This window comes from Corynebacterium sp. HMSC062E11 (assembly GCF_001811845.1).
Taxonomy (GTDB): Bacteria; Actinomycetota; Actinomycetes; order Mycobacteriales; family Mycobacteriaceae; genus Corynebacterium; species Corynebacterium hesseae.
The window spans coordinates 57,672-167,643 of the sequence record NZ_KV806816.1 but is presented as its reverse complement, the minus strand read 5'-3'; the positions used below and the strand labels follow the sequence as shown (position 1 = coordinate 167,643).

Annotated in this window: 92 protein-coding genes, 1 tRNA gene and 3 pseudogenes (1 of these 96 running past the window's edge); 63 read left to right on the top strand and 33 right to left on the bottom strand. The window is 63.4% G+C overall.

Features of this window, described 5'->3' with window-relative positions; translation table 11 throughout:
• The first annotated feature begins 256 nt into the window (after positions 1–256).
• Positions 257–1,075 carry a hypothetical protein gene (locus HMPREF2822_RS09030; protein WP_232755650.1) on the top strand — a complete coding sequence of 273 codons (819 nt, stop codon included), beginning with the start codon at positions 257–259 and terminating at the stop codon, positions 1,073–1,075.
• A gap of 35 nt (positions 1,076–1,110) precedes the next feature.
• Here the strand turns inward: HMPREF2822_RS09030 and HMPREF2822_RS09025 are convergent, their stop codons facing one another.
• Positions 1,111–2,163 (bottom strand): pseudouridine synthase, encoded by a 1,053-nt coding sequence (locus tag HMPREF2822_RS09025; protein ID WP_083299169.1) that lies wholly within the window; start codon positions 2,161–2,163, stop codon positions 1,111–1,113.
• Here HMPREF2822_RS09025 and HMPREF2822_RS13515 point away from each other — a divergent pair.
• The 4 genes from HMPREF2822_RS13515 (at position 2,099) to HMPREF2822_RS09010 (ending at position 4,260) form a co-directional block, all read left to right on the top strand.
• Positions 2,099–2,245 carry a hypothetical protein gene (locus tag HMPREF2822_RS13515; RefSeq protein WP_167595824.1) on the top strand — a complete coding sequence of 49 codons (147 nt, stop codon included), beginning with the start codon at positions 2,099–2,101 and terminating at the stop codon, positions 2,243–2,245. The genes HMPREF2822_RS09025 and HMPREF2822_RS13515 overlap by 65 nt on opposite strands.
• 40 nt (positions 2,246–2,285) lie before the next feature.
• Positions 2,286–3,182, top strand: coding sequence for a universal stress protein (locus tag HMPREF2822_RS09020; protein WP_070523921.1), 897 nt, complete (start codon positions 2,286–2,288; stop codon positions 3,180–3,182).
• A gap of 140 nt (positions 3,183–3,322) precedes the next feature.
• Positions 3,323–3,583 carry a GlsB/YeaQ/YmgE family stress response membrane protein gene (locus HMPREF2822_RS09015; protein ID WP_010188457.1) on the top strand — a complete coding sequence of 87 codons (261 nt, stop codon included), beginning with the start codon at positions 3,323–3,325 and terminating at the stop codon, positions 3,581–3,583.
• A 68-nt stretch (positions 3,584–3,651) separates the two neighbouring features.
• On the top strand, positions 3,652–4,260 hold the full coding sequence (locus tag HMPREF2822_RS09010; protein ID WP_070523919.1) for a TetR/AcrR family transcriptional regulator: 609 nt from the start codon (positions 3,652–3,654) through the stop codon (positions 4,258–4,260).
• Here the strand turns inward: HMPREF2822_RS09010 and yidC are convergent.
• On the bottom strand, positions 4,217–5,203 hold the full coding sequence (yidC, locus tag HMPREF2822_RS09005; RefSeq protein ID WP_070523917.1) for a membrane protein insertase YidC: 987 nt from the start codon (positions 5,201–5,203) through the stop codon (positions 4,217–4,219). The genes HMPREF2822_RS09010 and yidC overlap by 44 nt on opposite strands.
• A 65-nt stretch (positions 5,204–5,268) precedes the next feature.
• Between yidC and HMPREF2822_RS09000 the strand changes: the two genes are divergently transcribed.
• Positions 5,269–6,027 (top strand): class E sortase, encoded by a 759-nt coding sequence (locus tag HMPREF2822_RS09000; RefSeq protein ID WP_070523915.1) that lies wholly within the window; start codon positions 5,269–5,271, stop codon positions 6,025–6,027.
• Positions 6,027–6,179, top strand: a complete 153-nt coding sequence (locus tag HMPREF2822_RS13510) for a hypothetical protein (protein WP_167595825.1) — start codon at positions 6,027–6,029, stop codon at positions 6,177–6,179. The genes HMPREF2822_RS09000 and HMPREF2822_RS13510 overlap by 1 nt, the downstream gene beginning before the upstream one ends.
• A gap of 55 nt (positions 6,180–6,234) precedes the next feature.
• Here the strand turns inward: HMPREF2822_RS13510 and HMPREF2822_RS08995 are convergent, their stop codons facing one another.
• The gene (locus tag HMPREF2822_RS08995; RefSeq protein WP_070523913.1) at positions 6,235–6,789 is read right to left on the bottom strand and encodes a DUF2020 domain-containing protein; all 555 of its coding nucleotides are present in this window, start codon (positions 6,787–6,789) and stop codon (positions 6,235–6,237) included.
• Here HMPREF2822_RS08995 and HMPREF2822_RS08990 point away from each other — a divergent pair.
• Both HMPREF2822_RS08990 and HMPREF2822_RS08985 read left to right on the top strand, forming a co-directional pair.
• The gene (locus tag HMPREF2822_RS08990) at positions 6,788–7,960 is read left to right on the top strand and encodes a sensor histidine kinase (RefSeq protein ID WP_070523911.1); all 1,173 of its coding nucleotides are present in this window, start codon (positions 6,788–6,790) and stop codon (positions 7,958–7,960) included. The two genes, HMPREF2822_RS08995 and HMPREF2822_RS08990, sit on opposite strands and share 2 nt — an antisense overlap.
• 36 nt (positions 7,961–7,996) lie before the next feature.
• Complete coding sequence (locus tag HMPREF2822_RS08985) at positions 7,997–8,635, top strand: LuxR C-terminal-related transcriptional regulator (protein ID WP_010188464.1); 639 nt, start codon at positions 7,997–7,999, stop codon at positions 8,633–8,635.
• Here the strand turns inward: HMPREF2822_RS08985 and HMPREF2822_RS08980 are convergent.
• The gene (locus HMPREF2822_RS08980; RefSeq protein ID WP_070523909.1) at positions 8,632–8,949 is read right to left on the bottom strand and encodes a histone-like nucleoid-structuring protein Lsr2; all 318 of its coding nucleotides are present in this window, start codon (positions 8,947–8,949) and stop codon (positions 8,632–8,634) included. The two genes, HMPREF2822_RS08985 and HMPREF2822_RS08980, sit on opposite strands and share 4 nt — an antisense overlap.
• 195 nt (positions 8,950–9,144) lie before the next feature.
• Entirely contained in the window at positions 9,145–9,777 is a 633-nt protein-coding gene (locus tag HMPREF2822_RS08975; protein WP_070523907.1) for a DUF6474 family protein, read from the bottom strand.
• Between the two features lie 75 nt (positions 9,778–9,852).
• On the opposite strand from HMPREF2822_RS08975, the gene HMPREF2822_RS08970 reads away from it, so the two are divergent.
• A complete protein-coding gene (locus HMPREF2822_RS08970; protein WP_198530971.1) occupies positions 9,853–11,289 on the top strand; it encodes a TM0106 family RecB-like putative nuclease in 1,437 nt (478 codons plus the stop codon).
• Positions 11,290–11,418: 129 nt separating this feature from the next.
• Here the strand turns inward: HMPREF2822_RS08970 and HMPREF2822_RS08965 are convergent, their stop codons facing one another.
• Positions 11,419–12,711, bottom strand: a complete 1,293-nt coding sequence (locus HMPREF2822_RS08965) for a copper oxidase (protein WP_070523904.1) — start codon at positions 12,709–12,711, stop codon at positions 11,419–11,421.
• 11 nt (positions 12,712–12,722) lie between these two features.
• The gene (locus HMPREF2822_RS08960) at positions 12,723–13,874 is read right to left on the bottom strand and encodes an MFS transporter (protein WP_070523901.1); all 1,152 of its coding nucleotides are present in this window, start codon (positions 13,872–13,874) and stop codon (positions 12,723–12,725) included.
• A gap of 70 nt (positions 13,875–13,944) precedes the next feature.
• Here HMPREF2822_RS08960 and HMPREF2822_RS08955 point away from each other — a divergent pair, with 70 nt between their 5' ends.
• Complete coding sequence (locus HMPREF2822_RS08955; protein ID WP_070523897.1) at positions 13,945–14,841, top strand: LysR family transcriptional regulator; 897 nt, start codon at positions 13,945–13,947, stop codon at positions 14,839–14,841.
• A gap of 421 nt (positions 14,842–15,262) precedes the next feature.
• Here the strand turns inward: HMPREF2822_RS08955 and HMPREF2822_RS08950 are convergent, their stop codons facing one another.
• Complete coding sequence (locus HMPREF2822_RS08950; RefSeq protein WP_070523894.1) at positions 15,263–15,865, bottom strand: superoxide dismutase; 603 nt, start codon at positions 15,863–15,865, stop codon at positions 15,263–15,265.
• A gap of 165 nt (positions 15,866–16,030) precedes the next feature.
• Here HMPREF2822_RS08950 and msrA point away from each other — a divergent pair, with 165 nt between their 5' ends.
• Positions 16,031–16,681 (top strand): peptide-methionine (S)-S-oxide reductase MsrA, encoded by a 651-nt coding sequence (gene msrA / locus HMPREF2822_RS08945; protein WP_070523890.1) that lies wholly within the window; start codon positions 16,031–16,033, stop codon positions 16,679–16,681.
• A 24-nt stretch (positions 16,682–16,705) separates the two neighbouring features.
• On the opposite strand, the gene HMPREF2822_RS08940 is transcribed toward msrA, so the two are convergent.
• Positions 16,706–18,547 carry an alpha/beta-hydrolase family protein gene (locus tag HMPREF2822_RS08940; protein ID WP_070523887.1) on the bottom strand — a complete coding sequence of 614 codons (1,842 nt, stop codon included), beginning with the start codon at positions 18,545–18,547 and terminating at the stop codon, positions 16,706–16,708.
• Between the two features lie 140 nt (positions 18,548–18,687).
• Between HMPREF2822_RS08940 and HMPREF2822_RS08935 the strand changes: the two genes are divergently transcribed.
• Genes HMPREF2822_RS08935 through HMPREF2822_RS08925 form a run of 3 tightly spaced genes read left to right on the top strand, consistent with a single transcriptional unit; the run spans position 18,688 to position 21,290 of the window.
• The gene (locus HMPREF2822_RS08935) at positions 18,688–19,635 is read left to right on the top strand and encodes an L-lactate dehydrogenase (protein ID WP_070523884.1); all 948 of its coding nucleotides are present in this window, start codon (positions 18,688–18,690) and stop codon (positions 19,633–19,635) included.
• Positions 19,635–20,339, top strand: coding sequence for a glycerophosphodiester phosphodiesterase family protein (locus tag HMPREF2822_RS08930; RefSeq protein WP_070523881.1), 705 nt, complete (start codon positions 19,635–19,637; stop codon positions 20,337–20,339). Before HMPREF2822_RS08935 ends, HMPREF2822_RS08930 begins: the two co-directional genes overlap by 1 nt.
• Before the next feature lie 21 nt (positions 20,340–20,360).
• The gene (locus tag HMPREF2822_RS08925; protein ID WP_070523878.1) at positions 20,361–21,290 is read left to right on the top strand and encodes a DUF5926 family protein; all 930 of its coding nucleotides are present in this window, start codon (positions 20,361–20,363) and stop codon (positions 21,288–21,290) included.
• A gap of 108 nt (positions 21,291–21,398) precedes the next feature.
• On the opposite strand, the gene HMPREF2822_RS08920 is transcribed toward HMPREF2822_RS08925, so the two are convergent.
• The 3 genes from HMPREF2822_RS08920 to HMPREF2822_RS08910 all read right to left on the bottom strand — a co-directional run bounded on the left by HMPREF2822_RS08920 (position 21,399) and on the right by HMPREF2822_RS08910 (position 24,735).
• A complete protein-coding gene (locus tag HMPREF2822_RS08920) occupies positions 21,399–22,688 on the bottom strand; it encodes an LCP family protein (protein WP_070523934.1) in 1,290 nt (429 codons plus the stop codon).
• 206 nt (positions 22,689–22,894) lie between these two features.
• Positions 22,895–23,593, bottom strand: coding sequence for a CPBP family intramembrane glutamic endopeptidase (locus HMPREF2822_RS08915; protein WP_070523875.1), 699 nt, complete (start codon positions 23,591–23,593; stop codon positions 22,895–22,897).
• The gene (locus HMPREF2822_RS08910; protein ID WP_070523872.1) at positions 23,590–24,735 is read right to left on the bottom strand and encodes an amidase; all 1,146 of its coding nucleotides are present in this window, start codon (positions 24,733–24,735) and stop codon (positions 23,590–23,592) included. The genes HMPREF2822_RS08915 and HMPREF2822_RS08910 overlap by 4 nt, the downstream gene beginning before the upstream one ends.
• A gap of 41 nt (positions 24,736–24,776) precedes the next feature.
• Here HMPREF2822_RS08910 and pheA point away from each other — a divergent pair, with 41 nt between their 5' ends.
• Positions 24,777–25,682, top strand: a complete 906-nt coding sequence (pheA, locus tag HMPREF2822_RS08905; RefSeq protein WP_070523869.1) for a prephenate dehydratase — start codon at positions 24,777–24,779, stop codon at positions 25,680–25,682.
• Between the two features lie 11 nt (positions 25,683–25,693).
• Positions 25,694–26,341, top strand: a complete 648-nt coding sequence (locus HMPREF2822_RS08900) for a histidine phosphatase family protein (protein WP_070523866.1) — start codon at positions 25,694–25,696, stop codon at positions 26,339–26,341.
• A gap of 23 nt (positions 26,342–26,364) precedes the next feature.
• On the opposite strand, the gene HMPREF2822_RS08895 is transcribed toward HMPREF2822_RS08900, so the two are convergent.
• The 3 genes from HMPREF2822_RS08895 to HMPREF2822_RS08885 form a co-directional block, all read right to left on the bottom strand.
• Positions 26,365–26,712: a metallopeptidase family protein gene (locus HMPREF2822_RS08895; protein WP_070523864.1), complete on the bottom strand. Its 348-nt coding sequence runs from the start codon at positions 26,710–26,712 to the stop codon at positions 26,365–26,367.
• A gap of 30 nt (positions 26,713–26,742) precedes the next feature.
• On the bottom strand, positions 26,743–27,873 hold the full coding sequence (locus HMPREF2822_RS08890; RefSeq protein ID WP_070523861.1) for a septum formation family protein: 1,131 nt from the start codon (positions 27,871–27,873) through the stop codon (positions 26,743–26,745).
• A gap of 72 nt (positions 27,874–27,945) precedes the next feature.
• Positions 27,946–28,686, bottom strand: coding sequence for a GntR family transcriptional regulator (locus tag HMPREF2822_RS08885; RefSeq protein ID WP_070523858.1), 741 nt, complete (start codon positions 28,684–28,686; stop codon positions 27,946–27,948).
• Between the two features lie 57 nt (positions 28,687–28,743).
• Here HMPREF2822_RS08885 and serS point away from each other — a divergent pair, with 57 nt between their 5' ends.
• From serS to HMPREF2822_RS08850, 7 genes are all read left to right on the top strand, one after another.
• Positions 28,744–30,006: a serine--tRNA ligase gene (gene serS / locus HMPREF2822_RS08880; RefSeq protein WP_070523855.1), complete on the top strand. Its 1,263-nt coding sequence runs from the start codon at positions 28,744–28,746 to the stop codon at positions 30,004–30,006.
• A gap of 94 nt (positions 30,007–30,100) precedes the next feature.
• Positions 30,101–31,795, top strand: a complete 1,695-nt coding sequence (locus HMPREF2822_RS08875) for a lysophospholipid acyltransferase family protein (protein ID WP_070523852.1) — start codon at positions 30,101–30,103, stop codon at positions 31,793–31,795.
• Positions 31,796–32,127: 332 nt separating this feature from the next.
• A complete protein-coding gene (locus HMPREF2822_RS08870) occupies positions 32,128–33,852 on the top strand; it encodes a glycerol-3-phosphate dehydrogenase/oxidase (protein WP_070523849.1) in 1,725 nt (574 codons plus the stop codon).
• A 74-nt stretch (positions 33,853–33,926) separates the two neighbouring features.
• Positions 33,927–34,664: an MIP/aquaporin family protein gene (locus HMPREF2822_RS08865; RefSeq protein WP_070523846.1), complete on the top strand. Its 738-nt coding sequence runs from the start codon at positions 33,927–33,929 to the stop codon at positions 34,662–34,664.
• A 24-nt stretch (positions 34,665–34,688) separates the two neighbouring features.
• Complete coding sequence (gene glpK, locus HMPREF2822_RS08860; RefSeq protein ID WP_070523843.1) at positions 34,689–36,236, top strand: glycerol kinase GlpK; 1,548 nt, start codon at positions 34,689–34,691, stop codon at positions 36,234–36,236.
• A gap of 115 nt (positions 36,237–36,351) precedes the next feature.
• Positions 36,352–37,197 carry a Cof-type HAD-IIB family hydrolase gene (locus HMPREF2822_RS08855; RefSeq protein WP_070523840.1) on the top strand — a complete coding sequence of 282 codons (846 nt, stop codon included), beginning with the start codon at positions 36,352–36,354 and terminating at the stop codon, positions 37,195–37,197.
• 45 nt (positions 37,198–37,242) lie between these two features.
• A complete protein-coding gene (locus HMPREF2822_RS08850) occupies positions 37,243–38,343 on the top strand; it encodes an HNH endonuclease signature motif containing protein (protein WP_070523838.1) in 1,101 nt (366 codons plus the stop codon).
• 89 nt (positions 38,344–38,432) lie between these two features.
• On the opposite strand, the gene HMPREF2822_RS08845 is transcribed toward HMPREF2822_RS08850, so the two are convergent.
• The gene (locus HMPREF2822_RS08845) at positions 38,433–40,364 is read right to left on the bottom strand and encodes an N-acetylmuramoyl-L-alanine amidase (protein ID WP_070523834.1); all 1,932 of its coding nucleotides are present in this window, start codon (positions 40,362–40,364) and stop codon (positions 38,433–38,435) included.
• 169 nt (positions 40,365–40,533) lie between these two features.
• Here HMPREF2822_RS08845 and glf point away from each other — a divergent pair, with 169 nt between their 5' ends.
• From glf to HMPREF2822_RS08830, 3 genes are all read left to right on the top strand, one after another.
• Entirely contained in the window at positions 40,534–41,730 is a 1,197-nt protein-coding gene (glf, locus tag HMPREF2822_RS08840) for a UDP-galactopyranose mutase (protein WP_046647608.1), read from the top strand.
• Positions 41,731–41,804: 74 nt separating this feature from the next.
• Positions 41,805–42,041 carry a hypothetical protein gene (locus tag HMPREF2822_RS08835; RefSeq protein WP_046647607.1) on the top strand — a complete coding sequence of 79 codons (237 nt, stop codon included), beginning with the start codon at positions 41,805–41,807 and terminating at the stop codon, positions 42,039–42,041.
• Between the two features lie 50 nt (positions 42,042–42,091).
• The gene (locus HMPREF2822_RS08830) at positions 42,092–42,700 is read left to right on the top strand and encodes a three-helix bundle dimerization domain-containing protein (RefSeq protein ID WP_046647606.1); all 609 of its coding nucleotides are present in this window, start codon (positions 42,092–42,094) and stop codon (positions 42,698–42,700) included.
• Between the two features lie 2 nt (positions 42,701–42,702).
• On the opposite strand, the pseudogene HMPREF2822_RS08825 reads toward HMPREF2822_RS08830, so the two are convergent.
• Positions 42,703–43,089: pseudogene (locus HMPREF2822_RS08825) on the bottom strand (IS110 family transposase); the annotation flags it as partial.
• A 627-nt stretch (positions 43,090–43,716) separates the two neighbouring features.
• On the opposite strand from HMPREF2822_RS08825, the gene HMPREF2822_RS08820 reads away from it, so the two are divergent.
• The 9 genes from HMPREF2822_RS08820 to HMPREF2822_RS08780 all read left to right on the top strand — a co-directional run bounded on the left by HMPREF2822_RS08820 (position 43,717) and on the right by HMPREF2822_RS08780 (position 54,053).
• Positions 43,717–44,220, top strand: coding sequence for an ECF transporter S component (locus HMPREF2822_RS08820; protein WP_230307979.1), 504 nt, complete (start codon positions 43,717–43,719; stop codon positions 44,218–44,220).
• A 107-nt stretch (positions 44,221–44,327) separates the two neighbouring features.
• A complete protein-coding gene (locus tag HMPREF2822_RS08815; RefSeq protein ID WP_232755647.1) occupies positions 44,328–46,574 on the top strand; it encodes an ATP-binding cassette domain-containing protein in 2,247 nt (748 codons plus the stop codon).
• Positions 46,575–46,740: 166 nt separating this feature from the next.
• Positions 46,741–47,268 (top strand): hypothetical protein, encoded by a 528-nt coding sequence (locus tag HMPREF2822_RS13700; RefSeq protein ID WP_232745441.1) that lies wholly within the window; start codon positions 46,741–46,743, stop codon positions 47,266–47,268.
• A complete protein-coding gene (locus tag HMPREF2822_RS08805) occupies positions 47,265–48,308 on the top strand; it encodes an ABC transporter ATP-binding protein (protein ID WP_070523828.1) in 1,044 nt (347 codons plus the stop codon). Before HMPREF2822_RS13700 ends, HMPREF2822_RS08805 begins: the two co-directional genes overlap by 4 nt.
• Entirely contained in the window at positions 48,305–49,057 is a 753-nt protein-coding gene (locus HMPREF2822_RS08800; protein WP_070517740.1) for an ABC transporter permease, read from the top strand. The genes HMPREF2822_RS08805 and HMPREF2822_RS08800 overlap by 4 nt, the downstream gene beginning before the upstream one ends.
• Positions 49,054–49,791: an ABC transporter permease gene (locus HMPREF2822_RS08795; protein WP_070523826.1), complete on the top strand. Its 738-nt coding sequence runs from the start codon at positions 49,054–49,056 to the stop codon at positions 49,789–49,791. Before HMPREF2822_RS08800 ends, HMPREF2822_RS08795 begins: the two co-directional genes overlap by 4 nt.
• Positions 49,792–49,864: 73 nt before the next feature.
• A complete protein-coding gene (locus HMPREF2822_RS08790) occupies positions 49,865–50,548 on the top strand; it encodes a class I SAM-dependent methyltransferase (RefSeq protein ID WP_070523823.1) in 684 nt (227 codons plus the stop codon).
• Positions 50,545–52,323, top strand: coding sequence for an ABC transporter ATP-binding protein (locus HMPREF2822_RS08785; RefSeq protein ID WP_070523820.1), 1,779 nt, complete (start codon positions 50,545–50,547; stop codon positions 52,321–52,323). Before HMPREF2822_RS08790 ends, HMPREF2822_RS08785 begins: the two co-directional genes overlap by 4 nt.
• Positions 52,320–54,053 carry an ABC transporter ATP-binding protein gene (locus HMPREF2822_RS08780; RefSeq protein WP_070517736.1) on the top strand — a complete coding sequence of 578 codons (1,734 nt, stop codon included), beginning with the start codon at positions 52,320–52,322 and terminating at the stop codon, positions 54,051–54,053. The genes HMPREF2822_RS08785 and HMPREF2822_RS08780 overlap by 4 nt, the downstream gene beginning before the upstream one ends.
• A 17-nt stretch (positions 54,054–54,070) precedes the next feature.
• Here HMPREF2822_RS08780 and HMPREF2822_RS13350 read toward each other — a convergent pair whose 3' ends face one another.
• Positions 54,071–54,238, bottom strand: a complete 168-nt coding sequence (locus tag HMPREF2822_RS13350) for a hypothetical protein (protein WP_154736589.1) — start codon at positions 54,236–54,238, stop codon at positions 54,071–54,073.
• 12 nt (positions 54,239–54,250) lie between these two features.
• Between HMPREF2822_RS13350 and HMPREF2822_RS13505 the strand changes: the two genes are divergently transcribed.
• From HMPREF2822_RS13505 to HMPREF2822_RS08715, 13 genes and pseudogenes are all read left to right on the top strand, one after another.
• Entirely contained in the window at positions 54,251–54,625 is a 375-nt protein-coding gene (locus tag HMPREF2822_RS13505; protein ID WP_141746424.1) for a hypothetical protein, read from the top strand.
• Between the two features lie 541 nt (positions 54,626–55,166).
• A pseudogene (locus HMPREF2822_RS08770) lies at positions 55,167–55,325 on the top strand (protein tyrosine phosphatase); the annotation flags it as partial.
• A gap of 94 nt (positions 55,326–55,419) precedes the next feature.
• Entirely contained in the window at positions 55,420–57,372 is a 1,953-nt protein-coding gene (locus tag HMPREF2822_RS08765) for a glycosyltransferase (RefSeq protein ID WP_070523817.1), read from the top strand.
• Positions 57,362–57,889, top strand: a complete 528-nt coding sequence (locus tag HMPREF2822_RS08760; protein WP_070523814.1) for a phosphatase PAP2 family protein — start codon at positions 57,362–57,364, stop codon at positions 57,887–57,889. Before HMPREF2822_RS08765 ends, HMPREF2822_RS08760 begins: the two co-directional genes overlap by 11 nt.
• Entirely contained in the window at positions 57,886–58,893 is a 1,008-nt protein-coding gene (locus HMPREF2822_RS08755; RefSeq protein WP_070523811.1) for a decaprenyl-phosphate phosphoribosyltransferase, read from the top strand. The genes HMPREF2822_RS08760 and HMPREF2822_RS08755 overlap by 4 nt, the downstream gene beginning before the upstream one ends.
• Before the next feature lie 48 nt (positions 58,894–58,941).
• Positions 58,942–60,687 carry an arabinofuranosyltransferase AftB family protein gene (locus tag HMPREF2822_RS08750; RefSeq protein ID WP_070523808.1) on the top strand — a complete coding sequence of 582 codons (1,746 nt, stop codon included), beginning with the start codon at positions 58,942–58,944 and terminating at the stop codon, positions 60,685–60,687.
• 144 nt (positions 60,688–60,831) lie between these two features.
• Positions 60,832–61,863 carry an alpha/beta hydrolase gene (locus HMPREF2822_RS08745; RefSeq protein ID WP_070523806.1) on the top strand — a complete coding sequence of 344 codons (1,032 nt, stop codon included), beginning with the start codon at positions 60,832–60,834 and terminating at the stop codon, positions 61,861–61,863.
• Between the two features lie 302 nt (positions 61,864–62,165).
• On the top strand, positions 62,166–64,079 hold the full coding sequence (locus tag HMPREF2822_RS08740) for an alpha/beta hydrolase-fold protein (RefSeq protein WP_369815760.1): 1,914 nt from the start codon (positions 62,166–62,168) through the stop codon (positions 64,077–64,079).
• 10 nt (positions 64,080–64,089) lie between these two features.
• The gene (locus HMPREF2822_RS08735) at positions 64,090–64,614 is read left to right on the top strand and encodes a hypothetical protein (RefSeq protein WP_070523800.1); all 525 of its coding nucleotides are present in this window, start codon (positions 64,090–64,092) and stop codon (positions 64,612–64,614) included.
• A 54-nt stretch (positions 64,615–64,668) separates the two neighbouring features.
• A complete protein-coding gene (locus tag HMPREF2822_RS08730; protein WP_070523798.1) occupies positions 64,669–65,607 on the top strand; it encodes a cutinase family protein in 939 nt (312 codons plus the stop codon).
• A gap of 125 nt (positions 65,608–65,732) precedes the next feature.
• Positions 65,733–67,592, top strand: coding sequence for a FadD32-like long-chain-fatty-acid--AMP ligase (locus tag HMPREF2822_RS08725; RefSeq protein ID WP_070523795.1), 1,860 nt, complete (start codon positions 65,733–65,735; stop codon positions 67,590–67,592).
• A 210-nt stretch (positions 67,593–67,802) separates the two neighbouring features.
• A complete protein-coding gene (locus tag HMPREF2822_RS08720) occupies positions 67,803–72,575 on the top strand; it encodes a type I polyketide synthase (protein ID WP_070523792.1) in 4,773 nt (1,590 codons plus the stop codon).
• Positions 72,572–74,119: an acyl-CoA carboxylase subunit beta gene (locus HMPREF2822_RS08715; RefSeq protein ID WP_369815759.1), complete on the top strand. Its 1,548-nt coding sequence runs from the start codon at positions 72,572–72,574 to the stop codon at positions 74,117–74,119. Before HMPREF2822_RS08720 ends, HMPREF2822_RS08715 begins: the two co-directional genes overlap by 4 nt.
• A gap of 269 nt (positions 74,120–74,388) precedes the next feature.
• Here HMPREF2822_RS08715 and HMPREF2822_RS08710 read toward each other — a convergent pair whose 3' ends face one another.
• The 6 genes from HMPREF2822_RS08710 to trmB all read right to left on the bottom strand — a co-directional run bounded on the left by HMPREF2822_RS08710 (position 74,389) and on the right by trmB (position 80,625).
• Positions 74,389–75,402 (bottom strand): HNH endonuclease signature motif containing protein, encoded by a 1,014-nt coding sequence (locus tag HMPREF2822_RS08710; protein ID WP_070523786.1) that lies wholly within the window; start codon positions 75,400–75,402, stop codon positions 74,389–74,391.
• 127 nt (positions 75,403–75,529) lie between these two features.
• Entirely contained in the window at positions 75,530–75,877 is a 348-nt protein-coding gene (locus HMPREF2822_RS08705; RefSeq protein ID WP_070523783.1) for a DUF3054 domain-containing protein, read from the bottom strand.
• On the bottom strand, positions 75,878–76,888 hold the full coding sequence (locus tag HMPREF2822_RS08700; RefSeq protein WP_070523780.1) for a lysylphosphatidylglycerol synthase transmembrane domain-containing protein: 1,011 nt from the start codon (positions 76,886–76,888) through the stop codon (positions 75,878–75,880). It abuts the gene before it with no gap.
• Entirely contained in the window at positions 76,885–79,233 is a 2,349-nt protein-coding gene (locus HMPREF2822_RS08695; RefSeq protein ID WP_070523777.1) for an MMPL family transporter, read from the bottom strand. Before HMPREF2822_RS08695 ends, HMPREF2822_RS08700 begins: the two co-directional genes overlap by 4 nt.
• 7 nt (positions 79,234–79,240) lie before the next feature.
• Positions 79,241–79,852: an NYN domain-containing protein gene (locus HMPREF2822_RS08690; protein WP_070523775.1), complete on the bottom strand. Its 612-nt coding sequence runs from the start codon at positions 79,850–79,852 to the stop codon at positions 79,241–79,243.
• Complete coding sequence (gene trmB, locus HMPREF2822_RS08685; protein ID WP_070523772.1) at positions 79,852–80,625, bottom strand: tRNA (guanosine(46)-N7)-methyltransferase TrmB; 774 nt, start codon at positions 80,623–80,625, stop codon at positions 79,852–79,854. The genes HMPREF2822_RS08690 and trmB overlap by 1 nt, the downstream gene beginning before the upstream one ends.
• A gap of 357 nt (positions 80,626–80,982) precedes the next feature.
• Between trmB and HMPREF2822_RS08680 the strand changes: the two genes are divergently transcribed.
• Complete coding sequence (locus HMPREF2822_RS08680; RefSeq protein WP_070523769.1) at positions 80,983–82,803, top strand: phosphoenolpyruvate carboxykinase (GTP); 1,821 nt, start codon at positions 80,983–80,985, stop codon at positions 82,801–82,803.
• A gap of 55 nt (positions 82,804–82,858) precedes the next feature.
• Here HMPREF2822_RS08680 and HMPREF2822_RS08675 read toward each other — a convergent pair whose 3' ends face one another.
• Positions 82,859–83,623, bottom strand: coding sequence for a class I SAM-dependent methyltransferase (locus tag HMPREF2822_RS08675; RefSeq protein WP_070523766.1), 765 nt, complete (start codon positions 83,621–83,623; stop codon positions 82,859–82,861).
• A gap of 24 nt (positions 83,624–83,647) precedes the next feature.
• Between HMPREF2822_RS08675 and HMPREF2822_RS08670 the strand changes: the two genes are divergently transcribed.
• The gene (locus HMPREF2822_RS08670; RefSeq protein ID WP_070523763.1) at positions 83,648–84,730 is read left to right on the top strand and encodes a glycosyltransferase family 4 protein; all 1,083 of its coding nucleotides are present in this window, start codon (positions 83,648–83,650) and stop codon (positions 84,728–84,730) included.
• Here HMPREF2822_RS08670 and HMPREF2822_RS08665 read toward each other — a convergent pair.
• Together HMPREF2822_RS08665 and HMPREF2822_RS08660 are read right to left on the bottom strand one after the other, a co-directional pair.
• A complete protein-coding gene (locus HMPREF2822_RS08665) occupies positions 84,654–86,132 on the bottom strand; it encodes an MmpA family trehalose lipid delivery protein (RefSeq protein ID WP_232755645.1) in 1,479 nt (492 codons plus the stop codon). The two genes, HMPREF2822_RS08670 and HMPREF2822_RS08665, sit on opposite strands and share 77 nt — an antisense overlap.
• A gap of 6 nt (positions 86,133–86,138) precedes the next feature.
• Positions 86,139–87,113 (bottom strand): PorA family protein, encoded by a 975-nt coding sequence (locus HMPREF2822_RS08660; RefSeq protein WP_070523757.1) that lies wholly within the window; start codon positions 87,111–87,113, stop codon positions 86,139–86,141.
• A gap of 53 nt (positions 87,114–87,166) precedes the next feature.
• On the opposite strand from HMPREF2822_RS08660, the gene HMPREF2822_RS08655 reads away from it, so the two are divergent.
• Positions 87,167–88,333 carry an acyltransferase family protein gene (locus tag HMPREF2822_RS08655; protein WP_070523754.1) on the top strand — a complete coding sequence of 389 codons (1,167 nt, stop codon included), beginning with the start codon at positions 87,167–87,169 and terminating at the stop codon, positions 88,331–88,333.
• A gap of 159 nt (positions 88,334–88,492) precedes the next feature.
• On the opposite strand, the gene HMPREF2822_RS08650 is transcribed toward HMPREF2822_RS08655, so the two are convergent.
• Genes HMPREF2822_RS08650 through HMPREF2822_RS08640 form a run of 3 tightly spaced genes read right to left on the bottom strand, consistent with a single transcriptional unit; the run spans position 88,493 to position 92,461 of the window.
• Complete coding sequence (locus tag HMPREF2822_RS08650) at positions 88,493–91,726, bottom strand: alpha-(1->3)-arabinofuranosyltransferase domain-containing protein (protein WP_070523750.1); 3,234 nt, start codon at positions 91,724–91,726, stop codon at positions 88,493–88,495.
• 1 nt (position 91,727) lies between these two features.
• Positions 91,728–91,925 carry a DUF2613 domain-containing protein gene (locus HMPREF2822_RS08645; RefSeq protein ID WP_010188604.1) on the bottom strand — a complete coding sequence of 66 codons (198 nt, stop codon included), beginning with the start codon at positions 91,923–91,925 and terminating at the stop codon, positions 91,728–91,730.
• 32 nt (positions 91,926–91,957) lie between these two features.
• Positions 91,958–92,461: a universal stress protein gene (locus HMPREF2822_RS08640; protein ID WP_070523747.1), complete on the bottom strand. Its 504-nt coding sequence runs from the start codon at positions 92,459–92,461 to the stop codon at positions 91,958–91,960.
• A 58-nt stretch (positions 92,462–92,519) separates the two neighbouring features.
• Here HMPREF2822_RS08640 and HMPREF2822_RS08635 point away from each other — a divergent pair, with 58 nt between their 5' ends.
• From HMPREF2822_RS08635 to HMPREF2822_RS08625, 3 genes are read left to right on the top strand one after another with little or no spacing between them, the layout of a single operon-like run.
• Positions 92,520–93,581: a glycoside hydrolase family 3 N-terminal domain-containing protein gene (locus tag HMPREF2822_RS08635; protein WP_070523744.1), complete on the top strand. Its 1,062-nt coding sequence runs from the start codon at positions 92,520–92,522 to the stop codon at positions 93,579–93,581.
• A 34-nt stretch (positions 93,582–93,615) separates the two neighbouring features.
• Positions 93,616–95,307: a VanW family protein gene (locus HMPREF2822_RS08630; protein ID WP_198530970.1), complete on the top strand. Its 1,692-nt coding sequence runs from the start codon at positions 93,616–93,618 to the stop codon at positions 95,305–95,307.
• A gap of 3 nt (positions 95,308–95,310) precedes the next feature.
• Complete coding sequence (locus HMPREF2822_RS08625) at positions 95,311–97,083, top strand: ABC transporter ATP-binding protein (RefSeq protein WP_070523737.1); 1,773 nt, start codon at positions 95,311–95,313, stop codon at positions 97,081–97,083.
• 31 nt (positions 97,084–97,114) lie between these two features.
• Here the strand turns inward: HMPREF2822_RS08625 and HMPREF2822_RS08620 are convergent.
• Positions 97,115–97,188, bottom strand: a tRNA-Gly gene (locus HMPREF2822_RS08620).
• 87 nt (positions 97,189–97,275) lie between these two features.
• Here HMPREF2822_RS08620 and dcd point away from each other — a divergent pair.
• The 7 genes and pseudogenes from dcd to HMPREF2822_RS08585 all read left to right on the top strand — a co-directional run.
• On the top strand, positions 97,276–97,848 hold the full coding sequence (gene dcd, locus HMPREF2822_RS08615) for a dCTP deaminase (protein ID WP_070523734.1): 573 nt from the start codon (positions 97,276–97,278) through the stop codon (positions 97,846–97,848).
• A gap of 53 nt (positions 97,849–97,901) precedes the next feature.
• Positions 97,902–99,233: a UDP-glucose dehydrogenase family protein gene (locus tag HMPREF2822_RS08610; protein ID WP_198530969.1), complete on the top strand. Its 1,332-nt coding sequence runs from the start codon at positions 97,902–97,904 to the stop codon at positions 99,231–99,233.
• Between the two features lie 644 nt (positions 99,234–99,877).
• On the top strand, positions 99,878–101,404 hold the full coding sequence (locus tag HMPREF2822_RS08605) for a SpaH/EbpB family LPXTG-anchored major pilin (RefSeq protein ID WP_070523729.1): 1,527 nt from the start codon (positions 99,878–99,880) through the stop codon (positions 101,402–101,404).
• Positions 101,405–101,524: 120 nt separating this feature from the next.
• Positions 101,525–102,442, top strand: a complete 918-nt coding sequence (locus HMPREF2822_RS08600; RefSeq protein WP_070523726.1) for a class C sortase — start codon at positions 101,525–101,527, stop codon at positions 102,440–102,442.
• The gene (locus HMPREF2822_RS13340; RefSeq protein ID WP_141746423.1) at positions 102,435–103,262 is read left to right on the top strand and encodes a pilin N-terminal domain-containing protein; all 828 of its coding nucleotides are present in this window, start codon (positions 102,435–102,437) and stop codon (positions 103,260–103,262) included. The genes HMPREF2822_RS08600 and HMPREF2822_RS13340 overlap by 8 nt, the downstream gene beginning before the upstream one ends.
• Positions 103,263–103,363: 101 nt before the next feature.
• A complete protein-coding gene (locus tag HMPREF2822_RS08590) occupies positions 103,364–106,945 on the top strand; it encodes a DUF6923 family protein (RefSeq protein WP_070523719.1) in 3,582 nt (1,193 codons plus the stop codon).
• Positions 106,946–107,039: 94 nt separating this feature from the next.
• Positions 107,040–107,285 (top strand): annotated as a pseudogene (locus HMPREF2822_RS08585) (UDP binding domain-containing protein); the annotation flags it as partial.
• On the opposite strand, the gene HMPREF2822_RS08580 reads toward HMPREF2822_RS08585, so the two are convergent.
• Positions 107,215–108,441, bottom strand: a complete 1,227-nt coding sequence (locus HMPREF2822_RS08580) for a YibE/F family protein (RefSeq protein ID WP_070523932.1) — start codon at positions 108,439–108,441, stop codon at positions 107,215–107,217. The pseudogene HMPREF2822_RS08585 and the gene HMPREF2822_RS08580 sit on opposite strands and share 71 nt — an antisense overlap.
• Positions 108,442–108,562: 121 nt before the next feature.
• Between HMPREF2822_RS08580 and HMPREF2822_RS08575 the strand changes: the two genes are divergently transcribed.
• Complete coding sequence (locus tag HMPREF2822_RS08575; protein WP_070523713.1) at positions 108,563–109,816, top strand: HNH endonuclease signature motif containing protein; 1,254 nt, start codon at positions 108,563–108,565, stop codon at positions 109,814–109,816.
• A 95-nt stretch (positions 109,817–109,911) separates the two neighbouring features.
• Here the strand turns inward: HMPREF2822_RS08575 and HMPREF2822_RS08570 are convergent, their stop codons facing one another.
• A protein-coding gene (locus tag HMPREF2822_RS08570) for a pyridoxal phosphate-dependent aminotransferase (protein ID WP_070523710.1) crosses the window boundary here: on the bottom strand, positions 109,912–109,972 show its 3' end. The gene runs 1,163 nt beyond the window's last position; only the last 61 of its 1,224 coding nucleotides appear in the window; the start codon falls outside the window, past its right edge; it ends in the stop codon at positions 109,912–109,914.

The following is a 109,972-nucleotide window of genomic DNA, read 5'->3' as shown; positions in this document are numbered from 1 at the left end:
CGTTAAAGCACCATCATTGCTTTAACGGTCTCTTTTTCGTTTTGCCAGCACTACCGGCATGCGTTACCACGTCTGCACTTCCAGGTCTGAACAAATAGCTTTTTAGTGACCGAGTCATGAGGGCCCTCCTCGGCACCACGTCTGTCGATGCTGGGGTGAAGTTGTTCTGTTCGTCTTCCTTGGCAGGGTCAGTTACAGTAGAGGCTGTGGTTATTGGTGTTGTTCGCGCAGACTGTCAAAGTTGCGGGCGTTGCGTTTGAGCGACAAGTTTGACCTGTGGGAACTTCCCTATGAGGGAAAGACCGTCTATGTTCTGCTTGCAGCACGGAGCAAAGTTTCTGCCCTGGCGGACTCAGAAAGTGCTGAAAGTCTTGCTACCTCGGATGAGATTCAGACGCGGGTTGCGCAGTGTCCTATACCCCGTGGGTTGATGGATAGGGTGCCGGCTGCATGTCTGATACGTGAGGGGCAGGTTGTCTCCCGGGTGAAAGATATTGAGCATTCTTTGGTCTTGAGGGAGAGGCCGGCCCCAGGGTGGGAAGAGGACGGTCTGAGCCACTTCTTTGCGGACAAGACTGTAAATGTCTTTGAGCCCGATAGTCGTTCAGCGCGGGTAAGACTCGGTGATGACCTTAAGCGGATCGACTTTCTTCCGGTTGCCAACGAGTCAGCACGGAAGAGGCGCGTTGACTTAGCCACACATCCCCACCGCGCGGGCGCGTGGGAACTCAGTAAGAAGTTCGCATTGGCGGCGCTGTCCTTTGTTCTTTTGCTTTTCGGGCCGGCGATTCGTGACCGACTAGAACCAGTGATTGAACCCGTGGCTAAGCGCGTTTCGGACCTGCATAGCCGGGGTGAGTTTTACGGCATGGTGTTTGAGTTCTTCCAGATTGACCATGTGATTGATTTTGCGGCGTCTCTGTTCAGTCCGATTGGCGCTGTCGTCGTTCCGGTCGCTGGCTTGGTGGTGGCCTACGTTGCCGGGTGGAAGGGCGCGCGGGACACGGGCACCTGGTGGGAGGTGGCCGGGCGTCCGCTTGGAAATGAACGCGAGATCCCGGCCTTCGAAAGGTAGGTCGAAGGCCATTGACAATGGTTAAATGTTCCTAATTACGGGCTCAATAAATGGTGGGTTCCAAGCGGTAGTTGAGAGGAGAATTCTCGGGGTCTGGCTGTGAATGGATCAACAAAAGAAATGTGTGTCGCCGTCAGGTGCATGGGAATCCGCATGTCTTCGGCCTCTGCAGGGAAAATGACCGGGTATATGGGGTCACCAATAATAGGGATGCCCGCCTGAAGCATGTGTAGCCGGAGCTGATGAGTCTTGCCGGTCTGTGGCTTGAGAGTGTACTTCGCTATCTCGGGAAGTGAACCGTGGATGGCTTCGTACGGTGCCTTATCTACTGGTTCCACGCCGCCGACCTCGGTGATGGCGTTGACTTCGCCCTCGACGATGCGACCTTGCAATTCCCCTGGGGTCTTCTCCATACGGGAGCGCCAGACGGTGCCGGGGGAGACGTCGGCAAGCGGGGCGATGGCTTCGTAAGTCTTGGTGACGCGGCGCTCGGCGAAGAGCGTTTGGTAGGCGCCCCGAACGGTGCGGTCCTTGGTGAAGACGAGTATGCCCGAGGTAAGCCGGTCCAGGCGATGCGCGGGGGAAAGCTCGTTGTTGCCTGTCATTCGGCGAAGGCGAACGGTGGCAGTCTCCGTGATGTGGCGGGCGCGAGGCATCGTAGCCATGAAGGGCGGCTTGTCGACGACCAAGAGGTGCTCGTCTTCGTGCAGGATTGGGATGTCGTATGGGACGGGTGTTTCGGGAGCCGGCATGCGGTAGAAGTACACCATCGCGTTGGTGGCGAGGGTGCTGTCGGGACTAAGCGGGGTGCCGTCTTGGGATACAACCTCGTTCGCTGTGAAGCGGGCTTGGAGGGCCGCGTCGTTATCGTCGGGGTGGCGGTGACGTTGGGTCACGATGAGGTCGTGCACAAAGTCCCACGCGGTGATGGGGCCTTCGACAACGCGGGCGTGAGTGGGGTTTAGTCCATCGCGGATAGGAAGTGGTGTTGCGCCACGCCCTTTTTGCGATATTCTTTGCCCCATGGATTTCAACTCTATTCTCGCGCCCGTCATCGATTTCTTCTCTAATGGTATCGGTGCCGTCATTCGTGATATTGCTGTGGCTGCCTACAACATTCTTTTCCCAGCGAATGCTGATGCCGCTACCGCCCCACAGGTCGGCCAGTAGGTATTAGACTGGAGGTGTAAGCACTTCGAAAGGAAAGGTCATGGCAAAGGAAGACATTGTCGTCGTCGCCGTTGATGGTTCGGAAGCGTCGAAGAACGCCGTCCGCTGGGCTGCAAATACTGCGGTGAAACGGGGTATCCCGCTACGTATCGCATCGAGTTACACGATGCCGCAGTTCCTCTACGCCGAAGGCATGGTCCCGCCGAAGGAGCTTTTTGATGACCTCCAGGCAGAGACCTTAGAGAAGATCGAGGAGGCCCGCGCCGAGGCTCACAAGATTGCCCCGGATTTGAAGATTGGCCACACCGTGGCTGAGGGTTCCCCGATCGACATGCTGCTGGAGATGTCCAAGGACGTCACCATGATTGTCATGGGTTCCCGCGGCATGGGCGGCCTGTCCGGCATGGTCATGGGCTCGGTATCTGCATCTGTGGTCTCCCACGCATCCTGCCCGGTGGTCGTGGTCCGTGAGGATAACCACGTCACCGAATCCACGAAGTACGGTCCCGTTGTTATCGGTGTCGATGGTTCCGAGGTCTCCCAGAAGGCAACCGATTACGCCTTCAAGGAAGCAGATGCCCGCGGCGCTGAACTCATCGCCGTTCACACCTGGATGGACATGCAGGTTCAAGCTTCCCTGGCTGGGCTTTCAGCAGCCCAAGCGGAGTGGGCCGAGGTCGAGAAGGAGCAAGCAGAACTGCTGACCGAACGCCTCGCGGAGTTCCAGGAGAAGTACCCGGACGTGCAGGTTAAGAAGGTTATCGCCCGTGACCGCCCGGTCCGTGCACTCTCGGAGGCCTCCGAAGGTGCGCAGCTGCTCGTTGTGGGCTCCCACGGTCGCGGTGGCTTCAAGGGCATGCTCTTGGGCTCTACCTCCCGCGCACTGCTGCAGTCCGCGCCGTGCCCGATGATGGTGGTTCGACCAGACTCGGAGTAACCATCGCATAACCTCGCTATAACGATTCGGGCCCTTTTATTGGATAAGTGGTGTGCCCGAGTCGTTTTGGTGTTTTAACGCGTACGGTGGGAGGGTACGTAGATAAACGCTATTTACTGTTATTCAAAGGAGTGAGTGTCATGGGACTCGGTCTCGGTTTCTTTGGTTCGATTGTTGTTGGCATCATTGCCGGCTGGCTCGCTGAGAAGATTATGAAGCGTGACCAGGGGCTGTTCACCAACCTCATCGTTGGTGTTATCGGCGGCCTCATCGGTGGCGGATTGCTAGCGCTCTTCAACAAGAGCGTCGGCGATAGCTGGTTCCTGATGATCATTACGGCAACGGTCGGTGCATGTATCTTGCTGTGGATCGTGGGAGCCATTACGGGCCGCAAGAAGTAAAAATTCGCATACATACCGGTTTGTCTATATTGTATAGATGAACCGGTTTTGTCATGTGAGGAGAAGAAATGGCCGAAAAGAAGTCGCGTCGCAACCGCCCGAGCCCGCGGAGCCGACTACTTGAATCCGCCACGCGGCTCTTTACCACCGAGGGCATCCGCGTTATCGGCATTGACCGTATCCTGCGCGAGGCCGACGTGGCGAAGGCGTCGCTCTACTCCCTTTTCGGCTCCAAGGATGCCCTCGTTATCGCCTACGTCGAGGCCCTCGATGAGGAATACCGCGCTGATTGGCAGAGGCGCACCGAGGACGCGACCGATCCGGAGAGCAAGATCCTCGCCTTCTTCGACAAGGCCATCGAGGAACAACCCTCCATGGAGTTCCGGGGCTCGCACTTCCTCAACGCGGCCGGTGAATACCCGCGTCCAGAGACGGATGCCGAGCGGGGCATCGTGGCGGCATGCGTCGATCACCGCACATGGATGCATTCCACGATCACTGCCCTGCTCAACGCCAAGAATGGCTACCCCTCAGAGGAGCAGGCGAGCCAAATCCTCATTTTCCTCGATGGCGGGCTCGCCGGCGCCCGCCTGACCCGCGACGTCGCCCCGCTGGTAACCGCGAAGCAGCTGGCTATTCAGCTTCTCTCGGCGCCTCCTGCTGACTATTCGATTTAACAATTTTGCGTGCCTCCGCCACGATGGCCGAGTGGCGTTTGCGGGCAGCAGCAACCTCCTCTTTGTGGGCAGGGTCTTCCTTAAGGCGCTGTTTAGCGGCTTTCTTCTCTTTCTTCTTTTCCTTAGCCCGCCACCGCCGGATGCTGTCGCGCCGCTGTTCGTGGACGGCCTCCGGTAGGGGATAGCGACGGTGCAGGATCAATTCATATACCAAGGTCTGTAGCAGGGTAAAGAGGTAGGAGCAGCCCCAGTAGAAGATGATGGTCACGGGGATGGGGCCATGCCAAGCCACTTTCCACAGCATCCAGGGGATGAGAACCACCATGAGCGCCATGAACCACAGCAAGCGGCGCGGAATCTTCTGATCGAAGACCGTGGTAAGAAAGCCACGGTAGAGCGTGATGAGCGTGTTGAGGGAGGTGAACACGAGAGCCGCCACGAGCATCGGTAGGACCAAGTCGTGATGCTCGCGCGCGAAATCGGTGAGGGGGACGCCGAAGACGGTGGAGGTGCGGAAGGAGGAGACGTCGCCAAGCGTGAGCATCCCCACCGGTTCATTCGCGGAGCCTGACACCCGAAGAACCACCTGGTAGAGGCCAATGAAAGCCGGGATGATGAGGAAGGCGGGGAAACAACCCACCAGCGGGTTGTGCTGGAAGCGCTCCTTGAGCTCGCGTTGCTGGGTGAGGATGTCGACAGCCTCATCGACCGAATCGGCCTGCGTGAGGTGTTCATTGAGTTCGGTCATCTCCGGGCGCATGAGGGCGCCGATGCGGCCCTGTTTCACGGAGAGCCAATTCAGCGGAGCGATGATGCCGCGGACCGTGAGCACGAGGAAGACGATGGTGAGGATCCACGCAGTCGAGCCGTCAAGGAAGGAACCAAAAAGCAAGTGCCACAGTTTCATGATTCCGGAGACCGGGTACATGAAGATGTTGATCATCGCCTACTCCTCTTTCTGCAGGGTGATGGGGCACTTATACGTTACCGGGAGGCTAAGGTATGGGTATGCCCCACCCCACCGCGCGCACTCGGCCGACCGTAGGGACCGTCATCGGTGAGCTTATGCTGACGGCCGGCGTGCTTCTGCTCCTCTTCGCCTTTTATGAGTCCTATTGGACAAATATCGAGTCTGGTCACAAGCAGGACCAAGCCAACGAGACGCTGCAGGAAGAATGGCACAACCCACGCGGAGCGGGCCATGCCCCGAAGCTCGGTGAGGCCTTTGCACGCCTTTATATCCCGGCCTTCGGCTCGGACTTCGCGTTCGCGGTTCTCGAAGGAACCGACGAAGACGATTTGTTGCGCGGGCCGGGGCACTATACCGACACGCAGATGCCTGGTGAGCCGGGCAATTTCGCGGTAGCCGGGCACCGTGTGGGCAAGGGCGCTCCCTTCAATGACCTGGGAAACCTGCAGACCTGCGATGCCATCGTCATCGAAACCGCGACTGACTGGATTACCTACCGCGTGCTGCCTATCGAAGGGGCTGCGGGGGACTGCTTCAGCCCAGAGCAGCAAGCCAAGCCGGAATACCAAGCTGTTCAGGGGCGCCATATCACCCTGCCGGGTGATGTGAGCGTGCTCCAGCCTGTTCCCGGGATGGAAGGGGCTGAGCCCAGCGAATCCCTGCTCACCCTCACCACCTGCCACCCGCAGTTCTCCAATGCAGAGCGCATGATCATTCACGCGATGGAGACTGACCGCGAGGCTAAAGCACCCGGAGCAGATGACAATGCCCGCCCCGCCGTCTTGGAGGAGAACTAATGTATCGCGCACTTTGGAACCTGTTGCCCGGCCCCACCGCGGTCAAGGCGTTGTTGGCTCTGGCCCTCGCCGTGGGGGTTTTCTTCCTGCTCATGGAGGTGATTTTCCCCTGGGTAGCGGCGCAGATGCCCTATAATGACGTCGCCGTTTAGGCGTTAGTCGCTGTTTAGACCATTAAATGCTTAGGTCGTTACTGTGCTTAGGTCGTTACAGACCTAAGCGGTTGATTGCTTCCTGCGCTATGAGCTGGGGCTTGAGGGTCTGCAGCTGATTCGACCACACCACCACGGCGTGGTTGTCCTTCTGGACGGCAAAGACCGTGTGATCCTCAAAGACGCCGCGCCCGCCGGACCAACCATCGAATTCGGCGAGCTCCGTATCTTCAACCGGTGCGGCCCAATCCACGACCGCGCGCGCCTCGTCGACGCTGGGCATCTGCCGGGCTAGGACGGTAACCTGTGGTTCCTCGGGGTAGGACCAGAACACGCAGGCAGGGGTGCTAAAGCGCTTGTCGATGCCCCACCGGGTCATCCTCTGCCCATTCGTATCGGCCACCCACTGCGTGTCCAGGTAGGGGCAGTCTTCCCAGTCACTGACCTCGGCGGTAGCGTCCATGGGCAGGCCATCGCCTGAGTTTGTGTCGGACGCGGGGCTGGAGGCCTCGGTGCTGGGGGCGGGGTCGGCTGCATCCGAACACCCCACCGCGGCAAAGCCTATGCCGATCAGGCAGGCGGCGAGCGGGGGAAGTAGGCTGTGGCGCATGACGTCCACACTAGACCAGCGCTCGGTTGAATCGGATGCACTGCGCAACGGTATCCACGTCCTGACGGCGACGCTGCTGGTGGTGGCGATATTTATGACGGTGCGCCTGCCGCTGTGGCAGGGCGTGCTCAATCTGCTGCTGTTGGTCTCCTTCGCGGTGGTGTACTTCGGGGGCTCGGCCTATATGGAGACCCTGCCGCGCATCGCGCGCTATGGCTGGATGGTTATCCTCACGGTCCTGTGGCTAGCGGATATAGCGGTGGCGCCCGCGGCCATCTACCTCGTGTTCTCTCTGTATTTTGTCTACCTCTACGTGCTGGAGATGATCCCCGGCATCATCTGCGTGCTCGCGGCCACGGCGGTGACCATCCTGGTGCAAGTACCGGGCGGGCTCTCCTTCGGCGGCATCATGGGCCCGGCGGTATCGGCCTTGGTGACGATTGCTATTACCTATGCCTTCCGGGCGTTGAGCCGCATGAACCAGGAGTTGATGAAGACCCGTTCCCAGCTCGTGGAGTCCGAGCGCACGGCCGGCATGACCGCTGAGCGCCAGCGCATCGCCCACGAAATCCACGACACGCTGGCACAAGGTTTGTCCTCCATTCAGATGCTCCTGCATGCCGCTGACCGCGATCTCGCACAGGAGGATATCCCCAAGGCGCAGGAACGCATCGAACTGGCTCGGCGAACAGCGGCGGATAACCTCCACGAAGCGCGCGCCATGATTGCGGCGTTGCAGCCGGCGGCGTTGTCCGAAACCTCCTTGGGGGCGGCCATGACAAGGATGGCTGAGAATTTTGCGGCGACCGGTGGGCTCGACGTCTCAGTGGACGTAGAAGGCGATGCGCAACAGCTGCCCATGAAGGTGGAGGCCGCGTTGCTGCGGATTGCGCAGGGAGCGGTGGGGAACGTCGTCAAGCATGCCCACGCCATGAAGGCTCGGGTGACCGTGACGTATGCGCCGGACGAGGTGCGCGTGGACGTGGTGGATAACGGCCAGGGCTTTGATGTGGAGGCAGTGGAAAATAAACCGGCGGGGCTGGGCCACATTGGTCTATCCGCCATGCGCCGGCGCGCGGCGGAACTCGGCGGCGAGGTCGTGATTGAATCCACGCCGGGAAGTGGCACGGCGGTCTCAGTTAGTGTGCCCTTAAACAACGATGTAGATTAGGAAATTGTCCACACCGTACCAATGAGGAGGAAGCCCGTGATTAGGGTCTTGCTTGCCGACGACCATGAGATCGTGCGCCTAGGTTTACGCTCGGTGCTCGAGGGGGCTGAGGACATCGAGGTTGTGGGCGAAGTCGCTACGGCCGAAGCCGCTGTGTCCGCAGCCCAAGCGGGTGGCATCGATGTTCTCCTCATGGACCTGCGTTTTGGTGCGGGGATCGAGGGCACACGCGTCATGGGTGGTGCGGAAGCGACCGCCGCTATCCGCTACTCCATGGAGAATCCCCCCAAGGTGCTGGTGGTGACCAATTACGACACTGACGCGGATATCCTCGGCGCAATTGAGGCAGGCGCGGTGGGCTACCTGCTCAAGGACGCGCCGCCGGTAGAGCTGCTCGCGGCGGTGCGCTCGGCGGCGGAAGGTGATTCGGCGCTCTCGCCCGTGGTTGCTGACAAACTGATGACCCGCGTGCGCACGCCGCGCACCTCGCTCACCCCGCGCGAGCTCGAAGTACTGAAGCTGGTCGCGGCGGGTTCCTCAAACCGTGAGATCGGGGTGGAGCTGATGCTGTCGGAGGCGACGGTGAAGTCTCACCTGGTCCACATCTACGACAAATTGGGCGTGCGCTCCCGCACCTCCGCCGTGGCGGCAGCACGCGAGCAGGGCGTTCTTTAAAGGTTGTTGGCGTCGCGGTACGCCAAGATGACGTCGTTGGGGATCTTGCCGCGCTCGGCCACCTCGTAGCCGTGCTTGGCGGCCCACGCGCGGACATCGGCCGGCTTGTAGCGGCGAGTGTCCTTCTTGACCGGGTGGCGGGCAGCCTTCACGAAGGGCTCCAGGGCGGCGTGGAACTTGTCGGCATTCTCCTGCGAGACGTCGAGGAGGTAATCCTTACCGTCAACGCTGAAGCGGATAACGATCACTTCATCTTCGTTGAGGGGCGAATTATCAATATCGTCAAAAAACTGGGTGATTTCGCGGCGTGCCATGTTTCTCCATTCGAGTTCTAAACTGATTCTCCCGCTATTAACTATAGAACGAAAACAAATTCCGTGACGCCGCTAATGTGGGATTTCAAAGAGGGGTTTTGAGCGCGAAAGAAAAAGCCTTCGGGCCGTATATCCTCCACCGTCTAAAAGCGGGGAAGGCAGCGGCCCGAAGGCGTAGAGAATCCGTGCGAGCGGCTATGCGCGCAGCTTGGACTGGATCTCGTCGTTGAGCGAGTCGATCTCACCGGAGATGGAGCGGTGCGCGCGCTGGCGCTGCTGATCGGTCATGTACTCGGCATTGTCGATCGCAGAATCAAGCTCGTTGAGGCGCTCCTTGACGTCGCGCTTGAAACCAGCGGGAAGCTGCGCATCCTTCAGCGAATTGCGGATACCGGCGGTGCGGGCCTTGAGCGGTGCGCCGTGGCCGGAGAAGGAGGCCAGCTGCTCGGCGCTGACGCCGGCCTTCTGCGCGCGCTTCTTCTCAACCTCGCGCTGGGCAACGGTGATGCCGCGGTAAAGCAGAGGCAAAAGAAGGGGTGCTGCGGTGCGCAGGGCGCCGGCATAACGCTTGACATTGTTCTTATTAAAGCGGCCTTCCTTAATGCGCTCGAGTTCCTTCTTGGCCATCTTGTATTCGTGCTTGCGGCGCTTCTTGAGGCCCTTTTCCTCGGACTTGATAAGCGCCTTTTCCTGACGGGCCAATAGCTTTTGCTGGCGGTGCTTGGCCTTATCCGCGGCCTTTACCTCTGCCTTTGCGCGGGTTTTGGCAGCCTTGATCTCGGCGCGGGCCTCACGGCGGGCCTTGCGGATCTTCTTCATAATGCCCATTGAAACGTCCTTAAATAATCCATCTTTAGGGTCTCGCTACAACTCTAGCAAGGTGGTCTACTAAGCTCACCTGCTGTGAAGGATGTGCTCGTCGCCACGGATCTTGTGGGCTGCCGTTATCGCTTGGTGCAGCGCCGCGCGCATCCCGAGATCCCACGCACCGCGGTGAGCCAAGCTCGGGCGGAGCGCCACGCCGCGGCTATCGATGCCGCGCTCGCTCGCCTTCCCAAGAAGGGCCCTGGCCGTTTCCGCCGGATTGATCTGGAGGGGGATGATTTCGAGCGGGCGCTTGCCACGCTGGAGGCCCTAGCTCACGGTTACACGCACATCACCAACGCCGTCTTTTCCACCGAAGAGTGGATGGTGCGCGTGGAGCTTCTGGTTCGGGATGGTGATAAGTACAGCCCCGTTATCGTCTCGGATCACCGCGTGGCCCGCCCACACGAGGGTGCGCGAACGCTGGTTGTCCCCACGCATCGCTTGGGGTTGAGTGAGCCGCTGCCGGCGAAATACAAGATTAAGCATCACGCCGTCGATGGCTACCGTTTAGCCCTGGCCGCGCGGGGTTTGGAGGACGTCGGCCTGAATTCTGGCAGGGGTGCGGCGATTGGGCAGGACCGCGGTCAGGCTTTTGTCACGGATACCTCGCGCTTCGGCATCGATGAGGCGCTCGTACAGCCGCTTCCCGCTGGGCCGCGCCGCGTCAAGGAGTGCGCCTCCTGCCGCTTTTGGCCCTTGTGTAAGCAAGAGCTGGAGGCCCGGGATGATATCTCCCTCTTCTTGCCGGGCGACCGCGCTAACCCCTACCGCGAGCGCGGTATCACGACGGTGCAGGGGCTTATCGACGCCTCCCTCGGCGCCCCCTCCGCCCTCGCTGCTGCGTGGCGCGAGGGCGTCCCTTTGCTGCGCCGCGACCGGGTTAGCGTTCCTCGCGCGGATGTGGAAGTCGACGTCGATATGGAGGCCTACCTGGATCAAGGTGCCTACCTGTGGGGCGCGCTCCTGGACGGCGAGTACCACCCCTTTGTGACCTGGGATCCGCTGGGAGGGCGGGCCGAGGCGGAGAATTTCGCCGAGTTTTGGGAGTGGCTCATGGGGGTGCGCGCTGACGCGCATGCAGCGGGCAAGACCTTCGCGGCCTATTGCTACTCCGCCCACGGCGAAAACCATTGGATGCGCAGGTCCGCCCAGCGCTTCTCCTCCCCGAGCCTGGAGGAGGTCGAGGAATTCATCTCCTCAGAGGAATGGGTGGACATGTTCGTCCACGTCAAGCGCAGTTTCGCCGGCACTGCGGGCCTGGGGCTGAAAACCGTGGCGCCCGTCGCTGGCTTTGAATGGCCGGAAGAGTTCGATGGCGAGGAATCCGTCAATGCCCGCCGAGCCGCCCTCGCCGGTGACACGGACGCGCGTGCGCAGATTCTGCGCTATAACGCCGGCGATGTGCGCGCGACCCATGCCGTCCGCGAGTGGATGTCTCACGGCGCGCCGGGAGTGCCATCCCTCGAGCCCTAGCTTCTCCCTGCCCTCCCGTGTGCAAGTCCCCAGACCTGAAACCCGCAACCTGCCCAGGTAGGCGTCGCCAAGCGCTTGCCGACGCCCCACCACCCACCCCAGGAGGTTGCGGGTTTCAGGTCTGGGGATCTACAGGATGAGGCTGAGTCCGCCGAGGATGATGAGCACCGCAAGGGCCACCCACACCTGGTCCCAGTCCGTGGTGGTCGTGGGCGCTGGGCCTTCGGCCTTCTTGAGGAGCACGGCTTTCTGAGCCTTGACCGCGCGAGCGGTGAGTACAGGGATGATGGCCATGGAACCGAGGCAGAGCAGGGAGGCGGCAACCATTGTGAGGGAACTGGAGGTGGCCAGCCACAGGGCAAGCCCGCCGTTGATGAAGACCGAGCGCCCCAGCCCCCAGCGGTTGTATTCGCGCAGGCCCGCCCGCACCGCTGAAGGGCCGCCGCCCATCGTGGTGGGCAGCATATAGCCCATGACGCCGATGAGCAGTTGGGCGCCAAACCCTACGACGAGCGCGAGCATGGGAATCTGTGGCTCGCTGGAGAAGAAATGCTGGGTGGTGTAATACACCAGGCTGCCGAGCAACCAGAAGCAGGAAAAGAGCACAGATAGCGCCGGGAAGGTGATGCGCCCGCGTGGTTCTCGGAACACGGTGAGGGCATTGAGCAGCCAGCTCTGCAGGCTGAGCACCCAGCCGACGCAGTAGACGATCAGACCCGCTTGCGGTACATTCCACGCGCTGCCGATCACGGTGGTCACCACGCCCAGCGCCAGCAGTGTGAAGCTTAGGCTCATGTGTGGGTTGATTCCCTTGGTGCGCCAGATAGATGGGAACAAGATGGTGAGTGAACCGGCGGCTGCGAGGCCGACGAAACCGCCGATGTTGGCGGCAACGTGTGCAATGAGCAGGCGCGGATGGGAAGGGTGTGTGGCGAGGAATGCGCCAAGAGTAGCGCCCACGGCAAGGAAGAAGGCCGAGGCCACATAAGCTGCGACGACGGGGCGGAATCGTTTGGATTCCGCGCGGCGCCACAAAGCAAAGAGGGCCAAACCATGCCAAGACACCGCAAGAGCGACAAGCGTGGCACCTATCTGTGTGAGCACCCAGTGGTGGCCCCAATATTCACTGAGGATTTGGCCCACGAGGGTGAGGATAACGCCGGCATTCTGCAGATAAATCCGCGCGAGCTGGCGAGGGCGGGCCGACATCGGAACTTTGAGCTGCACGAACTTTTCGGTGAGGTGCTGGGACCACACCACGATGCTGTTGCTGAGGATGCCCAGGGTGAAGAGATGGATGAGGACCCAGCGGTAGTTTGGGATAAGGGTGTGGGTTGCGCCGGCGAGAAGAAAAACCATCATCCACAGGCTGACCGGGCGGGATGCTTTCCTGTGCCATGTGCGCGGCGACCACTTATCCATAAAACACGAGTTTATCCGGTTTTTCTCACAACCCAACTCAATACCGCGATGCCCGCGGCGAGGGCGGTGTAGACGGCGATGAAGCCGGTCCACGACAAGGAATCAAAGAGCACACCGGCCAGCGCGCCCAGGATGGAGCTGCCCAGGTAATAGAAGAAGACGTAGAGGCTGGAGGCCTCCGCGCGGTCGTGAGTAGCGATATGCCCCACCCACCCCGAGGCCGTGGAGTGCGCGGCAAAAAAGCCGATGGTGAATAACACGATGCCGAGCAGGGTGGGGATTAAAGAGCCCATGCATAGCGCGATGCCCACGGCAAAAAGCAGGCACGATAGGAGCAGCGTGTTGGCGTGGCCTACTTGTGAGACCAGCCGGCCGGCGCGCGCCGAGGACCACGTGCCGGTGAGGTAGAAGAGGAAGACCAAGCCGGCCAAACCGGGCGCGAGGTGGAAGTGGTTGATGAGCCTAAATGCCAGGAAATTATAGAGGGACACGAAGGTGCCCATGGCCACGAAGGCCACGATGAACAAGGGGATGAGGCGGGTATCCCGGGCATGGCGGAAGATGGCTCGCAGCTCCGAGCGGAAGTGGATTTCCTTCGGGGTGAAATTCTGCTGGTAGGGCAGCAAAATAGCGGCGATGATGGCGAGGATGAGCGTGACCAAGCTGGAGCCGGCCAGGGCCCAGCGCCAGGAGGTGAGCTCGAGAAGCCCGGTGGGGATGAGGCGGCCGGTTAGCCCACCGATGGTGGTGCCGGCGATGTACAGCCCCATGGCCCGGGCGACGTAGGAGCTTTCGAGCTCCTCCGAAATCCAGGCCATGGCGGTAGCGGGTGCGCCGGCGATGACCGCTCCCTGGAGCGCGCGGGTGGCGATGAGAATCTCTGGATTGGGGGCAAGCGGCACGAGCATGCCGATGAGCGTGGCCGCGATGGTGGAAACAAGCAGCAGTTTTCCGCGGCCGATGCGCTCGGAGATGATGGACACGGGGATGACACAAATGGCCAGCGCACCGGTGGCCGCGGAGATGGTCATGGCGGCTTCGGTGGGGGACATGCCCATGTCCTCCACCAAGGTGGGCAGCATGGCTTGGGTGGGATAGAGGCAAGAAAAAATTGCCAGGCCCACGAAGAGCATGGCAATGGTGGCGCGCCGCGTTCTGGTCATGCATCAAGCATGGCCTAGCGCGGATTATGTGTAAAATGTCCGAAAGTTACTTAAAGCATGCGAGGTGTGCATGAATCTGGAAGATGTGCGCGGCGTGGTCGCGGTGGCGGACCATGGGCTCGTCGGCGCGGCTGCCGACGCCCTCGGGCTTTCTCAATCCGCGCTGACCCGCCGCGTGCAGCGCATCGAGGCGGAGGTGGGGGCCAGCCTCTTCGAGCGCAGCGGCCGGCGCCTGCGGCTGAATGCCCGCGGCCAGGCATTCGTGGAACACGCTCGGCGGATGTTGATGTCCGAAGCTGCCGCGCGCGATACCGTGTCCCGCCTCATGGATCCGGAGCGCGGCACCGTGCGCCTCGACTTCATGCATTCCTTGGGCACGTGGATGGTCCCGGAGCTGCTCAAGGCCTACCGCGCCCAGCATCCCCACGTGGATATCCGTCTGCACCAGGGTGCGGCCCGCGAGCTCGTGGAGAGGGTAGCCGCCGGCGAATCCGACTTGGCGCTGGTCGGCCCCCGCCCTACGGCCCCCGGACCGCTAGGGTGGCACCAGCTCAAACTGCAACGCCTCGGTCTAGCGGTTCCGGAAGGTCATTGGGCCGCAGGGCGAGACGGGGTGCGCATGGAAGACTTCCGCGATGAACCCTTCATCGGCATGCTGCCGGGCTATGGAACGCGCATGTTGCTCGACTCCCTAGCGAGCGAGGCCGGCTTCACCCCGCGCCTCGTCTTCGAATCCATGGAGCTCACCACCGTGGCGGGCCTCGTGGCCGCCGGGCTGGGATCGGCTCTGTTGCCACTCGATGACCCCTACCTCAAAGCCCGCAACCCCGTGCCCCTGCAGCCCGCGGCTTACCGCGAGCTGGGCTTGGTGTGGCGCGAAGGCGATGATGCCCCGCCGGTCGAGCACTTCAAGGATTTCGTCGTGGCCCGCACCGCTGAGGGCAGTAGCTTGGTCGAGGCCGACTAGCTGCCGAAGGGAAGCTTAGCGGCCAGAGCAGCGAGCGTCTTCGGGGTAGAGACCTCGTGGGGCAGCCAGGGGATGGTGTGCACCGGTTGGCCCGGCAGTTTCACCGCGAGCAATGCGAGGGCCGCGCCGCGTTGCTCTCTATGACGTTTAAGTGGGGGCAGAAGGGGTGTAGTCCATCACCCTCACGGGTCGCAGATTGCCTTTGCCGAGAGGCCAACTGCCCTACATGACGAAGATCCGCGCGGATCGGCAATGACGGCGTATAACTTTGGCAGCTCGGGCAGTTTCGGCTCGCGCGCCGGGAGCAGGAGTCCTGTGCAAAGGCCTGCAGCTTGTTGAAAACGCGAAACCGCGCTGGGGCCTCAACGAAGAGGCCCCAGCGCGGGATGAAGCTACGTGGCCTTAAAGGAGGCCACAGTGCTTACTTGGTGGCAGCAGCGTAACGCTCGGCAACGTCGTCCCAGTTGAAGACGTTCCATACGGCCTTAACGTAGTCAGCCTTCACGTTCTTGTACTGGAGGTAGAAGGCGTGCTCCCACATATCCAGCATCAGCAGCGGGGTGAAGTTCACGGAGATGTTGCCCTGCTGATCGGTGAGCTGCTCAATAACCAGGCGACCAGCAACGTGGTCATAGCCCAGAACTGCCCAGCCGGAGCCCTGCAGGCCGGTGGCAACGGCGGAGAAGTGAGCCTTGAACTTCTCGAAAGAACCGAAGTCACGGTTAATAGCCTCAGCCAGCTCGCCGGTGGGCTCGCCGCCGCCGTTCGGGGAGAGGTTCTTCCAGAAGATGGAGTGGTTGGTGTGGCCACCCAGGTTGAAGGCCAGGTTCTTGGACAGAGCGCGGATGGCGTCAGCATTAGCCTCGCCGTTGCGCTGCTCCTCCAGAGCCTCGAGCGCAGCGTTAGCGCCAGCAACGTAGCCAGCGTGGTGCTTGGAGTGGTGCAGCTCCATGATCTCAGCGGAGATGTGCGGCTCCAGGGCATCGTATGCGTAGTCGAGTTCCGGAAGTTCGTAAACAGCCATTTGTTTCATCCTTTCTTTGGGGTACGAGGCCCCATGGTAGGGCCCGGATGAGAATTTGGCCACAATAATTTTTCTATGGGAGTCGCCGTGAACAAAAACCTGGATTGCGGGCAGCGCGGCGGAGTATAAGAGGGAGGACAACGCTAAGTGTAAGGAGAACCCAGCATGTTTCTTTTCAGGCCAGAGCCCACGCTGGTGGCGGCTAAGGACGCCCTTCCCGGGCGCGCGGAGCCCGTCTTAGAGGCCCCACAGCCCCACGCGGTGTTAGACACTCCGATTACTGGACCGTGGAAAGAGGGGCAGAGGTCCCTCATCATCGCCATCGGCTGTTTCTGGGGCGCGGAGAAGATGTTCTGGGAAACTGAGGGCGTGGAGTCCACGTCCGTGGGCTATGCGGGCGGCACCACGCCGAATCCCACTTATTATGAGGTCTGTCGCGGGCTGACCAACCATGCGGAGGCTGTCCAGATTACGTATGATCCGCAGCGCGTGAGCTTGCGCGACCTCGTGGTCAAGGCCTTGGAAGCCCACGATCCGACCCAGGGATTCCGCCAGGGCAACGACGTGGGCACGCAGTACCGCTCGGCTTTCTACCCCGAGACCGAAGAGGAACGCGCGGAGATCCAGCAGCTTGTGGATTCCTACGCGGGCAAGCTTGCCGACGCCGGCTTCGGCGCCACCACCACCGAAGTCACCCTCCTCAGTGAGACGGACTCAGGCCAGTACTACCTGGCTGAGGACGAGCACCAGCAGTACCTGCATAAGGTGCCCAATGGCTATTGCCCGCACCACAGCACCGGTGTGAAGTGCGGCTAGAGCTGCTTACGGACGTGAGTCCGGCTAGAGCTGCTTGCGCACATGCGTGCGGAAGTCGGAAGGTTTGTTGAGCTGGTCGCGCTCCACGAAGACCCGCATGCGCTCGGCTAATTCCGGGGTGAGTTGTGTGCGCGTTTGGGATCCGAGGACGGAATCCCAGTACCAGAAGGTTTCCTCGAAGTAGTTGTGCCCGTGGCCGCCCGGCACGTTGAGCGAGTTGATCTGGTCCAGTGCTACCTGCCAGAAGGTGATGAACGGATGCCAGCGCAGGTTGTTAAAAGTATCTGCGTACAAGGTCTGCGGGGTCGGCTCGTGGATCCAGTTGGGGCGGGCATAAATGAGCTTGCTATCCCACCACACGATGGCATCGGAGGCGTGTTGCCCCACCGCTACCCGCGGGCGCTCCCAGGGGCCATAAGGCTCGCCGAAGGCATCGTGCTCCATGTGGGCGGGGACTGCGGCGAAGCGGAGGTGCCGGCCGCCGTCGATAAGCGGCAAGCGCTCCAAGGAGCCGCGTTCGCGGTGCAGGCGCCGCATGAAGCTGGTCATCCGCGGAGGTCCGGTGAAGACCGCACCATCGCAGGCGGCGAGGAGTTCCTCGAGCGTCTCAAAGTTCTCCACGATGGCATAGCAGCCCAGCGACTCGCCGCTGAAATACAACTTGGGGCGGTTGTCCTCAGGGAGGAGCTCGAGGCGGTCATGGACGGCCGCGATGAGCTCGCGCGCAAAGGTGCGGGAGAGGTTCTTGTCCACCAGGTAGGAAAACATGGAAGGCAAGTAGTCGAATTGCAGGGCCACGGTGGCGCAATTGCCCCGCGTGAGGAATTCGTATCCACTGACCGCATAGTTATTGATCCATCCTGAGCCGGAGGGCATTTGCAACACGATCGTGTCGCGGTGGAACGCACCCGTGCGGTCCATCTCCGCCACCGCGTGGCGTGCGGCGGCGTGCGGGCCGCGACCGCGAATGAGTCCGATATAGATGCGAATTGGCTCGTGGGCGCGCTCGAAGTGCATGACCTCCTTGATGTCCTGGGCGCGCGGGCCGCGGTCAAGAAACGCTCTGCCCTGTGAGCCGACGGCCGTCCAAGGCTCATGGGACCAGGGGCTGCCAGAGCGCTCCGGCTCCCACGGCATGGCGGAGCCCGGATATACCAGTTTGTTGAGTGCAAGGCCTTGGACGGAGGCCTTGCGGAGTAGGCGCCGCCACACCATCCGGTCGCTGACCAGGGCTGTGGCGAAGCCGACCGCGCCGCCGGCTAGCGGCCAGGCAATCCACCTGGGCAGCCAGCGCTGGACCTGGAGGGAAAGCTGGGTGACGGTGAGCTGGGCTGCTTCCCCCACAACGAGCAAGGCGCCGTAGCCTGCCGTGCCCACGGCCATGCCCAGTGCTGCGGACTGAGGTCCGCGGTCATTGAGCTTTCCCACGAGCCGGGCTTGCTCCGTCTGATTGCGCAGGGAGCGTATGCCTGCGATGAGCGTGCCAACCCCCAGTGCGTAGTAGGAATAGCGCCGAGTGGTGGGGCCGACGCGGTCCTGGGGGCGGCGGCCAGCGTGGTGCAGCGCGCGCTTGGCAGCGAAGGCCGCGGTGGTCGCGGCGAGGTGTCCAGCGCCTTGGCCGATGGCCACGTTGGCGGCGGTGACCCACCACGGGCGGGGCAAAAGGGAAGGGGAGACGGCTGCCCACGTTGCGACTTCGGCGCCGAAGAGCCCGGGCCACATGTTTTGTGGCAGGCGCCGCCGGCCAGTCATGCGCATGCCGGGCGTGAGATCGCTGATGATCTCCAGGGAAAAGATTGCAGCCTGAAGGCCCGTGCGGGCGGTTCTGAGTGCGATGCGGCGCGCAAGTTGACGCATGCTGGCCATTGAACCAGCTTTAGGTTCGACGTGCAGCGCAGCCTCCATAGATGTCCGATCAGACATAAAAATGTGAGATCGGACTACTGGGTCTGTGAATTCGGGCGCATAACGAGCAAAATTCGGACATTGGGGGCACAATAGGAGGCATGGGAAATCATGTTGGAAACAAAGTAGTACTCATCGGCGCGGGCGACGTTGGAGTTGCTTACGCCTACGCTCTGGTCAACCAGGGAACTGTTGACCACCTGGCCATCATCGACATCGACGAAAAGAAGCTCGAGGGCAACGTCATGGACCTCAACCATGGTGTTGTCTGGGCCCCGTCCCGCACCCGCGTGACCAAGGGCACCTACGAAGACTGCAAGGACGCCTCCATGGTCGTCATCTGCGCCGGCGCCGCTCAGAAGCCCGGCGAGACCCGCCTGCAGCTCGTGGACAAGAACGTCAAGATCATGAACTCCATCGTGGGTGACGTCATGAAGAACGGCTTCGACGGCATCTTCCTGGTCGCCTCCAACCCGGTGGACCTGCTGACCTACGCGGTGTGGAAGGCTTCCGGCTTCCCGCACGAGCGCGTCATCGGCTCCGGCACCGTCCTGGACTCGGCCCGCTACCGCTACATGCTCTCTGAGATGGATGACGTGGCGCCGACCTCCGTCCACGCCTACATCATCGGCGAGCACGGTGACTCCGAGCTGCCGGTCGTCTCCTCCGCCAACATCGCTGGTGTCTCCCTGTCCCACCGTTCTGAGAAGGACCCGGGCTACAACGAGCGCATCGAGAAGATCTTCGAGGACACCCGCGACGCCGCCTACCACATCATCGACGCCAAGGGCTCCACCTCCTACGGCATCGGCATGGCCCTGGCCCGCATCACCCGCGCGGTCATTCAGAACCAGGCTGTCGCACTTCCTGTCTCCGCTTACCTGCAGGGTGAGTACGGCCACGAGGATGTCTTCATCGGCACCCCGGCCATCGTTGACCGCTCCGGCGTCAACCGTGTTATCGAGCTGGCCCTCGATGACCACGAGAAGGAGCGCTTCGAGAACTCCTTCAACACTCTCAACACCATCAAGGAAGAAATCTTCGGCTAGTGAAGATTGTCGCCCACAGGGGATACTCCGGGAAATATCCGGAGCTATCCCCTCTTGCCTTTGAAAAAGCGCTCGAGCTTCCCATTCACGGCATCGAGTGCGATATCCGTCTGAGCAGCGACGGCAAGGTGGTGGTTCACCATGATCCCACCCTGGACCGCACCACGAATGGCTCAGGCCGAGTGTCTCGCATGACATGGGAGGAGCTGCGCCGCCTCAAGATCGGTGGTGGCCAGCGCATGCTGCTTCTCGACGAGCTCCTCGAGATGCTCGGCGATAAGAAGCATCACCTCTACATCGAGACCAAGCATCCCTCGGGGCAGGGCGACATCCTCGAAGAACAGATGGTGCTGCGGTTGCGCTACGCAGGGCTTGTCGACGACCCCCGGATCCACATGATTTCCTTTTCCCACCGGGCCATCCGTCGAATGGCAGCGCTCGCCCCGCATATCGACCGCATATATTTGCGCCGCGATTGGGAGCGCCATTTCAACCGCCCGGACATCCTGTTATCGCAGCCCACGGGCCTAGGCATGTCGCTGCTGCGCGGCAAGCTCCAACCAGGCGCCATTGGTGCGCATGGTCTGCCCACGTACATGTGGACCATCGATAAACCTGAGGATATGAAGTGGGCGTGGGCCAATGGGGTGGATATTCTCGCCACGAACCAGCCGGAAGTGGCCCTGCATGCCATTGAGCTGTAATGAACAGGTAAGTTGTTCAGTATGGCCAAGAAGAAAAAGAAGAACGAACAGCTGCCGGAGGGCATGTCCCGCCGCCAAGCTAAGCTCGCTGCCCGCGCCGCCGAGCGCGCTGCCCTGGAAAAGGACCCCCGCCCCTTCGGTGGGCTCGCCGCTGAGGCTAGCCTCGTCGCCCTGCAGGAATTCGTTCCTTCCGCAACGGCGAAGCTGTCTGTGAAAGGCTTTGACAAGGACGTTTACGTCTCCACCGTGCTGCCCGGTGCTACCGCGGCACTCATCCGTGATGAGGAGTCCGGCGGCGAGGCCTTCGTGGGCCTGCAGGTGCAGTCCCATACGCACAACCCGGGCCGCGACCTAGCTTTCGCCCTGAACTGGGTGAAGAACAACGCGCCGGGTTCCACCCTCGAGTCCACCGCTGCTGATGGCTCCCAGCCGGAGCTCAAGGAGCTGCTTGAGGAAGACGCCGAGCTGGAGATCAACGTCTACCAGGACTTCGCGTGGTGGATGCCGGAAGGCGCGCAGGTCCCGCCGCAGATGGCACAGGCTCTGCAGCGCGCCAACGATTCCGTCATTGAGTCCTACCAGGTAGGCCAGGAGGCCGAGGGCTTTGTGGGTACCGCCTTCTGGGCTAACGCCGGTGGCGGCAAGGCACACATCCGCTGGGTCCGCCCCTGCGATGACGAGAATGCTTTCCTTAACGCCCTCGCGCGCATCGCCGCTCGCGGTGAGCTCAACCTGGGAGAAAACACCAAGTTTGCCGGCGTTTTCCGTACCCACGGCCTCATCGCTCCGGTCTTCGACCTCGATCCGGAGGTTGCGCACGATTCCTACGAGGCAGAGTTGTCTCGCGTGAACAAGGCGCTGGAGGAGGAGATCTCCAACGACGCCAACCTCGACGCCGATGAGCGCAAGCAGCTGCAAAACATCAAGTCCCGTCAGGTGACGCTGCGCTAGTTGCCCTGGCGCCTTCGCCCCCCGAGGCGTGGGTACGAAACGATCAAATAAGGCTCCAAAACCTTGTGGTTTTGGAGCCTTATTTGATCGAAACGACCGGCCGAAGCCTTAGCGCAGGGAGTCCCAGAGCGCTTGGGCTTCGGCGTCGTCCCAGAGGACGACGTTGCCCACGACTGTGTCCTCGAAGCCGCCGATGGGAACCGTCTTCGTCTCCACGCCGGAGGCCATGGATAGCGCCACGCGGGCAAGGTGCCAGACGTGGTCCTTCTCGTTGACGATGAAGGAGTCGGCGGTGTGGTTAACCAGTGAAATTGCCTTGAAGGGGTTGCCAATCGTGGAGAAAGACGTTGCCTTATCCAGCAGTGCGGCGAAGAATTCGCGCTGGCGCTCCACGCGGTCCAAGTCACCCATCGCGGTGGCGCGGGTGCGCACGTAGCCGAGCGCATCCGGCCCGCGGAGCTTCTGGCAGCCCGCTTGGAGGTCGATGCCGGCAAGCGGATCGTTGATGGGCTCCTTGACGCAGATATCCACGCCGCCGACGGAATCCACGACGTTGGCCAAGCCACCCATGCCGATCTCCGCATAGTGGTCGATGTGGAGGCCGGTGGCTTGCTCCACGGTTTGGGTCAGCAGCTGTGGGCCGCCGTAGGTAAAGGCTGCGTTGACCTTGTCCATGCCAAAGCCGGGAACGTCGACATAGCTATCGCGTGGAATGGAGACCAACTGGGCCTTTCCGGATGCGGGAATGTGCAGCAGCATGATGGTATCGGTGCGGCCGACGCCCACATCGCCACCGGTGCCTAGCTCCGCCTGTTGTTCTTCAGTGAGCCCCTGGCGCGAGTCCGAACCTACGAGCAGCCAGTTTGTACCAGAGGTTTGTGCCACCTGCTCGGTGGGCAGGGCATCGATGCGCGTTAAACGCGAATCCGTCCACAGGGTGAAGGCCACCATGAAGACGAGGGCGATGACGACGATCCAGCCCAGGCAACCGAAAGCCTGCTTGGCTGGGTTTACTTTCTTGCGGCGGCTGTGCGGGCGACCTTCGGCACGCCTGCGGGTGGGGGCTTGCGGAGCATAGCTACGCGGTGGGGCTTCCGGGGTGTACCGATTGGCGCGGACAGCAGGCTGTTGCGAAGGTACGCTCCGGCGGGGCGCTGGGCGCGCAGGGGAGCGCTGGGCCATGTAGGCGTCGACGTCGAAGCGGGTCTCCTCCGGCCGGGAACGCCGCGCGCTGGGGCGCTGAGCGCGGGAGGATGAATGCGCAGGATTAGCTTGCTGCGCGGATGGGCGGCGGCGCACCGGTCGGCCGTAGCGATCGCGCAAGGGCTGCCCGTCGGCACCAAGGACGAACTCGCCAGCGTCATCACCGGCCGCGTGTGAGCCGCGTGGGCTGGCCATGTTCCGGGGGCGGGAAGGGCCTGCAGAGCTAGCGGAGCCCGCGCGGCGAGGTCTGCCGTGGGGCTCGCCGGCACGGCGGGCTTCGCGCTCTGGATCGCGTCCTTGGTAGGTCATGGGGAACACTGTACCGCGAAACAACTTCTGCCCCACCTATCACACAGGGGGCGGTAGCTGTCTTTTCGCTGTGGCTTGCTGATAGCTCTTATTTAAGCGCCGAAGAGGAGGGCGTAGCCGACGAAAGCGATGGCGTCGATAAGAAAGTGCGCGATGACCAACGGCCACACCTTGCCCGTGCGGTGGAAGTACCAGCCATAGACCACGCCCATGATGATATTGCCGAAGCCCGCGGAAACACCCTGGTAAAGGTGATAAGAGCCGCGCAGGATGGAGGAAGCCGCCAGCGTTGCGGGCAGGGCCCACCCAGACTGCTTAAGTCTGGTCATGAACCAGTACACCACCACCAGCTCCTCCGCCCAGGCATTAGCAAAGGACTTGATGAGCAGCACGGGAATCTCAATCCACGTATCGAAGGCTCCCGGGACGACCTCCTTGGTCCAGCCGAAGTGCAGCGCTATGTAATACAGCGCCAGACCCGGCAGACCGATTACCGCCGCCAACGCCGCGCCATGCAGGCCATCCCGCCACTGCGGGCGGGGTGGAGAGGAAATCAAGTACAGAGCAAGCGCTCCCCACGCGAAGAGCACCGCGGCACTGCACAGCTGGAAGGCGAGGTCGAGCAACGTAGTCGCTGACTGCGAAGCGTTGATGGTGACCGATTGCTCATTGAGCGGCGCCGGGTTGAGCAGGGAATCGGTCAGGCGCAGCGCGGCGCGCACGCCCGAGATACCAAACGTAATGGTCAGGACGATGAGGATCTCCGCGCGCAGGCGTGAGCGCGCGATCATGGGTGAAGCACCTGGGCGAGGCCGAGGAGGGAGGAGTCGTCAAGCGTGATTGACCCTAAGTGCACGCCCACCGGCGGATGATCGCGCACCGGCCACGGCACGGAAATAGCGGGCAGTTGTGCCACGTTGAACAGCGAGCCCCACGGAGACCACCGCGTTTGCTCTTCGAAGTTGGCCTGGTGATCCAGCGCCAGGAAATGCCCGCGCCGCGGCGGATCGAAAGCCAGCATGGGACTCAAGACGGCATCCACGTCCCATTCCTGGGCCAGCATCTCCGGCAGCTGGGCGGCATGGGCGCGGGCCGCGGCGAATTCGGAATCCGTTACTAGCCGGCCCTTCGCGCGAATCCACTCCGCGTAGCCCTCAGCGAAGTCGAGGCCTGCCAACCTCCGGGTGAAGATGTGTTGGAAGGCCTCAAAGGTGCGGGCAGCTTGAGGGTAGGGAGAGATGGCGACGGTTTCGAAGCCGGCGCCTTCAAAGGAGGCGGTAGCTTCCGCGACCGCGCGCAGCATGTGCGGGGCCACCTCGGTTTTAGCGAAGAGGGGATCCGTCAGCACGCCGATGCGGGCGCGCCGGGCACGCGGGCGAAGGCCGTGCAGCGTTGCGGTATCGGCGATGCTGCGCGTGATGAACCCCTGCACCGAGAGGTCCTCGCCGCCGGGCTTAAACCCGACGACGCCGCAGGCAGCGGCCGGAACGCGGATGGAACCGCCACCGTCGGAAGCATGCGCGGCGCGCAGCAATCCACGCGCCACCTGGACCGCCGCTCCGCCGGAGGAACCGCCTGGCGTATGGCCGGGGTAGAGAGGATTATCCGGGTGGGGCAGGCCGACAGGTTCGGTGTCGACGCGCAGGCCCAGCTCGGGCGCGGCGGACTTGCCGACGACTCGTGCGCCGGCGTCGATAAGCTCTTGCACGAAAGGATCAGTCTCCTCCGCCACGTAGGTGCGCTCGGCATGGCCGAGCGTGGTGGGCATGCCGGCGACGTCGTTGAGATCCTTGGCCGAGAGAATCCACCCGCTCAAGCGCCCGTGTGCCTGTGGCCGGCGCTCGAGATCGAGATACGTGAAGCCGTGCTCAGCAGGGCTCAGGCCCGCTAGATCCTCACGCAGCTTGTCCAGTGTGAACTCGGTTCTCTCCATGGCGGCTCAGTCTAGTAGTTGAGTGGGATAAAGTTGCTGCCATGAGCACCACCATCGCATTCCTCGGGCCCGCCGGAACCTTCACAGAAGCGGCGATGCAGCATTTTGCCGCTGACTTTGATTCCCCCGAGGGCCTTCCGGTGAGCTCGCCGGCCGAGGCGCTGGCGGCGGTGCGCACCGGTACGGCGGACTATGCCTGCGTGGCCATTGAGAACTCCGTGGACGGACCCGTCACGGCTACTTTTGACGCGCTTGCCGACGGCTCCCGGGTCCAGATCTACCGCGAGGTGGACCTGCCGGTGTCCTTCTCCATTCTGGTGCGCCCCGGCAGTTCCGACCGCACAACCTTCTCTACGCATCCTGTGGCCTACCAGCAGGTACGCGGTTGGTTGGAGAAGAACCTGCCGGACGTGGAGTATGTCCCGGCGGCGTCGAATGGCGCGGCGGCGCAGGCCGTGGCACGCGGGGAGGTGGATGTCGCGGCCGCCCCTGCCCGTGCAGCGGAGGTCTTCGGGCTGGACTCGATTGCGGAGAATGTCGCGGACGTTGTCGGGGCCACGACCCGCTTCGTCCTGGTGGGGCCAGCCGGAAAACCGACCGAGCGGACCGGCAACGACAGGACGTCGGTCATCTTCACCCTGCCCAACGAGCCCGGCTCCCTCGTCGGCGCCCTCCAAGAATTCGCGCACCGCGGGGTGGATCTTTCCCGCATCGAATCCCGACCGCTGCGCACCGTCTTCGGTAACTATCGCTTCCACGCCGACCTCATCGGGCACATCGAGGACCAACCGGTGGCGGAGGCTTTGCGGGCGCTGTGGTTGCGCGCGGAGAACGTCGTTTTTGTCGGCTCCTGGCCTTCCGCGGTAAAACTCGGGGAGGGCCCACGGGATTTGGCGCGGCTGAAAGAGGCCGATGACTGGGTAGCGCAGGCGCGCACCGGTCAATAGTGTGGTGAAGCATGACCGGAAGAATCATCCTCCTGCGCCACGGCCAGACCTATTCCAATATTGACCGCATCATGGATACCCGCCCGCCGGGCGCCGAGCTCACCGAGCGCGGCCGCGGCCAGGCGGAAGATGTCGGCCGCGAATTGGCTGAGCTGTGCGCAGGCCGCCGCGTGCGCTTTGTGTGTTCTATTGCCCTGCGCGCCCAGCAGACGGCGATGCTGGCCGCCCGCACATACGGCGAGGCAGCCGATGAGCGCGGCGTTCCGGTGGAAGTGCGCGTGGGCCTGCACGAGGTCTTCGCCGGCGAACATGAAATGAGCGGCAGCGAGGATACCCATCGCGAGTACATGGTGGCGCTGCGCGGCTGGGTCGACGGCGACCCGGAGGCCCGAATGCCGGGCGGGGAAAGCTACGTGGACGTGTTGGGGCGCTACCAGCCTGTGCTGGAGGATCTCGCTGCTGAGCTGGAGGATGATGAAGACATTGTCGTCGTCAGCCACGGCGCCGCCATTCGTGTGGTGACGACGCACGCCTGCGGCGTGGACCCCGATTTTGCTTACACCGGATACATGCCCAACTGCCGCTTTACCCTCATGGAGCCCCAGGGCAAGCCCTTTGGCCAGTGGGTGCTGAGGCGCTGGGCGGATACCGAAGTTTAGTTCATTGCGGCAACGGTAGGCACCTACCCCCAGCCGAGCTCGTGGAGGCGGTGCTCCTCGAAACCAAAGTAGTGCCCGACCTCGTGGAAGACGGTCACCATGACTTCGTGGGCGAGCTCTTCCTCCGAGTTGCTTATCGCCTGCAAAGGCTGCCGGTAGATCGAGATGGTGTCTGGCAGGTGGCCGGTGTGTGAGGCCGTGCGGTGGGTGAGCATTACGCCCTCGTAAAGCCCAAGCAGGTTGGGGTTATCCGGGTGCTCTTCCTCGACGAGGATGACCAGGTTGCGCATCTGATCGACGAAGCGATCCGGGATCTTGTCCAGGGCCTCGCCGACTAATTCCTCGAAGCGTTCCTCGCTGACCTCGTACATGTGCTTACTCCCTGTTGAGCGGACGGGGGTTTATTGGGCCGGTGCCACGGCTTCAGGCGCGGCGGGATCGGCGTTCTGCCCGGCCGGCTGGGCATTCTCGCTGCCCTGCTGGGAGTTCTGCTCGGCTGGCTGGGCATTCGGGTCGCGCAATGGGTTGCGCTTCGGCTGCTCCGTGGGCGGGGCGCCATTGATGCTCAGGGCATCACGGCCGCCCGTGGCAGAGCCGGTGATCTCGGAGAAGTGGCCGTCCTTGATGTGGATCAGCGAGCAATTCACCGAACGGGAGCCTCCCTCCCACGATTCGCGGCTCATCGCGCCCCAGAAAGGCTGCAGCGTGGATTGGTAGAGATTCTCCTCGCCGCCCAGGTAATCCATGGCGTTCTGGGTACACGTTTCGGAGAGGAATTTATCCATCTCTTCATCGCTGGGGTAAGCATCGGGGAACTTCTCTGCCAGGCTGATGACGGACACGGTCTCCATCTGGTGCGGTTCCTGGCACGGCACGGTGCTGACTACCTGTTTGTCATCCACCTTGCGGCATTCGCCGGGCTTGGCGACGATCGCCTGGTCCACCTCGCTGACCTTGCCCGTGGACTCCTGCGGTACGCCGTTGGCGTCGGTAGTCTGCAGGCCGCACAGGAGGGTGCGGTCACCCTGATCCCAGGAACCGGCCGGCGGAAGGATGGAAGCAATGTCGTAGCGTCCGTTGGGATCCCATTTGCCGTTGAGGTAGCTCACCGTGGGGGCCTCGCATAGCTCGTCGCGCAGGGCGTTTTGCCGCGTGACGTCTGGGCGCTTGGCGTTGGGGCCGAACTCGCTGGTGGGGTAGGCGCTGAGATCCTCTCGGGCGGAGACCTCGAAGCGGTGCGGTTTATCGCAGCTGGTCTGCTCAAAACCTGTGGCAGTGCCGTCCGGGGCGATATCCCACGTCACACACGAGCCCGCGGAGGCGGTGGTGAAGGATGCGGCTTCGCCTTCGGAGGAATCAGCGGCCTGGCTACCGTCGGCGCTGGGGGAAGCGGAGTCATGTGCGGCCGAATCGGTGCCAGTTGGCCCGCCACTGAAGAGACCGTAGAACGCCAAGAAGACGGCCGCGGCCACGGCAGCAACGAGGACGACGCGGATGGCGGAGGCGGAGCGCCACGCAGATGAAGTGCTCATAGAACTCTTCATACTACCCCCTCAACGGCTCAGGCTTCTAGCCCGCCCAAGGCTAAGGCGGCGGGAGAATCACTAGATGCGCGAGCGGGAGACGTGTGTTGTGAGCCGGTAGCGGTCGGTGCGGTAGACCGAGGAACACCATTCAACCGGGCGGTCCCCGGAGCGGGCGAGGCGGGTGATGTGCAGGAGCGGGGTGCCCGGTGAGACGTCGAGAAGCTCGGCGATGTCCTCCTCAGCTGCCACGGCGGTGACGGTTTGTTCGGCCTCGGTGATGGGGACCTTGAAGGTGTTATCCAAAATCGAGTAGACAGAGTTGTAGATGTCATTTTCCAGCAGCGTGGGCGCGAAGGCAGAGTTATACCAGCCATCGTCGATGGAATAAGGCTCGCCATCGCCCAAGCGCAGGCGCCGCAGGTGGGTATGGGAAACCGAGGCTTCCGTACCGAAAAAGGCGCAGACTTCACCGGGGGCGGCGCTGCGTTCACCCAGCAGGATGCGCGAGGAGGCCTGTACTTTCTGATAGCCCATCTCATCAGAAAAGGAGGCCAAATGAAGCCGGGAGACCAGCGGGTTGGGGGCCACGAAGGTGCCTTTTCCTCGCACGCGGCGCAGGCGGCCTTCAGCTACTAGGTCACCGATGGCGCGGCGCACGGTGATGCGGGAAACGCCGTATGTTTCCTCGAGGATGCGCTCGCCCGGAAGGATGTCACCGGGTTTGAGAGTGGTTCGGCAGAGCTCGGAGAGAATATCCCGCAGCTGAGCGTGCTTGGGCACGGGGCCGTCGGTAATAATGTGAGGTGCCATGTTATCCATGATAATCCGCTGGTTATTACCAGCGCAAAGGTGTGGCCGTGCGCTAAACTGTCCGGCGTGATTGATCTCAAGTTTCTTCGCGAAAATCCCGATGTCGTCCGCGCCTCCCAGGTAACCCGTGGGGAGGACCCCGCCTTGGTGGACCAGCTGCTCGCCGCCGATGAACAGCGCCGCGCGGCCATTGTGAAGGCAGACCAGCTGCGCTCGGAGCAGAAGGCCTTTGGCAAGAAGATTGGCCAGGCCTCCCCGGAGGAGCGCCCCGCGCTGCTGGAGGGCTCCAACGAGCTGAAGGAGAAGGTCAAGGCGGCCGGCGAGGAAGCGGCCGCAGCCGAGGCCAAGGTGACGGAGCTGCAGTACCAGCTCTCCAACGTGGTGGAGGGTGCCCCGGCGGGCGGTGAGGATGACTTCATCGTGCTCGAGGAGGTCGGCGAGAAGCCGCAGTTCGACTTCGAACCGAAGGATCACCTGGAATTGGGTGAAACGCTGGGGCTTATCGACGTCAAGCGGGGCGCCAAAGTCGGTGGCGCACGTTTCTACTACCTCACCGGCGATGGAGCCTTCCTGCAGCTGGGCATGCTGATGTTGGCTGCGCAGAAGGCCCGCGAGGCCGGTTTCCAGCTCATGATCCCGCCGGTGCTCGTGCGCCCGGACGTCATGCAAGGCACCGGCTTCCTGGGCCAGCACTCGGATGAGATCTACTACCTGCCGGCGGATGATCTCTACCTGGTTGGTACCTCCGAGGTGGCTCTGGCCGGCTACCACAAGGAAGAAATCATCGACCTGTCGAAGGGGCCGCTGCAGTATGCGGGCTGGTCCTCCTGCTTCCGCCGCGAGGCGGGTTCTCACGGCAAGGACACCCGCGGAATCCTGCGCGTGCACCAGTTCGACAAGCTGGAGATGTTTGTCTACTGCAAGCCGGAAGACGCCGAGGAGATGCACCAAAAACTCCTGAAGATGGAAAAGGACATGCTCGCGGCGATGGAGCTTCCCTACCGCACCATCGATATTGCGGGTGGGGACCTGGGCTCCTCCGCGGCGCGCAAGTTTGATAACGAGGCGTGGGTGCCGACTCAGGAGACCTACCGCGAGCTCACCTCGACCTCGAACTGCACCACCTTCCAGGCCCGCCGCCTGTCCACGCGCTATCGCGATGAGAACGGCAAGACCCAGTACGCCGCTACGCTCAACGGCACCCTGGCTACCACCCGCTGGCTCGTGGCCATTCTGGAGAACCACCAGCAGGCGGACGGCTCCGTCGTGGTTCCGGAGGCACTGCGCCCATTCGTGGGCAAGGACGTTCTGTACCCCGTAAACTCCTAGAAGAACGCGGCGCGCGGCGGCTCGCGCGCCGCTTACTTTTGTCCCCTCCTTGCTGCCTTCCGCCGGCGGCGAGGTCTTAAGCATTTGGAGCACTATGAGCGCTGTGGCTAACTTCCTCTACCGGCAGATCACGCACATCGGGCGCGGGGTGGCTATTGCTCAGGGGCTCAAGATGCGCTTGTCCGGGGAGGAGAATATCCCGGATAAGGGCGGGGCCGTCATCGTGTGCAATCACACCGGCTACATGGACTTTCTCTTTGGGGCTTTCCTGGCGTACCGCAAGCGCCGCTTGGTGCGCTACCTGGCTAAGGCCTCTATCTTTAAGACGCCGGTGGCGGGGCAACTGTTTCGGCTGATGGGCCATGTACCGGTGGATCGTATCGATGGTGGGGCGTCGATTGTGAAGGGCATTGAGCTGGCCAAGAGCGGGGAGCTCGTTGGGGTGTTCGCGGAAGGGACGATTTCCCGCAGCTTCGAGATTCGCAGCATGCGCAATGGCGCAGCGCGGATTGCTCATGGCGCGGGGGTGCCGATTATTCCGCAGGTTATCTTTGGCTCCCAGCGCCTGTGGACGAAGGGGCAGAAGAAGCACCTGGGCCGCACGAAGACGCCTGTGCTGATTAAGGCCTTGGAGCCTTATTACACGACGGGTGACTTTGACGCGGACATCGCTGAGGTACGCCGCCGGATGCAGGAGGCCCTGGAGGGCCTGTGGGCCGACTACGAAGCGGAGTTTGGCCCGATGCCGGCCGGCGAGTTCTGGGTGCCGGCACGCAAGGGCGGCGGCGCCCCGACGTTGGAGGAGGCAGAGGCCCAGGACTCCGAGGTGGAGAGTGAGCGCTACCGCGTGCGTCGGCTGCGCGATGATCTGACAAGCCTTAAGGACCGCGTCTCCGAGGCCACGGTGGAGCTCATGCGCGACCGGATGGCGCTGATGAAGCCGGGCAGTAACGAGGAAACCGGTACTGCAGAAGCTGGAGCCGATGCCGCAGAGAAGAATCGCCCGCGTACTGCGCCGGAAACCCTCGAGTGGATCAAGGAGAACCTCAACTCGGTGGTTGAGGAAGCCATGCGCGGCGTCGGGGAAGGCCGCGACAAGGTCACGGAGGTCATGGCGCAACTGAAATCCGACGTGATGGAAGCCCAGGCCTCGATGACGGCGAGCAGCAAGGAGATTTTCGCGGGATCCGTGGTGGAGCAGGGCTTGCTGTCTGCGGCGACGCAATCGCGCATCATCGTTTCCCGCCTGCCTCACCGGGTGAAGGCTGAATACTCTGAAGCGCCGCGGGTGATTGCGGCAGATCAGAGTGCGTTGAGTATGGAGAACGGCGAGATTTCGAAGCGGCTCCAGGAGGCGCTTGTACAACTGCACCCGCAGGTTGAGGAAGTGATCGTGATTTCGCCGCAGGGCGAGGTGCTGGACGCTGCGGCTTTTGGGGATCTCCCCCAAACCTGCTGGCGCATTGCCTGCGCGGACGGGGCCGAAGGGGTGCAGTTTAACGATGCCCCTGGCGGCGCAGTGGTGACCGCGTCTTCGCCTGCGGAGGGGTTGGCAGCCGTGGTGAAGAAGATCGGCGCCGAGTCCAAGGATCTCTTGTTCTTTGCCAACGAGCCAGGGGATGAGACCTTTGCGGAGGGTGGGGAAGGCGTCGCTGTGCATATGGTGGCGCTGGAGACCGCCCCCATTGAGGTGATTAAGGCTGCCCGTGCGGTGACGTATTCCTCGGAGCGTTATGGCATGGCTGAGGTGTTGGAGGCGATGGCGCGCCTGCAACGAGAGAAGGAATAGGTCCTTATATCCCTGGACTTGTGGAGAGTTCGTGACGCCCGTTAACACCCCCGGAAGGGGGTGGTATTTTATTTTGTTAACCTATGAAGCTTCTTGAAAATGCCAGCTTACGGCAACGAAACCTACGTGTGAGTAGCGTCTCCGGAGAGAAATCCAGGTGATATATAGCATTGGCTTTGGGAGAAAACTTCTTCTTCATCCGCCTTTCGGGCAGGTAGCCGAGGTATCGGTGAGCAGGGCGCTCGTGGTGGATGAGCACGATATGCTGCGCATTCCGTCAACTGGACAGGACTTTCTGACGCCGTGCAGCGAGAGAGGAGACTCAGTCAACAATGAGCACGACGAGTATTACAAGCTTCAACCCTGAGTATTTTGAAAAGACCTGGAACGACTACTCCACCGAGGATTATGACGTCGTCATCATCGGCGGAGGTTCCGTAGGCGCCGGCGCCGCCGTGGATGCGGCCACTCGTGGCCTGAAGACGGCTGTGCTCGAGGCCCGCGACTTCGCCGCTGGCACCTCGTCGCGCTCCTCCAAGATGTTCCACGGTGGCCTGCGCTACCTGGCCATGTTTGATTTCCGCCTGGTGGCGGAGTCCCTCAAGGAGCGCGAGCTCAACATGTCCACTCTTGCACCGCACCTGGTGAAGCCGCTGAAGTTCATCTTCCCGCTGACCCACCGCGGCTGGGAGCGCGTCATGATGTTTGGCGGCTTTACCCTCTATGACCTCATGGGCGGCGCCAAGAGCGTTCCGATGCAGAAGCACCTCACCCGCAAGGGCGTGCTGAAGGTGACCCCGGGCCTCAAGGAGGACGCCGTCGTCGGTGGCGTGCGCTACTACGACACGCTTGTCGACGACGCCCGCCACACCATGACCGTCCTGCGCACCGCCGCCGAATACGGGGCCAACGTGCGTACCGGCACTGAGGTCATTGGCTTTGAGAAGGACGCCCGCGGGCGCGTGACCGCTGCGAAGGTCCGTGACCTGGAAACCGGCCGCGAGGCCACCGTCAAGGGCAAGGTTTTCATCAACGCGACCGGCGTGTGGAACGACAAGATTCAGCAGATGGCAGGCGTCGAAGGAAAATTCACGGTTCATGCCTCCAAGGGTGTGCACATCGTGGTTCCGAAGGATGCCCTCGACGCGGAAGCCGCGCTGTGCTTCGTCACCGAAAAGTCCGTGCTCTTCGTCATCCCGTGGGGCGAATACTGGATCATCGGTACCACCGACACCGATTGGGAAAAGGGCCTATCCCTGCCGGATCCGGCCCCGACCAAGGCGGATATTGACTACATCCTGGACCAGGTCAACCAGCGCGTGCGCAACAAGATCACCCGCGATGACATCGTCGGCGTGTACTCCGGCCTGCGCCCGCTGCTGTCCGGCAAGTCCGATTCCACCACCAACCTCTCCCGCAACCACGCCGTGGCCCGCGTGGCACCGGGCATGGTTTCCGTCGCCGGCGGCAAGTACACCACCTACCGCGTCATTGGTAAGGATGCCGTGGACCTGGCCGTGAAGGAGCTGGGTACTAAGGTGTCCGAGTCCGTTACCGAGCGCACCCCGATTCTGGGCGCGGATGGCTATCACGCGCTGGCCAACCAGGTACCGGCGCTGGCTCGCCGCTATAACCTCAGCGAAGACCGCATCGAGCACCTGCTCGGCCGCTATGGCTCGCTGATCGGTGAGGTGCTGGCCCCAGCCGCTGAGGACGCCACGCTGCTCGAGCCGGTTCCGGGCGCTGAAAGCTACATCTGGGCTGAGGTTCGCTACGCCGTAACCCACGAGGGTGCTCTGCACATCGACGATATCGTGACCCGTCGTCTGCGCGTGGCCATCGAGTTCGCCGACCGCGGCGTCGCCGCTGCGCAGCCGATCGCTGAATTCGTTGCCCCGCTGCTGGGCTGGGATCAGGCCGATATTGAGCGCGAAGTCTCCCACTTCACCAAGCACACCGAGGCAGAGCTCGCCGCAGAGGCAGCGCTGACCGACCGTGAGGCAAACGACATCCTCGAGCGCGCAGGCAGCGCACGAGCCACCAAGGAAGAAGCCTAAAAGTCACGGGGCCCAGCGAGCGGTGGATATCCCTCGCTGGGCCCTTGGCCTAGGCAGATAAGAAAGGACATCTAATGACCGGAATGGATGCATTCCTGTGGGAGTTCATCGGCACTGCGCTGCTGCTCCTGCTCGGTAACGGCGTGTGCGCCGTTGTTAACCTTCGAACCTCGGGCGCACGCGGTTCGGATTGGATCGTCATCGCTATGGGCTGGGGCCTCGCGGTGTTCATCGGCGCTAGTGTTGCCGACCCCACCGGTGGCCACCTCAACCCGGCGGTCACCATCATGCTGGCCGTGAATGGTTCTCTCGAATGGAGCCTCGTTCCCTACTACCTGCTGGGGCAGATTCTCGGCGCCATGCTTGGTGCATTCCTTGCCTGGGCCACCTTTAAGCAGCTTTTCGACGCCAACAACCTCGACGAAGCCGGCAACGTCACCGGCGCCAACAAGAACACCGGGGGCATCTTCTTTACCAAGCCTGCGCACCCGAATAATGGGTGGAACGCGGTCACCGAGTTCATCGCTACCTGCGTGCTGCTCATGTTCATCGCCTTCGGCCCAACCGGCGGCGAGCTGGGGCCGCTGAGCTACTTCGGTGTTGCCTTCGTCATCGTCTCTATTGGTCTGTCCCTCGGCACCGCCACCGGCTACGCGATTAACCCGGTCCGTGACCTTGGCCCCCGCATCATGTACGCCTTCGTCCTTCCCATTAAGGACAAGGGAGACGCCAACTGGGGCTATGCATGGGTCCCGATAGTTGCACCGATGCTGGCGGCCGTCGCCGTTGGCCTGTTGTCCATGGTTCTTTAAACCAACCCCGACAAGGAGAAAACAATGTCTACCAAGAGCTACGTAGCAGCAATTGATCAGGGAACCACGTCTACCCGCTGCATTATTTTCAACCACGACGGCGAACAGGTGTCCGTCGGCCAGCTCGAGCACGAGCAGATCTTCCCGGAGAAGGGCTGGGTCGAGCATGACCCGGAGGAAATCTGGAGCAACACCCGCCGCGCGGTGGGTGAGGCTTTGGCCAACGGCGACATCAACGTCGAAGACATCGCCGCCCTCGGTATTACTAATCAGCGCGAGACCACCGTTGTGTGGGACAAGAACACGGGCAAGCCGGTGTACAACGCCATTGTCTGGCAGGACACCCGCACCACCGAGATTTGTAAGGAGCTCGCCGGCGACGAGGGCGCGGACAAGTGGCGCCGCCGCACCGGCCTCATCATCAACTCTTACCCGGCCGGTCCGAAGGTGAAGTGGATCCTCGATAACGTCGAGGGTGCGCGCGAGCGCGCTGAAAAGGGCGAGCTGCTCTTCGGCACCATCGATACCTGGCTGCTGTGGAACCTCACCGGTGGTGCCGACGGTGACAACGGCCAGGAGGCCCTGCACGCCACCGACGTCACCAATGCCTCGCGCACCTTGCTCATGGACATCGAGAAGCTCGAGTGGGATGAGGAACTGTGCAAGGAGATGGGTATCCCGACGTCCATGCTCCCGGAGATCCGCCCGTCCCTGGGTGACTTCCGAACCGTGCGCGAGCGCGGCTCGCTGGCCGGCGTGCCGATTCGCGCCATTTTAGGTGACCAGCAGGCCGCCATGTTCGGCCAGGGCTGCTTCCGCCCGGGTTCCGCCAAGAATACCTACGGTACCGGCCTGTTCCTCCTGCTCAACACCGGTACTACCCCGAAGTTCTCCGAGAACGGCCTGCTCACCACCGTGTGCTTCCAGCGCGAGGGCGAGCGCCCTGTCTATGCGCTCGAAGGGTCCGTGTCCATGGGCGGTTCCTTGGTGCAATGGCTGCGCGATAACCTGCAGATCATCCCGAACTCTGCCTCCATCGAGAACATGGCCCGTGAGGTTAAGGACAACGGTGGCGTCTACATCGTTCCTGCCTTCTCTGGTCTGTTCGCCCCGTACTGGCGCCCGGATGCCCGCGGCGTCATCGTGGGCCTGACCCGCTTTGCCAACCGCAAACACCTGGCCCGCGCGGTCCTCGAGTCCACGGCGTACCAGACTCGCGACGTCGCCGATGCCATGGTGGCGGACTCCGGCGTGGAGATCACCGAGCTGCGCGTCGACGGCGGCATGACGATGAACGAGCTGCTCATGCAGTTCCAAGCAGACATGCTTGGTGTGGAGGTGCACCGGCCGAAGAATGTGGAGACCACCGCAACCGGTGCGGCCTTCGCTGCGGGCCTTGACTCCGGCTTCTGGGATGACCTCAGCGTGCTGAGCTCCCAGCAGGGTGACTTCAAGGTGTGGAAGCCGCAACGCGAAAAGGAAGAAGTCGAGGCTCTCTACCGTGATTGGAAGCGCGCCATCAAGCGTTCCCTGAACTGGGAAGACGTGGACGATGACGACGTGATTGCCTAAGACCTGAACGACGCACGAAGGCGCGGCCGTGACGAGTAATCTCGTGGCGGCCGCTTTCGTCGTTGGGCGCTTATCCGTGCCGTCGCGTGTCTCAACCTGACGTAGACTCGGGGCTATGGCCAATGAAGTATTCTCGGACCACGCTCCGCGCCTCATCATCAGTGATATCGACGGTACTTTGTTGGACCGAAACCACCGGGTGCCCAAGCGAAACCGCGAAGCTGTGGCCCGTGCGGTCGCTGCGGGCAGCGAGTTTGCGCTGGCAACTGGGCGCCCCTTCCGGTGGATCATGCCCGTGCTCGAGCAGCTGACCGTGCGCCCAGTCTGCGTGACATCAAATGGTGCGGTGATTTATGACTCGGCGGAGGACCGCGTTCTCTCCGCCCACGAGCTTTCGCCTGAGGCTCTCGCAGAAACCGTGAAGGTCGCTGCAAAGGTGCTCGAGCCGCATGGCGGGGTTGGCTTCGGGGCGGAGCGCGCGGGAGGCTCGGTCTTGGACCCAGTTGAGGAACTCTTCGTGGTGGAATCGCACTATTCAGAGAACGCGCTCTTTGAGGGCTTCGGGCTGGTGAGCGTGGGGGAGTTGGTGTCTCGACCGGCGGTCAAGCTGTTGATTCGTAATACCGCGTTCTCGGCGCCGGAACTCTACGAACTCATCGCGCCGCACATTGATTCCGAGCTTGCTCACGTGACCTACTCGATGTCCGAGGGCGTTCTAGAGGTTGCGGCCCCCAACGTGACGAAGCGCCGCGGAGTGAAGTGGCTGGCCGAGCATCACGGTATCGCCCGCGAAGACATCATCGCCTTTGGTGATATGCCCAACGATATCGAGATGCTTGAGTGGGCCGGGTGCGGTGTTGCCATGGAGAATGCGCATCCGGATGTCGTGGCCGCTGCAGATGCAGTGACGCTGCCGCACCATCAAGCAGGTGTGGCAAAGGTCCTCGAGCGCTGGTTCTGATATCTCCGGTTGCGGGGTGTGTGGTGGTGTTTTAGTCTTTGTCGCATGGGGGATTTGGAGACTTATTTCTCCTACCGCAGTTCGGGGTTGGATCTTGTGGGGCTTGCGGTAGGCAGTGTGGATGATTTACGCGCGCGTGGCGCTTCATTGGCTGATGCGGTGGAGTTGGCTGGGCTGCATCGTGTGTATTTTGGGTCGACGCGTTTTACGGGCAAGCAGCGCCAAGCGCGTGCGGCTGCGGTTGCCCAAGGACATGATGTGGCGTCGTTGAGCTTGATTGAGGCGTATACCGCCAAGGTGAAAAAGGAGTTGGATGCGTGGAATCTGCGTGTCAGGTTGGCAGGGACTCCAGCACACCAAATCCCAAAGGTAGCGAAGGAACGCTTGAAGCAGTTGCGGCCGCGGCGGGTGCCTGAACCTGGGGTGCGCTTGACGTACCGGAAGGTGGGGCCGCATTCGTTGACGATTACTGATTCAGCCTTGCGCATTAGTGAGATGCGTGGGACTTTGGAGTCGATTAATCCGGCTGATTTGTTGGATGCGGCAGGTCAGGTGTTCTTTAACCAGGCGCATGGGGGTTCGAAGCCTGCGGTGGCGACCAATGTGGTGGTTACGTTGGATGAGTTGGACCAGATTGTGCGGGGTGAGGGCGATGATATTGAGCTCGTGCTTACCAACGGTGGGCGGATGACGGGCCGGGAGTTTGTGACCTATAAGTTTGCTGAGGTTGGGTATGTGACTTTGGTGCATCCGACTATAGGGCCGGTGTGGTTGCATCGTGTGCGGCGTTTGGCTGGGTTTGAGCAGCGGTTAATGGCGAGTGCGGAGCATCCGACGTGTGCGCGTGAGGGGTGTAATAAGCCGGCGGATTATTGCCAGGTGCATCATTTAGTGCCGTGGCAGGCGGGTGGGGCGACGGATCCGCCGAATCTGACGATGTTGTGTGCTTATCACAATGGCATCAATGATGATGACCCGGATAAGCCGACTGGTGCCGGCTATGTCTTTAGGTTGCGGGGCGGGGTGGGGTATGTACCACCCTGGGCGGAGCCGATTACTTCGCAGCCGGCATACCAAGCGGCACAGGCAGCATTGAAGCAGCAGACCACAGGGGACTTTTTAGGTTCAGCCCTCCCGGATACCTAAACCCCAAGCCCAAATAAATGCCGAAGCGGAAGCCATCAGGTGGCTCCCGCTACATCGGCGATCCCGCTTAGACTTGGGGTGCTTTGGGGTTAGTCCGTGAACACCTGAATCTGCTCAGTCTCCGGGTTGTAGACAATGGAACCGCCCTGGAACTGCACGCGGACTTCCTTGCCGAGGCCGGTGGGGACTTCGTTGGACGTCGGCAAGCCGAGCGTCGCCGCGTTGTCGCCGGACGCCCATTCCTTGGCGATGCGTCCCACGAGTGCGTGCGTACCAGTGTCCTCAGAGCCTAGGACGATGCCGTTCTGAAAGAGCTGGTAGATGATGCCGGCCGACTCATCCGGCCCGCCCACAGCCAATCCCAGCGCTGGGCCGAAGGCGTTAAGGACCGCCGTCCACGTTTCCTTCAAGCCCTCGTTCTTGCTCAAGGACAGCACCTTGGTCACGATGCCCGGGATCTGCTCCACCGGCAGCCCGTTGACGGTCTGGTCCGTGTCAATCTGCTGGTCCGAGCGGGCATACATGATGGCGAAGAGCGTGCCGGCCAGGCCTACCAGTGCTGTTACGGTGCTCATCGGGATTTCAGTATCGCCCAGCGAGGATGTTGCCTCCTGGGCCGGTGCGGGGGCAGACGGCGCAGCCGTGCTCGGCGTGGAGTCAGGGGTGTCTGGTGTGGTCGTATCCTCGCTGTCCCAGTCCGTCGACGTTGAACCAGACGCGCCCGACTTGATGGCCATGTACTTCTTGTGCGCCGCCGCGCGGATCTTCGGCCATTGGGCAATGGTGTATTGCCCCGGGCACGCGGTGTAGTGCACATCGCTGTGGCCGAAGAGGCCATAGACGGGGGCTGAAGCACCCGCCGGGTAGCGCGAGCCGCCGTAGCCCTCCGAGCGGAGTGAAACGCGGGAGGACGGATCGACGCCGGAAATCGCGCCCTTCCAGCCGGCGAGGTCGGTGACGGACTCCAGCAAGGCTTCCGTCGGCTGGGCCTGCTCGTAGTTGCCGATCATGGAAATGCCCCACGTGTTTCGGTTGAAGCCGCCGATGTGGGCGCCCTGCACGGCCTCATCGAGCCCGCCGTAGCGGCCCTCGTAAATGGTGCCGTACTTATCCACCAGCGCGTTGTATCCGATATCGCACCATCCCAGGCTCTGCGCATGGTACTTGTACGCGGCGCGCACCTGCGCGGCCGCCTGCGCACGGGTGTAATTGTTGGAACCCGCGGTGTGGTGCAGCGCGATAGCCTTCACGCCGTCGTCATAGTCGGCATCCTTGCACCGGATGCTCTCGTCGGCGCCCCAACCGGCGCGGGAGACCACGCGCGGCATGCCATCGGCCTCAGCGGTCGGCTCAATGCCCTCGCCCTCTTGGGCGTTGCCGTCCATGAAGACAGCCTCGAGGCCTTCGACGTCGCTGTTTGCCGGAAGCTCTTCGGTCTCGGCAACGGGGGCGATGTCGCCGACGTTGAAGGGGGCGTCGTCAAGCGCGGCGTCCTCAACGGGGGACTCGGTGAGTTTCTCATCCAAGTTCGACCCGGTCACCAGGTCCACGTTGTTGATGGAGACCTGCACGTCGTTGGTATCGCCCACGAAGATGAGCTCGGTGCCGTTCGTGGCATTGGGGTCATCGTTGTTGTAGGACATCGAGTCCATGTCGTACCACTCGGACCAGGACCCGTCCGGTTGCTTCGCGCGGACGAAGGCCGCGACATCGCGCGTGCCCTTCCACGTGACGGCGAAGGAGGAGAAGGTCTCATCGCGGTGGAATTGCTTGACGGCGCGCGGGCCTTCGCCCTCGCCCTGGGCTGCGATGGCCGGGTCATCCACGACGACCGTTTCGCCAGAGCCGAAGGTTTCGGAGGCCGAGCTCACTTCGATGGGGCCGCTGCCCGCTTCCTGGGTCTGGATGAGGGGTTGGCCGCCCACGGCTGCGGCAGCGACCACAGCGATCGAGGTGACCGTGGCGATAACCGGCGTTGACCACGTCGATTTCGCGGGAACAAGACGACGTTTGAGGTGCACTGTTACTCCCTAGGATGGTGGCGCCACAAGGTTAAGAGAAGCGCAAAAAGTTAACTAACGGGACAGATGTTACGTCAGGTGTTGGAGTGAAAGAAGGTGTGACACGCGAGTTTCCTCGCTTGGGTGTCACCCGCCGTTTTGCACGTGTTGCTGCCTTAAGCTGGTGGCCATGACTGCATATGACCTCATCGTTGTTGGATCTGGATTCTTTGGCCTGACCGTGGCCGAGCGCGCAGCCTCCCAGCTGGGCAAGAAGGTGCTCATCGTCGAGCGCCGCGAGCACCTGGGCGGCAACGCCTACTCGGAGGCCGAGCCGGAGACCGGCATCGAGGTCCACAAGTACGGCGCGCACCTCTTCCACACCTCGAACAAGCGCGTGTGGGAGTACTGCAACCAGTTCACCGACTTCACCGACTACCAGCACCGCGTCTTCGCCATGCACGACGGCACGGCCTACCAGTTCCCCATGGGCCTGGGTCTGATTAACCAGTTCTTCGGCCGCTACTACTCCCCGGATGAGGCGCGCGAGCTCATCAAGGAGCAGGCCGGCGAGTTCGCCGTAGATGAGGCGCAGAACCTGGAGGAGAAGGCCATCGCGCTCATTGGCCGCCCGCTCTACGAGGCTTTCATCCGTGATTACACGGCCAAGCAGTGGCAGACCGACCCGAAGGAGCTGCCGGCCGGCAACATCACGCGCCTGCCGGTGCGCTATACCTTCAACAACCGCTACTTCAACGACACCTACGAGGGCCTGCCCGTCGACGGCTACGCGGCCTGGCTGGAGAAGATGGCGGAGCACGAGCTTATCGACGTCCGTCTGGGCACCGACTGGTTCGACGTGCGCGAGGAGGTGCGGGGGGCGTCGCCAAGCGCGCCGGTGGTCTACACCGGCCCACTGGATCGCTACTTCGACTTCGCCGAGGGTGAGCTGGGCTGGCGCACGCTGGACTTCGACCTAGAGGTGCTGGAGACCGGTGACTTCCAGGGCACCCCGGTGATGAACTACAACGATGCGGACGTGGACTACACCCGCATCCACGAGTTCCGCCACTTCCATCCGGAGCGCGCCGATAAGTACCCCAAGGACAAGACGGTGATTATGAAGGAGTACTCGCGCTTTGCCGAGAAGGGCGATGAGCCGTACTACCCGATTAACACCCCGGAGGACCGCTCCAAGCTGGAGGCCTACCGCAAGCTCGCCGCCGCTGAGGCCCGCGAGAACCAGGTTCTTTTTGGTGGCCGCCTGGGCACCTACCAGTACCTGGACATGCACATGGCCATCGCGTCCGCGCTGAGCATGTTCGATAACAAGCTGGCCCCGTTCTGGAATGAGGGCAAGGCCCTGGAACAGGAGCGCGGCCACTAAGCCGCGTGCGGCCTGTACGGGTTAGTCCCCGTGGCGCGCTATGCTGAGACACCTCGATGGAAGGAGGTGACGGCATGGCCCAGCGCAAGAAGAAGCGTGCAGACCGCAGCATGTGGAAGATGTCCCCGGAGCGGCTCGAGGAACACCTCAAGCTGCGCAGTCGCGCAACGCGCATTCCCGATAAGAAGAAGGAACAATCCAGGAAGGCCTGCCGGAACACCCGGCAGGCCTTTGGCCTTTCTTTGGGAGGTTTCGCCAGCGCACGGGGCCGGGACGCCGCACATAAAACTTGTCGGACGCTCAACGATTGATTAAAGTTAACAGCAGGTTAACAATAGGCGAACAGAAAGTGAGTTTAGAGATGACTTCCCCGAATGCCCGCCGTTTCGATACGTTGCGCCAAGACTTGCACGCAGATTATGGCCACGAGTACACCGCGCAGGAGATTGATTCCTTCCTCGACGCCACCATTGAGCGCCACGAGGCCGGCGCAACCTTAGAAGAGTTCATCCCCGTGATGGTGGAGCGCGAGGTCCGCGAGCACTTCGGCACCCACCGCATCCACGTGCGTTTCGCCGCAGGAGCTGACCACGCGCTGGCGCAGGCTGCCGTAGCGCTGACGAAGAAGTACGCCGGCGAGGCCCTGCTTGTCGACGCCGCCGTAGCCCACCCCGAAAACGACCCCGACTCCCACATGGCCCACGTGCTCCAAGAGCGCGGCATGGCGGAGCACCCGGACCGCTACCTCGAGGACCTGCGTCTGGTGACCATCCCGGATTACATCGTGTACTTGGGCCGCGAGATCCCGCGCGACGAGGCCGGCAAGGACATCAAGATTTGGGACATCGCCACCGCCGAGACCGTGGAGGAGACCCGCGAGCTGGCCGATGACCTCGGCGCCCGCGTGCTCTACATGCTCAACCGCCTGGGAATCGAGCCCATCTCGGAGGATGCCGCTGTCACGGCCTAAATCAGCTGGATAAAGACTTCCTCAACGCGGTCGACACTGCGCAGGGAATCTGGAAGGTTAAGACCGGCATGGGCGATGACGTAGGCGTCGCGTACATCGGTCTTGGAGTTGCCGACGTGGATGCGAGAGAGCTGCCGCATCGCAAGCCCTGGTAGATGGCGAACATCTGCCCCCATGTCTTGGGCGACTGCGACGGTCAACCGGCCGATGTTGTTGGGAATAACAAGGACCGAGGCGTTGTCGGCGAGGAATTGGCCGAAGAGCTTGCGTAGCGAGCCTTCATGCTGATTGATGCGTTTGGACAGGACTTGCCTGCCTTGGGGATCGAGGACGCAGGCGTGGTGGAAGTATTTGCCGACGTCTACGCCAATGACGAAGTCATAGGCCATGGGTGTATGCCTCCTAGTGATGAATGAGAAGTTGGACTATTTAAGCTTCATCGCTGGGGTTGTCGGACATGCTTGCGCTGGCATCCACATTACTGTGAGACCTCATACCACCTGGGCTGGGTCGGGTTCCTATTAGCAGTTTGAGGATGTCACTGTCTTCGGCGGCATCACCCCCGGATCATTTTCAGACAGGGGCGGGAACAAGCCATACCGAAGCCAGCGACTAGTTCCACTGTCCTTTCAGACGGAGGGACCGGAAATAAACATAACCAGCCCAATCGGGTGGACAGGCTATGAATCTTCGGTGCCCTGAGGTGGAACTGCTAACAACGTAATGGGGGGAAGCGGGGGCAAAGTCAATAATTCGAGTCTGGCATAAGTTGATAAGGATTGCCTAACCTAATACTGTTTCAAGTTATGTTCCGATCGGGAATCGGCAACGGAAGCGAGGCGGCGACGATGAACAGAAAACGTGGATCGACCAGAGAACCCCTCTCCGGAGGGGGAGTCGGGGACGCGGGCCCGGACGGGACGGGCGACGGCGACGCGGTGGCGTCGCAGACGGACGACGGGCGGTTGGTACACGTCGCACCGGTCGCAGCGGGTGGCCGACCATCCACCCGCGATATGCTCGTCGCCGCCGCGATCGGCGTCGCGGGGTCTCTCGTCGTCGTGCCCCTGACCTACCTGCAGGTGTTCGCCGGCATCGCCCACGTTTATCTCGTCGCGGCGACGCTCGGGTTGTGGTTCCTGCAGTGCGTCGTTCCCCTCATCGTCGTCCGCAAGCCTGGCGCGAGCCTCATTGCGTGCCTTGCCATGGGCGTCGTGTCCGCGGCGACCACCCCGTTCGGCGTCGCCGCGATCGGGGCGCTGATCATGGAAGGATTGCTCATCGAGCTTCCATTCATGGTCACCCTGTACCGGCGGTGGACGCGTACCCAGTTCGTGGCGTCGGCGATGTTGTTCTCCGCGCTGATGGGAACGATGGCCCCGCGCGCAGTTGGCGTCGACTCGCCGACCACGCCCATGACCCTGATCAGCTTCGCCGTAGCCTTGGCCTCGAGCTTGGTGTTTTTGGTCCTGGGCTTTGCCGTCGCAAAGGGGCTTCGCAGCCGCGGGGTCACCCGGTGACCGGCGGAGCACCCGCGTGCGCCGGTGCGACACGCGGGACGGCCCCGGCCCGGTTACGGGTTAGGGGCGCGGGCGTGCGGCACGCCGATGGGCGATGGGCACCCGACATGGTGGATCTCTCCTTCGATTTCGGCACGATCAACGCCATCACGGGACCCGTGGGATGCGGAAAGACAAGCCTGGCCCACCTCATCGCTGGACTGATTCCCTCGCACATCCCCATCGACCATGCCGGATTCGTGCACATCGTCGATGCCGACGGCACCGAACGCCCCGTGGACGGGGACCGGGTCACCTTCGTCGGGCAAGACCCGGCGACGCAGGTGCTCACGCTCCGAGTCGTCGATGACGTGGCCATGGCCCTCGAGTTTTCCCTCGTGGAAGCCGGTATCGTCGCCAAGCGATCAGCCGAGGCTCTATCGGAGCTCGGGCTGTCAGAGCTCGCGGAGAAGGATCCGTGGGCTTTGTCGGGCGGGCAACGCCAGCGGATGGCCATCGCTGGTGCGGTGGCCAGGGCGCCGGAGGTCATGATCTTCGACGAGCCCGCCGCCCACGTCGACGAGGACGGTCGGCGGGCGCTGTTCGCCGCCATCCGTGATTTGCGGGCCCCGGGGCGCGTCATCCTGCTCATCGAGCACGACCTCCGTCCGTTCGACGGGTGGGTCGACACGGTGACAATCCTCGATGCGGACGGGAGCGTCGCCGCGCACGGAGCGCCGGAGGGTATCGCGGTGAAGGGCATTGCGACGTCGGCCGCGACCGCCGGAGCGCCGGACGCCAGTACGCCGGGCACGGGGGCACCGGACCGTCTCAGTCCGGACCGGCGGCGAAGGCCCCGGGGAGCCGGGGATGGCGCCGATCCGGAATCGGAGGCGGACGCCGTTCCACTGCTGGCCTTGACCGGAGCCCATGTGGCCCGGGGCAGGGAGCGGATCCTGAACGGGGCCGATCTGACACTGGAACGGGGCGAGATTCATGCCCTAGTCGGTGCCAACGGAGTCGGTAAGTCCACCTTGCTGGCGGTGCTGTCGGGCCAGATGAAGGCGGGAGCGGACCTCCGGATTGACGGCGCGTCCGCCCGGCGCGTCCCCGACGCCTTCGCGTCGTTGGCGTTCCAGAACCCCGAGCACCAGTTCACCCGCGCGACCGTCGCCGCGGAAATCGACTCCGCGCTGGCCGGCACGGACCCGCACGGACCACTCGGCGCCGATGAGCTGTGGAAACTGCGGGAAGCCTTGTGCCCCCGGGCACTTGACCCCGTCTCGCCGTTCGTCCTGTCGGGCGGACAGAAAAGACGGTTGGGCATCTTCCTGGCGGTGGCGGCCAATCGCCGTTTGCTGCTTCTCGACGAGCCGTTGGCGCATCTGGATTCGCCGAGCTCGCGCATCGTACTGGATGCCCTAGCGGAATACGCAGGGGCCGGCGGAACCGTTGTGTTCACGTGCCACGACCGCCGTGCTGCGCGAACGTGGGCGGATCGGGCGAGCATCGTCGCCGAAGGGAAGGTCGCCTGGTCCGGTCCCGCAGCCGACGTGCCGGCTTCCCCGGAGTCGTCCCGGCGGGATCGCGCACTGCCCGCGGCCGGCGCACGGACGTCCTTGGACGAAAGCCCCTGGACCGGTGGATCCGCCGCTCGAAGGCGCGCGGGGTTGAACGCCATCACGATTGTCGCGGCGGTGATGCTCGTCCTCGTCGCCGGGCTGCTCTCCGGCGGAGACGCCGTTCTCGCTCTGACGGGGGTCGCGTTCCTCGCACTCGCTGCGATCGCGGAACGCGACGTTCGGGCGACGGCGGGGAAGGTCCTCCTCGTCCTGTTGATCGGGGTGTTCTTCGGCCTGCTCGGGTGGCGCTCCGAGTTCTACGGAGGTGGGGATACGGCGGAGGCCGTCCGCCACGGCATCCATCACGGACTGCTGCTGACGGCCGTGTTCGCGGGGACGGTCCTGGTCTCCGCGTGCATGCGCGTCGAGGAGCTCTTCGACGCCATGGTGCAACGCCTCCGGGTGCCCTACACATGGTGCACCATAGCGATTTCCGGGGTGAGCATCGCGGCGTTCCTGCGCAGCGAAATCCCCCAGCTGACATGGGCGATTAGATTGCGCTCGATGCAACCAGGGCAGTTTTTCCGCTCCGGTTTCATTCGCGCGACGACGCCCGCGCGCATCGCCTTCCCCTTGTTCGTCAGCGCCGTGCGCGGCGCCGAAAAGCTGTCCCTGACCCTGGCGATGCGCAACTTCGGCCGCCATCCGCGGCGTACCTTCCGCACCGATCACCCCTGGCGAGTGCGTGACGGTTTCGCGGCCGCAGCGTCCGCCGCGGCCTTCGTTGCCGCCCTGGTGTCCGCAGTGACTTGACGGGCACCCGGAACCGGCGGGCCCCGAGCCCGCGAGCGTTTCCGAGCCTGTACGGAGACGCGCCCCACCCAGTTGCTTCAACCCTTCAGACACATCCTCCGGGTCGCGCCATGCGGGCCCGGTCCGCCCGGCACCGGCATGGCGCCGACAACCGAAAGAGGTACCAGTGAACACGATCCGGACCATCAGCGACGTGCTTCGGGACAAGGCCGATGAGACGAAGAAGGGGATCACCTTCGTCGAGAATCGGCGGGACGTCCTCGTCCCGTACGGCCGGGTCCATGCGGAGGCGGTGGCGGCTGCGACTCGGTTGGCTGAAGCCGGCATCGGCCCCGGCGATCGCGTGATCTTCCAAGTTTCGGAGAACCGCGGGCTCATCCGGGCGTTCTGGGGCTGCGTCTACGCCGGCGCGGGCGATGCGGGGCCGGCGGCCGAGACGACCGTAGTCCGGGCGACCGGCCCAGGTTCCTACAAAATGACCGCGGCGATTGCTGCCGCCACCGTTGCGTCGGTCGCGGGGAAGCCGGTCGCGCCGGGGTGCCGGGATCTCGTCGGCCACCCCCGGCTCCTCGAACCGGTCCTCGCCTTCGCCCGCGATGCGGGCATCCATATCGAAACGCCGCATGACAACCCGACCACGGGGCCACTGCCGGCAGCGGCCCACTGCGACACCAAAGAAAAGGAGAAACGATGACAGATCAAGCTGAACGGGGTGCGGCGATCGTCGTCCGCGACCTCACGAAGAGCTACCCGATTGCGGGCAAAGCCGGCACCGCGCCCGAAGGCGGGGCAGGTGCTCCGCCGGACGGCGGGCGCAAGGGAAAGCGCGGCGCCCGGATACGCAAGCATGTGCTCGACGGCGTGAGTTTCACCGTGCCCGCCGGGTCGATCGTGTCGTTCCTCGGCCACAACGGCGCAGGCAAGACCACCCTCATCCGAATCCTGTCGACGCTCATTACCGCAGACTCCGGCGAGGTGAGCATCTTCTCGCGCGATGTGAAAGAGGATCCGGCGGGCGTGCGCGCCGACATTGCCACCACCGGCCAATTCGCGGCGATCGACGAGAACCTCACCGGCCGGGAGAACCTGGAGTTCTTCGGGCGGCTGCGCGGACTCGACCGCGCCGACGCGGCCGCCCGCGCGACGGAACTGCTCGCGCAATTCTCGCTCGCAGACAGTGCTTCGACGTTGGCGTCGGCCTATTCGGGTGGCATGCGGCGCCGTCTCGACATCGCCGCGTCGCTGTGCGTCGTGCCCAGGCTGCTGTTCCTCGACGAACCCACGACGGGGCTGGACCCGGTCAGCCGCGAAGAGCTGTGGGGCTTCATCCGGCAACTGCGGGACGACGGAATGACCCTGGTGCTGACCACCCAGTACCTGGAAGAGGCGGAGGCGCTGGCAGACCACGTCCATCTGCTCAAGGACCGCCGCATCGTCGCCAGCGGAACGCCGGAGGAATTGCGCCGCGACTTCGGGTCGCACGTGCTCCGCGTGTCCTTTGCCACCACCGCCGAGGCGGAGGCGTTCGCCCGCTGCCTCGGACGAACGTGCCTGGACGGCGTCCGCGTCGCGGGGAAGTCGGTGTCCCTCGACGTCGACCCCGGACCGCAGGTCCTCGAGGCGGTGGCGCAGGCGATGGAGGCCTCGGAAGCGTTGCCGGATTCGCTGAGCGTGTCGCCACCCACCCTCAACGAGGTATTCATATCGATGAACGCAGGGGGTGCGGCGCGATGAGTGCGACGTCGGTCGCGGCGTTCCTCCGTCGGGATCTGCTGCTGTTGCGACGCAACACCGCGTCGCTGATCTCCATGTTCGTCGTTCCTCCCCTCTTCCTGCTGTGCCTGTACGCGGTGTTTGGGTACTCGGCAGGGCAATCCGGCTTCGGGTACCTGCGTTTCGTGCTCGGCGGCTGCCTGTTCCAGGCGGCGATGTTCACCGCCGCGGCGTCGGCGATGGCGGTGGGACAGGACGTCGAATCCGGGCTCGTTGACCGCGTGCGCGTGCTGCCCGGGGCCACAGGCGGCTATGTCGCCGGCAGGCTCGCCACCGATGTGCTGCGGATGTCCGCGTCGATCGCGGCGCTGCTGGTCGTCGCGTGGTCCTGCGGCCTCGACATGGCTCTCGGTGACGTCGCGTGGACAGTCCTGTGGTCACTGCTCGCCGCCGCGGTCCTGTCCCTGGTCACGGACGGGGTGATCCTGATGGTGCCCGCCCCGGTGTCGACAGCCTCATCGATCCAGGCGCTGGAAATGCTGCTGCTCATGTTCTCCACCGCGTTCATTCCGGCGACCGCTTTGGACGGCTCCCTGCGCGACGTCGTACGTCACATGCCGTTTTCGCCGATCATCGAGGTGATCAGGGCGGCGTCCCCGGATGCCTTCCCGGATAGTGCCGGGGAAGAGGCAGCCCTGTGGCTCGGTGTCGCGGCGGTCGCCGGAATCGTCTTGTTCATCCGCCGGTTCACCTCGAGGAGCGAATCATGATCGGCCCCATCTTCGTGCATCTGCGGCGCATTGCCCACATTTGGCTGCGGCGCCCCGACTTCTGGTTCATGACGTTCATTGCTCCGCTCGTGTACCTGTTCATCGTCAACCGCATGTTCGGTAGCCTGGTCAGGCAGCTCACCGGAGAGTTCGAACTCCCGAACGCGGTCATCCTGGTCGTGACGACGTGGGCGTTCATCTTGGCCATCACGGGATCGTCCACTGTGTTCGTTGAACGCAGCAATGGCCTCCACGAGCGGTTGATCACCATGCCGGCGCCGTACGCGGCCGTGCCGGTCGCACGGATCATCGCTGAGTTCATCCGGATCATGGCGATGTCGGTCGTCGTCGCGGCGGTGGCCGCCTTGCTTTCCGACAGCCCCCCTGAGGCGTCCTGGTGGTGGAGGATCGCGGTGACCGGCGCGATGGTTGCCGCGGCGGCCGCATGCACCGGCACGTACATCGCGTTCTCCATCACCAGCCCCCAGGGCTCCGTGGCCCTCATCCCGTTAATCATCGTTGCGATGTTCGTCAACACGGTGCTCATGCCCGCCGACCACTTCCGTCCCCTCCTGCGCGGAATCGCCGGGCACACCCCCGTATCCGCGGCCGGCGAGGCCGTCAACGGCACCGGGGCTGCGGGTCTGGTGGTCTGCGCGGCCTGGTTCTTTGGTATCGCCGTGCTCGCGGCGTGGGGCATCGCCGTGAAAACGAGGCCGGGGGAGTCTGCATGACGGCCCGCGAATCCGAGCATCTAACCCGAAACCGCCGCGTGGACGCGGCCCACACACCCGGAGACAGAACCAGATGAAGTCGATCGCCCAGATCGTCCAGAACAACCGCAGGCTCCTCGCGGCCTACGAGGACAAGGTCGAGCCGAGGTTCCTAAGCCGCTATGCGCGCGAACCGATGGACGCCGCCGCCGTGTACCGGAAGCTCCGTGCGCTGGATCCCGGGCCGGATGCGCCGGCCCGGGTCCTCGACCTCGGTTGCGGAACCGGGTGGCTCGCCCGCACGCTCGCCGCTGAGTCTCGCTATCGCAGGGCGAACATCGTCGGCTACGACCTGTCGCCCAATGCGATCCGCATCGCCCGCGAACGCGCCGCCGCCGACGGGCTCGGGGCCCGGACGGAATTCCACGTTGCCGACATCCTCACGCCGCTCGCGGGAGAGCCCGGCGGGGCCTGTGAAATCTGGGTGTGCGGCGCGCTCCACCAAATGAAGGATGCGGGAGCCGCGCTCGGCAGGGTCTCCGGGCTGCTCGCCGACGGCGGCATCGCTTACGTGCAGACGTTCGTCGAGGATCCCGACGTGAACGAGCGGGTCGACATGGCCGTCATGGCGAAGATGGGCCACCGGGTGTTCCGGGGCAGCGAGCTCGAGGACCTCGCCGAAGCCAACGGGCTGAAGCTGGACGGAGCCTCACGCGCCGGCATGGTGTATTTCTGCACTCTCGCGAAGAAAAGCGTGATCGGGGAGGCGGGGAAGTGAGCGCCGTGGACGGGACCGTCGGCCCGTGGTCGCTGCTCGCCCCGATCCGGACCCGGATGCGTGCGGTGGTCGCGTTGTCCGTCCTGTCGTCGGTGGCTACCGTCGCTTCGCTGGTCGGCATCATCGACATCGCGATGACGTACCCGGAGGCCCCGGTGCATCGGACGTGGTTGGCCGTGGCTGTCATCGTCGTCGCCGCGACGGTGCGAATGGCTGCAGACGGCGCCGCCGGCATGCTCTCGCACCGGGCGGATAACGACCTGCAGCTCCACCTCCGGCGCCGGTTGGTTGCCCATATCCGGAAGCTGCCGCTGGGCTGGCTGGACGCCCGGCGCTCGTCGGGGATCATCGGGTCGGTTGAGAAGGACGTCGCGGCCGTCCACCAGCTCATGGGCCACACCGTCGGCGAGACCGTGGTGGCGGTGCTGGTTCCCCTGCTTTCCCTCATCGCGCTCGTCGCGGTCGATTGGCGGATCGCGGCGGTGGCGGTCGTCCCAGTGCTGGTCACCTTCGCCCTGATGGGCATGATGATTTCGCGCGGAGCCGATCTTCAGCGCGACTACGAGCGAGCCTCTGAAAAAGTGACGGCTGCGGTCATCGAGTTGGTGCGCGGCATCCCTGTGATGAAGTCCTTCGGACGCGCCAACCAGGGCGCGGGCCGCTACGATGCCGCGGCGTCGTCGTTCGTCCGCGCGTGGTCCGCCTGGTCCCGGCAGTCGAACATCTATCTCGGGCTCATCGACGTGGTGACGTCCCCGATCACGGTCCTCGCAGTGGTGTGCGGCGCCGGCCTCGCTTTGAGGGACACCGCGGGCGGCAAACCGGAGGGGCTCGTCGCCGGGCTGGTTCTCGGCCTTGGACTCTCCGCGGCGATCGTGAGGGTGGCTATGAACTCCGAACCCATCATCGCGGGGATCGCCGCCCTGAAGTCCATCGCGGAGGTGCTGGGCACGCCGCCGATCACCGAGTCCGCCGAGCCGGTGCCCGTGCACGGAGGCGCGCTCGAGGTTCGGAACCTGGTCTTCTCCTACGGGGATGGGCCGCGGGTCCTCGACGGGATGTCCGCGACGTTCGAACCGGGGACCCTCACGGCGCTGGTGGGGTCCTCCGGTTCCGGAAAGTCCACCGTCGCCAGGCTGTTGGCGCGTTTCCACGACCCTGTCGAAGGCTCGGTGCTGCTGGGCGGCGACGATCTTCGCGACATCGCCGTGCGCGACGTGCACCGTACGGTGTCGGTGGTGTTCCAGGATCCGCAGTTGCTCACGCTGCCCTTGCGGGAGAACATCCGGCTGGCCAGGAGAGACGCCACCGACGGCGAAATCATGGCGGCCGCGAAGCTCGCGAACCTCGATACGGTCATCGCGGCGCTGCCGAAGGGCCTGGATTCGGTGGTCAACGTCGACGTGACCTTTTCCGGTGGTGAGGCGCAGCGCGTGGCCATCGCGAGGTCGATTGTCACGGACGCGCCGGTGCTCATCTTCGACGAGGCAACCGCTTACGCGGATCCGGCTTCCGAGGCCCTCATTCAGTCCGCAATCGAGCGTTTGGCTCGTTCGCGGACGGTGATCGTGATTGCGCACAGATTGAGCACGATCCGCAACGCCGACCGCATCCTCGTTCTCGATGGGGGAGCGGTCGCGGAGGCGGGCACCCACGACGAGTTGCTTGCGCGCGGTGGCCGCTACCGGGATCTGTGGCGCGCGTTCGCGCTCGACGACGAACCATCCGCCCCGCGGGGCACTGAAGCAGACGATGAAAAGGCAGGGAACCGATGATCCGGGACTTGTGGTCGATGACGGATCGGCGCTCGAAGATGACGCTGGCGTGGCTCATTGCGTTGGCCGCGCTTGCCGCGCTGGCACAGGGTGCGGCGTTCGTCGCGCTGCTGCCGCTGCTGTCGGCTCTGGCCGTGGGAGATGATGCGACGGCGTGGCGTTTCACCGGCGTCATCGCCGGCCTCGCGGCCGCCCATGCGGTGCTGTCCCTCGCCGCGGGGACGGTCGGCAGGGCGAATTCCGCAGCGGTGCTGTCGTCCCTGCTGCGTTCCCTGGGCGAACGCGTGCTGACGTTGCCACTCGGGTACGTCACCAAGTCCACGGCCGGCCGCTTTTCGGAGATGGCGTCTTCGGGCATGGCGTTCGCGGCGTCCGTGCCGCACGTGATCCTGAGGCCCGTCATCGCTGCTGTGGTTGCGCCGACCGTCATCGCTCTCGGAATTCTGGCGGTGGATTGGCGCGTCGGGTTGGTTCTCGTCGCGTCGGCGCCGGTGCTCTTCTTCGCCTACCGGGCCATTGGCCGGGTTGGCGGGGAGTCGGACGAAGCGCATGCTGACGCCGTAGCTGCCGTCTCCGGCAGGCTGATCGAGTTCACCCGCGGCCAGCAGGTGATTCGCGCCGCGGGCGACGGTTCGGCGGCGGACGCGATGGTGGATGAGGCGATCCAGGCCCAACACGATGCGTTCGCGAAGGCGACGTCGACGCAAGGCGCGGCCATCGGACGGTTGGGCTCGGTCGTCCATGCGGTGTTCACGGCGGCGGTGGTCGTCGCCGTGGCGGTCGCCGCGACGGGCGGGATGTCACCGGCGCATTTGGCGCCGATGCTCATTGTGGTCGTCCAGTTCACCGGACCGATCACCACGGCGGGAGCGTTGTCCGGCGGTTTCGGCGCGGGCCGCAACACGTTGGCTGCGCTGCGTGACCTGCGGGCGATCCCCGCCCTTCCCGAGCCTGCCGCACCGGAGCTGCCCGACGGGCATGACGTGGAGTTCCGCGGCGTGAGCTTCGGGTACGGGGATAAGAAGGTTCTCGACGGCGTCAGCTTCCGTGCACCTCAGGGAGCACTGGTTGCCGTAGTGGGACCGTCGGGGGCGGGCAAGACGACGGTCATGCGGCTGCTGTCGCGTTTTCATGATCCGGACTCGGGGGAGATCCTCATTGGCGGGGTGCCCTTGCCTCGGATCGGCACCGACGGCGTAAACTCGCTGGTGACCCCGGTGTTCCAGGAGACGTTCCTCTTCGACGCGTCCGTGCGGGACAACGTGGTCTTCGCCGACCCCGGATTCGGTTCCAAGCCCGGCGACGGAGACCGCTTGCGCGAGGCCGCCCGGCGATCCGGGGTGGACCGCATCGTGGAGCTGCTGCCTTCCGGGTGGGATAACCCGGTGGGGGAGGAGGGGACGCTGCTGTCGGGAGGCGAGCGGCAGCGCGTCGCCATCGCCCGGGCGCTTCTGAAGGATTCCCCGGTGGTGCTTTTCGACGAGCCAACGTCCTCGCTGGATGCGGCCACTGAGCAGGCGATTGTCGGCACGATGGAAGCGTTGCGCGGCGATCACACCGTGATCGTCGTCGCCCATCGCCTGCACACCGTCCGCGATGCCGACCTCATCGTCGTGCTTTCGGAGGACGGGACGGTCGCAGAACGGGGCACGCACGATGAATTGCTGGCGAAGGGCGGCCGCTACGCCGAGTCGTGGACGTGCCGGACGGGAGGCTCCCCGGGCGCCTGATCCTCGTCCGTCGAGGACTATCGCTCCGGTCCGGTACCGGTGCAGTGGTCCCGCCACGCCGTCCCGGTCAGCGGGTCCTCGACGATGCCCTGGGCGACAGGGGCGTAATTGAAGCCGTAGTGCTCGGTGCGGTGGGCGGGGCACACGTCTTGGACGGTGATGTTGGTGACGCCGGGTTCCCGCACGAAGGAGTTTTAGTGGGGGAGCACGGCATTGTCGTGCCGCGTGCCCAGGAAGGTGTACCGCACGCTCGGTCGAGTGATGTCGCCGATGGTCAGCTCATTCAGCAGCATGGAACCGGAGATCTGCTGTTCCCAGGCAAGCGCGTTCGTTTTGCCGGCGTTTCGGGAGTATCCGTGGCGCATCTCGGGGTGGACGTCAAAGCGATCGGCTGCGCTGTGCTCCCGGGGCCCGTGGTTCGAGGCACCGGTACCGATGAGCTGTTCGACGACCCGGTCCCGGGAATGAGGATGACGGGCAATTCACCGTCCCGGGGTGGCACCGGAAGTCGTTGGCGCCGGGGGCACCAGACTGGGCTTGGCCATGGACAGGGCCCGGGCGGCCGCGGGTGAGGTTTGCCGGCGGCCGGGCCACCGGTCGGGAAACCGCCGTCCGACAGCGACGAGGGGATTCTCGTCACCTCGTCGGGGCGTGTTCCTATATAGGTTGTGAACTCCACGGGTGGGCTTGGGGCCTGACCCCCGGAGAGTAGACACGTCGGGGGTCAGGCCCATCCTTGGTTCCTCATTGGGGCATGTGATGGCGGGGATTTCTCTGAAGGTTTCGTTTTCCCTTGCTGGCGTTCTTTTTGCAGCATTTCTTGTTTGTACCGGCGTTTATCTCACTTGGGGAGCAGTTGGGAAGAGGTTCGCTAAAGTCGACTCTTTGAGCTGACTGAAATAGGAAGAAAGACACTCTGATCATGTGTTGCTATGAGGAGTATCCTTCTTATTGCACAGAGTTAATAGTTGTCAGTTAGCGAAAAATTAGTCAGTATTGTTCTCTACTTTCTCAATCTCCCTCCGATTCGACACTCTCTTGAGCCTCTGACAATTGCGGCCACGAGTTCGTGACCATCGAGGTCGATTTCCTTTTGGCGCCGCAATCATAGGCGACGAAGTCGGCAAGGACATCAAGATTTGGGATATCGCTACGGCAGAAACCGTAGAGGAGACCCGCGAGCTGGCTGACGACCTCGGCGCCCGCGTGCTTTACATGCTCAACCGTCTGGGCATCGAACCCATCTCGGAGGATGCACCCCTCTCGGCTTAGCTTTCAGCCGCGTGGGAACTCAGCTGAAGAGTGCGAAACCACTAATCTTGGTTCCTGAATACTGTCGAAACCTGTGTGGAGAACCGAAAATATCGTGACTGCCAACAAATCTGCTGCGTACGAACCCGTACAGCGCATCCTGCTGCCCAAGCGTGGCGAGCCGGTCGACGTCCGCATGCTCTACCTCATCGAGTCCGAGCAAAACCGCGAGCGCCTCAGCTGGAGCGGCCGCACCTCCGTGACCATCCCGGCCGGCGAGGAAGCCTCCTTCGAGACCTACTTCAACGCCTTCCCGGCCGCCTACTGGCGCCGCTGGTCTCAGCTGAAGTCCATCGTGCTGGTGATGGACGTCGAGGGCGAGGCCAACATTTCCCTCTACCGTTCCAAGCAGGATGGCCAGCGCATCGCCGTGGCCAACCACGTGGTGACCACCGGCCACCACGAGTTTGAGCTGCCCCTGAAGAACTTCGAGGACGGCGGCCTGCTGTGGTTCGATGCCTCTGCCGTTGAGGACACCGTGCTTGCCGACGCCTCCTGGTGCGCCCCCCACGCCCCGAACCCGCAGCTCCTACCGGACGGCAGTGAGTACCCGGCGCAGGACAAGCGCGTCGCCGTGGGCATCCCGACTTTCAACCGCCCCACCGATGCCGTCGCGGCGCTGCAGGCGCTGGCAGAGGACCCGGTGGTGGACGGCATCATCGACTACGTCCTTATGCCGGATCAGGGCAACCAGCACCCGGCGGACGAGCCGGGCTACGACGACGCGGTGGCGCACTTCGGTGAGCGCTTCCGCGAGTTCCGCCAGGGAAACCTGGGCGGCTCGGGTGGGTACTCCCGCATCATGTTCGAGGCGCTGGAGAATACCGACTCGCCCTACATCCTCTACATGGACGATGACATCGCCATCGAGCCGGATTCCATCCTTCGTGCGGTCCAAGCAGCGCGCTACGCCGCCAAGCCCTTCATCGTGGGCGGCCAGATGCTCAACCTGCAGGAGCGCTCCCAGCTGCGCACCACCGGCGAGCGCGTCAACCGCGCCGACTTCATGTGGGGCGCGGCCGAGCACGCCGTTTACGACCACGACTTTGCCAAGTACCCGCTGCGCGCCATCGGTGACGCCCAGTCCCACCTCGACCCGAAGAAGTACGACTCCCGCGCGCTGCACCGCCGCGTCGACGTGGAATACAACGGCTGGTGGATGTGCCTCTTCCCGCGCGTCGTCGCGGAGAGCATCGGGCAGCCGCTGCCGCTGTTCATCAAGTGGGATGACACCGAATATTCCCTGCGCGCCGCCGCCCACGGTTTCCCCACGGTGACCTGGCCGGGCGCTGCCATCTGGCACATGGCGTGGGCGGATAAGGACGATGCCATCGACTGGCAGGCCTACTTCCACCTGCGCAACCGCCTCATCGTGGCGGCCCTTTACCACGAGGGCGATGCGCGCGGGATTACCAAGTCCATCTTCAAGTCCACCCTCAAGCACACCATGTGCATGGAGTACTCCACCATGGCCATCCAGCTGGAGGCCATGAAGGACTTCCTGGCCGGCCCGGATCAGCTCTTCGACATCCTGGAGTCCTCGCTGCCGCGCATCGCGGCGATCCGCAAGGAATTCCCGGACGCCGTCATCATCGAGTCGGCGGATCAGCTGCCCGCGCCCACCGGCGCGCCGGGCGTGCCCACCCGCAACATCGGCGGCCGCCTGGGCAAGATCAAGAAGATTCCGTGGCTCATCAAGTCTGCCAAGCACCTGGTTACCAAGGAAGACCCGGCCCATCACGAGGCGCCGCAGCTCAACCTCACCCCGGAGGAGGCCCGCTGGTTCACGCTCTCCCGCGTCGATTCCGCCACCGTCTCCACCGCGGGCGGCACCGGCGTGGCCTTCCGCAAGCGCGACCGAGAGCTGGCCCTCGAGCTGGTGAAATCCACCCGCGAGCTGCTCAAGGAAATCGAGGAGAACTTCGATGACCTGCGCGCCGAGTACCGCGCGGCCCTGCCGGAGCTGACCTCCCGCGAGTCCTGGCGAAAGGTCTTCGATGCCCAATAAGCTGTCTATCGCCGAATCCCACGTCCTCGAGAAGATTCAGGACGTGGCCTTCGAGGCCCCCGGCGTTCTGCCCACCGCGCGGGGCTTAAGCCACTTCGGCGAGCACGCCCTGGGCTGGCTGGCTCTCTCTGGTCTGGGTGCTGCCGTGAATTACCAGAAGCCGGCGCGCCGCCGCCAGTGGGTGGCTGTTGGCGTGGGCGCTTTTACGGCGCACGCGGCCAGCGTTGTGATCAAGCGCATTGTGCGCCGCAAGCGCCCGGATTATGACTACGTCAAGGTGGGCGTGAAAACCCCGTCTAAGCTGTCGTTTCCTTCTTCTCACGCGACGTCCACAACGGCGTTCCTCGTGGGTGCCGCGCACGTCATGGGAACCCCGGCACCGCTCGTCGGTGTGCCGGTCATGATGGCCTCGCGTATGGTGCTCGGGGTACATTACCCATCCGATACGGCGTTCGGCGCCCTGCTGGGGGCCGCCACCGCGGAAGCATGTCACCGCTATGAAAGGAAGACCGCATGAGCGAACGACCAAACCGCGTCGACGACGGTGAGCAGAGAGTCTTCCACTCTGAGCCGCACACCTCCGGCATCGATACCGGCCGCAAGCGCAAGCCCCCGAAGAACCTCGCCGACGGCATGGTCAAGGCCCTGCGCCCCAAGCAGTGGGTCAAGAACGTCCTGGTCTTGGCCGCCCCTGCGGCCGCGGGTGCGGACTCGCTGTTCCATTCGCGCGTGCTACTCGACGTCCTCCTCGCCTTCATCGTCTTCTGCATGGGCGCGTCCTCCATTTACCTCATCAACGATGCCCGCGATGTGGAGGCTGACCGTGCGCACCCAACGAAGCGCTTCCGCCCGATCGCAGCGGGCGTGCTTCCGGTGGGCCTGGCCTATGTCATGGCGGCCGTGCTTATCATCGGCTCGATTGGCTTGTCCTTCTTGGCCACGGCCGGTCTGCAGCTCGCCATCGTCATGGCCATCTACATTGGCCTGCAGTTGGGCTACTGCTTCGGGTGGAAGCACATGCCGGTGATCGACATCGCCCTGGTGTCCTCCGGTTTCATGCTGCGCACCATGGCCGGCGGCGTGGCCGCGGGCATTGAGCTTTCCCAGTGGTTCCTGCTGGTGGCCGCGTTCGGCTCCTTGTTCATGGCCTCGGGTAAGCGCTACTCGGAGATCCTTTTAGCCCAGCGCACGGGCGCCAAGATCCGCAAATCCCTGGAGGGCTACACGCCCACCTACCTGCGCTTCGTATGGACGCTGGCGGCTACTGCCGTGGTTATGTCCTACTCCCTGTGGGGCTTCCAGCTCTCCAACGAGTCTGATGGGCCGGCCAGCGTGTGGTACCAAATCTCCATGGTGCCGTTCACCATCGCCATCCTGCGCTATGCCGCCGATGTGGACCGCGGCAATGGCGGTGCACCAGACGAGATCGCCTTGGAGGACCGCGTCCTTCAAATTCTGGCCCTGGTGTGGCTGGCATGCATCGCCATGGCGGTCTACATCATGCCGGTAATGGTGGGCTAGCCAGCGGCGATCGGGAACAGGGCAAGGCAAGTGCTAAACTCTCTCCTCATGCGAAAATCCGATACACGTACCGCGGCCGCGCTCAGCGCGCTGGCCTCGGTCATCGTGATCGGAGTTTTCTCGTTTTGGGGTGGATTCGCCCGCCGCTGGATCTCCGACGACGGCCTGATTGTCCTGCGCACTGTGCGCAACCTCGAGGAGGGAAACGGGCCCGTCTTCAACGCGGGCGAGCGCGTCGAGGCGAATACCTCGACGCTGTGGCAATACCTGATCCTCCTCGTGCGGTGGGTAACGAACGCCCCGCTGGAATCCATCGCCGTCAACCTGGGCCTCGTGCTGGCGGTTGCGGCGATGGTGCTAGGGGCGTGGGCCACGGCACGCGCCTTCTTCCGCTCGGGCCAGTTTGCCGCACCGCTGGTGGCTCCCGCGGGTGCGCTGGTCTACCTCGCGCTGCCCCCGGCCCGTGACTTCTTCACCTCCGGGCTCGAATGGGGCCTGTCCATCTTCTACCTCGCGGCCCTGTGGGCGCTGCTGCAGCACTGGGTGCAGTCCCGCGATAGCGCCAGCGCCTACTGGCTAGCGCTGTGGGCCGGGCTGTCCTGGCTCGTGCGCCCGGAGTTCGCGCTCTACGGCGGACTGGCCGGCCTGCTGCTCTTGGCGGCACACCGTAATTGGAAGGCGTGGCTGGGCATCCTCGGCGCGGCCCTTCCCATCCCCGCGGGCTACCAATTCTTCCGCATGGGCTACTACGGCCTGGTGACTCCGCACACGGCGGTGGCCAAGTCGGCGTCGTCAAGCGCGTGGGGCAGCGGCCTGAACTACCTGAAGGATTTCGTGGGGCCTTATGCCCTGTACCTGCCCGTTCTCGTGCTGGCGGGTGCGGCGTTGTGGACCTTCCGCGCCCAGCTGCGCCCGGCAGCGCTGCGCAGCGCCACGACCGTGACCTACCTGATGGTCGGGGCGGCGGCGGTGCACGTGCTGTACGTGCTGCGCGTCGGCGGTGACTTCATGCACGGACGTATGCTGCTGCTGCCGCTCTTCGCCGCCCTTCTCCCCGTTTTCGTGCTGCCGCTCAAGGGTCTTGTGTCTTCGCTCGCGGTGGCCTTCTGCGCGGTGTGGGCATTCATCATCGTGCTGCGCGGGCATCCGACGGATTGGGATGCCTATGAAAAGCCGCTGTCCATCGTGGATGAGCGTGATTTCTGGACCTATGCCACCCACCGCGAGGCGGGCCACCCGCCGCGCTCGGCGCGGGATTACTTGGGGATGAAGTTCATGCGCGGCTACGAAGAAGCCGGCGAGAAACTCGTTGGCGGAGATGCCCTGGCCACCATCTATGTGGAGGATAAAGAAAAGGACCTGCTCAACTGGCTCACCGTTCCGCGCGAGCCGGGAATGAACGAGCCACCGACGGTGTACTTGGTGAACTTGGGCATGACGTCGATGAACGCGCCGCTCAATGTCCGGGTTCTTGACACGATCGGTCTGGCCACGCCGATGGCCGCGCGCATGCCCCGCGAGGAAGGCGGGCGCGTGGGCCACGACAAATCCCTCGAGCTGGAATGGCAAGCAGCACTCACGGGCGCGGACATCGAGTATCTCCCGCCGTGGTATGACAAGGACAAGACCCGCCAGGCGCGCGCCGCGCTGGACAGCCCAGAAGTGCAGGAACTCATCGCTTCCTATAGCGCGCCCCTGACGTGGGAGCGCTTCCGCGCGAATCTAGCTTTCTCGCTGACCTCGGGGCGCACGCTCATGTTGCCGTCTGACCCGAGCGATTATCCTGTCCATTAGCTTGGTGTGAGCTGGGGAGCACCCCCATGGGTAGGCGAAAATTGCCAGGGTGCGTTACGCTAAACAAGATTCTTGTTATTGATCTGTAACTATCGCTGGCGTGTTGGCGATGTAGTAGTGGCAGTAAAAACGTTAAGGAGAAACATGAGTTCACTAAGCTCTGGCCTGCGGACTCGGGTCCTCTCAGTGGTGGCAGTCATCGCTGTGGCTTTGGGTCTGGTAGTGACCGCGGGTACGCAAGAAGCATCCGCCGCCAACCGGGACTGGCTGCGTGGCGACGCCACCGGTGCCTGCGAGTGGGACCGCGTCGGCTACTGGGTACAGCGCTGCGACGTGTGGTCCCAGGCAATGGGCCGCAACATCCCAGTGCAGATCCAGCCGGCTAAGAACGGCGGCAACGCAGGTCTGTACCTGCTCGATGGCCTGCGCGCTACCGATTCCACCAATGCCTGGATCAATGACGTCAACGCCGCGCGCACCTATGTAGACCACAACATCACCCTGGTGATGCCGGTGGGTGGCGCAGCGTCCTTCTACGCGGACTGGAACGGCCCGGCCACCTATGACTTGGTCAAGCCGGTCAACTACCAGTGGGAAACCTTCCTGACCCAGGAACTGCCGGCCTACCTGGAGGGCAACTTCGGAGTGGCCCGCAACAACAACTCAGTTGCCGGCCTGTCCATGGGCGCTACCGCTGCCATCACCCTCGCTGGCAAGCACCCGGAGCAGTTCCGCCAGGCGCTGTCCTACTCCGGCTACCTCACCACGACCTTGCCGGGCGCTCAGACCTTTATGCGCCTGGCGCTGCTCGACGCCGGCGGCTTCAACATCAACGCCATGTACGGTTCCATCATCAACCCGAAGCGCTTCAGCAATGATCCGTTCAACCTGATCCCGGATCTGGCTGCGCACGGAACGGACGTTTATGTCTCCGCCGCGTCCGGCATCCCGGGGCCGGTGGATCAGCAGCGCTACCGTCCGGAGCACATCGCGGCCGGCGTGGCCTTGGAAGGCTTTGCCAACGGCACCACCCGCCTGTGGGAGCTGAAGGCCCGTGCAATGGGCGTTCGCCTGCAGACGAATTACCCGGCACAGGGCCTGCACAACTGGGAGCAGTTCGGATACCAACTCGAACGCTCCAAGCCGCAGGTGCTTAACGTAATGAACGCTTGGTAATCATCTCCTGCGTGGCCGCCGTGCTCTTGAGCACGGCGGCTTTTTCATAGACATGGTGGGCGTGTCCCCCTTCCCAAAGTCTCAAGTTAAACTTAAACTTGAGAACACATTAGACCGCTCACTACGCGTACGGTGGCGAGTTCCGCAGGAGGGGAACCTGCGGAGCCCGCTCGCGGTAGCGCGTGCCCTCATCTCGATTTACCCCTAACAAGGACTCTTCAATGCCGAACACTGCGTCAACTCAGCCCCGCCGGTCCACCAAGGTTTCCGGCCTGCGTTCCCCGTCCGCAGCCCGCAAGGGCCTGACCATCGCTGCACTGCCCACCGCCGTGGCCGTGGGCTTTGCGTTGCTGCCTATTGCAAACGCGCAGTCTTCCGGCTCTTCCAGCGACGGAATTACTGATCTTCTGGGCAGCTCCAACCTCTCCGATTCCTTCGCCCCGTCCAATCCGCCGCAGCGCACTCCGGTGGAGACCGAATACCCGAAGATCGAGGGCTTGCCGGAGGGCGTGTCCGTGTCCCGCGTTGAGTATCTGACCAACCGCCACCTCAAGGTCTACATCAAGTCCGCCGCCATGCCGGACAAGGAACAGGTCGTGCAGATCCAGCTCGCGCGTGACTGGTACTCCAACCCGGACAAGACCTTCCCGGAGGTCTGGGCTCTTGATGGCCTGCGCGCCCGCGACGACGAGTCCGGCTGGACCATCGAGACCAACATCTTGTCCCAGTACGCCGACCGCAACGTCAACCTCATCATGCCGGTGGGCGGCGAGTCCTCCTTCTACTCCGACTGGCAGAAGGAAGACAACGGCAGGCACTACATGTGGGAGACCTTCCTGATGAAGGAACTCATCCCGATCCTGGAGAAGGGCTACCGCTCCAACGGCAAGCGCGCCGTCACCGGCATCTCCATGGGCGGTACCGCCGCTGTCAACCTTGCTGAGCGCAACCCCTGGGCCTTCAAGTACGTTGGCTCCTTCTCGGGTTACCTCGATACCACCACCACCGGCATGCCGGAGGCCATTACCGCCGCGCAGGCCGATGCCGGCGGATTCACCTCTACCAACATGTGGGGTGACCTGTACTCCCAGGATTGGATCGACCACGATCCGAAGCTGGGCATCGAGAACCTCAAGGACATGAAGGTCTATGTCTCCGCCGGTAACGGCAAGGATGACTACGGCCAGATCGGCTCGGTGGCCAAGGGCCAGGCCAACATGGCCGGCGTGGGCCTGGAGGCCATCTCCCGCATGTCCACCCAGACCTTCGTTGATTACGCTAAGCGCGCTGGCGTCGAACCAGTGGTTAAGTTCCGTCCGACCGGCGTTCACAGCTGGGAATACTGGCAGTTTGAGATGACCGAGGCATGGCCCTACATCGCTGATTCCCTTGGCCTGGACAAGAGCGACCGCGGCGCGGACTGCACTCCGGTCGGGGCCATTGCGGAGGCCACCAAGTCCGGCATCATCGGTAACTGCGTGAACAACGAGTATGACGTCGCCGAGCGCGGCAAGGCCCAGGACTTCCAGGCCGGTACCGCTTACTGGTCCCCGGAGACCGGCGCACACGCCGTGATTGGCCGCATCGGCGCTCGCTACTCCGAGCTCGGTGGCCCGACCTCCTGGCTGGGCTTCCCGACGACCGGCGAGGAAAAGACCCCCGACGGCCGCGGCCGCTACGTCCACTTCGAGCACGGCTCCATCTACTGGACCCCGGAGACCGGCGCTTGGCCGATCCCGAAGGACTTCTTCGATGCATGGGGCAAGAACGGCTTCGAGGGCGGCGACCTCAAGTACCCGGTTGCCGAGGCGCGCAAGGTCGGCGATGGTCAGGTCCAGGACTTCGAGGACGGCGTGCTGACCCGCAACCCGGACGGTTCCTTCCACATCGTGCACGGCGCTATCGGCGCGAAGTACAAGGAGCTGAAGGCTGCTGAGTCCGAGCTGGGCTTCCCGGTTGGTGAGGAAAAGGCCGTCAACGGCGGCTTCTTCCAGGAATTCGAGCACGGCAACATCTACTGGTCCATGGACTCCGGCGCGCACTACATCCTCAAGGGCAAGATCTTCGACGAGTGGGGCAAGCACGGCTGGGAGCAGGGCGAGTTTGGCTGGCCGACGGAGGACTACACCTCCATTCCGGCCGGTGGGCTGACCCAGTCCTTCCAGCATGGCGTCATCCGTGAGGTCATGGGCCAGGTCCAGGCGGATAAGAAGTAGGAGAATCGCCATGCGTCTTTTCTCCGCGCGTCCCGCCGCGGCAGCCGGTGCAGCGACGCTGCTCGCCGCCGGTGCCCTGTTGAGCGGTTGCGGTTCCGCCACCGTCGAGGAGGGCGAGGCCACCGACACCTCCGTGGCGCCGTTGGAGCGTTCCTCCGCGGCGAGCGGTGGGGCGGCGGCAAGCTCGGCGTCAGCTAGTGGGGCGTCGGAAAGCTCTTCGTCGGCGTCGCGCACCGAAGAGGAACAGGACGGGGAGCCGGAAGACCGCGGCGCACGAGAGATCTCCGAGATCCCCGCCCCCGCTCCCGCGCAAGGCCCAGAACAGGACTTCCTGGCTGCGGTGGCGAAGGCCGGCGTCAACGTCGACGGCGTGGAAGACCAAGTGGTGGGTGCCGCGCAGGCCTCCTGCCAGGGCGACGCCGTCACCGCACCGGCAGTGGCCGGACAGCTCATCGAGCAGGGCCGCACCGAGCTTAGCCACGAGGAACTAGTCCGGCTCATTACCGAGCAGGGCCGCAAGCTCTGCGCTCAGTAACGTGGCAGGGATTTTCCAGACAATCCCGTGCCTTCTCGAGGTAGAAATTTCTTCATGCGTAAAACACTTACCGTCCTTGCCGTCGTTGTTCTCCTCGCCGTGATTGGCGGGGGAGCGGTCCACTTCCTCAACACCCGTGAGGAAGGAGAGCAAGGAAACCTTGCGGAGCCCGCCCCCTCCCAGGAAGAGGGGGAAGCAAACCCGAGCCCGGAGCAACCGGATTGGTGCCCGCGCGTGGAGTTCATCTCCGCGCCGGGAACGTGGGAATCCGCTGCGGACGATGATCCGATCAACCCGGGGGCGAACCCGAACTCCTTCATGCTGTCGATTACGAATCCACTGAAGGAGGCCTACGTTCCCGAGGACGTTAAGGTGTGGACGCTGCCGTACACCGCGCAGTTCAAGAACATTAACGCGCAGCACGAGATGAGCTACGACGATTCCCGCAACGAGGGCACCTCGCGCCTGGAGGGCGAGCTGACCTACATGCACGAGACCTGCCCGGACACGAAGTTCATCCTGAGCGGCTTTTCGCAGGGCGCGGTTATCGCGGGTGATGTGGCGGACCGAATCGGTGGCGGCAACGGGCCCGTTCCCGCGGAGAGCGTCGCGGGCGTAGCGCTCATTGCGGACGGCCGGCGCCAGGACGGCGTGGGCATTAACCCGGGCGCGCACGTCGGTGGCGTGGGCGCGGAGATTGCCCTGCAGCCGGTCTCGACGTTGATTCAGGGCATCGTCCCGGGCGCCACGATGCGCGGTGAGCGAGCCAACGGTTTCGGAACGCTAGCGGACCGCACCTTCCAAATCTGCGCGCCGAATGACTCCATCTGTGATGCACCACTGGACGTTAGCAACGGTCTGGAGCGCGCCCGCGATCTTATCGACGCCAACGGCGTCCACGCACTGTATGCCTCTAATCCGGACACTATCGAAGGCACCACCGCCAACCAATGGGTGACGCAGTGGGCCAAGGACACCATCGACGCACAATAGCGCTTGGCGACGTCCCGCCTGCGCGCCATGTAACGGTCGGCGTGGTCCTTCTGATATTTTTAATGTCAAAAGTACGTGATGCAGGGGTATGTGCCCCGCTCTACCCTACGAAGGAGCTTTCCCACATGGACCTGAAAGCCTTGATCGGCCAGTTCTTCGACGAGAAGGGCAACATCGCCCTGCCGCCCCACCTCACGTTGGCGGGCCTTGCCGAACACGTCTATGCCGCGGAGCAGCAGGCGGGTATCCCGGACCGCCCGGTCATGCGCCAATGGGTCTATAGCGATAACCCGGAGGGAACGCCCCGGGATGTCACCCGTTCCCAGGTCAATACCCGCATCAAGGCAGTGGCTGCGCGCCTGCAGCAGGTAGGCAAGATGGGGGACCGCGTGGCGATCCTGGCGGGCAACTCCCCCGAGTACATCTTCGGCTTCCTCGGCGCGATGTACGCGGGCATGACCCCGATCCCGCTCTATGATCCGAACGAGCCCGGCCACACCGACCACCTGCGGGCGGTCTTTGGTGACGCAAACCCGTCGATCGTGCTGACCAATAACATCTCGGCCGCGGCGAACCGCGCATACTTCTCGGACCGCCCAGCGGCTGAGCGCCCGCGCATCATCTCCATCGACTCCCTGCCGGATTCCCTGGCGCAGAGCTGGGTGAACCCGCTGGAGACGGAGGAGGGCAAAGCGGCCCTGGCCGCACTGCAGACCGCGCCGGTGGACCACCCGGCCTTCCTGCAGTACACCTCCGGCTCCACCCGGACACCTGCGGGCGTGCTGCTGACTAACCGCAACATCATGACCAACGTGCTGCAGATCTTCACCGCGGTGCAGATCAAGCTGCCAGCGCGCGTGGTGTCCTGGCTGCCGATGCATCACGATATGGGCATCATCCTGGCGGTCTTCGTGACAATTCTGGGCCTCAACCTGGAAATCATGACGCCGCGTGACTTCGTACAGCAGCCCAAGCGCTGGATTGATCAGCTCAAGCGCCAGCCCATCGATGAGCAGCTGCAGGGAACCTATGCCGTGGTTCCGAACTTCGCCCTCGAGCTCGCCGCGCGCTACGGCGCCCCGGCGGAGGGGGAGAAACTGGACTTCAGCAACGTCGATGGCATCGTGATCGGCTCGGAGCCGGTGACCGAGTCTGCGGTGAATTCCTTCTGGGAGACTTTCGGCAAGGAAGAGTTTGGCCTGCGCCGCGATGCCCTGCGCCCGTCCTATGGCATGGCGGAGGCTTCGTTGATTGTCACCACGCCGCAGACTCCGGAGCGCCCGGTCATTTCCCACTTCGACCGCGAGCGTCTGGCCGAGGGCGAGGCGGTCATCGTGGAGAAGTCCGCGGACTCCGTGGCCTATGCCTCCTGTGGCCAGAGCGTCGTGGCCCAGCACCTGACCATCGTGGACCCGGAGACCAAGACCGAGCTGCCGGATGGCCGCGTGGGCGAAATCTGGCTGCACGGCGAGAACCGAGCCGCCGGCTACCTGGACCGCGCGGAGGAAACCGCCTCGACCTTCCACAACACGCTGGGGGAGCGCTTGGCGGAGGGCACCCGCGTGCCGAATGCCCCGGAGGACAATAACTGGTTGGCCACCGGTGACCTCGCGGCAATCGTGGATAACCAGCTCTACATCACCGGCCGCCTCAAGGACCTCATCGTGGTCGCAGGCCGCAACCACTACCCGCAGGACATCGAGGGCACCGTGCAGGAGGCCTCGGGCCACGTCCGTGCGGATTCCATCGCGGCCTTCTCCGTGGAGGGCGGCAGCACCGAGGAGCTTGTGCTGCTCATCGAGCGCGCCGATGGCGCCAACCCGGCCGATGACGCCGCCGCGTCCGAAGCCATCCGCTCCGCGGTCTCCGCGAACCACGGCGTGACCCCGGCGGTCATCCAGTGGTTTAACGCAAACGAGATCAAGCGCACCTCCTCGGGCAAGATTGCCCGCCGCGTGGCCAAGAAGATCTACCTCGCTTCCTAAAGCCCACGCCGCTTAAACCCCCGCTCCCGCGCTACTGCGGGGCGGGGGTTGCTGCTGCCTGTGGGTATGTCGGTTATGAAACCCAAGTTAACAAAGTGAGATAATTGGTCGATAACCCCTATGTACGCTTCGACGTGCGCGTTTTTGTGCTGCGCAAAATCGAATGCAGAGTTAGATATTTTTTAGTCCGCGTAAGAAAGCTAGAGATTTATGACCGTTGAAGAGCTTCGTGGCTGGTTGCGCACCTGGGTCGCGCAGACCACCGGCCTGTCGGCAGAGGAAATCACGGACACCAAACCGCTGGAGAATTTTGGGCTGTCCTCGCGTGATGCAGTGGTCCTTTCCGGCGAATTAGAAAACCTCCTCGGCATTAAGCTCGAGCCCACCGTGGCCTACGAGTACCCCACCATCGCGCAGCTGGCTGAGCGCCTGGTCAACGGTGCAGCCGCTGCAGGGGAGAGCGCACCGAAGGAGGCGTCGCCACGCCCGGCCCCCATCGCGGGCGGTGACATCGCCGTCATCGGCTATGCCGGCCGCTTCCCGGGCGCTAAAAACGTTGATGAGTTCTGGACCATGCTCGTCGAAGGCCGCGCCGGCACCGGCCCGCTGCCCGTCGGGCGCTGGTCGGAATACTCTTCTGATCCCATTACCAGCGAGAAGATTGAGCAGCAGAACACCGACGGTGGCTATATCGAGGACATCGCTTCCTTCGACCCCGAGTTCTTTGGTCTCTCCCCGCTGGAGGCGGCCAACATGGACCCGCAGCAGCGCATCCTCATGGAGGTCTCGTGGGAGGCCCTCGAGGACGCCGGCGTGCCCGCCAACCAGCTGCGCGGAACCGCCACCGGTGTCTACATGGGCTCCACCAACAATGACTACGGCATGCTCATTACCGCCGATCCGGCCGAGATGCATCCCTATGCCATGACGGGTACGTCCTCGGCGATTATTGCCAACCGTCTGTCCTACGCCTTCGATCTGCGCGGCCCTTCCATCAACGTGGACACCGCGTGCTCCGCCTCCCTCGTGGCGGTCAACCAGGCGGTCAAGGACCTGCGCGTGGGTGCGGCTGATACGGCACTCGCCGGCGGCGTGAACATCCTGGCTTCACCCCACGCCTCCATCGCCTTTAGTGAGCTGGGTGTCACCTCTCCCACCAGCGCCATCCACGCCTTTTCCGATGATGCCGATGGCATCGTCCGCGCGGATGCCGCGGGCGTGCTCGTGCTCAAGCGCCTCGAGGACGCCGAGCGCGATGGCGACACCATCCATGCCGTCATCAAGGGCACCGCGGTCAACTCCGACGGCCACTCCAACGGCCTGACCGCCCCCAACCCGGAGGCGCAGGTCGACGTCCTCGAGCGCGCCTATGCCGACGCCGGCATCCGCCCGCAGGACGTGGACTACGTCGAGGCCCACGGCACCGGCACCATCCTCGGTGACCCCATCGAGGCCACCGCGCTCGGCCGCGTATTGGGCCCGGGCCGCCAGGCAGCGAACCCGACCCTGCTGGGTTCTGCCAAGACCAACATCGGCCACTCCGAGTCCGCCGCCGGCGTGGTGGGCCTCATCAAGGTCATCGAAGGAATGCGCCACGGCGTCATCCCGCCGAATATCAACTACGCGGGCCCCAACCGCTATATCGATTTCGACGCCGAGCACCTCGAAGTGGTCGAGGATCCGCGCGAATGGCCCGAATATTCCGGCCAGAAGGTCGCGGGTGTCTCCGGCTTCGGCTTCGGCGGCACCAATGCCCACGTGGTGTTGACCGACTACCGCGGGCTGACCCACCAGGACGCCCCGCAGGTCGCCATCGGCGAGGGGCAGCCAGTGGCCCTGCCGGTCTCCGGCCTGCTGCCCTCCCGCCGCGCCGCAGCGGCTTCCGACTTGGCGGACTATATCGAGGCAGAGAACCCGAACCTGCTTTCCCTGGCCCGTACCCTTGCGCGCCGCAACCATGGGCGCTCGCGTGCGGTAGTGGTGGCGTCGTCCAGCGAGGAAGCTGTCAAGCGCCTGCGACAGGTCGCCGAGGGAACCGTCTCCGTGGGCATCGCCGCGGCGGATTCTCCCTCCGTCCACGGCCCCGTCTTCATGTACTCCGGCTTTGGCTCCCAGCACCGCAAGATGGCCAAGGACATGATTGAGATCTCGCCGCTGTTCAAGGAGCGCCTGGAGGAGCTCGACGCCATCGTGCAGCGCGAATCCGGCTGGTCCATCCTGGAGCTGGTGCACGACGACGCCCAGACCTACAACACCGAAACCGCGCAGGTGGCCATCACCGCCATCCAGATAGCGCTGACGGATCTGCTCGCCACCTTCGGCGTGCGCCCTGCCGGCGTTATCGGCATGTCCATGGGTGAGATCGGCGCGGCCTATGCTGCGGGCGGCATCACGGCGGCCGACGCCATGCTCATCGCCTGCCACCGCGCACGCCTGATGGGGGAGGGCGAGGCCTCGCTTCCCGACGATCAGCAGGGCGCCATGGCCGTCGTCGAGCTCTCCGCCGAGGAGATTGACGCCCTTCCGGGTTCCATCGAACCTGCCGTGTACACCGGCCCCGGCATGACCACCGTCGGTGGTCCGCGCGAAGAGGTCCTCGCGCTGGTGGAGCGCCTCGAAGGCGAGGGCAAGTTCGCCCGCGCGCTCAACGTCAAGGGCGCGGGCCACACCTCCGCCGTCGACCCGCTCCTCGGTGAGCTCTATGCGGAGATCGCTGGCATCGAGACCCGTCCGCTACACACGACGCTCTTCTCCTCCGTGGACCGCGGCAAGGTCTACCGCCCCGGTACGGTGCTGCACGATGAGGATTACTGGATCCGCATGACCCGCAAGCCCGTCTACCTGCAGGACGCAGCGGAGGCAGCCTTTGCGGCGGGCCACATGCAGATCGTTGAGATTTCCCCGAACCCGATTGCGCTCATGGGCCTGATGTCCACGGCCTTTGCTGCGGGCAAGGCGGATGCGCAGCTGCTCTATAGCCTGAAGCGCAAGGTGGATCCCACCGAGTCGCTGTTGGATCTGCTGGGCAAGCTCTACGTCGCGGGAACTCCGGTGAACTACACTAAGGTCTTTGGCTCGGGCGCGCTTGTCGCCGCCCCGCATACCCGCTTCCGCCGCCAGCGTTTCTGGACCAACGCTCGTCCCTCGTCGGGTGTGTCCGGCCTGCCGGGCGCGCGCGTGACGCTGCCGGAGGGCGCGGTGGCGTTCTCCACGAACGCTGACCAGGCGCCGAGCGCGCTGGCCATCCTGGAGGCCGCCGCCGAGGCCGTCACCCCGGGCGCGCACATCGCGGCGAGCGAGGAGCACCTGGATCTGCCCGCGAAGGGCGAGGTCACCACCATTGTTCGCCGCACGCTGGGCGGGCTGTCGGTGGCGGTGCACTACGTGGATGGAGCGACCACCAAGCTTGTTGCGGAAGGTTTTGCCTCGACCCTTAACCTTGCAGAACCCACCCCGACGGCCGAGCCGAGCCTGCCGCAGGCCGTGACCGCGCCGCAGTTTGCTGACCCCGACGTGGGCGTCGACGCCGTGCGCTGGGACCCGGAGAAGGAGAGCGTGGAGGAGCGCTTGGCGCTCATCGTGTCGGAGTCCATGGGCTACGACGTCTCCGATCTCCCGCGCGAGCTGCCGCTCATTGATCTGGGCCTGGATTCGCTCATGGGCATGCGCATCAAGAACCGGGTGGAGAATGACTTCCAGATTCCGCCGCTGCAGGTGCAGGCGCTTCGCGACGCCTCCCTCGCCGACGTCATCACCATGGTCGAAGAGGCCGTGTCCGAGCAGCCCGATGCCGCAACCGCAAGCGCCGACGCGACCGCCGACGCACCCTCCGCGCTCACCGAGAGCGACGACACCACCCCAGACGCCTCCGCGGTGAGCGCGAAGGGCGGCGAAGGCGTGGGCGTTGCACCGCGCGATGCCTCCGAGCGCATGGTCTTCGGCACCTGGGCCACCTTCACAGGTACGGCCGCAGCCGGCGTGACCTCCGCGCTACCGCAGGTCAGCGATGAGGTGGCAGAAAAGATTGCCGAACGCCTCACCGAGCGCGCTGGCATCGAGGTCACTGCGCACCAGGTCCACGAGGCCGAAGCGCTGGAGAACCTGGCGGACCTCGTCCGCGAGGGCCTGGAGACTGAGGTCGAGGGCAATATCCGTGTCCTGCGCGAGGCCGATGGCCCCGCCGTCTTCATGTTCCACCCGGCCGGCGGCACCACCGTGGTCTACCAGCCGCTGACCCGCCGCCTGCCTGCCGACGTCGCCGTCTACGGCGTGGAGCGCCTTGAAGGCAGCCTGGAGGAGCGCGCCGCCGCCTACATCGAGGACATCCTGCACTACGCGCGCGGCCGCAAGGTCGTGCTTGGCGGCTGGTCCTTCGGCGGCGCGCTGGCCTATGAGGTGGCCTACCAGCTGCAGGAGCGTCAAGCTCGCGGCGAGGATACTGCTGAGGTTGCCTTTATCGCTCTGCTGGATACCACCCAGCCGGCTAACCCAGCGCCGAAGACACTGGAGGAAACCAAGGCCCGCTGGGGGCGCTACGCCGCCTTCGCCAAGAAGACCTATGGCCTCGACTTCGAGCCGCCCTACGAGATGCTGGAGACCGTGGGCGAGGATGCACTCATGGCCATGCTCGCGGAATTCCTTAGCTCCACCGACGCCTCTGAGCACGGCCTGTCCGCCGGCGTGCTCGAACACCAACGTGCGTCCTTCGTGGATAACCAGATTCTGGGCTCGCTGGATATGGGACGGTGGGCGTCGGTAAGCGTGCCCGTCATCCTCTTCCGCTCCGAGCGCATGCATGACGGCGCCATCGAGCTCGAGCCTGCCTATGCGGAGATTAACCCGGACGGTGGCTGGGGCGTTATCGTGAAGGATCTGGAGATTGTGCAGCTGCCGGGCGACCACCTGGCGGTTCCCGACGAGCCCGCAATCGGTATCGTGGGCAAGCACATGGAGGAATGGATCGAGGAGAAGATTCGGAAGTGACTAGCACCGCTGACAAGCTAGCGGACCTACGCGAGCGCCTCGAGCGTGCCCAGGATCCCGGCAGTGAACGCTCCCGGGCACGCCGCGATGAGGCCGGCCGCTCGACTCCGCGCCAACGCATCGCCGCGCTTCTCGACGAAGGCTCTTTCGTCGAAACCGGCGCCCTGGGCAAGACCCCCGGCGACCCGGATGCGATTTACTCCGACGGCGTGGTCACCGGCCACGGCCGCATCAACGGCCGCCCGGTGTGCATTTATGCGCACGATAAGACTGTGTACGGCGGTTCCGTGGGCGTGACCTTTGGCAAGAAGGTCACGGACATCATGGATTTGGCCATCAAGATTGGCTGCCCGGTTATCGGCATCCAGGATTCCGGCGGCGCGCGTATTCAGGACGCGGTGACGTCGCTGGCCATGTACTCGGAGATTGCCCGCCGCCAGCTGCCGCTGTCCGGCCGCAGCCCGCAGATTTCCATCATGATGGGCAAGTCCGCCGGTGGTGCGGTGTATGCGCCGGTGACCACGGACTTCATCATCGCCGTCGATGGTGAGGCGGAGATGTACGTGACGGGCCCGAACGTGATCAAGGAGGTCACGGGCGAGGAGATTTCTTCCCACGACTTGGGTTCCGCCCGCCAGCAGGAGCTCAACGGCAACGTGTCCGTCGTGGTGCCCTCGGAGGACGAGGCCTTCGACATGGTGCGCGATTTGCTCGACCACCTGCCGCTGACCTGCTTCGACGAGTCCCCGGTCTTCGACGCGCCTACTGATGACGAGGTAGCTGAGGACACCGAGCTGGATTCCTTCATGCCGGATGATACGAACGCCGGCTACGACATGATGGACCTGCTCACGCAGCTTGGCGACGATGACGATCTCATCGAAATCCAGGAAAACTACGCCCCCAACGTCATCACCGCCTTTGGGCGCATCGACGGCAAGGCCGTGGGCTTTGTGGCGAATAACCCGATGCATTCGGCGGGCTGTATCGACGCGGATGCCGCCGATAAGGGCGCGCGCTTTATCCGCATCTGCGATGCCTATAACATTCCGCTGGTCTTCGTGGTCGATACGCCGGGCTACCTGCCGGGCGTGGACCAGGAGAAGGCTGGTCTGATTCACCGCGGCGCGAAGTTCGCGTTTGCCGTGGTGGAGGCCACCGTGCCAAAGGTTTCGCTCATCGTGCGCAAGGCTTATGGCGGTGCATACGCCGTGATGGGTTCGAAGAACCTGACCGGTGATATCAACCTGGCGTGGCCGACAGCCCAGATCGCCGTGATGGGCTCGGCCGCCGCGGTGGTCATGATTGCCGGCAAGCAGCTCGAGGCTGCCGAGACCCCGGAGCAGCGCGCCATGACGAAGAAGGTGTTCATGGACTTCTACGACGAGACCATGACCGCGCCTTATGTCGCCGCGGAGCGTGGCTACCTCGACGGCATGATTAAGCCCTCCGAGTCGCGCTTGGCTCTGCGCCGCGCGCTGCGCCAGCTTGCCGATAAGCAGGAGAAGGACCTGCCCAAGAAGCACACCATCTCCCCGCTCTAGCGTCGTTTAAGCCTGGCGGCGGGCGAAGAAGGCCTGCGGATCGCGCTGAATTTTGTGTCTCGGCGTAACATGTGAGCCTGTTTTATCCGATAAGCCTAAAGACTAGGAATTCAATCAAAGGAGAAACCCAATGCTCTCTAGCGTTCTTGACCTCAGCGGTGACATCATCAACCTCGTCATCATGCTGCTCAACCAGGCCGGCGTGGACGTTTCCGCCCTGAGCTCGAAGTAAGCCAGCGCTTCTAGCCCCTCCTTGCGGAGGGGCTTTTTTAATCCCAGACCGGGCTGGGGAGGGGGACTGGTGGTCCGCCGTCGGGAGGCAGCCACGCCATGCGGCCTTCGATGCGGTCGATACGCCCGCGATGCGTAGGGCGGGCGGGGTCATCGTCATTGATGGCGTTGTGGTATTTACACAGCGGCACGAGGTTGTCGAGGTTCGTCGGTCCGCCATCTTGCCACCTTCTGATGTGGTGCATTTGGCATTCCGCGGCAGGTCTTGTGCAGCCGAGCCAAGCGCACGTCGGATGCTCTGCGCTGAGCAGGATTCGTTGCTTATCGTTGGCGAAGCGGCTGCCGTAATACACATTGACCGGCCCCTCGACCGGATGGAAGAGGGAGACGAAGCCACGCTCAGAAAACGTGGTGCGGAGGAACTCCGCGCCTGTCATCGTGCCGCCGTCGGTTGCCTGCAGAAGGATGTCATCGCCCTCGCCCCGCACAATCTTGTCCAGCTGTTCGAGGCGCACAATGACGTGAGCATGCAACGCCGGCTTCGGCGCGCCGCTTCCGGAAAAGACCTCGTGGACTGCCTTGAGCAGGTCCTCCGACGTGGCTTTGAGAGTGCCTACTAGATTGGCAATCGCGCGCGGGCGATCCGTGATGATGAGCTTGTGCATGCCGCCCGTGCTGCGTCGCACGCGGACGCCAGGAGTGGGCTCGGGTGTGAGCTCCGCGAGCCTGCGCTTCGCCACACCCGCAATCTCGCCTTCTGGGGTCGCACACAATTCCACGCGCAAGTCCCATGCCTGGCGCGAGTTCTTGACGCGCGCCACATGCCGCTCAATCTGCAGCAGCGTATCCAGCGCATGGTTAGTCTCCCGGGCGCGGCGCTGCTTGGCGCTGAAAGCAGTTTGGCCAAAATAAACGCGGTGAAGTCCCTCGAGCTGCCGCGCCACGCGCGGCGTCGCGCCCAGCGCCAGCATGTCCTCGTGCGTGTGCCCCGCGCACAAGGAGACGACGTGCATGCCGCGAGCGAGTACCCCGAGTAAGTCCCCCAACTTCATGCCTCACACACTAAACCGCCCCTAACTATCCCGCAACCGGAACGCCAAACTCCCAGCTCAAACGTCCATTTGCAAGGGCGTAAAGGGGTGAAAGGAGGTCGACGGGTAACCGACTATGTCACAGATTCTAGGCGCGGGAGCGGGAAGCAAAGGCCGCGATGGCTCGCCAGCCAAAGAAGAACAGCGCCGACATTACGGTGGCCACGATGAGGAAGGACCAGTGCGGCAGGCGGCCGTTGACCAGCATCCACAGGGCCATACCGCCAATGATGGCGCTCAGCCACACGACGACGCCCTCCTTCCACAGGCCGCTCAGCTTCGTCGCCATGATGATGATCCAGCCCACGAGCGCGCCCACGGTCCACGGCCAGAAGGCATCAACCCAGGAGCTAAAGCTCAGGCCACCATGCGCCAGGCGGGCGAAGATGGCGAAGAGGGCGAGAGCGAGGACGTCGATAAGCGGGGCAACGCGCATTTAGGATTCCTTCCGGTTCAACGCCGCGTAAGAAAAGCCATCGCGGGCGTAGTGGGCGAAGTAGATGACCCATCCAATGATAGTGATGAGCGCAAAGGAAATAAGCCGGTAGATGATGGCCGCGGAGGTGGCGTGCACCACGGTCAGGCCTGTCGCCACCAGAGGGGTGATGAGCGCGGCCTCCACCGTGCCCACGCCACCCGGGGTGACCTGCGCGGAGCCAGCCAGCTTCGCGGCCAGGAAGGCCAGGGCCACACCGGCCAGGGTGGTGTCATCAGCACCCGCGCGCAGCCACGGAATCTCCCCGGTCACCGCCCACACGGATGCCCACAGCGCAGCCATATCCCCCAGGCGGTGAACTAGCGACGCCCCGGCAACCACAGCAAAGGGGCCACGCGAAAGGTGGACCTCGCCGAGGTTGCGGACCTCCTGAATCGCGCGGTCCCGTTTCGGGCCGGGCCGTAGCTTGCGCAGCCAGCCCTCGAGGGTCACCGGGTGCGAGGTCAGCCAGAAGACGCCGCCGAGGGCGGCGAGCATGAGGACAACCGTGGTGATGAGCGACCCCAGAGCCATATCCGCGTTGAGGAAAAACACCCCGCCCAAGCCAATGAGTGCGAGGAACATCGAGCTAATGATCGAGGACAAAAACAGGAAGTAACTGCACAGCGCCACCGACGCACCCCAGCGGCGCTGCACCTGGAAGGTGAGCAAAGCCGAAAAGGCAGGGCCCGCCGGCAAGGTCGTGGACCAGGCATTGGAGGCCAGCGTGATGGCGTAGGTTTCGCGCAGCGGCACCTTGACGCCGCCCGCTCCGATGAGCCGCTTCATCACTTCCGCCATGCCCGCGATGGACAGCAGCGCGAAGAACACCACCAGCACCACGGGGAAAGGTTCAGTGTGGCGCAGGCGTTGTAGCCCCTCGGAGATGAAGTCCAGCTGGTCGCGGAAGAACCACGCCAGCGCGGCCAGAATCAGCAGGGAGACTATCCAGGTCAGCCAGTTCTTCTTCATCGATCATCCGTGGACTTAAGGCGCTTGACCAGCTCGGAGAAGGGGATGAGCTCGGTGTCGGTGTCGGCGCTGCGGTCCCCGCGTACAGGAGCATCGCTTGGCGACGCCTCCTCAACCTGTTCTGCTGAAGTCACAGGGGAGTGGGGCGCGTCGTCCTGCGCAGCCGGTGCGGCCTCTTCGTAGTTCAGCGCTGGGGCGGTGGGCGCCGGTGCGGCAGCGGATGCGGTGGCCAGGGCCGGCTCGGCAGCCGGGGCGTTGTCGCCGCCGAGGCGATGGGTAAGGCGGGTGAGGAAGCGCGGAGCCCACCAGTTGTCCTCGCGCAGGAGGTGCATGACGGCGGGGACGAGGAGCATGCGGACGATGGTGGCGTCGATAAGCAGTGCAAAAATCATGCCGAAGGCGATGTACTTCATCATCACGATGTCGGAGAAGCCGAAGGCCCCCGCCACCACGATCATGATGAGCGCGGCCGCCGTGATGATGCCGCCTGTGTGCGCGGTGCCCGCAGCGATGGCCTCGTCCGTGGACGCACCCCGGCGGCGGGCCTCCACCATGCGCGAGACCAGGAAGACCTCATAGTCCGTGGACAGGCCAAAGACGATGGCGATGATGAGCACCAGAATCGGGCTCATCAGCGGACCGGCGGTGTAGTTGAGTAGGCCGGAACCGAGGCCATCGACGAACATGAGCGTCAAAATGCCCAGCGTCGCACCCAGCGAGAGCAGCGTCATGATGATGGCCTTGAGCGGCAGGATGAACGAGCCGAAGACCAGCGCCATGAGGATGAAGGTGGCCAGAACCACGTAGAGGGCCATCCAGGGCAGTGTGTCGAAGAGCGCGTCGAGGGACTCGACCTCCATCGCCGGGGTGCCGCCGACATAAAGCTCCACGCCGTCGGGTGCCTCAATGTTCTCGAGCTCGTGGACGATGCGCGCGTAGTCCTCGCGGTCCTGGATGCCGGCGCCGAGGACGGTCGTGCCGTCGACGGTCGCGGTCTTCGGGCCCATCGGTTCGGTGAGGCCTTGGATGGAGCGGGCTTGCATGACGACGTCGACAAGCTGCTCGTTGGTCGCGTTCTTCACCACGAGCTTGACCGGCTCGGTGCGGAAAGAGGGAAATTGCTCGTTGAACTGGTCCTGCGCCACGCGCGCGTCCTGGTTGGGCGGCAGGTAGGTCTCGTTGATGCCGCCGAATTTCACGCCCAGCACCGGCATGGCCAGCGCGATGAGCAGGGCGCAGATGGCGGTGGTCATTAGACCCGCGCGGCCCATGGCCCAGCGCGGCATCCGGTACCACCACGTGTCCTCGATGCGGCGCCCGCGGCGCGAGGTCTTTCGCACAGTCCACTTGTCGATGTTGGGGCCCAGCATGCCAAACAACGACGGCAGCACCATCACCGACAGGAGTGCGGCGAGGCCCACCGCGGAGATGGAGCCATAGGCCACGGACTTGAGGAAGGCCTGCGGGAAGAGGAAAAGCCCGGAGAGGGATACGGCCACCATCGCGGCGGAAAAGACCACGGTTTGGCCCGCGGTGGCGGTGGTGATCGCCACGGCCTCCTTGGTATCGCGGCCCTTGTCCAGCTCCTCACGGAAGCGGGAGACCATGAACAGGCCATAGTCGATGGCCAGGCCCAGTCCCAGCAGCGTGACGACGGCCTGCGCGAACACGTTGACCTGCTGGAAGCCAGCCAGGATGGAAAGAATGCCCAGCGATCCCAAAATGGACAGCCCGCCCACGACGAGCGGCATGAACGCCGCCACGACGGAGCCGAAGACCACGAGGAGCAGCAGGCCGACGAGCGGCAGGGCGGCCTTCTCCGCGCGGGAGATGTCTTTGGACATGCCTTCATCCAGTGCGTCGGCCACGGCGGTGGCACCCGCTACCTGCACAGGGACGTCGGCAGCGTGCAACGAATCCTCGATGGCGCGGAAGTCCTTGAGGGTCTGCTCGCCGTCGCCTTTCAGCCCGATGGCGGCGAAGGCCGTGGAGTGGTCCTGCGTGATGAGGTTCGGGTTGCGCTTATCAAAGTAGCTGGTCACGGAGTCGATCTGCTCCGGGTGCTGCGCCTTGAGCTCATCCAGGAAGGCCTTGGCCTCGGCGGCGTGGGTTTCGGGGTCATCGAAAAGCAGGATGACGTCGCCGGAATTGTCACGGCCGAAAGTCTCGAGCTCGATCTGTGCCGCGCTTGTCGACGCCGCCCCCGGGTCCTCCCAGCCCTCCTGGCTCATCCGGTCACCCAGGCGGGTGCCGAAGCCGAAGAAGAGGCCGAGGATGAGACCCACGATGATGAGCGGGATGACCTTGCGGTGGGCATAGGAAAAACGGCCCCAAGAATAAAACATGCGGCTCCTAATTGTGCTCGGGCGCGCGGTCCGGCAGCAGTGCGGACAGCGGGCGGAAAGGCTGCAGCCAGGCGCCGCCTGGAGGCAGGTTGTCCAGGTTCACGCGCGGCAGCGGTTCGCGGAAGACACCCTCGATGTCTTCGAGGTCGACGAACTCGATATCGGGATGGGTCAGCGCCCAGGAGGTGTGCTCGTGGAATCCAAGCACGCAGGTGGGCAGGCCGGAAGCGGAGAGCTGCTCAAGCAGGTGCTGGAAGTTCTGGCCGTCGGCAGAAGCCACGATGACACCGGAGAGGTTCTCGCGGTTGGCCTTGATGTATTCGACCATGTCGGGGTCGACATCATCGTCCTCGTGGAGCTTTGGCTTGGCAAACACGGCGAAGCCGACGTTGCGGATAGCCTCGACCCAGGGGCGGATGACGTCGGCGCCGCCGGGGCTGACGTTGGTGAAAACGGCGGCCTCAGGGGTGGCGTCGTTATCGAAGGCCAGGTCCACCAGCCAGCGGCCGATGGCGTCGAAACGCGGGCGGTAGGCGGCGGTGGGGCGCCCCCCGAGGATGGCGCCGAGCCCCATGTCCATGTTGGGTGCGTCCCACACCAGAAGGTAGGTTCCGGCCATTACTTCTTCTCCCACAGGTACTCGGTGATGACGTGTTCCTTATCCAGGCCTTTGCCCTCAAACTTGGTGATGACCTGGCGGTCGGTGAGGATGGGGCACTCCGGCCAGGGCCAGCCCTTGTAGTCGAGGGAAGGCTCGACCTCGACGAGCTCATTAATCCATTCGGCGTAGCCGGCGTGGTCGGTGGCCACGTGGAGCACGCCGCCGGGTTTCAGGCGGGAAGCAAAGAGGTTGAGCGTGCCGGATTGGATGATGCGGCGCTTGTGGTGGCGGGCCTTGGGCCACGGATCCGGGAAGAAGATGCGGATACCGTCGAGGGACTCGGGCGCGAACATGCGCATGAGAACCTCGATGCCATCGCCGCGGACCATGCGGATGTTCTCAATGTCGTTGCGGATGATGGAGCCCAGCAGCTTGGCCAGGCCCGGCTTGTAGAGCTCGACGGCGATGATATTGGTGTCCTGCTCGAGTGGCGCCATGGCTGCGGTTGAGGTACCGGTGCCGGAGCCGATCTCGACGATGGTCTTCGCCCCCTCGCGGCCGAACCAGGCGGGGATGTCGAGGGGTTCGTCGGCAAGCAGGCGCCCCAACCTAGGCCAGTGCTCCTCGAAGAGGGCGTTCTGGTTGTCGGTGAGGGTGCCGCGACGGAAGGTCACGTTGCCGAGGCGTGGGTAGTCCAAATCATTGTTGAACTCGGCGTTGAAATCCGTCTGGAGGCCGCGGCCGTGAGGCATCTGCGCGGCGGGATTCTGGGAAGAGTCTGCGCTATTCATCAGTTGACATTGTTCCCTTAAGCAGGGGTGAGGGGCAACGTGCCGCGCCGTGGAGGGTGGAGGGGCGCCTCGGTGGAGGCCACACAGGACGCCGTGGGGGTAGCGGGACGGGCGTACGGGATGGGTGATCCACAGAAACGAAACCCCCGTATGGGGGCGATTGGGGGCGGTGGGTGCCATATTTCACACTCCGCTGTCCTCGACATAGTCGGTATGAACTGGGTGGATATAACCGGGGTGGCGGGCATTACACATTCTGTTATCACCAGTGTCCGTACTCTGGTTGGTGAAACGTCGTTGGGGGAACCTTCGGCGAAATAAAGCACCCTGGCCACACCGACCACAGGAGAATGTGAGATGACCGCAACTATTAAGGGCCTTGTAGGTGAACTGCCCACGAAGAACGAGAAGCTTATTTCGTGGATCAGTGAGAGTGTCGAGCTCTTCCAGCCGGAAGAGGTCGTCTTCGTAGACGGCTCCCAGGAGGAGGCTGACCGCCTCGCCGCCGAGCTAGTGGAAAAGGGCACCCTAATTAAGCTCAACGAGGAGAAGCGCCCGAACTCCTACCTGGCTCGCTCGAATCCTTCGGATGTTGCCCGCGTGGAGTCCCGCACCTTCATCTGCACCGAGACTGCTGAGGACGCTGGCCCGACCAATAACTGGGCCCCGCCGGCAGCCATGAAGGAAGAGATGACCGAGGCCTTCCGCGGCTCCATGAAGGGCCGCACCATGTACGTCGTGCCGTTCTGCATGGGCCCGATTAGTGATCCGGACCCGAAGCTCGGCGTGCAGCTCACCGACTCGGCTTATGTTGTGCTCTCCATGCGCATTATGACCCGCATGGGCCAGCAGGCCCTGGACAAGATCGGGGACAATGGCGACTTTGTCCACGCTCTGCACTCTGTGGGCGCCCCGCTGGAGCCGGGCCAGGAGGATGTCGCTTGGCCGTGCAACGACAAGAAGTACATCACGCAGTTCCCGGAGACCAAGGAGATTTGGTCCTACGGTTCTGGCTACGGCGGAAACGCCATCCTGGCTAAGAAGTGCTACGCGCTGCGCATCGCTTCCGTCATGGCGAAGGAAGAGGGCTGGATGGCAGAGCACATGCTCATCCTGAAGCTCACGAACCCGGAGGGCAAGAAGTACCACATCGCGGCCGCCTTCCCGTCCGCCTGCGGTAAGACCAACCTGGCCATGATTACCCCGACGATTCCGGGCTGGTCGGCAGAGGTCGTGGGCGATGACATCGCCTGGATGAAGCTGCGCGAGGACGGCCTGTACGCCGTCAACCCGGAGAACGGCTTCTTCGGCGTGGCACCGGGTACTAACTACGATTCCAACCCGATTGCCATGAAGACGATGGAGCCGGGCAACACCCTGTTCACCAACGTCGCGCTGACCGACGACGGCGATGTCTGGTGGGAGGAAATGGGCGAGGCCCCGGAGCACCTCATCGACTGGCATGGCAACGACTGGACCCCGGCTTCGACCACCAAGGCGGCGCACCCGAACTCCCGCTACTGCGTGCCGATTACGCAGTGCCCGACCGCTGCGCCGGAATTCGATGACTGGAAGGGCGTCAAGATTGACGCCATCCTCTTCGGCGGCCGCCGCGCCGATACCGTCCCGCTGGTGACCCAGGCCTTCGACTGGAACCACGGCACCATGATTGGTGCCCTGCTCTCCTCCGGTCAGACCGCTGCCGCTGAGGGCAAGGTCGGCGCCCTGCGTCACGACCCGATGGCCATGCTGCCGTTCATGGGCTACAACGCCGGTGACTACTTGCAGCACTGGGTAGATATGGGTGAAAAGGGCGGCGACCGTATGCCGGCCATCTTCCTGGTGAACTGGTTCCGCCGCGGTGAGGACCGTCGCTTCCTGTGGCCGGGCTTTGGCGAGAACTCCCGCGTTCTCAAGTGGATTGTGGACCGCATTGAGGGCAACGTCGACGCCGTCGAGACCGTCGTGGGCCACACCGCCCGCCCGGAGGATATCGACCTCACCGGCATCGACTTCGACATCGAGGACGTCCGCGAGGCCCTTTCCGTGAACCCGGCCGATTGGGCTGGTGACATGGAAGACAACAAGGAGTACCTGACCTTCCTGGGCTCCCGCGTTCCGTCTGAGGTGTGGGACCAGTTCACCGCGCTCAAGGAGCGCGTTGAGTCTGCCTCCTAATCATCGCGGTTAAACGGATGCTCCCCTGCGGGGGAGCTTTCGTCGTTTTAGGGGCTTAAGCGCGCAGGACGAGGACCAGGTTGGAGGTGAGGAACTCGCGCAGCACCGGCACCTTTGTTACCCACCAGGCCCAGGCAGGGTGGTAGCGCGGAAAGGCCGCGAGGAACTCTGCGCCCTGTGGACTCGGCGGAGCCACGCTGCGCGCCCAGTCCAAGCCCTCGCGGGCGGAGAGCGCAAAGAGCGAGGTGCCGAAGACGTTCTTCGGCGGGTGGCCGTGGCGGCGGGTATAGCGGTCGCGGGCGAACTCGCCGCCCACGTAGTGCTCCCACAGGCCGGTCTCGTGCCCGCCGAAGGGTCCCAGCCACACCGTGTAGCTCAAGATCACCAGCCCGCCGGGCTTGGTTACGCGCAGCATCTCCTCACCCATGTCCCACGGGTTGGGGATGTGCTCGGCCACGTTGGAGGAATACGTGATGTCGAAGATGTCATCCGCGAAGGGCAAGCTAGTGCCGTTGCCGCGTACGGCCTGGGCCACCTCGATGCCGGCGGCGGCCATCTCGCCCACGTCCGGCTCCAGCCCGACATAGCTGGCCCCGCGCTGGGCAAAGGCCGAAGCGAAATAGCCGGGCCCGCCCCCGACGTCGAGCACGCGCGCGCCGGTGAGGGAGAGGGAATGGTCGCGGGAGAGGGCGTCGACAAGCGCGGCGGTGTCCTCAGCCAGACCGCCATAAAAGACCGCGGGCGCTGTCTGCTCGAAGCGGAAGGAGCGCAGCAGCCGCCAGGAGCGGCGCAGTGTGGCCAAGGCGCGGGTGCGTTTCATAACCCACTAGGCTAAAGCATCGTCATGAAAATCCTTCTTTTATGTTGGCGCGATTCCACCCACCCGCAGGGTGGCGGTTCCGAGCGCTACCTCGAGCGCGTCGGCGAGTACCTCGCTGCCCAAGGCCACGAGGTGGTCTTCCGTACCGCGCGCCACATGAACGCCGCCAAGCGCGAGCGCCGCAACGGCGTGCTCTACTCGCGTGCCGGGGCCAAGTTCAGCGTCTACCCGCGCGCGTTGGTGGCGATGTTGTTCGGGCGCCGCGGTTTCGATGTCGTGGTGGATACCCACAACGGCATCCCGTTCTTTGCGCGCCTGGCCACCCGGGCGCCCGTGGTGATCCTGACGCACCACTGCCACCGCGAGCAGTGGCCGGTGGCCGGGCCCGTGCTGGCGCGGCTGGGGTGGTTCCTGGAATCCTGCGTGGTGCCAAGGATCTACCGTGAGAACACGTGGGTGACGGTCTCGGAGGCTTCGAAGCGCGACCTGGAGAAGCTGGGGATTCACGGCGCGCACATCATTGAGAACGGCGTGGACCCCCTGCCGTCACACGTGCCCACCTTGGAGCGCGAGGCCGATATCCACCTGGTGACGCTGTCGCGCCTCGTGCCGCACAAGCAAATTGAGCATGCCATGGACACCGTGGCGCGGATTCCGGGCGCGCTTCTCGACGTCATCGGTTCCGGCTGGTGGGAATCCCACCTGCGCGAGTATGCGCGTGCCCACGGGGTGGAAGACCGCGTGCGCTTCCGTGGTCAGGTGACGGAGGACTATAAACATGCGTTGCTCGCGCGCGCTGATGTCCACCTCATGCCGTCTCGAAAAGAAGGCTGGGGTTTGGCAGTCATGGAGGCGGCCCAACATGGGGTGCCCACGGTAGGTTATGCGTTTGGCCTGCAAGACAGTGTTATCGACGGCAAGACCGGTGTGCTGGTGCGGTGCGAGGAGGAGTTCGCGCCGGCGGTGCGCATGCTTGTCGACGACCCCTCCCTCCGCCACCGTTTAGGCAACGCGGCACGCGAGTTGGCGGCTACTTTTTCGTGGGAGAAAACCGGTGCGCGCTTCGAAGAGTTGCTAGAAGCGGAAGTGCGCACCAGGCGGCGCTAAGCCCCCACGGGGCGGGTGCCGGTTGCGCGTTGGTGGTGGCAACGATGCCTCCCGCTTCGACGACCGCGCCCACGCCGAGCTCCTCCAACCGGGCGAGGTCGCGCGTGTTCCAGGCTTCGGTGGCCGCCAGGTAGCGCGGCGCAGGCTGATCCACGTTTATGCCGTCGACGGTGAGCTCGCCGGAGTCGAGCTTGTTGGCGGCCTTGGAATAGGGGTCGAGGGCAATGCCGCCGTCAAGCGGCACCATGGCTGAGCGGTCGGCGAAGAAGGTCAGGCGGCCGTCAAGGTCTTCGACGAGCTGGCGGTCGATGCCCGTTTCGCGTGGGAGTAACACGGCGAGCTCCCGCGGTGCATCGGGAGCCTGGAGCAGGCAGGCGCACAGCGCGAGTGCGGCAGGAAGTTGGCGCAGGGATGCGATACCCGCCACGGCCAGCGGCAGGGCGAGCAAGGTGAGCTTGGAGGAATCGCGCAGTAGGCCCGCACCGGGGACGTGCTCCACGGCGAAGGCGGTGAGACCTGGGGCGAGTGCGCCGAGGATGGCCAGGCCCATGCCGAGAACCGCCAGGGCCGCGAGCGGGCGCAGCTCGCGCCGGGGAAGGCGGGCAGCGCCCAGGACAGCGAGGGCGGCGACGGCAAGTCCCGCCAGGGCGAAGCCCTGCTCGCGAGAGGCCGGTACTGCTGCGGCATTCCAGATGCCACCGAAGCCGAGCAGCGAGCCGACCGCACCCACGTAGGCCTCCGCGCGCGGGGCGAAGGCCGCGGCTTGGGCGGCGGGGTCGCCGTGGGTGGTAGGCGAACCGGCCACGAGGCTTGGAACTAGCCACGGCAACCACAGCAAAACTGAGCCGCCCGCGAAGAGCCACCGCCTTTCGCGCTCACAGACAACCGCGATGAGTCCCCCGAAGAGCCCGCCGGTGGGCGTCAAGGACGCGGCCCACAGCGCCAGCCACGCCACGCGCGGGTGGTAGCTTAAACAACCCCACGCGATCACGGGCGCTAACCAGGCGGCGACTGCCAGCGACCACTGGCCCTGCAGGAGGCGCTCGATGACGAAAGGATTGGCCACCGCGCACGCCATCGCAGCGGCCGCCGCCCACGGGCTGGACTCGCGCGCCCACCGGCCCGCCACCCACGCCGAGGCACTCGCAGCAGCAAGGATGAAGACCCTGGCCAGCCACGCCCCGCCGAATAAGGCAAGCACCCCGTCCTGCGGTGCATTGCGGGCGGGAAGGTCACCGGCGCCGAAGGCGGCAGCGCTCAGGGCTGGGCGGTCAAGCAGCACCATGTCGCGCCACAGGAACTCGCCGGGCAGCACGAAGGGCCAACACACCGCGAGCACGAGCGCCACGCCCCAGGCGCAGAGGGCGGCGCGCACCGCAAGGGATGCTCGGGACGTAATCACGGGCGCCTACGCGCTCTGCGCTGCATGGCGGCGCATGAACATCGCGGCCGCCACCGCCAACAACGCCACGCCGATGGCCTTGCCCAGCCAGCCGACGAGGCTCAAGATTTTGACTGTGTCGATGACCCGGCGAACAGAGTCGAGGCGTTCGGTGCGGGTGGAATCGGACCAGGAGAGGGGGACGTCGAGAAGCGCACGCTCGTGTGTGTCATCGGCATCGACCATGGCCTGGGCCTGGCGCGCGTCCGTGGCCCAGAAGATGCGCGGGTGCTCCTCCTCGTTGACGATGGTGCCGGTCGTGGGCTCCACCCACACCGTGCGGCTCACGGCGTAGAAAGGCTCGAGGATGACGTGTGATTTCGGCTTGAGGTTGTAGCGCTCCAAGGACTCCGCGGAGTAAAAATCGCCCGCGGGGCCGGAGCGGTGGGCTTCGAAGGCGAAGACCTCCCCGAGCGAGACCGGCGCGACATCCTGGTGGAAGACGTAGGTGGGGATGCTGTCGAGCTTCTCATCGCGCAGGAAATCGATGGGCTCCGTGTCCTGGGTCAGCGGATCGAAGAAGGGATAGGAGCGCTGCTCCGCGCCGGAGGGGAAGAAGTAGCTGATGCCGTCGCGCTCCACCCGGTCTTCCACCTGTACGTCGAAGGCGGGCAGCTCGATGTGCTGCGTCGTGTTCGGCCCCGCCACCGGGTAGGTGGATTCGCGGTTGAGCTGGGATTCCTCGGTGATGTGCGCGATGGTCTCGCCGTTGAAGGTGAGGTCCACGGTGGACTGCGCGCGGGCCACGGAATCCTTCATCGCGGGGGCGGTGGTGGTGTGGCGGGTAAACGTGGCTCCGTCGTGCTCTGCGTGGATCTCTAGGTTGAGGTCCCTGGGCAGTGGGCGGGATTGGTTGTTGTACAGCGGCGGAAGGATGGACCCGAGTATGAGGAACACCGCGGCGGCAATCGTCACCTGCGCTAGGCGGGAGCGAAGGAACACGTCAGCTCCGATCGGTCGAGGGATTCACTGCAGAAATAGTATCGTAGTGGGCCATGCGCTTTCTCCCTGAGCTCGAAGGCGTGCGTGCGCTGGCAGCATTGGCAGTCGTGGTCACGCACGTGTCCTTTCAGACGGCCACCGGCTGGGCCTGGGCTGAGCGCCTGGATTACGGGGTGGCGGTCTTCTTCGTGCTCAGCGGTTTCTTGTTGTGGCGCCGGCGGCACGTGCACACGGCGGGGCAGTACGCGCTCTCCCGCGTGGCGCGCTTGGCGCCGCTGTATCTGGTGTGTGTGGTGGTCGTGCTCGCCTTGCTTCCCGACGCTTCCCCCTTAACCCTCCCGCAAGTCATCACCAACCTGACCGGTACGCAGCTCTATATTGCCGATGGCCTGGTTCCCGGGCTCACGCAATTGTGGTCGCTGTGTGTGGAGTTCGCCTTCTATGCGGTGTTGCCGCTGTTGGCGTGGTTGTTGGATAAGCTCTCGGCGCGCCCGCGGGTTGCGCTTATTGCTGGAGCTGGCGTGCTGAGTTTGTTCTGGGGCTTCCTGCCGTTTGTGGCCGGGTATGAATCCGGCGATGTCAATACGCAGATTTGGCCGCCCGCGTATTTCTCGTGGTTTGCGGTGGGAATGTTGGCCGCGGAGGCCGAGGCCGCGCAGGTGCGCCTGCGTGCTGGGCGGATTGTGCGTCCCGCCTGTTGGGCGGTGGCGGCGGGCTGCGTGTGGCTGGCCAGCCGCGAGTGGTTCGGCCCGCAGGGCTTGGTGCATCCAGAACCGGGTGAGTTTGCGCGGCGCATTGCGGCGGGGGCGGTGTGCGGGGCGTGCATCGTGGTGCCGGTGGCGCTGGCCCCGCGGGAAAGCTGGCTTTCTTCCGAGGTGATGCGAGCGCTGGGCCGCTGGTCTTATGGTGTTTTCATGTGGCACGTAGCGGTGCTGGCCATTGCCTTCCCGCTGTTGGGCGTGTCTGCTTTCTCCGGCTCTGCCGGGGATTTCGCGGTGGTGTTGGTCTTCACGGTGGTCGTTAGCTGTGTGCTTTCTGCTGCGACCTACGCGCTTGTCGAGGTCCCCGGCCGCGACCTCATCCGCTCCTTCGCCCGCGGCCGCATCGCCGTCCCGCGTTCTCTGCCGCGCCTCGCCGCCGATTCTGCGAGCGCTTCCGGTTCCGGATCCCTTGCCAACGCCGCCGGTTTTACTGATTCCGCCGGTTCGGCGGGGCCGTAGACGGCACTTCACACATGGCATTTTCCAGAAGGCATTAGTCAAACGGTTTACTTGACCCCAAACAAACCTTTTACATCGCCGCAGATGGTTTCCCTGCCCCCAAAGACACCTTTTGACTAGTACCTTTTGAGGGAAACCATCTGGGGCGGGGCCGGGTACTTAGGACGTGCGGCGGGATGGGAGGCAGGCACACGTGATAGCCGCGACGCAGAGCAGCTGCACCAGAAGCGAGTCGCCGGCGTAGCCGTCCGTGGGCCAGGGTGCGCGGGCGAGCATCGCGCCCGCGGCCAGGGTCAGCGCGCCCGCCAAGTAGTCGGAGCGCAACGTGGTCCAGGGAGTGATGGCCCACGCCGCGGCAGCGGCGGCAACTCCGGGTAGACCCGCGACGAGCGCCATCGTTGCCGCGATGAGCAGGGCTAGAAGGACACGCGCCGAGGCAGACGAGTGGGTAGCAGGGCTGGACGAGGCGGTGTTGTGTGCCGCGGAAGCAGCGGCGGTGGCGGGGGAAGCGGAGTGAGGGCGCGGACCGCGGGCCATGAGGAGCAGGCACAGCGCGGTGGTCAGCGCGGCGAGCGCGCCGCCGAGGCCCAAGCCGACGCGATAGGCGCGGTCGGCAGCAAAAGACATGTGGAAGGTGCCGCCGGCACCGGCGGGAATGAGGAAGGCTTGCGTGTCGGCATCGATGGAGCGCGGCTCGAGGGACAGTGGTTCCGAGCTGGAGGCCGGCGTCGAGTCCGGCGCTGAGTCTTGTGCTGAACCTGGCGTCGAGACCGCGGCTGTGCTGGGGGAGCGTAGCTCGCCGCGCAGGCCCTCGTTGAAGGCACGGCCGGTGATGAGGAGGCGGTCGTGGTCGGCGGGCTCGATGGTCTCACCGGCAGCGAGCGGGGTATAGCCGTGGTCAGCGCCCGATGCGGCCGATGGGGTAGCGCCGTTTGCGGATGCTGAGCGGTCAGAGGAAGCGGGAAGGGGCGCGGGCAAGGAAGACGCGGTATCGGTCAGGGCCGCCCAATCGCCCGTGGTGCGCACGAGGTGCTGACCGGCGGGCAGGTTGAGGGTGGAGTTGGGGGCGTGGGGGGAGCCGTCGATAAGCACTGTTTTCCCACCGGAGACCCGCACCATCATGTCGCGCGGGGTAGTAAAGGAGCGGATGAGGATGTGCTCGTTGTCCTGCTGGAAGAGGAACTGCTCGGCATCGGGCGAGGTATCGGGCACGGTGACGATGCGCCGCGGGGTGGGCTGATCCACGATGGAGGCCTCCGCAATTCCGGTGCGGTGCTGCGGCTCGATGCGGATGGTGGAGGCTTTCGCGCCGGGCACGCGGATATCGCGGGCGCGGTAGGCCTCCATGGTGACCGTCACCTTGGAGTCGCCGTTGTGGATGGTCACCTCAGTCGTGCCGGTGGTCATCAGCCGCAGCGTGGGCGAGGTCCACGTGGAATCGGAGTGCAGCTCCAGCCAACCGGAATCGCCGGGTGCTGGCCACCACGCGGTGGAGTTCTCGTCGTCGACGGCCGCGGTAAGAGAACGCGCCGGGTTCGCCCCGCCGAAGGCGGAGGCATCTGCGGCAGACGAGGACGCGGTGACCCGGCCATCGTGCTCCACCACCTGGGTCAGCGGGCCAGCGGAGGGGTAATCGCGCAGTCGATTGCGCACGGTGGAAGGGTCATCAGGGGCCATCGGCGCGGAGACCGGGCCGGAAAGCGTTCCGTAGTTGCGGTCGCGCAGCGCAGGCGTATCGGTCACGATATCGGCGTTGGAGGAGACGAGTTCGTGAGGACCGGAGAGGAGCGCGAGCGACTCCCCACCGCCCGCCACGCGCGGCGGATTCGCAGGCGCCAGGTTCATGGAGAGGTCGGGGTCGAAGACCACGACGTCGACCTCCCCGAAGGTGTGGACCTCGCCCGGGATGTGGTCCGAAGAACCAGACATGAGGTCGTGGCGCACCGCGACGGCCCCGATGCCTAGGCGTTGCAACACTAAGGGCGCGGTGGCAGGGTCGCGTTCGATCTGCGCCATCGCACCGTCCAGACCACGGATTGCCTCGGGCGGGATGAGGGGAACGGCGTCGCGGACGGCCCAGGGGACGTCGAGAAGCGGCTGCGCCGGCTCATCGCGCGTCCACCCCCAGTCCTGGCGGGCAAAGGACGCCGGTGGGTAGATGAGCACGCGCGTATCCAGGCTGTTCATGAAAGAAGCGGCCTCCTGCCAATAGCTGGGCACCTCCTCGTAGGCCCCCTTCGGCAGTAGCCTGCCCGCCCACGCCGGGGCGGTCGCGCCCATCACCACGAGGCACACCAAAAGGCCCGCTGCTTCACGACGCCCCATGCTCAACGTCCGCGGAAGCCTCACCCGGGCAGCAATCGCGGCCACGCCGAGTACCAGCGGGATGCGCACCAGCGGGTCGAACTTATGCACGTTGCGCAGCGCGGCCAGCGGCCCATCAAGCGCGTCGAGGTACCACGCGGCATGCGTGCCGAGCACGGCCACGCCCACCAGCAGCATGAAGGCCCACTCGCGCGGCAGCCGGGCCAGACCCATGAGCCCTAGGGCAGCAACGCACACCGTGACGAGCACAAAGACCGGCTCGGTGGCCAGCTCGTTGCCGGCGACGCGCTCGGTATCCACAAACGGCGCCCAACTGGTGGTGCCGCGCAGGATTTCTGCCAGGTTGAGCCAGCGCGTGGTCACGCCGGCGGACTCGATGAATTCCGTAAAAGGCGGGGCATAGCGGCCCAGGATGAGCAGCGGGGTAATCCACCACGCGGATACCGCAGCGCATCCGGCTAGCCACACCAGACCAGTCTTGCCCGCGCGCCGCCACAGTAGAATCACACCCGCCGGTAGGCAAGCCGCCAGCGTGGCCGTGGCGTTGACCGCGCCCATGCAGGCCACCGCCACCACCGAGGGCGCGGCATCCCGCCAGCACAGGCGGCCTGGCCGCAAGAAGGGCAGCAGCACCCAGGGTGCCAGCATGACCGGCCAGGTCTCTGAGGAAATTGCACCCAGCGTGGTCAGCGTGCGCGGGGAGAGCGCATAGAGGAGGCTGCCCATCAGTGCGGCATAGCCCGGCGCGGCGGGAAGCACTGTGCGGACCACGCGGAAGAAGCCCAGAAAGCCCACGGCCAGGACCAAGAACCACCAGGCGCGCTGCGCTATCCAATCCGGAAGCGGATCCGCCAGCAAGAAGAACAAGCCCTGCGGGAAGAGGTAGCCATAGGCCTGGTTCTGCAGCTGGCCCAGCGTAAAAGTATCGGTATAGGCATGCAGGGCGCCGGCCAAAAACCCAGCCGGGTTGGCCACCAGATCATGCTTGGTATCGGCCGCGGTCAGCCCCCACGGCTGCACCAGAACCACGAGGGCTAAAAAGAAAAGCCCCCCGATGCGTGCGCGCACGCTACTCGCGGGAGCCGTACTCCGGCCCGCCCATCACGGCGTCGGAGGCCTTGACGGAATTATCGTTTGGAACGGCATCTGCCTGCGAGAACTGCGCGATGCCCAGGATGGTTACGACACCTAGCGCTACGCCAACGACCGCGCTGCCCAGGGCCGGGCCCAGGGTGCGCTTGTTGAGTGAATCGCTGTCGAATGCCATGGCGCCAGATTCTAGCAGCTCGGTACTACCTTTTAGGAGTGGCTCTCCGCGGCGTCGTCCTCCTCATCGTTCTCCGGCGGAACGATGAACACCGGCAGGCCCGCGTTGCGCACGATGTACTCCGCAGTGGAGTTATTCCACAGCGAGCGGAAGCCCGTGAGCGCGCGGGTGCCGGTGACGATGACGTCGATGTCGAGTTCGTGGGCGGCGTCGACAATCGCGCTCTGAATCGTCGTCACTGATTCCACCAGGTGGGCATGGCCGCGCAGGCCGAGGGACTCGGCCTTGGCAATTCCGTGGTGGCAGATGGCGAGGGCCTCTTCATAGGCCGGGTCATCCTCCACGCTGTCCGGTGAGACCGTGGATTGGTGCAGCCCGGTGCGGCTGACCGCGCGGGCGGCCTGGCGTGCGGACGGCTCCCAGGCGGTGAGGATTTCGACGTCGGTGGGGCGCAGGAGCCGCGCGGCGTACTCGAGGGCGCGGTCGGCGCGGTCGGAGCCGTCATAGGCAATGAGCATGGTCTCTCCGTTATTCATGTGACCATCCTAACAACCGCTTGTTTCCCGCGCGGGTGCTTCAGGCACACTGGTGGGCATGAGAAAAGCAATGCCCGCCCTCCTGTTGAGTGCTACCTGTGCGCTGAGCGCGTGTAGTGAGGAGCCTGTGCTTTCCGACGCCCCGCCCAGCGAAACCAGCGCCGCGGCCTCGAGCGCCGCGTCGGGGGACGCGGCAGAACACGATGCCGCGCTTGAGGGCGTCCGCGCTCGCGCTGCCGTCAAGCTCATGCCGCCGGCGCTGAACTACGAGGATGCCCGCGCGAAACTCGAAGCCGGCGTGGGCGGGCTCTTTATCCCCAGCTGGGCCGACCCTGAGCTGCTCAGCGATGGCCCGCGGGGAGTGAACGCTTTGCGCGAGGAGATGGGCCGCGACTTCGAAGTCTCCATCGATTTCGAAGGCGGGCGCGTACAGCGCTTCTCCGAAATTTTGGGCGACTACCCCTCTCCGCGGGCCATGGCGGAGGGCCACAGCCCGGAGGAGGTCGAGGCCCTAGCCACGGAGATTGGGCAGAGCCTACGCGCCCACGGCGTGACGGTGGACTTCGCCCCGGTGCTCGACGTGGATGGGGGAGACCTGGAAGTCGTCGGTGACCGCTCCTTCTCCACCGACCCACAGGCCGCCGGCGAATATGGCGCGGCCTTTGCCCGCGGGTTGCAGGCCGCCGGCGTGAAGGCCGTGTTCAAGCACTTCCCGGGCCACGGGCGTGCCTCCGGGGACACACACCTGGGTGAGGCCGTTACCCCGCCGCTGGAAGAACTGTACGGACACGAGTTCGTGCCTTTCCACACGGCAATCCCGCAAGCCCCGGAAGCGGCCCTCATGATGGGCCACCTCGTGGTGCCTGGGTTAGGGGACGAGCCCGCCTCCCTCAACCCGCGGGCTTACCAGCTGGCCCGCGAGGAACTGGGTTTCGAGGGCACGATTTACACCGATGACCTGGGAGGGATGGCCTCCATCTCGGAGAATTTCAGCGTGCCGGAGGCCGTGGCCGCAGCCCTTGCCGCAGGTGCCGATATGCCGCTGTGGTCCACCGACGATGACATCAACGCGGTCATCGACGCGGCCGCCGAAGTCGTGTCCCAGCACGAGGGCGACTAGTAAAAACCAGCTGGCAGCCGTTAATCTCGTACACGTGAAAAAGGCAATCGGACATAGCCAACAGCGGCGCAAGGGGCTCCACGTGGCCCTTGGCGTGCTCGTTGGACTTCTACTCATCGCCGGCATCGCCTACGCGTGGGACGTCATGGCCAACCAGCACAAGGTTCCGCGCGCGACGTCGGTCGGCGGCGTGGACATCTCCCGCATGGAGCGCACCGCTGCGGTGGAGAAGCTGGAGCAGGAACTCGGGGACGTCGCGGCCCAGCCCGTGGATATCCGCGCCGGGGAGAAAAGCTCGCAGCTTATCCCCCAAGACTCCGGCCTAAGCCTGAATTATCAGAAAGCCGTCGACGGCATTCCCGACGCTTCCCTGAACCCCCTCTCGCGCCTGTACAGCTTCATTAAGCCCACCCAGGAAATCCCTGTGGCTGTGGACATCGATGAGAACCAGCTCTCCGGCCAACTCGAGCGCGTGGGCAACGAGCTGAAGATCGAGCCGGAAGACGGAAACTTGGAGCTTATCGACGGCTCCCTCAAAGAGACCAAACCCAAGCTCGGCCAGGCGGTGGAAGAGGGAGTGCTGCACGAGGGCGTCGTGAAGCACTGGCTCGACCCCGAGGGCGTCGACGTCGAGCCGATGGTGGTGGAGCCTCAGATTAATGATGAGGCGATTGAGGCCATGCGCACCGGGGATGCCGCCCGCGCGCTGGATAATCCGCTAACCCTCAAGGGCGAGAACAACACCGCCGGCACCCTGCGCAAGCCGGAGATTTCCCAATTTGTCTCCATCGCCGCCGAAGACGGCGAGTTGCGCCTCAAGGTGGATAAAGACCGCGCCCGTGAGCTTTTCCAAGAGCGCATGCAAGGCTCCGAGGTGCCCGGCACCAACGCCAAAATTTCCTTCAGCGGCAACGACAAGCAGATCACGCCCTCGGTGGATGGCTCCATCATCGACTGGGAGAAGACCCTCGAGGGCTTCGAGGACCGTGTGAGCAGCGAGGACGACCGCGAATGGGATGCCGATTACAAGCCGGACCCCGCAGACTTCACCACGGAAATGGCAGAGAAGGCCACCTTCGATGAGACCGTGTCCGAGTTTTCTACCGGCGGTTTCTCCGGGGCCTCCGGCACCAATATCCGCCTGGTGGCCCAGGAGGTCAACGGTGCCGTGGTCAACCCGGGTGAGACCTTCTCCCTCAACGGCTACACCGGCCCGCGCGGTACCGCGCAGGGCTATGTGGAATCCGGCATCATCATCGACGGCCACGCGGGCAAGGCCGTGGGCGGCGGCATCTCTCAGTTCGCCACCACCTTGTACAACGCGGCCTACTTCGCCGGCATGGAGGACGTGGCACACACCCCGCACTCCTATTACATTTCGCGCTACCCGGCTGGCCGCGAGGCCACCGTGTACGAAGGCGCAATTGACCTGCAGTTTAAGAACACCTCCAACCACCCGGTGCGCATCGAAACCAGCTTTGGTGACGAGATCACCGTGCGCTTCAAGGGCGTGAAGACGGTTGAGGTCGAGTCCATCAACAACGGCCGCTGGGCCAAGACCGAGCCGCAGCGCAAGTCGGTGAGCGAGGACTGCTCGCCGTCGTCTGGCACGCCGGGCTTCACCACCTCGGATACCCGCGTGATCAAGGACCTCTCCGGCAAGGAAATCTCCCGGGAGACCACCACCACGGTCTATGACCCGCAGCCCATCGTTACCTGCGGTTAAGCCATGACCCGGCCGATGCACACCGCGGTGAAGGACCCCGCGGACGTCGATCAGCTGGCCCAGCACCCGGTGAAGTTTGCTCGCGTCGCCGGCCTGTTTGCCGCGCACCGCGGCACGCTGCTTGTGGTGGTGGCGCTCATCATCGCCACCTCCGGGCTGACGGTGATGCAGCCTTTCCTGGTACGCCGCACCGTGGATGAGGCCATTCCTGAACACGACACCGCGCTGCTGCTGTGGCTCGTCGGCGGCATGCTGGCCATCACCGTGGTCTCCCAGGCCATTGGCGTTATCCAGTCCTTTCTGTCGGCGCGGGTGGGGCACACCATCATGCACGAGCTGCGCACGCAGGTCTTTGCCAACCTGCAGCGCCAATCGCTGCAGTTCTTTACCAATAACCGGGGCGGCGAGATCCAATCCCGCCTGACCAATGACATCGCGGCGATGCGCGGCATGGTGACCACCACCGCGACCTCCGTGGCTAGCAACCTCACCATGACGGTGGCCACGTTGGTAGCGATGGTGGCGCTTTCGCCCACCCTCTCGCTGTTGTCCTTGCTGGTGCTGCCACCCGCCGTGTGGCTCACCCGCCGCGCCGCCGTGCTGCGCCGCAGCCTTATGGAGAAAAACAGCCGCGCGCAGGCGACGTTGCAGCAGACCATTTCGGAGAACCTGTCCGTGTCCGGCATGCGCCTAGCGGCAACGCTGGGCGCGCAAGAGCGGGTTTATGACGGGTTTGAGACAACCTCGCGCTCGCTTATCCGCTTGGAGCTGGAATCGCAGCTGGCCGGGCGCTGGCGTATGGCGCTGACCCAAATCATTTTCGGCGTGATGCCGGCGCTAATTTACCTGGTGGCTGGTCTGCGCCCGGGGATTACGATTGGCACGCTCATCGCCTTTTCTACTCTGCAGACCCAGATTTTCCGCCCGATTACTGGGCTGCTCAACGTGGGCGCGCAGTGGGTGGCGTCGATGGCGCTGTTCAGCCGCATCTTCGAGTACCTGGACCTGGAGCCCGATCTCACTGAGGTCACCCGGCCCGCCCAGCTTGCCGACGCCTCCCTCACCCTCCACCACGTCTCTTACCGCTACCCCGGCACGGACACCGACGCGCTTTCCGACGTCTCTCTCACCATCCCCGCCCACACCACCACCGCGCTAGTGGGGCACACCGGTTCCGGCAAGTCCACTGTCGCCGCACTGTTGGCACGCCTAGCCGATCCCACCGAAGGCACCGTGCACCTAGGCGGGGTAGACCTGCGTGACATTCCGCCGGCGCAGCGCGCGGCGGTCATCGGCGTGGTCTCCCAGGAGACCTACCTCATTCACGGCACCGTGCGGGAGAACCTCCTCTTCGCGCAGCCCGATGCCAGCGAGGAGCAGATGTGGGCGGCGCTTAACGCCGCGCGCGTGGACGAGGTCATCGCCGCGTTGCCGGAAGGCCTGGACACAGTGGTGGGCTCGCGCGGCTACCGCTTCTCCGGCGGTGAGCAGCAGCGCCTCTCGCTGGCGCGCACGTTGCTGCGCCAACCCCAGGTGCTCATCCTCGATGAGGCCACCTCGGCCCTCGACAACGAAACGGAGCGCGCCATCCAGGATGCAGTGCTTGGCGCGGACGCCACCCGCCTGGTCATTGCACACCGCCTGTCCACCATCCGCGATGCCGACCAGATCGTCGTCCTCGACGCCGGCCGCGTGGTCGAGCGCGGCACCCATACCGAGCTACTTGCGCGTGGCGGCGCCTATGCTGCGCTGCTTCGCGCCGCCGACGAGACCTAAAGCAAAACCCAGCCTGAGCTGGGTAAATAAGTGGAGCCGACGACGGGAATCGAACCCGCGCCAGCAGCTTGGGAAGCTGCAGTTCTACCATTAAACTACGTCGGCGCAATGCAGAATCTGCATCGCAGTAAAGCTTAGCACCGCCGCCGCCCGAGGCCATAAAAGACCCAGTGGGGAGGTAGACTGTGTGCCGTGCTTCTTTCCGATCGTGATATTCGTGCCGCCATCGACTCAGAGGGGCCTGATGCCTTGGGCATTGAGCCTTATGACGCAGAGATGGTCCAGCCTTCCTCAATCGATGTGCGCCTAGACAAGTTCTTCCGCGTGTTTAATAACTCGCGCTACACGCATATCGACCCCAAGCAGGAGATGCCGGACCTCACCAGCGAGGTGGAGGTGGCTGAGGGGGATGCCTTCGTGCTGCATCCGGGTGAGTTTGTGCTCGGCGCAACGCTGGAGAAGTTCACCCTGCCCGCGAATTTGGCTGGACGCTTGGAGGGCAAGTCCTCCCTGGGGCGCTTGGGCCTGCTGACGCACTCCACGGCCGGATTCATTGATCCGGGTTTCTCCGGACACATCACGCTCGAGTTGTCTAACACCGCGAACCTGCCCATTACCTTGTGGCCGGGGATGAAAGTGGGCCAGCTGGCTATCTTCCAGATGTCCTCGCCGGCGCAGGCCCCGTATGGTTCCGGCGCACTGGGGTCGAAGTACCAGGGCCAGCGCGGGCCTACACCGTCGAAGTCCTATCTGAACTTCCGTTAAACTTTTCGTTCTCGCCGCGCGCTTCAGGTCAACCGCGCCTAAAATTCCCGGTTATGCGTATGACTGTGATTGGTACCGGCTACCTGGGTGCGACGCACGCCGCCTGCATGGCGGAACTCGGCCACGAGGTACTCGGTGTAGATGTTGATGAAAGCAAGATTGCAGCTCTCAAGAACGGCCGCGTGCCGTTCTACGAGCCCGGTCTTCCGGAGGTGCTCGAGCGCAACATCGAGTCTGGCCGCCTGGGCTTTTCCACCAGCTATGACGACGCCGCGGAATTCGCCAACCTGCACTTCCTCGGCGTAGGAACGCCGCAGGCCCACGGCTCCTATGCGGCGGACCTAACCTACGTGAAGTCCGTCATCACGGAGCTCGTGCCGCGCCTCAAGGGCGAGCACATCATCTTCGGCAAGTCCACCGTCCCCGTGGGCACCGCAGCGGAGCTGCAGAAAATGGCGGATGAACTCGCCCCGGAGGGCACCAGCGTGGAGATTGCCTGGAACCCGGAGTTCCTGCGCGAGGGCTATGCCGTCAAGGACACCATCACCCCGGACCGTATCGTCCTCGGCGTCGGCGAATTCGCCGAAAGTAGAGCCGAAGAGGTCGCCCGCGAGGTCTATGCCCAGCCGCTGGCACAGAACACCCCGTTCATCGTGACCGACCTGCAGACCGCCGAGCTAGTCAAGGTCTCCGCCAACGCCTTTTTGGCCACCAAGATTTCCTTCATCAACGCGGTCTCTGAAATCTGCGAGATTGCCGGTGCGGACGTGGTCAAGCTTGCCGACGCCATCGGCTACGACGAGCGCATCGGCCGCAAATTCCTCGGTGCTGGCCTCGGCTTCGGCGGCGGCTGCCTGCCCAAGGATATCCGCGCCTTCATGGCGCGCGCCGGCGAGCTGGGTGCGGATCAGGCGCTGACCTTCCTGCGCGAGGTCGACGCCATCAACATGCGCCGCCGCGATCGCGTCGTGGACCTGGCCAAGCAGGCTTTCGATGGATCCCTCCTCGGCCACCGCGTCACCGTTCTGGGCTGCGCCTTCAAGCCCAACTCCGATGACGTCCGCGATTCGCCGGCGCTCTCCGTGGCCGGTTCGCTCTCCCTGGCTGGTGCCGCCGTCACGGTCTATGACCCGGAGGGCATGGAGAACGCCAAGAAGGTATTCCCAACCCTCAATTACGCGCCGACTGCCGACGCCGCCCTCAAGGACACCGAGCTGGTCATCCTCGCCACCGAGTGGCAGGAATTCCGCGACCTCGACCCGGCGGAGGCCGGCGAGCTCGTGGCCCGCCGCCACATCATCGACGGCCGCAACGTGCTGGACGTCGACAAGTGGCGCAGCGCCGGCTGGACCCTCGATGCTCTGGGGCGCGTCCTGCCGGCCTAATGCCTACAATCGCCGAATGCGTTGTCTCATCGCCCTTGGGGGTGGGCGGTGATTCCTAATTGAGGATTCGGTGCAGAGCTTTGGTCGCCTTTGAATGAAAAGGGGGCGAGGCGTCTACTTCTGACAGCAGTTTTTCAGCTTCCGCAAAATCGAAGCTGAAAAATACTGTCAAGAGTATCGGCTATTTGAGAGTTAATGGGAAGTATTTCAAGGGTCAAAGGGGGTAAAGGCCTGAGTTATAGTTCCAGTACAGCACCTATTCGGCACCCCCGAAAAGGGTCCTGAATGTTACTGGTGTTCCGCAACTATGTGCGAGATTCAGGGTTGGGTGAATGTCTGCAAGTTTTAAGTGTATGTCGGTGTCCAGCCTATATTTATGCTGGTTATTGTTGCGGCCGTGGTGACGGATAGTCGTGGGTTATGGCTGGATGAAGTTTGAATCCATCAAAAAGATGTAGTATCGGGCTGTCGTGCAGGCAGTTGGGTGACAGGGGAAATCGACTTAATTTTAAGCAAGTGGTAAGGTTTCAAATGGAGCCCAAGCTGGGCCCAGAAAACTTGAGAAGTTCTTGAGCACTCAATTTTCTCTCATCGCTGACCGCAACGGGCCCAGCGAATACTGAATCTCCGAAAGGAATCTCACCATGGCACTTGTCATTAAGAAGACTGCCGCAATCGCCATCGCAGCGGGTCTCACTTTTGCTGGCTCCGCAGGATTGGCTATTGAGAATGCAGCCCCGGCCGCTGCACAGGCGGAGCAGCCGGGCAACGAGGCTGGCTACTCCTTGACCATCACGAAGCGTGACCTCAATGGAGACAACTACGGGACGTCTAATGGTTCGAAGCTGGATGAGGCTAAGATCCCGGGTAAGACCCCAGATACTCCTGCAGGCTTCAAGTTCTCGATCATTCGCGTAACTCCAGCTACGGGTGCTGACAAGAATGATGCTTCGAAGGCCACTCCTGTTGAAGGTGCAACTGCTCAGGAAGGCACCACTAACGACCAGGGTGTCATCGAGTTCACCGGCCTTGAGGAAGGCGTCTACCGCGTCTCCGAGCTTGAGGTTCCAGCAAATTCTGGCTTCGTTCCCGGGCCTGACTTCTTGGTTTCCGTACCCGTTACCAATGAGAACGGCACTGGCCTGATCAATAACGTTCACGTTTACCCGAAGAACACCCGTGCTGGCATTGAAAAGACCGTTCAGGATAAAGACAAGCACGGTGGTCAGGACTACACCTACACCATCAGCTCTGACATTCCGAAGGCAGTTTCGAGCTTGGACAAGCTTGTAAGCTACCGAGTTGTAGATGCTCTCGATGGTCGTCTCGAAGCTCCGACTGCTGACAAAATTGAAGTTCGCCTGGGCACCAGCTGGGATAGCGCAACCAAGGTGGATTCGAAAAACTACGATGCTGTCATCACTCCCGCACCGTCGGCAGACGGGAAGCACAACATCAACCTTCAGTTCAATGACGAAGGCCGTGCCCTCTTGGCTGGACAGAAGGCGGGCACCAAGGTTCTGACCCGCATCACTACGAAGGCGCCTAAAGACGTTGAGGTCATCCCTAACAAGGCCCAGCTGTATTTCAACACCGGTAATGGTGAAGGTGAGTACAAGCGTGAGTCCGAAGAAGTAAAGACCTACTGGGGTACCCTCAACATCAACAAGGTTGGTGAGGACGGGACGACCCCGCTTCAGGGTGCAGAGTTCCGCCTGGTGAAGTGCCAGGCCGGTGACGGCGGCTACACCCAGGTTCAGGGCACCAAGGAACTGACCGTCAACGATCAGTCTTCCTGGACCACTGGCAAGGACGGCAAGATCTCCATCACTGGAATTCACGCCACCGACTTTGCCAACAATGCCGATGACAACACTCTGCTGTGTGCACAGGAGACCAAGGCTCCGACCGGCTTCCAGCTTGATGAGCGTTTGGTTCCGTTCGTAATTAAGCGCACGGACGAAGGCACCCAGACTGCTCCGAACGTTACCGGCATGAACGGCATCGAGAACGTGAAGGTCGAGAACCTTGCGTACTCCTTCGACCTGAAGAATAAGCCGAGCGACCGTTTCCTCCCGAACACCGGTGGTATGGGTATCACCGCTCTGGTTCTCGCTGGTCTCGCCATTGTGGGCGCCGGCGTATTCGTTGCCCGTCGTAACGCTGCTTAAGCGTGCTGTGCATTGCTGGTCTAGCGGCCACTGAACGCTAAACCAGCATGCGGCGTACCCACGCGGGGAGGCGCCTTTCAAAAGTATCCCCGCCCCTTTTAAACAAAGATTGGACACAGCATGAGCATCGCAACGCGCACACCTGCGCACAAGCACAGGCAGCAGCGCTCGCTAATGCAGCGTGTCGTTCTGCCCGTCGTTATCATTCTCGCCGGTCTATGCGTGCTCATGTACCCAGTCTTGGCTACGCAGTGGAACAACCACCTCCAGCAGCAAGTCACTGAGGAGTACGAGCAGGAGTTCCGGGATGCTTACCATGCTCAAGAGGCCAGTGAGCAGGTTGAGGCGGCGCGCAGCTACAACGCCGCGCACACCAACGGCCCGATTTTGGACCCGTGGCTTACTCGCATCAGCGAAGACAATATTGAATACCAGGAGTACCTCGACCAGCTCAGCGGTGCACCGGCGATGTCCCAAGTTGTCATCCCCGCTATCGACGTAAAGCTGCCGCTTTACCACGGCACTAAGGACTCCACCCTGCAGCGCGGATTAGGCCACCTCTATGGGACGTCTCTTCCCGTCGGAGGCGAGGGAACTCACGCGGTTATCACCGGTCACTCGGGTCTGACTAATGCAACCATGTTTGATGACCTTGAAGAGCTTAAAGCGGGCGATGCGGTTTATATTTCTACGTTTGGCGAGCGAATGAAATACCAAGTCTATGAGACCGAGGTTGTTTTGCCGGACCAAGTAGACAACCTGCGTGCAGATGGTGATCGTGACTTGCTGACCCTTATCACCTGTACTCCCTACGGCATCAACACCCACCGTTTGCTTGTTCATGCGGAACGCGTGCCGATGGACCCGGACGAAGAGCAGCTTATCGACGAATCCGCCTCCATCTTCCAATGGTGGATGTGGTTGTTGTTGGGTATCTCCCTCCTGGTCCTCATAGGACTCATCTGGTGGGTCTACCGGGAAAGCAGAAAAGCACTCACGCCGAGGAAGCTCAAGAGGAAAAGGAATCATAATGCGTAGGACCAAATACGTAGCGGCGATTGCTGCAGCAACAGTACTATCCTCGGGGCTCTTCCTACCCGCAGCAGATGCCCGCGTGATTAGTGGAAATGATCGAGGAATTGTTGCAGAAAGCGTCGATTCGCAGCGCTCAATCTCACTGGTAGTAGAGAAGGTCGCCACGAATCCTTTCGATCCTGTTCCCGCCGGTGAGAAGCCTCCTGCAATTTCTGGTGCAACCTTTACCTTGTCGGAAGTTAAAGGCATCGATGTCACCACATCTGCTGGCCGAGCAGCGGCCAAGAACATGGAGCTCGATGATGCTCGTGCTCAGGGCCTCGTGCGTGTCGCATCCCAAACAACTGGGGATGACGGACGTGCTCACTTCGAACGCCTTAAACCAGGGCTCTATCTTCTCGAAGAAGACGAACCGGACAGCGCGTTCGATTATCATGTCTCATCCCCCAAGTTGATTATTCTGCCTCTGGCCAATCTTGAAGGAACATCGTTCACTTATGAGAACGTCGTGGTGACTAAGTGGGATAAGGACAAAGATGTTCCTCCTCCGTCGACAACTCCGGTAACAACGCCCCGAGATACTCCGCCACCAGAAGACACTCCGCCGCACAATCCTGGCACCCCTTCGAAAGAAACGACACCCCGAGTTCCAACCGGGCCGCATGAAGAACCCCCCACGAGCGAGCCGCCAGTCTCAAGCAACGGCGACTCCCCACTGGCGTCGACAGGTGCGAACGTTCTCTGGGCCGTAGGCCTCGGCAGCATGCTCGTACTACTCGGTGCCGTACTCGCACGGCGCAACGGAAACAAGCAAACACAGTAAACCGCGGACTCTAGGAAAGAACGATTATGCGAAACTTTAAAAAGCCTGCAGCACGTACTGCGAGCTCGCGTACCCGCAACGCGATACGAGGAGTCTCCGCTGTGGTTGCTTCCTTCGCCCTTGCCGTGGGCCTAGGAACCTATCCGGTTGAGGTATCGGCGCAAGAATCCGTTTCCCCTTTAGAAACAGAGCCTGCCGAAACTGAACAGGCGGTTACGGTAAAGCGGGAGAAAAATGTAGACCGCATCACCGTCGAGGACCCCCAGGGGTACGCATGGGATTTTGGGTTCAAAGCTTCCTTGGAGGATGTGTTTGCCATCAAGCGTGTTGGCAAGGGTGAGATCAAGGAGATCCGCAAGGTAACTATTGACGGGCATGAGATTGAACCTGAGTTCTACGGATTCGTGAACGCCGATAAGAACAATGACAAGGACGCTGACGATCAGGAAAGCTACTTGGCCTTTGATATCCAGGCGTTGTACTCGGCTCCTCCGCGCATGGTTGAGTTTGAGGTTGAGACCACGGATGAGGCTGAGTACTCCGTAGCTGAAGCCGACGAAGTACCGTCCAAGGAGGAACTCAAGGAATCTGGTTTCGGTATGAAGGCCTCCGAGACCATTGCAGAAGAATCAACGGAATCCGAGGCCGATACTAATGCACCTGAAGAAGCCGATGCTTTAGAGCTGTCCCCAGAGTCGACCAACGGTGGACGTCTTCGTGCAGCGCAACCGGGTCCTGTTTATGGTCAGCCGGGCGTATACGACCAAGAGCTGTCGCTGTCCAATCCCCAGCCGAAATTCCTCAACGGCAATCCAGAGTTGGGCATGACCGTGAACGAAACCGGTGAATGGCGGATGACAAGGTTCGCTATTAAGAAGGACCGAAATGATTCCAATACCAAGTCGATCACGGGCCCCGTTCGCATCCGCGTTGTGCGCAATGGCACGACTGTTGTAGACCGTACCTTTGAGGATCTCTATGAGAAGGAATGGAATTGGAATTCTCTTAATAAGTCTTATGACACGGAATTCCAGCTCATTCCGAAGGTGACTGATCTATATTTCCAAGGTGGCGACATCATCATCTTTAACCCAGTCGCACCTCCGAATGGCACGTATGCAGTGCAAATCTGGGGCCAGGACATGGACAATGAGTCCCAAGGCCACCGGGTCAATGTCACCGGCAACGGGGTTGAGTTGTCGGAACAGAAGACCGAGGGTGAGGACCCGTATAAGACTACGTTTACGGTGAAGGAGAACTCTCTCTTCGAGAATGCTCACCTCACCCTGAGTCCTTCCGCGCGACTCGAAGACGTTTACTTTGAACTGCCCATTGAGGGTTTGGGAGATGGTGTCACGCTTGAACACGAGGTAAAAACGTATTCGGATCGCGTCGAAATCACATGGTTCCCAACCAAGGATGGACAGCGGCTCAGCTCGGTCAAAGTTGCGAAGGATTCCCAGGTTGTTCTCCGCACCTCGTACCGTTCGGAGCCTACCCGCTCGGAAGATCTCGTCATTAACGGCTCGCGTGACAAGGACTGGGTGATTGAGCCTGAGCCAGGGCTTCCGATTGCCCCGATTGAAGAGAAGGATGTTCCCCCAGTAACTCCTTCAGGCGAGAAGTGTACCCAGCGCGATACAAAACCCGACAGCCGTCAGCCTGCTCGTAGCCTTACTGCTAGTGAGGCTCTGTACGGCACGAGGCGGTTTGTGGTGGCCAGCCCGAACAGTAGTAAAGACCGTATTTCTTCGCAGCTCTACCTGCAAGTACAAGATGAGACGGGAAACTATAAGACCCACGAAGTCGGGCCGAAAAGCGGATGGGTTTACAACGCAATCGCTTACAACGATAAAGATAACTACATCTATGCGATTAGTGAGCCTAGGACTGTAGATTCTGTCGGCCACATCGAGGACCCGTGTTTCCCTGCTGGGCATTTGCTTCAGATTAACCCCTACACTGGTGAGGTTTTCGACCTCGGACGCGTGCAAGGATTCCTTGGCGAATTACCTGAGCACGCTAGCAAAGTCGGTGAATACTCCAATGATCTAGGCAGCGGCATCAACGCGGGTACCTTCGACTCGAATGGAAAGTACTGGGTAGCTGCGTCATCAAGCTGGGGAGCCGGACGGCTCTACGAGGTTGACCTCGATCGGCTCACAGCAACTTCTAAGAATAAATTCCCCGCAAAACAAGTGGCTGCTACGCCATGGTCCATCGGACAAAATTACCGTACCGTATCTGAGGACATCGTAGCTCTTTCGGATGCCCCCAACTATGCGTGGGGAATTCAAAGCGGGTGGGCAAACCCAAGCACTCCGCAAAAGATCTGGCTTGAACGAATCAATCTCTCCACTGGCAAAGTTGATCGCATCGATATCACTAACCTGACTATGCCGTCCGGCCAGACCCTGTTTGGTTTTCTCGGGAACCCGAATAAAGCGCCGGTATGGGGACAAGGATGGGCAGAATCTGGCGATACCTTGGCCTTTGGCTTGGGCGGTAGCTCTTCCAAAGGGGGCGTAAGCCAAATTGTGGAAATCAAGGTCGGTAATGCTGCGGCCAGCATCGGAAGTGTGAAGCCGAGAATTGTTGGGACGAGAACTGCGCCCAGTTCTTATAACACTGACGGTACATCGGCAATTGCCCCTGATACCGTGCCTGAGCCGGTTGATCCTTTGGTGGAAAAGGATGCTGTTGAGGATCACGCAATTGCTAACGGCGATGGCACCTACAACCTGAAGTACACAATTACCGTGACCAACCCAGATAAAAATATGGGCGCAATCTATGACGAGGTTGTTGATAAGCCGGAGTTTCCGAACTCAGTGAAAATTCTGAAGACCTCGTGGACCAAGACTGATGAATTTGGTCGCAAGGCGGGATCCGGAATTCAGCAAGGAGCCGGCCCGTTCAAGCTGGCTGGATACGCTGAAATCCAACCTGCGGGTACCAAACAGTTTGGTCAAACCAGTAACGGTAAGCACGTCTTCGAAGTCGAGATGCAGGTGGCGATCGACGCAAATGCTGCAGCACCTAAAACTGGTGAATGCAAACCTGGACAAGGTTTCTTCAACACTGCCATTGTTGGAAATAAAGAAGATGATGGCTGTGTTCCTTATCCGGAAGAAGGAACCGATACGGTTCGTCTGCACCTAGCCAAGATTTCAAGCGATGATCTCAACAAGGAGAACGTCCTTGCTGAGGCAGAGAAGCTCAAGACCGCGGAGTTCGAGCTGCGTACGCTCGACAATGAGGGCAACGAGACGGGTGTTGCTACGAAGCTAACTTTGAATCAGGAAACCGGCACTTTTAGCTCGGAGGAACTCAAGCCGGGGCATTACCGCCTCGTTGAGACTAAGGCTCCGGAGTCCTACAGCCTGCTTACAAAGCCAATTGACTTCAGGGTGTCTGTGAGCGGTCAGGGCAAGGACGTGAAGGCGGATATTACCTTCGACGACCCAGAGGGCATTGAACTCATTGCTCAAGAGGTGGATTACAGCAAGGCTCCGAGCCAATGGAACCTTTCTTCAAAGGACGTGGTGATGACAGTCGCCAACGTATTCCAAGGCGATCTTCCCAAGACAGGCGGCGTTGGTTTGTGGGTACCAACGTTGGTTGGTCTGACCATCATCGGTCTCGGCGTGCTTCTCGCGACGCGACGCCGCCAGCTGAGCTAGAACCCACCCCTCAGGGGATGAGCACCCGAAAACACTAGAGGTGTTGTGAGAGGAAACCTCACAGCGCCTGTTGTGTTTTGCTACGAGGCTGAGGGAGAACGCTAAGAAGGTGTTCCCGACGTTGAATTACGTGGCGTCGGCAAGCGAGGCACTCAAGGACACCGAGCTGGTCATCCTCGCTACTGAGTGGCAGGAATTCCGCGACCTCGACCCGGCTGAGGCCGGCGAGCTCGTGGCCCGCCGCCACATCATCGATGGGCGCAACGTGCTCAGCGTCGATGCTTGGCGCGAGGCCGGCTGGACCGTCGAGGCGCTTGGTCGCGTCCTTCCGGCACAGTAAACGCCGCAATCGCGGTGGTCAGCGGTACCGCAAGTGTCAAGGCCATCGCGCCCAGCAGGGAGCGCAGAACCTCCGTGGCGACGAGGTCACTGGAGAGGATCTGCAGGGCTGGGCGCTGCGCCGCCGTGATGAGCATCAGCAGGGGAAGGGCCGCGCCGGTATAGGTCAGCACGATGGTGTACACCATGGAGGCGATATGGTCGCGGCCCACTTTCATCGCTGAGGTAAAGAGCGTGCCGGGCCGCGCGGCCGGATCGGCTGCGTGCAGCTCGCGCACGGTGGAGGCCTGCGCCACCGCGATGTCGTTGAGGCTGCCCAGCGCGCCCACAATGAACCCGCACAGCAGCACGCCCACAACGGGCACCCCGGGCATGTAGAGCAGTAACTTGAGGTTGTCTTCCGAGCTTGCACCGGTTAACGCCGTGCTGCTTATCGACGCCCACCCCAGCGCCCCCGACAACGCCAGCGCCACCAATGCTCCTCCCAGGGCGGAGGCGGATTTCCAGTTCACGCCGTGTACGAGAGGAACGGCGAGGAAAAGGATGGCCGCGCAGGTAACGAGCGCCAGTGGTAGTGCCGAATGGCCCTCGATGAGGGAGGGGATGAGGTAGAAGAAGACGATGGCCAAACTGATACCTAGGCCCAGCAGTGCTCGCAGTCCGTGCCAGGCGGCGAAGCCGACGATAACAAGGGCCGCGATAATAGCCCATAACGCAAGGTTTCCACTGCGCTGAAAATCAGCGAAGGCATAGGTGCCATCCGCGGAATGGGAAAGCACTATCTCATCGCCCTGGTTTAGGGTCGGGTCACTGGCCAGGCCGTGGAAGATGAGTTGGGTTTTGCGCCCCGTGTCCTCGCCGGAGGTCAGATCTATCAGTGCGCGGGTGCAGCTGGTGTCTTCGCTCGCGGCGGGAATCAGCGGGGCTTCGTCGAAAGCCCGGCCGGCATGGGGATCGCTGCAAAGATGATGATCGATGCGGTCGACGGTTCCGGTCACCTGTGGCTGATTGAGCGCATAGGTAGCGAAGAAATCGGCGCTGGTGTGCTCGGATGGCGGGGTGGTGGGGCGTAGTAGAAACAAACCCGCAAGCGTTATCAGGGCGGTGAGGCTAAGAAAACTGATGAGCCCAGTACGCCACGGATTCAGGTTAGTCATGCCTATCATTGTGAATGAGTTTCATTAAAAAGAAAACTAATGATGACGCGATCAACAAGTTATCCACAGGCTGGCGGCGGCGCCGTTGTGCGGTGCGGGTGGGGCGTTTAGCGTTGCTGGCATGAACCTTGTGGAAGCGCATCTTCGCAGCCAGGCGGCAGGCATCGAGCTCGTCGCCGGCGTTGCGGGGCTCAGCTTTGAGCAGCTGCGGGCGTGGGGTCCAGAGTCCGTGGCGCGTTCTCTGCTGGCGCTTTTCGACGTCTACTTTGCCTCCACCTCCTTCACCCGCAAACAAGCGCGCGCTATTGCAGCGGCTCGCGATAATGGCCACGACCTGCCCACCCTGCTGCTCATTGAGCGCTTCGCTGGGCGGCTGAAGAAACAGCGCGAGGCATGGGATCTGCGCATTGAGCTGTGCGGGATTTCTGGCGATGAGAAGGCCGTGGCTCGCTATGCGCGCGAGCGCCTTCGCGAGCTCAACCCGCCGCCCGCGCCGAAGCCTGGCGTGACAATTCGCCGGGGTAAGGAGCTGTCCAAGCTCACGCTCACCGCCCCGGCCGCGCTTATCGAGGACCTGCGTCCCAACATTGATGAAGACGATCCCGTCGGCTCGTTTACGGCTGCGTTTCACGAGGGCCGCCTTGCCCGCCCCGTTCCCCAGACCCTCGCCGTCATGGAGCTTCCCGAGTACGCCACAATCCTGGGTCGCCTCGGTGATCCCTCCACTCCGCGCCCCGATTCCGCGGCTCCAATACCCCCAATTTCTACTTCGGACCAGCCCTGCGCCGACGAGTCTCGGGACAACGCAGCCCCAGACCTCGGGGATATCGTGATTCAGCTATCCAACGGCGCCAAGATCACGGGCAAAGAGCTCATCGAGCGCGAGCTCGCCGAAGAAGGCCTCGTCATGATTGTTGACCGCGTCAAAGGCCCCGTGGAACTCCACCGCACCCAGCGCGTCGCCTCGGAGAAGCAGCGCATCATGGCCTGCGGTGAGCAACCCACCTGCGCCTGGGATCGCTGCCTGTGCGGCGCCGATTATTCCCAGATACACCACATCACAGAATGGAGACACGGCGGCGAAACGAACCCCGAGAACCTCACTCCGCTGTGCAAGTACCACAACGCCATCAATGGCCTCCCGGGCCGTGGCCGCATTGTGCGCGAAAACGGCAAGATTAAATGGGTACCGGCCGGCCCCCGCGATCCGCGGGAACCGGCCCACCCGCATCGCGCGCCGCGCGCCCAGCGCATCCGGGAGCATCGTGACGGCACAGCAAGCCACAGCGGTACTGAGCCAAGCACCCGCAAACCCGCCGCGCCGCCGAAATCCACACCTTCCGAGCCGGGAAGCCCCGCTCCGCCCGACCGCTAGTGCTCGAGGCAAGGGGCCTCGCACGCTTTTGCGCTGAGCGCGCCCCTTTACGCCTGCCCGATCGTGGGAAGCCTGGCCGTCAGTAGCGTGCAGGGCTACTGGCGGTAGCTCACCAGGAAGTTGCCGAGCCGCTCGATCGCGTTCTCCAGCTGCGAA

Bases quoted from the DNA above. Each gene is read 5' to 3' on its own strand.
- HMPREF2822_RS08950 (WP_070523894.1), bottom strand. From the start codon at position 15,865: ATGGCTGTTTACGAACTTCCGGAACTCGACTACGCATACGATGCCCTG.
- HMPREF2822_RS08805 (WP_070523828.1), top strand. From the start codon at position 47,265: ATGACAGATCAAGCTGAACGGGGTGCGGCGATCGTCGTCCGCGACCTC.
- HMPREF2822_RS08895 (WP_070523864.1), bottom strand. From the start codon at position 26,712: ATGTACGAGGTCAGCGAGGAACGCTTCGAGGAATTAGTCGGCGAGGCC.
- HMPREF2822_RS08965 (WP_070523904.1), bottom strand. From the start codon at position 12,711: ATGGATAAGTGGTCGCCGCGCACATGGCACAGGAAAGCATCCCGCCCG.
- HMPREF2822_RS09000 (WP_070523915.1), top strand. From the start codon at position 5,269: ATGCCCCACCCCACCGCGCGCACTCGGCCGACCGTAGGGACCGTCATC.
- HMPREF2822_RS08900 (WP_070523866.1), top strand. From the start codon at position 25,694: ATGACCGGAAGAATCATCCTCCTGCGCCACGGCCAGACCTATTCCAAT.
- HMPREF2822_RS08655 (WP_070523754.1), top strand. From the start codon at position 87,167: ATGCGCTTTCTCCCTGAGCTCGAAGGCGTGCGTGCGCTGGCAGCATTG.
- HMPREF2822_RS08780 (WP_070517736.1), top strand. From the start codon at position 52,320: ATGATCCGGGACTTGTGGTCGATGACGGATCGGCGCTCGAAGATGACG.
- trmB (WP_070523772.1), bottom strand. From the start codon at position 80,625: ATGAATAGCGCAGACTCTTCCCAGAATCCCGCCGCGCAGATGCCTCAC.
- HMPREF2822_RS08710 (WP_070523786.1), bottom strand. From the start codon at position 75,402: ATGAAGTTGGGGGACTTACTCGGGGTACTCGCTCGCGGCATGCACGTC.
- HMPREF2822_RS08730 (WP_070523798.1), top strand. From the start codon at position 64,669: ATGCGTAAAACACTTACCGTCCTTGCCGTCGTTGTTCTCCTCGCCGTG.
- HMPREF2822_RS08610 (WP_198530969.1), top strand. From the start codon at position 97,902: ATGCGTATGACTGTGATTGGTACCGGCTACCTGGGTGCGACGCACGCC.
- HMPREF2822_RS13515 (WP_167595824.1), top strand. From the start codon at position 2,099: ATGGATTTCAACTCTATTCTCGCGCCCGTCATCGATTTCTTCTCTAAT.
- HMPREF2822_RS08890 (WP_070523861.1), bottom strand. From the start codon at position 27,873: ATGAGCACTTCATCTGCGTGGCGCTCCGCCTCCGCCATCCGCGTCGTC.
- HMPREF2822_RS08955 (WP_070523897.1), top strand. From the start codon at position 13,945: ATGAATCTGGAAGATGTGCGCGGCGTGGTCGCGGTGGCGGACCATGGG.
- HMPREF2822_RS08960 (WP_070523901.1), bottom strand. From the start codon at position 13,874: ATGACCAGAACGCGGCGCGCCACCATTGCCATGCTCTTCGTGGGCCTG.
- HMPREF2822_RS09015 (WP_010188457.1), top strand. From the start codon at position 3,323: ATGGGACTCGGTCTCGGTTTCTTTGGTTCGATTGTTGTTGGCATCATT.
- HMPREF2822_RS08800 (WP_070517740.1), top strand. From the start codon at position 48,305: ATGAGTGCGACGTCGGTCGCGGCGTTCCTCCGTCGGGATCTGCTGCTG.
- HMPREF2822_RS08605 (WP_070523729.1), top strand. From the start codon at position 99,878: ATGGCACTTGTCATTAAGAAGACTGCCGCAATCGCCATCGCAGCGGGT.
- HMPREF2822_RS08635 (WP_070523744.1), top strand. From the start codon at position 92,520: ATGAGAAAAGCAATGCCCGCCCTCCTGTTGAGTGCTACCTGTGCGCTG.
- glpK (WP_070523843.1), top strand. From the start codon at position 34,689: ATGTCTACCAAGAGCTACGTAGCAGCAATTGATCAGGGAACCACGTCT.
- HMPREF2822_RS08835 (WP_046647607.1), top strand. From the start codon at position 41,805: ATGGCCCAGCGCAAGAAGAAGCGTGCAGACCGCAGCATGTGGAAGATG.
- HMPREF2822_RS09010 (WP_070523919.1), top strand. From the start codon at position 3,652: ATGGCCGAAAAGAAGTCGCGTCGCAACCGCCCGAGCCCGCGGAGCCGA.
- HMPREF2822_RS08575 (WP_070523713.1), top strand. From the start codon at position 108,563: ATGAACCTTGTGGAAGCGCATCTTCGCAGCCAGGCGGCAGGCATCGAG.
- HMPREF2822_RS08670 (WP_070523763.1), top strand. From the start codon at position 83,648: ATGAAAATCCTTCTTTTATGTTGGCGCGATTCCACCCACCCGCAGGGT.
- HMPREF2822_RS08720 (WP_070523792.1), top strand. From the start codon at position 67,803: ATGACCGTTGAAGAGCTTCGTGGCTGGTTGCGCACCTGGGTCGCGCAG.
- HMPREF2822_RS08920 (WP_070523934.1), bottom strand. From the start codon at position 22,688: ATGGCCAGCCCACGCGGCTCACACGCGGCCGGTGATGACGCTGGCGAG.
- HMPREF2822_RS09025 (WP_083299169.1), bottom strand. From the start codon at position 2,163: ATGACGGCACCGATACCATTAGAGAAGAAATCGATGACGGGCGCGAGA.
- HMPREF2822_RS08680 (WP_070523769.1), top strand. From the start codon at position 80,983: ATGACCGCAACTATTAAGGGCCTTGTAGGTGAACTGCCCACGAAGAAC.
- HMPREF2822_RS08640 (WP_070523747.1), bottom strand. From the start codon at position 92,461: ATGAATAACGGAGAGACCATGCTCATTGCCTATGACGGCTCCGACCGC.
- HMPREF2822_RS08675 (WP_070523766.1), bottom strand. From the start codon at position 83,623: ATGAAACGCACCCGCGCCTTGGCCACACTGCGCCGCTCCTGGCGGCTG.
- HMPREF2822_RS08865 (WP_070523846.1), top strand. From the start codon at position 33,927: ATGACCGGAATGGATGCATTCCTGTGGGAGTTCATCGGCACTGCGCTG.
- HMPREF2822_RS08745 (WP_070523806.1), top strand. From the start codon at position 60,832: ATGAGTTCACTAAGCTCTGGCCTGCGGACTCGGGTCCTCTCAGTGGTG.
- HMPREF2822_RS08925 (WP_070523878.1), top strand. From the start codon at position 20,361: ATGGCCAAGAAGAAAAAGAAGAACGAACAGCTGCCGGAGGGCATGTCC.
- HMPREF2822_RS08975 (WP_070523907.1), bottom strand. From the start codon at position 9,777: ATGGGCATTATGAAGAAGATCCGCAAGGCCCGCCGTGAGGCCCGCGCC.
- HMPREF2822_RS08580 (WP_070523932.1), bottom strand. From the start codon at position 108,441: ATGACTAACCTGAATCCGTGGCGTACTGGGCTCATCAGTTTTCTTAGC.
- HMPREF2822_RS09020 (WP_070523921.1), top strand. From the start codon at position 2,286: ATGGCAAAGGAAGACATTGTCGTCGTCGCCGTTGATGGTTCGGAAGCG.
- HMPREF2822_RS08910 (WP_070523872.1), bottom strand. From the start codon at position 24,735: ATGGAGAGAACCGAGTTCACACTGGACAAGCTGCGTGAGGATCTAGCG.
- yidC (WP_070523917.1), bottom strand. From the start codon at position 5,203: ATGATCAACATCTTCATGTACCCGGTCTCCGGAATCATGAAACTGTGG.
- HMPREF2822_RS08760 (WP_070523814.1), top strand. From the start codon at position 57,362: ATGCCCAATAAGCTGTCTATCGCCGAATCCCACGTCCTCGAGAAGATT.
- HMPREF2822_RS08875 (WP_070523852.1), top strand. From the start codon at position 30,101: ATGAGCGCTGTGGCTAACTTCCTCTACCGGCAGATCACGCACATCGGG.
- HMPREF2822_RS08790 (WP_070523823.1), top strand. From the start codon at position 49,865: ATGAAGTCGATCGCCCAGATCGTCCAGAACAACCGCAGGCTCCTCGCG.
- HMPREF2822_RS08690 (WP_070523775.1), bottom strand. From the start codon at position 79,852: ATGGCCGGAACCTACCTTCTGGTGTGGGACGCACCCAACATGGACATG.
- HMPREF2822_RS08725 (WP_070523795.1), top strand. From the start codon at position 65,733: ATGGACCTGAAAGCCTTGATCGGCCAGTTCTTCGACGAGAAGGGCAAC.
- HMPREF2822_RS08755 (WP_070523811.1), top strand. From the start codon at position 57,886: ATGAGCGAACGACCAAACCGCGTCGACGACGGTGAGCAGAGAGTCTTC.
- HMPREF2822_RS08980 (WP_070523909.1), bottom strand. From the start codon at position 8,949: ATGGCACGCCGCGAAATCACCCAGTTTTTTGACGATATTGATAATTCG.
- pheA (WP_070523869.1), top strand. From the start codon at position 24,777: ATGAGCACCACCATCGCATTCCTCGGGCCCGCCGGAACCTTCACAGAA.
- HMPREF2822_RS08940 (WP_070523887.1), bottom strand. From the start codon at position 18,547: ATGGCCAGCATGCGTCAACTTGCGCGCCGCATCGCACTCAGAACCGCC.
- HMPREF2822_RS08815 (WP_232755647.1), top strand. From the start codon at position 44,328: ATGGTGGATCTCTCCTTCGATTTCGGCACGATCAACGCCATCACGGGA.
- HMPREF2822_RS08870 (WP_070523849.1), top strand. From the start codon at position 32,128: ATGAGCACGACGAGTATTACAAGCTTCAACCCTGAGTATTTTGAAAAG.
- HMPREF2822_RS08625 (WP_070523737.1), top strand. From the start codon at position 95,311: ATGACCCGGCCGATGCACACCGCGGTGAAGGACCCCGCGGACGTCGAT.
- HMPREF2822_RS08855 (WP_070523840.1), top strand. From the start codon at position 36,352: ATGGCCAATGAAGTATTCTCGGACCACGCTCCGCGCCTCATCATCAGT.
- HMPREF2822_RS08935 (WP_070523884.1), top strand. From the start codon at position 18,688: ATGGGAAATCATGTTGGAAACAAAGTAGTACTCATCGGCGCGGGCGAC.
- HMPREF2822_RS08735 (WP_070523800.1), top strand. From the start codon at position 64,090: ATGCGTCTTTTCTCCGCGCGTCCCGCCGCGGCAGCCGGTGCAGCGACG.
- HMPREF2822_RS08830 (WP_046647606.1), top strand. From the start codon at position 42,092: ATGACTTCCCCGAATGCCCGCCGTTTCGATACGTTGCGCCAAGACTTG.
- HMPREF2822_RS08820 (WP_230307979.1), top strand. From the start codon at position 43,717: ATGCTCGTCGCCGCCGCGATCGGCGTCGCGGGGTCTCTCGTCGTCGTG.
- HMPREF2822_RS08850 (WP_070523838.1), top strand. From the start codon at position 37,243: ATGGGGGATTTGGAGACTTATTTCTCCTACCGCAGTTCGGGGTTGGAT.
- glf (WP_046647608.1), top strand. From the start codon at position 40,534: ATGACTGCATATGACCTCATCGTTGTTGGATCTGGATTCTTTGGCCTG.
- HMPREF2822_RS08700 (WP_070523780.1), bottom strand. From the start codon at position 76,888: ATGAAGAAGAACTGGCTGACCTGGATAGTCTCCCTGCTGATTCTGGCC.
- HMPREF2822_RS08885 (WP_070523858.1), bottom strand. From the start codon at position 28,686: ATGGATAACATGGCACCTCACATTATTACCGACGGCCCCGTGCCCAAG.
- HMPREF2822_RS08995 (WP_070523913.1), bottom strand. From the start codon at position 6,789: ATGCGCCACAGCCTACTTCCCCCGCTCGCCGCCTGCCTGATCGGCATA.
- HMPREF2822_RS08600 (WP_070523726.1), top strand. From the start codon at position 101,525: ATGAGCATCGCAACGCGCACACCTGCGCACAAGCACAGGCAGCAGCGC.
- HMPREF2822_RS08750 (WP_070523808.1), top strand. From the start codon at position 58,942: ATGCGAAAATCCGATACACGTACCGCGGCCGCGCTCAGCGCGCTGGCC.
- msrA (WP_070523890.1), top strand. From the start codon at position 16,031: ATGTTTCTTTTCAGGCCAGAGCCCACGCTGGTGGCGGCTAAGGACGCC.
- HMPREF2822_RS08705 (WP_070523783.1), bottom strand. From the start codon at position 75,877: ATGCGCGTTGCCCCGCTTATCGACGTCCTCGCTCTCGCCCTCTTCGCC.
- HMPREF2822_RS13340 (WP_141746423.1), top strand. From the start codon at position 102,435: ATGCGTAGGACCAAATACGTAGCGGCGATTGCTGCAGCAACAGTACTA.
- HMPREF2822_RS08990 (WP_070523911.1), top strand. From the start codon at position 6,788: ATGACGTCCACACTAGACCAGCGCTCGGTTGAATCGGATGCACTGCGC.
- HMPREF2822_RS08695 (WP_070523777.1), bottom strand. From the start codon at position 79,233: ATGTTTTATTCTTGGGGCCGTTTTTCCTATGCCCACCGCAAGGTCATC.
- HMPREF2822_RS08795 (WP_070523826.1), top strand. From the start codon at position 49,054: ATGATCGGCCCCATCTTCGTGCATCTGCGGCGCATTGCCCACATTTGG.
- HMPREF2822_RS13510 (WP_167595825.1), top strand. From the start codon at position 6,027: ATGTATCGCGCACTTTGGAACCTGTTGCCCGGCCCCACCGCGGTCAAG.
- HMPREF2822_RS08915 (WP_070523875.1), bottom strand. From the start codon at position 23,593: ATGATCGCGCGCTCACGCCTGCGCGCGGAGATCCTCATCGTCCTGACC.
- HMPREF2822_RS08645 (WP_010188604.1), bottom strand. From the start codon at position 91,925: ATGGCATTCGACAGCGATTCACTCAACAAGCGCACCCTGGGCCCGGCC.